We start from the raw sequence: 113,348 nt of genomic DNA, 5'->3' as shown, positions 1-113,348 counted from the left end.
GGCAGCCGGGGCCAGCCTGGGCGGGCTCAGTGGCCCCGTGCTTGGCACGTTGCTGGTGGCGCCGCTCGGCCATGCCGGGTTGCTGGTGCTGGCGGCGGTGTTTCTGCTGGGCAGTATCGGCGCGACACTGTTCCTGCAACGCTGGCGAGCACGCCAACCTATTGCGATGCAAACCAAACACCAGGACGCGCGGCCACTGGGTGGCAACCCGTTTACCGGCGCCACCGCCGTCCTGCGCTCGCCCTATCTGCTAGGCATCGCTTTGTTCGTGGTATTGCTGGCCAGCGTCAGCACATTCCTGTACTTCGAGCAGGCGCGTATTGTCAGCGAAACCTTCACTGACCGCACCCGGCAGACACAGGTGTTCGGCCTGATCGACACGGTTGTGCAGGCCCTGGCCATCCTCACCCAGGTCTTTCTTACCGGGCGTCTGGCCCGTCGGCTGGGTGTCGGTGTGTTGCTGGTTGCAGTGCCGCTGATAATGGCTGCCGGCTTCTTGTGGCTGGCACTGGCCCCGGTGTTTGCCCTGTTCGTGGTGGTGATGGTGGTGCGCCGGGCAGGTGAATACGCACTGGTGCGGCCAGGGCGGGAGATGCTGTTCACCGTGCTGTCCGCCGAGGACAAGTACAAAGCCAAGAACTTCATCGACACCGTGGTCTACCGTGGCGGCGATGCGCTGAGCGGCTGGGTCAAGCGTGCGCTGGACGTGATGGGCGAACACCCGCAATTGGCGATGCTCATCGGCGCGTTGCTTGCCGTGGGCTGGGGCGCGACGGGCGCTTGGCTGGGCCGCCGGCAGGCGCGCATGGATCGCCCGCCGCACCACTGACACGCGCACCAAATACGGCGATGCCGCTTATTTAACGCCACCGGTCCGAACCTCTCGTAATAAACCGAATCTGCCGATATCGCCGAACTCCGAATCTGTGTACGGCATCTTGCCGTGCATTCCGAAGTCATATGAGGTTTGAACACCATGGCCACTAAAGACAACAGCCGCACCGGCAATCAACAAGGCAGCCAAGGCGGTAACAAGAACCCGGGCAACTTCGCCAATGACCGTGAAAAAGCTTCCGAAGCCGGTCGCAAAGGCGGCCAGTCCTCGGGCGGCAACATGCCCCACGACCGCGAGTCGGGCCACAAGGGCGGCCGTTCGTAACTGACCGAGGCGCAGTGCCGGGGCGACCTGGCACTGCAATTATCCAAGGGGGTACTCCATGCGCCTGACTCCACTGATCATCCTGATGGGTTCGCTGAGCTTGGTCGGCGGTTGTTTCGACCGCGACAATGACCACCCCGGCAAAGATTCGGACCCCAGCAAGCCTTCGCTGCAGATGCAGCAACCGGATAGCAAGCCTGCGCCGCAGCCTGCGCCCGACCCCGAGCCGATGCCGGGGCAGAAGCCGAGCCAGTAAGTAGACAAGGAGCACGGCATGACGGTGATGAACCGCAATACTGCAAGCGCTGGGCAAGTGGCCGCCGAATCGACCAGTCTGCGACAACGCTATGAAACAATGCTCGCAGGGCAGGATGCTGGCAGCGCCTCATGGCTCGAGGAACAACTGGCGGGTGCCGCAAACATGCCGGACGACTTGCCCGACACACCGTCCGAGTTGCCCGACTGGAGCAGAAAGCATACTGCCAAGGTCGCCGAGGCCTATACCCGTTACCTGGCACAACGCCGTCAAGGCATGCCACGCCGTTACTTTTCCAACCGCGCCCACGCATTGTGGTTCCTGCAACAGGTTGCGCCGACCAAGGCCGTCGACGGCGCCTGGCTACAGGGCACCCTGCATCACTGGCGCGATCCACGTTACCACGGGCTGATTCGCACTTACCTGGAAGAGCTCGGCAACGGCGACCCACGCTGCAACCATGTGCTGATCTATCAGCGTCTGCTTGGTCGCCTGGGTTGCGTAGAGGCCATGCCCCTGGATGACATGCGATATCTGCAAGGGGCGATACAACTTGCCCTGGGGCAGCATTGCGACAGTTACCTACCAGAGGTGGTTGGCTACAACCTCGGTTATGAGCAGCCACCGCTGCATCTGCTGATCACCACGTACGAGCTGGCCGAGCTGGGCATCGACGGGCAGTATTTTCAGCTGCACGTGACCATCGACAATGCAGCCAGCGGCCACGCGCGCCTGGCAATCCAGGCATTGAACCAGCTAAGCCCCCCGCGTGACCCCCAGGGGTTCTACGCCAGGGTGCGCCGCGGCTACCGTCTGAATGACCGGGGTATCGCCACGCCAGACCTCATCCGCCAGTTCGACCTGCAAGGTGAACTGTTCGCAGCCTTGGAACGCAAGCGGGTATACGGCCAGTTCATGCATGCCGACCATTGCCGCCTGCAGCAGCGCACGATCAATCAATGGCTGGCCGAACCCGGCGCCATGCCCGCATTCGTTGCCGCATTACAGGCTCATGGCTGGATCCGCAGAGGGCAGCCGCCAGCTAACAGCCGCTGGTGGACGCTGATCGAGGGGCCGCCTGCGGCGATGTTCGGTGTATTCAACGCCTATGAAAAACAGCTTTGGCATGACTGGATCGCCGACGACTGGCGGCCGTCCATCCGCCGCGTGGCCCCTGGCAGTTGGGGGCTGCCGGAGGTGCATGAGGAAATACCCGGCGACGCCTTGAATGTGGCCCCCGAGGCCTTGATCCAGCGGATGGCTGGCAACCGCCACGCCACGCCGGACGGTCTGTCTGCCACGCGCGCCTACATGCGCGTAACCGGGCTGCGCCAGGAGGAACCGCGTTGATGATGCTCGCGCCCAGGCAAATCGAGGCAGGCCAGGCGTTGCTGCAACTGGGACAGCGCCTGCGTGCCGATGGATACCGCTTTACCTGCGTAACCCCCGCCACCCACGCGCGCGTCAATGCCCGCGATGGCTGCGGGCAGGCCAGCACCCTGCGCGATGTATTCGGCTGGAGCCGACCTTTCGACCCCGGTTTGCTGTCGGCAGATCAGTTGCAGTTGCTCGAACGTGCGCAGGCGTTAGTTGCGCAGGGTGAACTGCTGACCAGCACGGTACGCTGGTCCAGCCTGGATGAATTTCTGTTGCTGCATTCGGCGTTTCCAACCGACGCCAGCGATGCCGTGTTCTTCGGCCCGGACAGTTACCGCTTTGCCCAGGTCATTCACGAGCACCTTCAGCACTGCCCCGCGCGGGTCGAGCATGCAGTGGATATCGGCTGTGGCAGCGGGGTGGGCGCCTTGCTGATTGCCCGCGCCGCCCAGCACGCGCAGGTCAGCGCCGTTGACATCAACCCCCTGGCGCTGCGCTATACGGCAATCAATGCAGCCTTGGCGGGTGTGAGTAACGTGTCGGTCGAGCCCAGCGACTTGCTGGACGGTATCAGCGGCACGTTCGACCTGATCGTTGCCAACCCGCCCTACATGCTTGACCCCAACGCCCGCCTGTACCGTCACGGCGGATGCGCGCTAGGCGTCGACCTGTCGCTACGTATCGTGGAGCAGGCTCGCGATCGGCTGAGCCGCCACGGTACGTTGCTGCTATACACAGGCGTGGCCATTGTCGAAGGCCGCGATGCCTTGCTCGAAGCCATCCGCCTGCGCCTGGCCGGTCCGGATTGGGCCTGGGTGTATCGGGAAATCGACCCCGATGTATTTGGCGAGCAACTGGCTGAGCCGGGCTACGAACAGGTCGAGCGCATCGCCGCCGTGGCGCTCACCGTTACCCGTAACTGCTGAGGCAGCATGGTCCGGCCCTGTGCCGGTCAAGTGCTTCACGACAGCACCCGCTCGCCAAAGGTGATGGTGGAGGCGGGACTTGCATTTAGGCTGTGTTGACCGACAATGGCCGCGCCCTTTGCAGCCACTCGGAAACACCTGCTCCATGATGCTGATCAAGCAATTCCCCGACATTTCCCTGAATGACACGCTGTTCGTCTTTGCCCTCGAGGCCGAGGCTGGCGATGTCTTTACCGAGGTGAACACCGTGTTCACCGGCATTGGCAAGGTCAATGCCGCGATCGCCCTGACCAAGGCGATCGCCACGCGCAGGCCCAAGCTTATCGTCAACCTGGGCTCGGCTGGCAGCCAGCGTCATGGCAAGGGCGAAGTCGTGTGCTGTAACCGCTTCGTTCAACGCGACATGGATGTGACCCCACTGGGCTTTGCCCGTTATGAAACGCCCTTGTCCGACACCCCGGTGGTACTCGAACACGGGGCGGCAATACCCGGCCTGGCTGTGGAAACCTGTGGCAGCGGTGACAGCTTCGAGATCAACCATGGCGACGCGCCTTATGACGTGATCGACATGGAAGCCTATGTGCTGGCATTGATCGCGCGTGACGAAGGTATTCCGTTCGTGTGCCTTAAATACATTTCCGATGATGCCGGCAGCGATGCTGCGCAGGATTGGGCAGTGCAAGTGCACCTGGCGGCCGAAGCGTTCAAGCGGGTGCTGTTCAGCCAGGCGTGACAGTTGCCGCAGGGCAGGGCAGCTAAACCTTTGTCGCCCGGCGCAGTCACTTCTGGTATCAGCAGGCAACCCTGGGAGCACCCTCATGGCTCGGGCAATCTGGAAAGGCGCCATCAGTTTTGGCCTTGTGCACATCCCCGTGGCACTCAATACCGCCGTGCGCACCGAGCGCGTGGACTTCGACTGGCTGGACAAGCGCAGCATGGAGCCGGTCGGCTACAAGCGGGTGAACAAAGTGACCGGCAAGGAAATCGACAAGGACAATATCGTCAAGGGCGTAGAGTTCGAGAAGGGCCGCTATGTGGTGATCAGTGAGGAGGAGATCCGCAAGGCCCGGCCCGAAGCGACCCAGACGATCGATATCTTTTCCTTTGTGGAAGCGGGCGATATTCCGCTGCAGCATTTTGATACGCCGTACTACCTGACCCCGGACCGCCGTGGCGGCAAGGTGTACGCCTTGCTGCGCGAGACGCTGGAAAAGACCGGCAAGGTGGCACTGGCCACCGTGGTATTGCATACCCGGCAGCACTTGGCGCTGCTGCGGCCGCTGGACCAGGCGCTGGTGATGATCACCTTGCGCTGGCCTGAAGAGGTGCGCGGGCTGGAAACGCTGGAGCTCGATGCCAGCGTGACCGACAGCAAGGTGGAGAAGCGTGAGCTGGAGATGGCCAAACGCCTGGTGGAGGACATGAGCGGGCCCTGGAAGCCTGAGGATTATCACGACGCCTTCCGCCAGACGATCATGGACCTGGTGGAAGAGAAGGCCAGCAGGGGCAAGATCGAGGCGGTGGAGAAGGGCGACGCAGGGGCGGCCGAGAAAGGTGCGGACATCCTCGACCTGACCGAACTGCTCAAGCGCAGCCTGGGTGGCAAGAAACCGGTGAAGAAAACGCGCAAGGCTTCATGAACACCGCCGAAATCCATTGATTTCAGAACTGCGCCTGCAATCCGGCCAGGTAATCACCAAACCCCTCGCGGGCGCGGCTGTCGCGCCGGCTGCTGGTGGCCACGCTATGCCTGGCGGTCCAGACGATCTGGGCGCCGCTGGCCTGCAGGTCACTGACCAGTTGCACATCTTCATGCGCCGCGAGGGGCTGAAAGCCACCCACACGCTCATAGGCATCGGCACATACCCCCAGGTTTGCGCCGTGCACATGCCGATGCCCTTCACACGCCTGGTAGCGGCTCTGGTACAGCTTGCGCAGCGCGGCTGTCTGCCAGGGTTGCCAGTACTCGACATGCACGGTGCCGCAAACCACCTCGGCGCTACAGGCCAACTGCGACAGCAGCCAGTGCGCCGGGACCCGGCTGTCCGCATCGGTGCACGCCAACCACGTGGCGCCCCGCTCGACCATGTGCGCCGCGCCCACGCGACGTGCCATGCCGACATTACCGGCATCCACCTCCAGTAGGTGTACGCCGAAACGCCGCGCCACGGCGGCGCTGCCGTCACTGCAGCGGTCCAGTACCACCAGCACTTCCACGTGCATTCCCGCATACTGCGCCTGCTGGGCAGCGATCAGCACTGCCCGCAGGCACCGCCCAAGGCGGCGGGCTTCATTATGTGCAGGGATGACAACGGCAATCATGGGCACGTCTCGTCGAGATCGACAACGCTTGGCTGGCATGACCAGTACTCCAGCAAAAAGTCCGCCTCCTCATGTCGGAACTGCTGATGCAACGGCAAATGCCGGGTCAACAGGCGGTGCACGTCGCGACCGTCCTGCGGGCAACCCGCGATAGGGTGCTTCCAGTGGCAGGCCAGTAACGCGCCGTCGTAGGTAAGGCTGGCCACCGATTGTTCGATCACCTGCAGCCAGTCGGTGGGATCAAGGTAGTAACCCACCTCGCTGAGCACGATCAGGTCAAAGCGGCCGCCCGGCCAGTCCCCCGGTAACCGGGCCCGTTCGACCGAGGCATTGTGCACGTGAGCCAGGCGTTCACGGGCCAGGCCTACGGCCGTCGGGTCCAGGTCCTGGCACAGCAGTTCGGCACAACGCTCGGCCAGTAGCGCACTGAGCTCGCCATTTGCGCAGGCTGGCTCGAACACACGCTGATAGCACTGGCGTGGCAGGCTGGCCATCACCAGCTCGCGTTTGCGCCTCTCGTACCAGCGGGTGCGAAAGGCCCAAGGGTCTTCATTGGTGGCGTATAGCTCGGCGAAATACTGTGGATCGAGGCTCATGACAGCTCCATTCAAAGGAACACCAGTTCGAAAGGTTGCAGAAGGCAATCCAGCAGGTGCGGCGGTAGCACCGGCGGCTGCTCGCCGTCCGGCTGCAGCTGGCTGACGTGGGCGGCCAAGGCCTTGCGCTTGCGTGCCAGACGGCTTTCATCGAGTTGCACGCGGTGCGCACGGGGCCATGGCAGGCGCGGGTCGTCAGGCTCGGCCCAGTGCCAGGCCCAGACCGGTACCTCAGCCAAGTGCACCCCACGGCTTGCCGCCGCCTGCGCAGCGGCGCGGCCGACGGCCTCGTGATCGCAATGGCCGTCACTGCGCCAGGTGGCCATTAGCAGGTCATCGGGTCGCAGTAGCTGGGTGAGGTGACGGGTCAGAAACGCTTCTTCGCGCGGCAACTGGCCGTCCTTCAGATGGAGCCTGCGCCAGTCCAGGCGTTCAAGGTCCAGGTCGAGCTGTTGCAGCGCCTGTCGGCTTTCCTGGGGACGCTGGCGTCGCAAGCGATGTTCGGTCCAGTGGCTGGAGCCGGGGTGGCTGCCTTCGCCGTCGGTGGCGGAGATCAGCACCAGCTCATCCTCACGCCCCTTGAAGCCTGCCAGCAGGCCGCCAGCCATGAGAATTTCGTCATCCGGATGCGGAGCAATCAATACCAGCCGGCGCCCCGGCGGGCACAGTTGGCGTGAGTCGAGCCAGGTCGCACGCGCCAGGTGCGCGCTTTGCTGCCAGGCTGCCCAAGGCGTGCCGCCCGCGGACTGGATCAGGTTCTGGCTCATAGTTGCCACACCCCGGCTGGCAGCTGGGCCAGCTGCTGGCCCAGCATCGCCAGATCACGCTCGGCGTGGCTCTGACGCAGGAACACCGGCAGGTCGGCGCTCAGCCGGGCAAAATGACTGCTGCGACAGAACGGCGTGGCCCCCAAGGCACGCCCGACGTGGCTGATGACCTGCTCTACGGCCTGTTCTACCTGGGCGCGGGTGCGGCGAACTTCGAAACTGGCATCCACACCGGGCTGTTGATCGATCCAGGCAGCACATTCACGCAGTGACGCACGGGCGCCATGCAGCGCAGCGTCCACAGCCCCCAGATGCGCATCGGCATGCGGGTCTGGGCGGGGTTTGCGGCAATGTTCACGCAGGTAATCCGCCAGCGCCTCGGCCGCGCCGTACCAGCAAGCGGCGATACCCGCACCGCCTTGCCAGAAGCCAGGGCGCGAGAGGTATTGGCCTGGCGTGCCGATGAGCGTGCCTGGGGTATCGTTGAACGCCACCTCGACACTGGCGGTAGTGGCCATGCCAACGGCCTGCCAGTGCTCGATGTTCAGGCCCTGGCTTGGCTGTGACAGCTCGATTGCCACCAATTGCGGCTGCTCGGCCTCATCCCAGGCAGTAATCAGCGCGCGATCGATCTGCAAGGCACCGGAACACCAGGCCTTGGTGCCGTTGAGGCGCACCTGGTCGCCGTCGCGCGCAGTGATGTGGACCCGCGCATCGGGCGGCTCTGCCGCCCACACGCCCCAGATGCCGTCGTTGGCGTGGTGCGCTGCGCCGCATTCCGCCAGGATCGCCAAGGCATCGGTATGGCCCTCATAGAGCTTGGCCAGTGCCAGGTCACAGCCGGCCACCCGTGCCAAGGTCTGCCAGCGACGCAAGGTGTTGCCTTGCCCCGGCAACGGTAGCAGGTCGAGGTGATCAGCTTGCAGCGCCTGGATCAGTTGCGGCAATTGGGTATCGAGGTTGAGCGGTAGCTGGCGTTCGCCAAAGGTGCGTAAAAGGCGGTCAAGGGTGGTCAGGTTGAAGTCCTGAACGATGCTCATGGGCGGGCCTCCCGGGTCGTGTCCAATCGCTTTGGCGTCATCATTCGAGCCCTAGCTGCTTGCGCATGCGCGCGGTGATCGACTGGCGTACCTTGCCCATGTCGGCCCAAGGGTCGTCGACCTCCGCCAGACGCTCGCGCAGGTTGGTGATGTTCCATTGGTTGGCGGCCTTGATTTGCGCCAGTTCCTCACGCCAGACAGGTACCGATACCGGCAGCCCGTCACGGACACGCAGTGAATAGGCGCACGCCGTGGTGGCGCCTTTGCCGTTGCGCAGGTAGTCGATGAAGATGCGTCCCACGCGATTTTTCGGCCCCGACACCGCGCTCAGGCGCTTCGGAAACAGCTTGGCCAGGTAATTGACGATGGCGTGGCTGAAGTCCTTGACCTCGTCCCACCCGGCTCGCCGGGTCAAGGGCACAACCACGTGAATACCCTTGCCACCACTGGTTTTCAGGAACACCTTGAGGCCCAGTTCGTCCAGCAGGGTGAGGGTCAGTTGGGTCGCCTCCACCATGGCCTTCCAGGGCAGCGCAGGGTCAGGGTCCAGGTCGAGGACAAAACGGTCCGGTTTATCGAAATCCTTGTCCGTGGCGTTCCAGGTGTGCAGCTCCAGCATGTTCATCTGCACCGCACCCAGCAGCGTATCGGCGCGATTGATGACCATCGCTGCCTGGCCGGCCTCGGCCTTTTCGTAGCTAAGTACGTTGGGTATGTGCAGCTGGCCCGCATTTTTCTGGAAGAACAGCTCGCCGCCCAGGCCGTCCGGGGCGCGTACCAATGCCACCGGGCGATGCTTGAGCTGGGGCAGGATCCACTGGCTGATGCCGGCGTAATACTCGGCGACCTCACGCTTGGTTACCCCGGTTGAAGGGTCGATGACCCGGTCGGGGTGGGTCAGCCGCAGTTCACCCAGGTTCTCGGACGCCTTGGCCTGTTTGTTGCGGCTGGATACAGTCTTGGCGGGCATGGCGCGCTCCAGGTCAATGGCGGTTGCCGCTTTGTCATCGCGCAGACCGTGGAACACCGAATGGCGCACGATGCCGTCACGGGTCATCTGGGCAAAGGCGACTTCCGCCAACAACTGCGGCCGCAGCCAGTGCACACCACGCGCTTCGGCTCCGGCAGGCGGCGAGGGCAGGGCTGGCCTGGCGATTTCCAGGGGCTTGAGCCGCGCGTGGATGCTGGCCAGTGTCGTGGCATTGAAGCCGGTACCGACCTTACCGGCATAGCGCAGCTCGCCACTGTCGTTGTCGTGCAGGGCCAGCAGCAGGGCACCGAAGCCGCTGCGGCTGCCTTTGGGGTCGGTGTAGCCGACGATCACGAATTCCTGGCGTTGCTTGCACTTGAGCTTGATCCAGTCCGGGCTACGGCGGCCGCTGTAGACACTGTCAGCTCGCTTGCCGATCAGGCCTTCCAGCTTCAGCCGGCAGGCACTGTCGAGCAGTGACTGGACAGGTTCGTCGAAGTCGGCGGAATACTTGATGACGTCGGAATGGTTGTGCTCAAGCAGTTGGCGCAATGTATCGCGGCGGTTCTGCAGCGGTAGCTGTCGCAGGTCCTGACCGCCCAGAAATGGCAGGTCGAACAGGTAATAGGTGATGCGTTCGTCGTGCTCGGTATCGAAGGCGTTCTGCAGCGCCTGGAAATCAGCCACGCCGGTGTCATCGGCCACCACCATTTCGCCATCGAGCCAGGCCGAGTCGATGCCCAGCGCGCGCAGGGCGGCAACCTGCCGGGGCATCTTGCTGCTCCAGTCATGGCCGTTGCGGGTGAACAGGCGGATGTCCTGGCCCTCGATGCGGGCCAGGATACGGTAGCCATCGAACTTGACTTCGTAGCGCCAGTCGCCGCTGGGGGGAGAATCCACCAACGTTGCCAACTGTGGCTGTAACTGTGCTGGCAAGGGTGCAGCCTGAGCTTTGTCGGCGCGTTTACGGCTGCTGCGCGGGGCAGTGGCTTTTTTGGCAGCGGATTTGCGTGGCACCAGCGTGCGCTCGCTGAGCACGCTGTCGGGCAGGGCCTCGACAATGCTGTACTCGGTTTCGCTGCGCGCCTGGCCATCGTGCGACTTGACCAGCATCCATTGCTCTTTCTTGCCGGCCAGGTGGGTGCGGAACAGGTTCCACACGCCGCCTAGCTTCTCACCCAGCAGGCGGAATCGCAGCTTGCCTTTGACGTAGGCTTCATGCGCGTCGCCTTCAGGCTCCCAGATACCGCGGTCCCAGACGATCACGTCCCCTGCACCATAGTGGCCTTCCGGGATATGGCCCTCGAAATCGGCGTAGTCCAGCGGGTGATCCTCCACATGCACCGCCAGGCGGCGCACCTTGGGATCCAACGACGGGCCTTTGGGGATCGCCCAGCTTTTCAGGGTGCCATCGAGCTCCAGGCGGAAGTCGTAGTGCAAATGACTGGCGTCGTGTTTCTGGATGCAGAACTGCAGCGCATGGGCCCGTTTGCCACGTTTGCGTTTGCCGCTGGGCTCGGGTGTGGCGTTGAAGTCGCGCTTGCGCGCGTATTCCTGCAGGGGCTTGGCCATGGCGGGCTCCGGGCAGATCACGGTCTCTAACGTGGGAGGCGCCGGCCGAGGCGGTAGTTCAAAAAACTCTGAATCTTCCGTGAGCTGGCGTAGTCGACCGAATGAAGCCACCTGATGGAGAACGCACATGACCCGACCCGATGCAACTAAGCCATACACCCCCACCGCAATCGATGACATCGAAGACCGCATGGGCAGCGTGCATGAGCTGGATTTCGATGAACGCCTGGAAGAGCGCGAAGGGCGTGTGGGCGACGAGCGACCTGCCGCCGAGGTCGACCGTGAGTTTCCCCCCCGGCGCGTGGCGCAAAGTGGCATGACCGGCGGCGAGGCGCTGAGTGACAGCCTGCATGAGGACAATGTCACCTACGACGATTTGAGCCCGGACACCTTGCTGGACGAAACCGGTGCCCGCGACCCCCACGAGCCGGGCGCCAGTGGCGGCCCGGCAGACCAGCGTTTGCGCCAGGTGGATGCCGATGAGATCGGTGGCGGCATTGGCCTGGACGAGGCCGAACTGGCCCGATCCGCGCCGCTGGACGGGGTGCCCTGGACCGACGATGTGATTGATGACGAGGAGAGCAAGCCATGAACGAACAACGCTGCGCCTGCGCGCACTGTTCCTGCACGGTGGATGCCAATGCCTTGCAACGCGACGGCAAGGCCTATTGCTGCGAGGCCTGCGCCAGCGGCCACCGCAAGGGTGAGCCATGCCGGATGCAGGACTGCCATTGTGGTGAGAAGCCGGGCGAGAGCGCGGTGGACAATGCGCTGGATGAAACCTTTCCAGCGAGTGATCCGATCTCGCCCTGAAGCCAGTAGGCGGGCTGCCTTTTCACCCGGTCGCCCAATCCTTTGGGCCTAGGGTGTTGTGTTGCCTGCTTCGCGGGTAAACCCGCTCCTACATTTACGGCGCATGGCTTGGGCCTGGTTGGTTTCTTGGCGCGCCCCCCCGTAGGAGCGGGTTCACCCGCGAACACCGGCAAAGCCGGTGCCATGCAACGTGTTGCCTGCTTCGCGGGTAAACCCGCTCCTACATTATTTACGGCGCATGTCTTGGGCTTGGTTGGTTTCTTGGCGCGCCCCCGTAGGAGCGGGTTCACCCGCGAACACCGGCAAAGCCGGTGCCATGCAACGCGTCGCGTCTGCCACCTCCAGCGAACACAGCCCCTTTCAGGTCTGAGCAGGCTTGTCGCGCCGGCGCATTGCCTTGGCGCGCTTTTCCAGGATCAGGTAGGTCACCACCGCCAACAGCAGCGGAATCAGGTAGTACAGCGTGCGATAGCCGAGCAGGGCAGCCACCAGCGTGCCCTGGCCCATCTGCCCATGCAGGAGGGCGAGGAACACCGCTTCCAGCACACCCAGCCCCGCAGGGATATGCGCCACCACGCCGGCCACACAACTGATCAGCAGGATGCCGAGAATCGACGGGTAGAACGCTTCGCCCGGCAGCAGCCAGAAGATCAGCAGCGCCATCAGTGCCCAGTTACTGGCACCCAGCGCGACCTGGCACAGCGCCAGACGCAGCGAGGGCAGCGTCACTTCGTGGTCGCGCCAGCACCAGGTGCGCTTCTTGGCAAAACCACAGGCCAGCAGGTAGCCGCCCGCAATCGCCAGCAACAGCAGGCCGATCAGGCGCAGGCCTGTAGTGCCCACCGCCCAGTTGCCGGGCATCTCGACCAGGCCCAGGGCAAATACGGTGCCGGCCAGCAGCATATAGCCCATCCAGTTGGTCAACAGCCCCAAGGTGAGGATTCGTGTAATGGTCGCGGTATCCAGGCCCAACCGCCCATAAAGGCGGTAGCGCAAGGCAACCCCGCCTACCCAGGTAGTGAAATTGAGGTTGAAGGCGTAGCACACGAACGCGACGGGCAATACCTGCCGGGCAGGTAGCGTATGGCCGGTGTAAGCCCGGGCCAACAGGTCGTAACTGGCAAACGCGAGGTAGCTGCACAGCGCGATCGCCAAGCCGATGGCAAGGGTGCCAGGCTTGTAGGCGAGCAAAGACTGACGTACTTCGTTCCAGTCCAGATTGCGCGCCAGCAGGTACAGAAGCACAGGGATCAGGATCAGAAACGCGAGTGTGAACACGCGTTTGCCCCACGTTTGCCAGCTTTTGCGCGCCATCAGGAGTTGCCCTCGTGCAAGTTGCCCTGGGGTTCGGCTTCCGGCTGCACCGAGCGCAAACGCTGCCGGTGCGCAGGGAACCAGCCCGCAATGCGCGGGAAGTGGCGGATCACGTGGAAGCACACGAAGATCAACGGTGCTCGCCACCAGTAGCCGCGAATCATGCGCTCCAGGGTGACCGGTTTGCATTGCTCGCTGGCCAGTGTCTGCAGATGCTGGTGCAGTTGCTGGTTGAAGGCCCGGTCACGAATGAACAGGTTGGCCTCCAGGTTGAACGACAGGCTGAGGGGGTCGAGGTTGCTGGAGCCGACGGTGGCCCATTGGTCGTCCACCAGTGCCACCTTGCCGTGCAACGGCCGCTGGCAGTACTCATGAATCTTCACGCCGTCGCGCAGCAGGTAGTTGTACAGCAGGCGCGACAGTGCGCGTACCCAGCGCATGTCGGGCTGGCCCTGCAAAATCAACCGAACCTCCACGCCACGCCGGGCCGCGTTGCGCAACTCACGCATCAGCCGGTAGCCTGGAAAGAAATACGCATTGGCGACCACAATGCGTTGGCGGGCTTTACGAAACGCCTGAAGGTAGTGTGCCTCGATATCGGTGCTGCGCATGCCGTTGTCACGTTCGATCAACACAGCACTGCTGCTACCGGCGGGCTCGGTAACGGGGCGTACCGCACTGGGTGGCTGCAGCACGGGAGACATCAGGCGCTTACTGGCTGAATGTACCTGCGCCACTACCGGCCCAGTGACCTCCACGGCATAGTCCTGCTTGGCCATCGCACCAAAGTCGCCTAAATGGTCGGCGCTGTAATTGATACCGCCGATGAAGGCCCGCTCACCATCGACCACCACGATCTTGCGGTGCAAACGGCGAAACAGGTTGGTGCGCATACCGAACAAGCGGGGTTGTGGATCGAACGCATGAAAGCTGACACCGGCGTCGGTCATCGCTGAAATGAATTCAGCCGGCAGCTCGGCTGTGCCGTAGCCATCCGCGACCACTTCCACGCGTACACCGCGCCGGGCAGCCTCGATCAACACCTGCTGCAATTGCTTGCCCACTTTGTCGTCGAAGATGATGAAGGTTTCCAGCAATATTTCTTCCCGCGCCTGGGCCATGGCCTCGAACACGCGGGGATAGTACTGCTCGCCATTGATCAGCAACTGCACGCTGTTGCCGTCTACCCAAGGTCGGTTCACAGGTTGATCTCCGCAGCCAGTGGTACGTGGTCGGACAGATGCGACCACGGGTATTTGGACAGCACCTGGGCTGCGCCCGGCACCGCGTTTCGCAGGTAGATGCGGTCCAGGCGCAACAACGGCAGGCGCGCGGGGAAACTGCGCGCCGGGGTGCCGAAGGCCTCTGTCAGGTGTTCGCTCAGCACCGCGTCCGCCTTCAGCCGCCAGTCGTTGAAATCGCCGGCGATGATGACCGGCGCGTTGGGCGGCAGGCTGGCCAGCAGGTCCAGCATCAGTTTCACCTGGCGCTGCCGGTGGGCTTCCCGCAGGCCCAGGTGCACGCATACCGCATGCACCTCGTCATGGCCCGGCACCTCCAGCTGGCAATGCAGCAGGCCACGCTGTTCATTGCCCTGCACCGAAACATCCAGGTTGTTGAAGCGCCTGATGGGGAATTTCGACAACAGCGCGTTGCCGTGGTCGCCATGGGGATAGACCGCATTGCGGCCATAGGCGAACTGCGGCCACATGCTGTCGGCCAGAAACTCGTACTGCGGCGTTTCGGGCCAGGCTGGGTGGCGCAAGGCATGCTGCTGATGACTGCCGTGCACCTCCTGCAAAAACACCAGGTCGGCGCCTGTGGCGCGCACCGCCTCGCGCAACTCGGGCAGGATGAAGCGCCGGTTGAAGAAGGTGAAGCCTTTGTGCACGTTCAGCGTCAGCACATTCAGCCGACGAACAGCGGTCACCTTGTCGATGATGCAGCGTGGGGCGGGTAGGGTCTTGTTCACAAGGCCACCTCCGGTACCACGCCTGGCTCGGTCATCAGCTCATGGTCCAGCGACAGCTTTTGCAGCAAGCGCCTGGCGTCGTATGGCGCGTGAACCTTCTGGTCATTGTCGAAGTAGCAGTACACATCCCGTGCCGCACACCGAGGCGGCGGCCCCGGCACGATCAGGCGGGCATCGTCCGCCTGGTTACCTTCGCTCCATAGCTGGATACGCTGCTTCCAGCGCCGCAGCGCGCGTGCGGTATATCCGCTGCTGTACAACTCCACATCCCCGTGCAGGCGCATGTAGACGAAGTCGGCGGTTACATCTTCGGCACAGGGCCATTTGCCGGCGCTGTCGGCAACCACCAGCGCCACGCGATGTTTGCGTAACAGCTTGACGAAGGCTTCACAGAGGAAGCTCTCGTGGCGGATTTCCACGGCGTGGCGCAAGCGCGCATTGCCCTTGATGGCAAGGCTGCCATTACCCTTAAGGCGCTCGGCGCAGCCTTGGGCGCGTTCACGGGCCGCTTCGCGTGTGTGTGGCAGCAGCTCCAGGAACCGGGCAAAACGGTCTTCATCGAACTTCATGCTAGGGGGGAACTGCCACAGGAACGGCCCGAGCTTTTCGCCCAACAGCAGCGGGCCGGAAGCAAAAAAATTGGCCACAGGCTCTTCGATTTCCTTCAGCCGCCGGACATGGGTGATATAGCGCGGCCCCTTGACCGCGAACACGAAACCTTCCGGCGTTGCTTCACGCCAGCCCAGATAGCGTTCGGGCGTCTGCAGGCTGTAGAACGAGCCATTGATCTCGATGCTGTTCACCGCCCGTGAAGCGAATGCCAGTTCATCGTCCTGTTTCAGGCCTTTGGGGTAGAAATCCTTGCGCCAGGGGCCATAGCGCCACCCGGAGATACCGATGCGAATATCGCTCACGCTGCCGTCCTCACTGCCGGTTCCTAGTTCGGTCGCTCTGAAGGTGCGACCGGCAAAGACCGCCGAGGGTTCACAACGCTTGACCAACGGAAATGCTGACGCCGAGTTGAACTTTGCGGCAGTTGGCGTCTCCACCGCATACCCGTTTCATGGAAGGGTGCCAGGATGACATTCGAGCGTTTCGCCCACCGCCAGAGGGCCGGGCTGGGCGACGATGGGCAAAAGATCAAGCAATGACCTGCCACCCGTGGAGGCAAGCATGGCCAGACATATCATCCACTTCACCGGACCGATCAATTCGTCAACCTGTGGCAACCTGATCACGACCTGCTCGCGGGCATTGCAACAGGGTGCCGAGCTTCTGCAACTGAACATCGCCACCATGGGCGGCGAATGCAGCTATGGGTTTACCCTGTACAACTTTCTGCGGGCGTTACCCGTGGAGGTGCATACCCACAACCTGGGTACGGTGGAATCCATGGGCAATATCCTCTTCCTTGCCGGAGAGCGACGCACGGCTTGCAGTTTCAGCAAGTTTCTTTTCCACCCGTTTCATTGGACCTTGCATGGTTCGGTGGACCATTCGCGGATGTCCGAGTATGCGATGAGCCTGGATTACGACCTGCGCCTGTATGCGCAGATCGTGGCGGAGCGCACGAAAGGCGCGACCGAGGTTTTGGATGTACCGCGCTATCTAATGGCCTATCCAAGGATACTGGCGCCGCGGGAGGCGCTGGAAAACGGAATGATCCATGCAATCGACGAGATGCCCATCGCGTCAGACGCAACGCAGTGGAGTGTGCACGCCTAGCTCACCGAACGGACGCTGCAGTGCTCGCGTCACAAGCCAGCAAGGAGCGGATCAGGGCCTTGATCTCGCCCTTCACCACAGCCACCTGGTCCAGGTGGGCAAAGCGGCAATCGGAGATCTCATGCCGGGCCCTAGGCTGCGGTGCGTCGGCAAACTCCGCTGCGAACACGTAATGCATCCGCTCTGGCGTTTCGTGGCGCATCAACAAAACCAGCGATTCAGCCTGTAGCCCAGTCTCTTCCAGCAACTCCCGCTCGGCGGCCTGCATAGGTGTCTCGCCGGGCTCGATCTTGCCGCCTGGAAGGGTCCAGGGCGCGTTGGGCTTTCTTACCCACAACCATTTGTGGCGCTGCTTGCCATGCCGGCAAATGATTGTGGCGCGATGCTTGACTGGCTTCATTCAGGCTCCTGGGCAATTCCTTCATTGCATGAAGTTTCGGCCCTGGCTGGCAATAAACGTTGCGTTGAAGCTGACGAACGGTCACATCCGTCACGCAAATATATTGTGTGCTGCTTTTCGTACCGACGGTCAGCTGACAGCAAAGCGATCAAGCACAGCGATAAAACAGGCTCTCGGCAGGGGCGCACATTCGGCCACTGGTAACAAAGGTCGACAAAAACTTTGAATCTTCTGGCCATGGCCCGATCAATCAAAAGGTCATCCATGGAGAAGAGGAGGCCCCCTGCGATGCCTAGCCCACAGCTGTACATAATCGATTACAAACTGCATGACCAGCCGCGCAGTTTCATCATCCGCCTGGAACGCCTGGACAATGCCGAGGCCTGGCATTGGGCAAGTTGTGATGCGGGCATCGGCATCATTCCCAAGTTCGGTCGCGAGAAAATCAGGAAGGTCAGTCGGCCGATGGCCGAGCGTTACGGCATTACCGCCGTGAGCTGGCGGATTTCGGGGAGCAAGCCCAACCAGTCGGTGGGCGATCCGGCGGCGATGGTTTAACAGCTCGCCTGCAACCGGTAAAAGAAACTGCAGGAACGGACGTGCCCGCTCCTGCAGTGTACGCTGACACTCCTAGTGTCAGGCGCCAGAGTCAGGGTCGCTGGCCGGGACGCCGGGACGGTTTTCCTCATCATCAGTCACATTAGGGTCGGTATCCGGGTCGTCTGCCCGATCATTGCGTCGATCCGGCTCCAGCTCCGGCCAGTCATCTTCAACATTGCCGCCACCCATTCGCAGTAGGGAATTCATGGTGCAGTCCTCGTTCATGATCCTTATGAATTAAGAGCGACAGGTGCACGCCAGAGGTCCACTGAGCATTGGCAGTCGCTGACCAACGGTTTCAGGTACCTGAGTAATTCACGGCAGCCACTTAGGTGCATTGATCCCAAGCGCCTTGAGCAGCTACTGGCCTCTTCGCGGGTGAACCCGCTCCTACGGGGGAGCTGTGCAGTGCCGGTCAGAGACGGCTTGCCCGAAAAGAGGCCAGTGGCTTCAACACATCATGCTGGTTTTTTCAGCACCAAGGTCAGGATGTCATAGCTGGCCACCAATTCACCCAGCTGATTGGTTACTTCCACATCCCACGCCACCACCCCCTGCGGCTGCCCCAGCGGGCTGGTCTTGCCCTGGTCGATCTTGCGCTTGCAGGTCAGGCGCGCCTGGATGGTATCGCCAATGCCCACCGGGTTGATGAAGCGCAGGGTGTCCAGCCCATAGTTGGCCAATACCGGTCCGGCGCCGGGCGACACGAACAGCCCGGCCGCTGCCGACAGTACGAAGTAACCGTGGGCAATGCGTTTACCGAACTGCGACGCCTTGGCGGCGATTTCGTCGAAGTGCATATAGAAATGGTCGCCTGACAGGCAGCCGAAATTGACCAGGTCAGCTTCTGTCACGGTGCGGCGATGGGTGAGCAGCGACTCGCCGACACGCAGCTGCTCGAAGTAGCGACGGAACGGGTGCACTTCGGTTTCGATCACTTCGCCGCCGCGCACGTACTCGCCGGTGACCGCCGTGAGCATGCTCGGCGAGCCTTGTACTGCGGCGCGCTGCAGGTAGTGCTTCACCGCACGCAGGCCTCCCAGCTCTTCACCACCGCCGGCGCGGCCCGGGCCACCGTGCTTGAGCTGCGGCAGCGGCGAGCCGTGACCGGTGGACTCCTTGGCGGCCTGGCTATCGAGCACCAGCAGACGGCCATGCCAGGCAGCAGCCACCGGGATAGCCTTGGCGGCCACGCTGCGGTCGGCGGTGACCAGGGTCGCCACCAGGCTGCCTTTGCCACGGGCAGCCAGTGCCAAGGCTTCGTCGAGGTCGTCATAGGCCATCAGCGTACTGACCGGGCCGAACGCTTCGATATCGTGGGCGCCGCCCTCGGCATGCGGATCGCGGGCCTGCAACAAGGTTGGCGCAAAGAACGCGCCTTCTGCCACGCCTTCGCCACGCGGGGCAAAGCCATCGCTGGCGCCGAACAGCTGGTCACAACTCTGCAGCAGGCTGCGCACACGCTCGCCGACGTCGCGCTGCTGGTCATGGGAGGCCAGGGCCCCCATGCGCACACCTTCAAGCGACGGGTCGCCTACCACGACCTTGCTCAGGCGCTCGCGCAGGCGCGTGGCAACGGCATCCAGGTGCCTGGCCGGGACGATCGCGCGGCGGATGGCGGTGCACTTCTGCCCGGCTTTAGTGGTCATTTCACGCACCACTTCCTTGATGTACAGGTCGAATTCTTCGCTGTCCGGACTCACGTCCGGGCCAAGGATGGCGCAGTTGAGCGAGTCGGCCTCGGCGGTGAACGGCACCGAGTTACGAATCAGGTTGGGCGTCACGCGCAGTTTCGCGGCAGTGTCGGCGGAGCCGGTGAAGGTCACCACGTCCTGCCCCTGCAGGCGGTCGAGCAGGTCGCCGGTGCTGCCGATAACAAGCTGCAGGCTGCCTTCGGGGAGCAGGCCGGAAGCATTCATCAGGCGTACCACGGCCTCGGTCAAATAGCTGGTCGAGGTCGCCGGCTTGACGATGCAGGGCATACCGGCCAGGAACGTCGGGGCAAACTTTTCCAGCATGCCCCAGATGGGGAAGTTGAACGCGTTGATGTGCACCGCAACGCCTGCCCGTGGCACCAGGATATGACTACCGGCGAAATGGCCTTGCTTGCCCAACGGTATGGCTGGGCCCTCGTGCACCAGGTTACCCGACGGCAGCTCGCGGCTGCCGATACCGGCATAGGAGAACAGCGTGGCGTTGCCGCCTTCGATGTCGATCCAGCTGTCAGCCCGGGTGGCGCCGCTGTGGTGCGACAGGGCGTAGAGCTGCTCCTTGCGTTCGGCCAGGTACAGGGCCAGGGCTTTGAGGCGTTGGGCACGCTGTTGGAAATCCATGCCCATCAGCGAAGCAAGGCCGCGTGCACGCGCGTAGTCCACAGCTTCGGCGAAGTCCGGGCGCTCTTCATGGCTGTAGGCCAGTACGTGGCCGTCGAGGGCGCTGCGCAGGGCCTGGGCGCCGTGCTGGCCGAGCCAACGGCCGGCGATGAAACTTTGCAGAGTAGGGGCGGCAGACATGCTGTTCTCCATGCTGTTCAAAAAGTGGGGGGCGCTGTTACCACAGCGCCAGGGTGTAGCCGATGATCAGGCGGTTTTCGTCCACGGCGTTGGTCAGGCCGTTGCCGGAGCGGAAGGTGACATTGCGCCAGCGCAGGCTGACGTCCTTGAGCGGGCCACTCTGGATGACATACGTGATGTCGGTGTCGCGCTCGCGCTCGCGGCCATTGGTCACGGTGGCAGTTTCCGCGTGGCGACCGTCGGTGTAGCGGGTCATGAAACTCAGGCCGGGGATGCCCATGGCAACGAAGTCGTAGTCGTAGCGCACTTGCCAAGAGTCCAGCCCGGCGCGGGTGAAGGTGTTGTAGGTGACCAGGTTGACGGTGAACGGGTCGCCGCCGTTGACGAACGGGAAGGCGCTGTCACCGGACATCTGCTGCCAGGTGGCGGTGAACCTGTGCGCCCGCACGCCCAGGGTAAACATGGCGTTGAAGTTACGGTTGTCGATGTTGCCGGCACGCTCGGCACCGTCATTGCGGCTGTCGAAGTAGCGCAGGTCACTGCGCAGGCTCACACCTTCTGCCAGTGGGCGGGTGTCGATCAGCCCGACGAACTGCTGACGGTAGATGTCCTGGAGCTTGGCGTAGTAATAGCTGACCGTGGTTTGCGGGGTGATGGCGTAGCTGCCACCACCAAAGTCCAGGTGGTCACTGCTGGCAGCGCCATAGCCGATGTCGTCGCGGCCAGAGGAGTCACGCAGGTTGGCCTTGGTCAGGCGTCCGGCATTGAAGGTGAGGCCATCGAGGTCCTGACTGGTGAGCAGGCCACCCTGGAAGGTGGACGCCAGCAGGCGGGTGTCGTTGTACACCACCACCGGCAGGATCGGCTGCAAGGTGCCCAGCCGCAAGGTGCTCTTGGACACGCGAACCTTGCCGGTCAGGCCCAGCTCGCTGTAGTCGTCGACCGGTTCGTGACTGTTCGGGCCAAAAGGCAGCAGGCCGGTGTTGCGACGGTCGCGGCTGGAGTCGAGCTTGATGCCCAACTGGCCCAAGGCGTCCACGCCAAAGCCGACCGGGCCTTCGGTGAAGCCCGATTCCAGCTTGGCGGTAAAGCCCTGGCCCCATTCTTCGGCCTTGGCCTGCGGGGCGTTGCTCTGGCGAAAATCACGGTTGATGTAGTGGTTGCGCAGCTCCAGGCGTGCATGGCTGTCGCCGATGAAGTCGGCCAGCGCGGGCATCGGCAGGGCGAGGGTGGCCAGCCAGGCGGCTGACATGAAGTGTGTGCGGTTCATTGTTGTTGTTTTACCCGACATGTCTGTTCGTCCTTGCAGTCAGTGTTTGCTGGCGCCAGCCGCGCCGATACCGGTCATGGAGCGGATGAACTGGCCCAGGTAGCGACCCCGTTCTTCAACGGCACGTTCGGAGCTGTCGGTAACCGAGAACACCCAGGCACTGAGGAAGGCCAGGCTCATGGAGAACAGCGCAGGGTTGCTGTAGGGGAACAGCGCCGTTTCGTTGTGCAGCACGTTGACCCACACCGCCGGGCCCAGCACCACCAACAGCACCGCCGAGACCAGCCCGGCCATGCTGCCGCACACCGCGCCGCGGGTGGTCAGGCCTTTCCAGAACATGGAAAGGAGCAGCACCGGGAAGTTGACCGAAGCGGCCACCGCCAGCACCAGGCCGGAAAGGAAGGCAATGTTCTGCGACTCGAACATCAGGCCCAGGATCACCGCCAGCAGGCCGATGACCAGCGTGGCAATGCGTGACACGCGCATTTCCTCTTGCTCGGTAGCCTTGCCTTTGCGCATCACGCAGGCATACAGGTCGTGGGACACGGCCGATGCGCCGGACAGCGCCAGGCCAGCGACCACAGCCAGAATGGTGGCGAAGGCCACGGCAGAGATGAAACCCAGGAACAGGTTGCCACCCACGGCCTGGGCCAGGTGCACGGCGACCATGTTGCCGCCACCGATGATGGCGCCAGTGGCGTCGCGGTAGGACGGCTCGGTGCCGACCATGACGATGGCGCCAAAGCCGACAACGATTAGCAGCAGGTAGAAGTAACCAATGAAACCGGTGGCGTAGAACACGCTCTTGCGTGCTTCCTTGGCATCACTGACAGTGAAGAAGCGCATCAGGATATGCGGCAGGCCAGCGGTACCGAACATCATGCCCAAACCGAGGGAAATGGCGTCCACCGGGTTGGACAACAAGCCGCCTGGCGCCATGATCGCCTGGCCCTTGGCATGCACGGCCACGGCACTGGCAAACATGGCCTCGGTGCTGAAGCCGAAGTGCTTGAGCACCATGAAGGCCATGAAACTGGTGCCCGACAGCAGCATTACCGCCTTGATGATCTGCACCCAGGTGGTGGCGAGCATGCCACCGAAGGTGACATACGCAACCATCAGCACACCGACCAGCATCACGGCGTACAGGTAGCTGATGCCGAACAGCAGCTCGATCAGCTTGCCGGCGCCGACCATTTGCGCCACCAGGTACATCAGCGCCACCACCAGGGTGCCGAAAGCCGAGGTCAAGCGCACCGGGGTTTGCGCCAGCCGGTAGCTGACCACGTCGGCGAAAGTGTACTTGCCCAGGTTGCGCAGGCGCTCGGCAATCAGGAACAGGATGATCGGCCAGCCCGCCAGGACACCGAGGGCATACAACAGGCCGTCGTAGCCGTTCATGAACATCATCGCGGAAATGCCCAGGAACGAAGCGGCACTGATCATGTCGCCCGCGATCGCCAGGCCGTTCTGCATGCCGCTCAAGCCGCCGCCGGCGGTGTAGAAGTCGCTGGCCGAGCGGGTGCGCAGGGCAGCCCAGCGGGTGACCAGCAGGGTGAAGCAGACAAACACCATGAACATCGAAATGGCTGTCCAGTTCATTGTGCGCACTCCTGCTTGACCTTGTCGTTGAGCGGGTCGAGCACGTTGTTGGCGCGGTGTACGTAGATGCCGGTCAGGGCAAAGGACAGCAGCACCATCAGCACGCCCACCAGCATGCCGACCGTGGTCACGCCGCCGCTGAGGGACTGGCCGAGGGTGCTGGGCGAAAACGCAACCAGCAGGACGAAGCCGTAGTAGACCACCAGCATGGCCAGGGTCAGGCTGCCGTTAAGGCGGCGTTTGCGCCGCACCAGGTGCTGGAAGTCGGGGTGGTTGGCGATGCTTTCTATGCGTTCGGGTGTCATGGCAAGCGATCTCTTGGTTTTGTAATTGTTGTGTTGAGGTCACGCGGGGTATTGCGTTGCTGCTCAGGCCCTCTTCGCAGGTAAGGATGCCGCCCTAAGGCCCTGCGCAGGCCCTGTAGGAGCGGGTTTACCCGCGAAGCAGTCGCCTCGGTCTACAGCTGGTCGAAATCAAGCACCACCTTGTCACTCACCGGGTAGGTCTGGCACGACAGCACATACCCGGCCGCCACTTCGTAGTCTTCGAGGGCATGGTTGCTGTCCATCTCCACTTCGCCCTCGATCACCCGGCACTTGCAGGTGGAGCACACGCCGGCCTTGCACGAGTAGGGCAGCTCGGCGCCAATGGCGTTGCCGGCGTCCAGCACGTTCTGGGTGTTGCGCGGCAGGTCGAAGCTCAGTGCCCGGCCGTCGCTGATCACGGTGATATGGCTAAGCGCCGAATCCACCTGGCGTGCCGCCTCACGGGCTTCGCGGCGGGCCTCGCTGCCGGCGGTGGCGAACAGCTCGAAGTGAATGCGTTCCTTGGCCATGCCGTTGGCCTGCAGGCTGTCACGCACGGTCTCGGTCATCGCCTGCGGGCCGCAGATGAATGCCGCGTCCAGCCCGGCAACGTCCAGCCAGCGCGAAAACAGCTGGCCGCATTTGTCGGCGTCGATGCGGCCGTTGTACAGGTCGACGTCCTGCTGTTCACGGCTGAACACGAAAATCAGGTTCAAGCGGTCGAGGTAACGGTTTTTCAGGTCTTCGAGCTTGTCGCGGAACAGCGCCCCCGAACTGGAGCGGTTGCCGTACAGCAAGGTGAAACGGCTGTGCGGCTCGCTGGCCAGCGTAGTGGCGATGATCGACAGTATCGGGGTGATGCCGCTGCCGGCAGCTACCCCCAGATAGTTGCCTTGGCGAGCCGGGTCCAGTGGCACGAAGAAGCTCCCCGATGGCGGCATCACTTCCAGTTGCTGGCCGGCCTTGAGCACTTCATTGGCAAACGCCGAGAAGCGCCCGCCCGGCACGCGCTTGACGGCCACGCGCAGCTCGCCGTCCTGCACGGCGCTGCAGATGGAGTAGGAGCGGCGGACTTCTTCGTTGTCCAGCTGGGTACGCATGACCAGGTACTGGCCCTGAGTGAAGCGGAACTGGTCCTGCAGGTGCTCGGGCACATCGAAGGCAATCGATACCGCATCACGGGTCTCATTGCGCACTTGCTTGATGGTCAGGCTGTGAAACTGGCTCATGGTGGTCTCCACGGCTCAAATGCATTTGAAATAGTCGAATGGCTCCAGGCACTCGCGGCAGCGGTACAGCGCCTTGCAGGCCGTGGAGCCGAACTGGCTGAGCAATTCGGTATGGGCGCTGCCGCATTGCGGGCAGCACACCTGGGGGGCTTCGCCGAGCAGGCTGCGCTTGCTGGCGCTGCCTTGCGGCGGCGCAATGCCATAAGCGCGCAGGCGCTCGCGGCCCAGTTCGGTGATCCAGTCGGTGCTCCAGGCCGGGGTCAGCCGACGCTCCAGGTCTGGCGCGGTGAAACCGGCTTGCTCCAGCGCCTGGCGGATATCCCCTTCGATGACTTCGGTGGCCGGGCAGCCAGAATAGGTCGGGGTGACCACCAGGTGCAGGTGGCCGGCGCGCCAATCGACGTCGCGCACGATCCCCAGGTCGACCACGCTGACCACCGGCACTTCAGGGTCCATGACCTGGCCCAATACCGCCCAGGCGCGGGCCAGGTCGTCGCCTTGCTGTGCCCGTGCGCCGCGGTCGCCGGCAATCAGTTCACCAGGTTGCATCGGGGTAGGCCCTTGGCAGGAACTGCATTTCGGCCAGCAGCAGGCCCAGATGCTCGGTGTGCAGGCCTTTGCGGCCATCCAGGTAGAAGTGGCTGGCGGCCTTGGGCAGCGGCAGTTCGACCGAAGCAAACGTCGCGGCGACCTGCTTCAGCCAGGTGGCGCCGACGGTAGCGGGATCGGCGCCGATACCGCATTCGGCCAGACGGACTTCGTTGTCGCTGCCAGCGGTGAGTTCAACGGTGAAGCGCCACAGTACCGGGATAGCGGCGAGCATGCGCTGGCGGCTGGCATCGGTACCACCGCCCAGACGTTGTACCCATTCGCTGGACCGGCGCAGGTGGTAGGTGACTTCCTTCAGGGCCTTGGCGGCAATACCGGCGATTCGCGCGTCGCTGGACTCGACCAGCCCCTGGAGCACGGCGAAGTGCCACGCGTCGTAAAGGAACTGCTTGGTCATGGTGACGGCAAAGTCACCGTTGGGTTGCTCGACCAGCAGCAGGTTGCGGTAGGCGCGCTCGTCACGGCGGAACGCCAGGGCATCGGCATCCCGGCCATCGTCGAGCAGCTCGGCGGCATACTCCAGCCAGTTGCGGGCCTGGCCGACCAGATCGAGGCCGACGTTCATCAGGGCCAGCTCTTCCTCGATGGCCGGGGCACGGCCACACCATTCGCAGAGGCGCTGGCCCTGGACCAGGGCGCTGTCGCCGAGCAACAGCAGGTAGGGGATAAGGGCTTCTTTATGCATGGCCCACCTCACATGTGTCCGACTTCGTCGGGCAGCTCGTAGAAGCTGGCATGGCGATAGACCTTGTCGTCCGAGGGGGCGAACAGCGGGTCTTTCTCGTCGGGGGAGGAGGCGGTGATCAGCGCCGAAGGCACCACCCACAGGCTCACACCTTCGCTACGGCGGGTGTAGAGCTCGCGGGCATTCTCGATGGCCATGGCGGCATCGGCGGCGTGCACGCTGCCGACGTGCTTGTGGTTAAGGCCGTGCTTGCTGCGCACGAACACTTCGTAGAGGGTCCAGACAGACATTTTCGATCTCCGCATCTATCGCCGCTCAGGCGGCGTTCTTGTTCTGTTGCTTGCGCGCATAGGCCACTGCGGCCTCGCGTACCCAGGCGCCGTCCTCGATGGCCTTGCGCCGGGTGGCGACACGCTCCAGGTTGCATGGGCCATTGCCCTTGATCACTTCGTAGAACTCGTCCCACTGGATTTCGCCGAAGTCGTAGTGGCCGCGCTCGGCGTTCCACTTCAGCTCAGGGTCAGGCGCAGTGCAGCCAAGCAGTTCCAGCTGCGGCACGGTCTGGTCGATGAAGCGCTGGCGCAGTTCGTCGTTGGTCTGGCGCTTGATCTTCCAGGCCATCGACTGGGCGCTGTTGGGCGAGTGTTCATCGCTCGGGCCGAACATCATCAGCGCTGGCCACCACAGGCGGTTGATGGCGTCCTGAACCATGTCGCGCTGGGCTTGGGTGCCCTGGCGCATCATGGTCAGGAGCATTTCGTAGCCCTGGCGCTGGTGGAAGCTCTCTTCCTTGCAGATACGGATCATCGCGCGGGAGTAGGGGCCGTAAGAGGTGCGCTGCAGTACCACCTGGTTGACGATGGCGGCGCCGTCCACCAGCCAGCCCACAGCGCCCATGTCGGCCCAGCTGAGGGTGGGGTAGTTGAAGATGCTCGAGTACTTGGCCTTGCCGCTGTGCAGTTTGGCGATTTCTTCGTCGCGGTCAGCCCCCAGGGTTTCCATGGCGCTGTACAGGTACAGGCCGTGGCCGGCTTCGTCCTGAATCTTGGCCATCAGCTGCAGTTTGCGCTTGAGGCTGGGGGCACGGGTGACCCAGTTGCCTTCGGGCAGCATGCCGACGATTTCAGAGTGGGCGTGCTGGGAGATCTGCCGGATGAGGGTCTGGCGATAGGCCTCGGGCATCCAGTTCTTGGCTTCGATCTTGATTTCGGCATCGATCTTTTCCTGGAAGTTGCGTTCCTCGGGGGACATCTCTTCCAGCGACTTGATGCGCTTGACTCCGGTTTCCACTAGCTGTGCGTACATGTGCTGCGACTCCTGCTAAGGCATGAGTCATTTGTAAGCGATACAAAACATAACGTCAAACACATTTATATGTATCAAGTAAGATTTGTGTATCACGTTGACAGCCAAGAGGGCTGTCGGGCAGCAGCGCGTGCCCGGCAGAACGCAGGCAAAAAAAGGCCCCGGACAATGCCGGGGCCGAAATGGCAGCCGAATGGGTCAGCTGGCCAACCGTCTGTCGAACACGTGGCACGCCTTGCCCTCGGAGCGCTTGAGCGTGCCGCAGGGCTGCAGGTGCACCTGGGTGCTGATACCGATGTAAGTCTTGATCTGTTTGCTCAACTCCCCGACAACCAGCTTGCGCTGGCCCTCGTCAAGGTGCTGGCACTCTGCACGCAGTTCCACGTGCACCTGGACACTGTCCAGATTTCCATTGCGATACAGATGAATCTCATAAAGCTCAGAAAGCTGTTTTATTTTTAGCACCTGTTCCTCGATCTGAGTCGGGAACACATTGACCCCGCGAATGATCAGCATGTCGTCACTGCGGCCGGTGATCTTGCCGATCCGCCGCATCGGCCGAGCGGTGCCTGGCAGCAGCCGGGTGAGGTCGCGGGTGCGGTAGCGCACCATCGGCAATGCCTCCTTGCTCAGCGAGGTGAATACCAGCTCGCCCAGTTGGCCATCCGGCAGCACCTCGCCGGTGGCAGGGTCGATGATTTCGGGATAGAAGTGGTCTTCCCAGATGGTCGGGCCGTCCTTGGTCTCTATGCACTCCATTGCCACCCCGGGCCCCATGATTTCCGAAAGGCCGTAGATATCGAGGGCATTGATGCCCAGACGCTGCTCAATCGAGCGGCGCAGCTCGTCGGTCCATGGCTCGGCACCAAAAATGCCCAGGCGCAGCTTGAGGTCGTGCGGGTCGATGCCCTGGCGCTCGATTTCATCAGCCAGGTTGAGCATGTAGGACGGGGTGACCATGATGATGTCGGGCTGGAAGTCGCGAATCAGCTGCACCTGCTTTTCGGTCTGGCCACCGGACATGGGGATCACGGTGCAGCCCAGGCGTTCGGCACCGTAGTGCGCGCCGAGCCCGCCGGTGAACAGCCCGTAGCCGTAGGACACATGCACCTTGTCACCTTTGCGCCCGCCGGCCGCACGAATCGAACGGGCAACCACATTGGCCCAGGTGTCGATATCGTTCTGGGTGTAGCCGACTACCGTCGGCTTCCCGGTGGTGCCACTGGAGGCATGCAGGCGCACCACTTCTTCATGGGGCACGGCAAACATGCCGTAGGGGTAGTTGTCGCGCAGGTCGTTCTTGCCGGTGAAGGGGAACTTCGCCAGGTCTTCCAGGCACTTGAGGTCATCAGGGTGGATGCCGTACTCGGCAAAGCGCTGGCGGTACAACGGCACATTGTCGTAGGCGTGCTTCAGGCTCCAGCGCAGACGTTCCAGCTGGTGCTGGCGCAGGGCATCGACGCTGGCGGTTTCCATCGGGTCCAGCAGGGCACGATCGGCATCATGGTACATGTTCATGGCTTCACTCGAATTGTTCTTGTACGCCGCGCGCCAGCGGTTGCAGGCCACGCGGTGAGTGTCATGGAGGCAGCATATACGGCTGCGTTCAGTTCGGTAACAAGCGCAGGGTCTGAACCGCTCAGAGGCGCTCGATGATCATGGCAATGCCTTGGCCTACGCCGATGCACATGGTGCACAGGGCGTAGCGGCCGGCCGTTTCTTCAAGCTCGTGCAAGGCAGTGGTCACCAACCGGGCACCGCTCATGCCCAGGGGATGGCCCAGGGCGATGGCACCGCCGTTGCGGTTGACTCGCGGGTCGTCGTCGGCCAGGCCCAGCTCGCGCAACACGGCCAGCCCCTGGGCGGCAAAGGCCTCGTTGAGTTCGATGACATCCATGTCAGCCAGTGCCAGACCGGTGAGCGCCAGCACCTTGCGGGTCGCAGGCACCGGCCCGATGCCCATCAGCCTGGGCTCAACCCCGGCCACAGCCATGCCGACGATGCGCCCGCGCGCCTTCAGGCCGTGGCGGCGGGCCGCGGCGCTGCTGGCCAGCAGCAGGGCGCAAGCGCCGTCATTCACGCCGGAGGCATTACCGGCCGTTACGCTACCGCCTTCACGAAACGGCGTGCCGAGCCGAGCCAGCTGCTCCAGCGTGGTGTCGCCGCGTGGGTGCTCGTCATGCTCGACCACTTTGGACGGGCCTTTACGCTGCGGGATTTCGACCCGCACGATTTCCCGCGCCAGGCGGCCGCGGGCCTGAGCTGCTGCAGCCTTGTGCTGGCTGCGCAGGGCAAAGGCATCCTGATCGGCGCGCGAGATGCCGAACTGTTCAGCCACGTTTTCGGCCGTTTCCGGCATCGAATCGATGCCGAAGGCGGCCTTCATCAGCGGGTTGACGAAACGCCAACCGATCGTGGTGTCGAACAGCTCGGCCGCACGCCCGAATGCCTGCTCCGACTTACCCATCACAAACGGCGCACGCGACATGGACTCCACACCACCGGCCAGCATGAGCCCTGCTTCACCACAGCGCAGGGCACGTGCCGCATTGCCGATGGCATCCAGGCCGGAACCGCACAGGCGGTTGATCGTGGTCCCTGGTACTTCGACTGGCAGCCCGGCCAGCAGGCTCGCCATGTGAGCCACGTTGCGGTTGTCCTCGCCGGCCTGGTTGGCGCAGCCGAAGATAACGTCATCAATGGCTTTCCAGTCCAGTTCGGGGTGGCGCTGGATCAAGGCTTTGAGCGGGATAGCCGCCAGGTCGTCGGCGCGCACACTGCTCAGGGCCCCGGCATAGCGGCCAATGGGGGTGCGCACGGCGTCGATGATCAAGGCATCGGCGTGAGTCGGTTCATTCATCTTGCGTCTCCTGTGCCAGCACGGTGCCGCGCACTTTGTAGGATTTGCCATGGAACATCGCCACCAGCTCACCGCGCTGGTTGTCGATGCGCACGTCATACAGGCCGGTGCGGCCTTTGCGGCTGACTTCGCTGGCGTGGGCGGTGAGCACGTCATCGCGCAGCGCCGGGGCCAGGTAGTCGATGCTGCAGCCCAGCGCCACCGTGGCCTGGTCGTAGCTGTTGCAGGCGAAGGCGAACGCCGAATCGGCCAACGCGAACAGGAAACCGCCATGGCAGGTGCCATGCCCCTGGATCATGTCGGCACGTACCGCCATGCGCAGGCTGGCCCGGCCCGGGCCGGCATCCAGCAGGCTGATACCCAGGCCCTGAGTGGCCGGGTCGCGGGCGTACATGGCGTCGGCACAGGCTTGTGCCAGTTGCTCTTCAGTCATGCAGGGTGCCTCCTTTGGCTTCACAGCGGCGTAACAACAGGGAAGGGCGGTAGCGGCTCTCGCCATAGCTGCGCTGCAGGTTGTCGAGCACGCGCAGGGTATGGGCAATACCGATGTTCGCCGCCCAGGCCAGCGGGCCGCAGGGGTAATTGACGCCGGCGCGCATGGCCAGGTCGATGTCGGCGGCGCTGCCGACGCCCTGAAGCACCGCATCCGCGGCCTCGTTGGCAAGCATTGCCACGGTGCGCAGTACCACCAGGCCGGGCAGGTCGGCGACACCGGTCACTTTCAGGCCGGCACGCTGCAGCAGGGCTACGGCCTGGTCACGGGCGCTGTCGCTGGTATCCGCTGACCAGCTGATGGCAATGCGCGTGGCGCTGCTGTAGTCCAGCGCAAGGTCGAGCAGCACCAGGTTGCGCAGCCCGTCCTCACGGGCACGTTGGCTAGCCAGGCGGCCGTCGGACAGGGCCAGGGTGGCGTCGCCCACCTGGATCAGGCCACTACCGGCGCGCTGGGTCACGGCAATACCGCTTTGGCGAAGGCGCTCGACCAGCGGTTGCATCACCCCCAGGTTGCCCTCGACAACGCAGGCCTCCGCGCGGGAGGAGCTGTGCAGTTCGGCCGGCTGCGGGCGCTCGACGCCTTCGGCATAGCAATAGAAGCCTTGGCCGGTCTTGCGCCCCAGGTGACCAGCGTCCACCAGTTCTTTCTGCACCAGCGAAGGCTGGAAGCGGAAATCGCCATAGAAAGCATCGAATACGGAACAGGTGACAGCGTAATTGACGTCATGGCCAATCAGGTCGGTCAGCTCGAACGCCCCCATGCGGAAGCCACCCGCGTCACGCATCAGCGCATCCAGGCTGGCGCAATCGGCGGCACCTTCCTGCAGCAGGCGCAGGCTTTCGGCATAGAACGGCCGCGCTACCCGGTTGACGATGAAGCCCGGTGTAGAGCGCGCATGGACCGGCTGCTTGCCCCAGGCCTGGGCAGTGGCGTAGATGCATGCGGCGACTGCAGGGTCGGTTGCCAGGCCCGATACCACCTCGACAAGCGCCATCAGCGGTGCCGGGTTGAAGAAGTGCATACCGACCACGTGCTGCGGGCGTTCAAGGCCAGCGGCGAGGCTGGTGATGGACAGTGACGAAGTATTGCTGGCAAGGATACAGTCGGCCGCGCACAGGGTTTCGAGCTGACTGAACAGCGCCTGCTTCACCTGCAGGTTTTCGACGATGGCTTCAATCACCAGGCCGGCATCTGCCAAGGCTTCGAGTGTATCGACCGGGCACAGGCGGGCATTGATCGTTTCGCGTTCAGCGGCCAGTAACTTTCCTTTGTCCACCAGCCGGGTCAGTTGGCGATCGATACCCGTCACCGCCTGGGCGGCAGCACCCGGGCGGTTGTCGTAGAGCTTGACGGGGTGACCGGCCTGGGCCGCGACCTGGGCGATACCGGCGCCCATGGCACCGGCACCAATCACCGCCACCTGCACATTGCTTGCGAGTGCGCCCATGTTCAGCGCCCCTTGAAGGCTGGCGTGCGTTTGTTCATGAAGGCGTTCACGCCTTCGCGGTAGTCCTCGCTGCGCCCGGCCAGGCGCTGCAGGTCGCGCTCCAGCTCCAGCTGCGCCTCAAAACCGTTGTCGAAACTGGCATTGAGGCTGCGCTTGATCAGTGCCAGGCCGTAGGTGGGCTGGGCGGCGAGGTGGCGGGCGAGGGTGAGGGCTTCATCACGCAGCGCGGCATCATCCACCACGCGGTAGATCAGCCCCCATTGCTCGGCCTGTTCAGCGCCAAGGCGCTCGCCCAGCATGGCCAGCGCCTTGGCCCGGGCCATGCCGACCAAGCGCGGCAGCAGCCAGGTACCGCCGGAGTCCGGCACCAGGCCGATCTTGCAGAAGGCCTGGATGAAACTGGCCGAGCGGGCGGCCAGCACCAGGTCGCAGGCCAAGGGAATGTTGGCACCGGCACCGGCTGCCACGCCGTTGACCGCACAGATCACCGGCAAAGGCAGGTCGCGCAGGGTGCGCACCAGCGGGTTGTAGAACTTGTCGATCGATTGGCCCAGGTCAGGCATTTCGGCGCCTGGGGCAACGTTGCGGTCGGACAGGTCCTGTCCGGCGCAGAAGCCGCGGCCTTCAGCCGTCAGCAGCAGCACCCGCGCGTCACTGCTTTGGCGCACTTGCTTGAGCGCTTCGCGCACCTCCAGATGCATGTCCGTATTGAAGCTGTTCAGCTGCTCGGGGCGGTTCAATGAAAGGAAGGCAACGCCGTCCTCGATGGAAAACAGGATGTGCTGGAAAGTCATGACAGACTCGCTCCGTCAGTCGAGAGAATGATGATCAGCGCCCCTGGAAACGGGCCTGGCGCTTTTCCTGGAAGGCGCGGATTCCTTCATCGCGGTCGGCGGTGCCCGCCAGCAGGGTGAAGGCATGGCGCTCGAAGCGCAGGCCGCTGGCCAGGTCGGTATCACCGGCCTTCAGTAACGCCTCCTTGGCCAGGCGCACAGCCAGCGGCGCTTTGGCGGCGATGCTGCGGGCAACCTGCATGGCGCGTTCTACGGTGAGTTCGGGCTGGGTGATTTCGCTGACCAGGCCGGCCTGCTGGGCGCGGAGGGCAGTGATGGCTTCCCCCGTCAGCACCATCTGCATGGCCAACGGCTTACCGACAGCACGTAACAGGCGCTGGGTGCCGCCAGCACCGGGGATGATGCCAAGGTTGATTTCCGGCTGGCCGAAACGGGCGTCGGTACTGGCGATGACGATGTCGGCGCACATTGCCAGTTCGCAGCCGCCACCCAGGGCATAACCGTTGACTGCGGCAATCAGCGGTTTGGCGAATGCGGCGATGCTTTGCCAATGCGCTACGCGCGGGTCATTGAGGATGCCGACCAGGTCGCGATCGGCCATCTCGCGGATGTCGGCGCCTGCGGCGAATGCTTTGGCACTGCCGGTAATCACTGTGGCCCGGACATGCTCGTCGTCCCCGGCAGCCTGCAGCGCAGCGGCCAGTTCTGCCAGTAGCTCGGTGCACAGGGCATTCAAGGCCTCGGGCCGTTGCAGGGTAATGAGCTGAACGCCATGTTCGGGCGCCTGCACATCGATATATCGCGGCATGTCGGGTTCCTCTGGCTGCACGCACGGCACATTGCGTGGCCGGCATTTTTTGGAATTGTTTGCAGGGGCGTAATGCGGGATCACGACCAGGTGAGGTCAGTATATGCTCCATGCGATACATTAATGCAAGTTTCAAAATGCATTCGCGTATCTCTTTTTATTTTCCATCGGCCAAAGCCGCAGAGCAATACCTGCAGAAGAATCGATTCATCTAGTTATTTTCTGGTATTTAACGCTGTTTTTTGCCTCCCGGAATCAAATCAACACAAGTGATACACGATTGACGACCAAACAGCTTCTGATACAAGATCGAAAGAAATTTCAAATCATTTCAGGAGTGATGCCATGCCTTGCTATCGACTGGACGGCCTGACACCCGTTGTTCACCCGACAGCCTACGTGCACCCCAGTGCAGTCCTGATCGGCGACGTCATCGTTGGACCCTGCTGCTACATCGGCCCACTGGCATCGCTCAGGGGCGATTTCGGCCGCATCGTGCTGGAGGAGGGTGCCAACTTGCAGGACACCTGCGTGATGCACGGTTTCCCGGGGGGCGACACCGTAGTAGAGCGTAACGGGCACATCGGCCATGGCGCCGTGCTGCACGGCTGTCGCGTCGGCGAAGATTCATTGATCGGCATGAACGCCGTGGTGATGGATGGCGCCCATGTAGCACCTCGCTGCATCGTCGCGGCCACCGCCTTCGTCAAAGCTGGCTTCGAATGCGCGGCGCAGAGCCTGGTGATGGGGTCGCCAGCCCAGGTCAAACGCCCACTGAGCGAGAAGGAGCTGGCCTGGAAACAGCGCGGGACGACGGAGTACCAGCACCTGGCGCAGCGCTGCATGAACAGCATGGTCGAATGCCCGCCGCTGGCCGAGGCAGAGCCGGGGCGCCCGCGCATGGAAGACACCGGGGTCAGGCCCAAGGGCCAGGCGAGCGCATGAGCCTGGCAGTGACACGCAATGGCCAGGCGGCCCGCCGCACAGGTATAGTCGGTGCTTTATCCGCGCACAGTTCGCCCATGAGCACTCTTGCCCCACTGAACCACTTGATCACCCGCTTTCAGGAACAGACGCCGATCCGCGCCAGTTCCCTGATCATCACGTTGTACGGCGATGCCATCGAGCCGCACGGCGGTACAGTCTGGCTCGGTAGCCTGATCAACCTGCTGGAGCCGATCGGCATCAATGAACGGCTGATACGCACGTCGATCTTTCGCCTGACCAAAGAAGGTTGGCTCACTGCAGAAAAGGTGGGCCGACGCAGTTATTACAGCCTGACAGGCACTGGCCGTCGGCGTTTCGAAAAAGCCTTCAAGCGCGTCTATAGCCCAAGCCAGCCAGCCTGGGACGGGGCTTGGACGCTGGTGTTGCTGTCGCAACTCGAGGCGGGTAAACGCAAGTCCGTGCGTGAAGAGCTGGAGTGGCAGGGGTTTGGTGTCATGGCGCCGAACCTGCTGGGTTGCCCACGGGCAGACCGTGCCGACCTGGTGGCCACGTTGCGTGATCTTGAGGCGGGCGACGACAGTATCGTCTTCGACACCCACACCCAAGAGGTACTCGCGTCCAAGGCGATGCGCGCACAGGTGCGGGAAAGCTGGCGTATCGACGAACTGGGGCAGCAATACAGCGAGTTTATCCAGCTGTTCAGGCCGCTGTGGCAAGGTTTGAAAGAGCAGCCGTTGCTGGATGCTCAAGATTGCTTCCTGGCGCGCACGCTGCTGATTCACGAGTACCGCCGCTTGCTGCTGCGCGACCCGCAACTACCCGACGAGCTGCTGCCAGGGGACTGGGAGGGAAGGGCTGCGCGGCAGTTGTGCCGTAACCTCTACCGACTGGTGTTTGCCAAAGCCGAAGAATGGTTGAATGCAGCGCTGGAAACAGCAGATGGCCCATTGCCGGACGTGAGCGAGAGTTTTTACAAGCGTTTTGGCGGGTTGGCTTGAGGGGAGTGCTCGCCTCACAGCGCCGCGGCCAACATTCACGGCTTCGAGCAGGGTGCCTTCAGGGGCCCTTGGCCTCACACTCACCGCCACCTTGTTCGAGCGCCATGAGTGCAGGCATATCAAGAATTTCTACCAACCTGCCATGCAGGTCGACGATACCCAGCGCGCGCAGACGGGCGACGGATCGGCACACGGTTTCCAGGCGTAGACCCAGGTACGAAGCCATGTCTTCACGAGACATCCGCAACATGAAGCCATGGGCAGAGTAACCGCGGCTGACGAAGCGCCTGGAGAGCCCCACCAGGAAGCTGGCCAGCCGCTGTTCTGCAGTCAGGTTGCACAGCATCAGCACACGCCCGTGCTCACGCACGATCTCGCGGCTCATCAAGCGATTCAGGCTTTGCTGCAGGTCCGGAAACTCACGCGCCAGGGTTTGCAAGCGGCGATAGGGGACAGGGCAGACTTCGCTGTCTTCCAGGGCAATGGCGTCACAGACATGGTGCTCTGTGGCAATGGCATCGAGGCCGAGTACATCGCCCGGCATCCAGAAGTTGATCACCACGCCTTGCCCCTCGGCGGTGTTCAGGCTGGTCTTGAAACTGCCGCAGCGTAAGGCATAGAGCATGGTCAGCGGATCGTTGGCATTGAACAGCGCGGCGCCCTTGCGAATGCGCATGCGTGGGCCTATCAACGCGCCCAGGCAGCTGTTTTCGTCAACTGGCAGGCCAGTGGGGAGGCACAGGCCGCTTACCCGGCAATCCAAGCAGTGGTTCACCAGCGGTTTGAGGTGAATAGGGTTTGCCTTGGGCAAAGGGTTGGGTGAGTCGAGCAGGGTGACCTTCAGCTGGCCAGGCATTTTCAGGCCTCCTTCGCATTATGGAGGCCGCTTTGGGCCCCCGCGCCATTACGCGCACCGAGCCCGACGGTAATCCCCGTATGGGGCGACCAATCAGCAAGCATGTCACGCGAGTGGGGGGCATTGAGGCGGCTTGTAAGCCGTTCGACAAACCGCTCGGCTTCGGCAGCCGTACTGAAACCCACCCGCCAGTCATCCATGCGCACCCAACAGCGTCCCTGCTCTGTGTTCTTCTCGACGTAAACGTTCATCAGGGCCTCCAAAGCATGTATCGGTCGACAATGCAGGAAGGCGTCCCTGCCGGCAGCGGAGGTGAAGCTCAGGGCGGGGTCGCCATGGCGCGCCTGTGGGGCCTGAAGTGGCTGTGATCTGGGTACAGGGTGCGCCAGCGAAGTCCCGAGGTATTGATCCGCGTCAAGTTCTTGCGCCCTGGGCAATGCCATTGGTCGGCAGGTGCCTCCAGTTGATAAACATCAAGTTCGCAACACGTAGGTGGCAGATGCTTTACCTACGTATCACAACCTCAGAGGTGTGCCATGGAAACTCCGCAAAGACTGCTGCTGATCGCCTCCCCCCTGATGCGCCGAACCCCGGTCTATGACCGGGCTGCTGCGCTGGCCAAGGCCAAGGGAATGGCGCTGCACATCGTCGCTTTCGACTACGTGGAAGGGCTTGCCACGGCGGGCCTGGTGAATGACCAAGCGCTGGCAGTCATGCGCGAGGGTTACGTGCAGCAGCACCGTGAATGGCTGGAAACCCAGGCGTTGCAGATGCGGCGCAATGGTGTCACCGTCACAACCGAGGTGGTGTGGGTGCAGCAGCCCTTGAATGAGATCCTGATACACTTGCGTGAGCAACCGTTTGCCATGCTGATCAAAGAGCTCGAGCATGAGCCTTGGTGGATGCGCGCAATGTTCACCTCGCTGGATATCCAGTTGCTGCGCGAAACGCGAATACCCTTGCACCTGGTACACAAGGCCAGCCATGCGTTGCCACGCAGGATTCTGGCGGCGGTGGACCTGTCCAGGCCGGAGGATCAGTTTGAAGGCTTCAACGACCTGATCATCAGCGAAGCGCTGAAGCTGACATTGCAGTGCAATGCCCAGATCGAGTTGCTGTACGCCTACGACTTGGGTTCCATGTACCTGGACGCCGGCGGCAGCCGGGAACATTCGTTCCTGTTCGATTCAAACGATGCCCAGACCTTGCATGACGCTCAAAGCGCTGCCTTCCAGGAGCTTGCCGAACGCAACGGCATCGCCGTCGAACACCGCCATATGCGCATAGGCGACCCGGCAAAGGCCCTGGCGATATTCATGGATAACAATGATATCGACGTACTGGTCATGGGCAGTTATCACCACCGTGGCATCGGCTGGTTCATCGGCAGTACTGCCGAGCGCGTTATGCATCGGTTGTCCAGCAGTGTGCTGGTGATTTCTCCAGAGCGCTCCCAAGGCTGAAGCACAAGGCCCGCAAGGGCCTTGTCTTTTCAAGGCCGCAGGTCAAGTTCGTGCAGAATCTCGCTCACATCGCCGCCCGGGTAGCGTGAGGTGAAGCCCAGTGCCTTGACCAGCCGGTGCATGGCATAGTTGCTGGCCAGATCCCTGGAGACCATGCACTGAAAGCCATTGCGTCGCGCGGCTGCAATCAGGTGTTGCATCAGGCGCTTGCCCAACCCCTTGCGCTGCCAGTCTTCGCTGACCGCCACTGCACATTCGCAACGTTGACTGCCAGGTATGCCCGCATAGCGGCTGACGCCGATCTGTTGCAACTGACCGTCTACATGAACCAAGGCGACATAGGCCATGCGCTGGTGGTAGTCCACGGGCATGTCTTGCGTGTCCAAGCTAGGCAAGCCGCCGCTGAGTCCGGCAATGAGGCGAAAGCGCCGTGATTCATATGCGATTGTGCTCAGAAAACGCTTGTCCCGTTCGCGGTCTTCTTCGCGCAGTGGGCGGATCAGCACCGCCGAACCGTCCTCGAGGTTTTCGACCCAGTGTTCGCAGGTCTGTGGCTGTGCTGTTTGCTGCCCGTTCATGACGCCTCCCGTTGCTTGATCAGTACCTGGTGCAGCCGTTTTAACGTGGCGGGCCGTTTCGGTTCTGACAATCATCAAGTTCAGCCTGGGTAGCGGTTTTCTGATCTGCATCAAGCAGCAGCGGTCCTGTGCGCGGAATATCGTCAGCATCACACCCACTCACGAAAGCGCGGAGGTTCACCATGGGGCAATATCGACAATTGCTGGTGCTGCTGACCGAGGTAGAACCGCATTCCGCCGCTTTGCGCAGAGCCCTTGCCTTGGCGCATGTCAGCAGCGCCAGCGTGCATGTACTGGGCTTGTTCGAGCCAAGCGAGGAGCACCTTCTGCGCGAAGAGCGGCTGAACGAGGCCGATATCAAGCGCCAGTACGAGCATTATCGCGCTCAGTTGACGGGACTGGTCGAGCGGCATCGCGGCAGCGGTATAACGCTGACGGTCGACAGCCTGAATGCGGAGGATATCCGCAGCCAGGCGATCGATTACATCAGCGAACTGCAGCCCGATATGGTCATCAAGGACAGCGAAGCTGCGTCGGCCCTGGTGCGCATGTTCGGCACCCCACTGGATTGTGCGCTGATGCGAGGTTTCAAAGGCGTCAGCCATTTCGTGCCGGCGGCGGCCACTTCATTGCCGCGGCGTGTGCTGGTCGCCGTGGATACTGCGTTCAGCGAGACGCCTGCCGTCCAGGCGTGCTTCAATCGTGGACTGATTCGTGCTGGCCAGGCGCTGGCGTTACAGTGTGACGCGCACCTGCATCTGCTATCGGCCTACAACCTGGCAGGGGTATTTGCCTCGGACATGAATGTCACCCAGGCGTGGATCGACGAGATGCGCGAGGCACTGCAGGAGCCTTTCGAAGCGCTGGCCGATGCCGAAGGCGTCGCGCCGGACCGCCGACATTTCATGGAAGGAGGCCCGGTACAGGTGATCCGGGAACAGGTCGCAGCCCTGGACATCGACGCGGTGGTGATGGGCGTGGTGCAGCCCAAAGGCCTGGACAAACTATTGGGAGACACCACCGAGCGTATCGTCAGCCGCCCACCGTGCAGCGTGCTCGCCGTTCATCCCCAAATAGCCGAAAGTTGGGAGCCTTGGCCATGCAACTGACATTTCTTGGCGGCACTGGCACCGTGACCGGCAGCAAGTTCTTGTTGACCCGTGACAGCACGCGGGTATTGGTCGACTGCGGACTCTTCCAGGGTTTCAAGCAACTGCGCCTGCGCAACTGGCAGCCACTGCCCCCGGCGTTGCGGGCGCTTGATGCGGTGGTGCTGACCCACGCCCACCTTGACCACAGTGGTTATTTACCTGTGCTGGTTCGGGAAGGCTACCGCGGGCCGATCTACGCCACGCCGGCGACTTGCGCCTTGGCGGAAATCCTCTTGCTCGACAGTGCGCGGCTGCAGGAAGAGCAGGCCGAACATGCCAATCGCCACGGTTACTCCAAGCATGCGCCGGCGCAACCGCTCTATACCGAGCAGGATGCCAAACGTGCCCTGGCACTGTTTCGCCCCGTAGCGTTACACCAGGTGACCGTGATCGCCGAGGGCATGGAGTTGCTGTTGCGTACCGCCGGACATATTCTGGGGGCGGCCACGGTCCAGATCAGCGCCGAAGGGCAGACCGTGCTGTTTTCGGGTGACCTCGGCCGCCCTCAGGATCCGATCATGCGTGCGCCTGAGCTGGTCAGGACGGCGGACGTGCTGTTGATCGAATCTACCTATGGCGATCGCCAGCATCCCGCCGAATCGACCGAGCAGTACCTGGCCAAGGTCATCAACGAAACGCTCCTGCGCCATGGCATTACCCTCGTACCCTCGTTCGCCGTTGGCCGCGCCCAACTGCTCATGTATTACCTGTACACGCTCAAGCGCGACCGGCTGATCCCTGATATCCCGATCTACCTGAACAGTCCGATGGCCACCGACGCCACCGCCCTGTACCAGCAGTACCGCAGTGAGCATCGGCTGACCGCAGCCGAGTGCGCCGCCATGTGCAGAGGCACGCACATCGTCCGGACGGTCGATGAGTCCAGGCACCTGGACCAGCTGCGCGAGCCCGCAGTGATCATCGCCGCCAGTGGCATGGCGACCGGTGGACGGGTGCTTCACCACCTGAAGGCACTGGCGCCAAACCCGCGCAACAGCATTCTGTTCTCCGGCTTTCAAGCCGGGGGGACGCGGGGTGCCGATATCGTCGCGGGCGCCCACAGTGTGCGGTTGCAAGGCGAGGATGTGCCCATCCGTGCACAGGTGCACGCGATGGAGAATCTTTCTGCGCACGCCGATGCCGATGAAATCATGGAATGGTTGCGCGGGTTCACCCGGCCACCCCGTCAGACCTATGTGATTCATGGCGAGCCACACGCTGCCGACACCTTGCGGCGGCGGATCAGCCTCGAACTCGGCTGGCAAGTGTGCGTGCCTGAATATCAGGAAACGGTTGCCATCGACCCTGTTCGCTAGAGGCTGTTTTCCACGCAACATCACCGAGTATCAAGGCTTTTCATACAGCCCAGGCTGGCACGGGAGGTATTCATGAACACACAAGCTAGGGCGAAACTGAGAGCGTGGTTGCATCGCCCCAAGGGCAGCCTGGGTTGGATCGTAGCGATCCTTGTGTTACTGCTCGCCGCATCGGCCTACCGCGGGCTGAGCCCCACCTGGCGCCTGCCCATGCACAATCCGGTCGTGATGCTGGCCTTGCTGACCTTGAGCGTGGCGCTAGGCTGGGCGGTGCAGCGGGGCGTGAAGCGCACCGTTGGCAAAGCCATTTTCAACGGCTTGGAGACTGGCTGGCAGGCCAGACTGGCGTTCCTTCGCTCAGTGGCTCGGGAATCGAACATCCTGCTGGTGGTGCTGTTGTGCCTGGCCCTGCTGGGCACGAGCACCTTGTGGTTGGCAGGGCGCTCAGTGACGCAGATCGTGGCGAACTGCGAGGCCAACCTGCAGGCTCAAGTGGATATACCCGAAGATGAAAAACTCACCGCGCTTGTCGGCAAACCGGTGTGCACGTGCCTGGCGCAGACCTTCATGGAGCGCAACGGTGTGCTGCGCATGGCCTTGTTCGAAACCCCCATGCAGGAAGTGAGCGGCTTGAAGGTGCTCACTGCAGATGATGAGCAGCGCTGTCTTGAACAGTTCGACCTGCTGCCCGAGGAGCCCCAGGCAACCGCGCCTTGAGCCGGCCCGCCTGTCGGTGCCCTGGCACCGGACGCCGCAGCCAGACGACTGAACCGCCGCTATTTGGCTTTCCAGTACTTCTGCATTTCCAGGAAGAGAAACGAAGCGGTCCAGGTGATCAGCACCAGGCCGGTCAATGCCTGCAGGCCGGTCAGGTATTTCAGGTGCCCGCTCGGGGTGATGTCGCCGAAACCGATGGTGGTATAGGTGGTGAAGGAAAAGTACACGCAGTCCAGGAAACTCCCGTCGAAATTGCCGCTGAGTGTGCCCCAGCCGTCGGTATGGGCCATCAGGTAATACACCAGGGCAAAGCACCAGACCTCAAGGGCATGGGCCAGCAGTGCGCCGAGCACACCCGCCACGATGCGAAACCGGCTCCAGAGGTTCAGGCGGGGTAGCCAGTCATTCAGGCGCAGCAAGCATTCGTAGTGAATGATCACCACCAGGATCACGACCAGCATGTTGATCAGCGTGACAGTGAGCATCGCAGGTTCCTGATTGGCGGTTCATTTCAAGTTGTCGACCAACGCATGGATGGTAGCTCATTGGCCTGCGGCAGCAACGCTAGGATTTCTTCACTAGCAGGTGCAAAGTGGCGCCTAGGGGGCATTGATATTTATCAAGAACGAACCAGCACCTGCTTCGATAATGACATCGCATGCAACCCAGGCAACGCGCCGGGAGGTACCCATGACGCCGTATCGCCGGATTCTGCTTATCATGACCGAGGCCCAAGCCAATGCCGCGCTGTCCCGGGCCATGGCCTTGTCTGCGGCGTCCGGTGCGAGTTTGCATGTACTGGGCATCCATGAATCTGGTGCACTGCGCCTGCCTCACGAATTGCAGGAAGCCCCACTTCATTCGGCCTCGTTCATGCATTTCAGTACCGAACTCAAAGCACTGCTGGATGAGCAGTCATTCGTTGGGGCTCGGCCAGGTTTCGAGGCAGTTGAAACCTCCAATCCGCGTGATCAGCTGCCAGCGTGCATTGCCCGCTACGCGCCTGATTTGGTGATCAAGGGCTGCCCGGGCCACTCCCTGCTCGAGCAGATCGCTCGGACCTCGCTCGACCAGGCGCTGCTGCATGGGAGTGAGACGCCGTTGTTGTTCGTACCGGCGGATGCCCCAGCCATCCCCCAGAACATTCTGGTCGCAGTGGATGTCGCCAACCCGTCGCCACACAACGACGCCCTCAACCATGCCCTGGTCGCGGCAGGTCAGCAACTGGCGACTCAATGCAAGGGGCAGTTGCACCTGCTCTCGGCTTACGACCTGCCCATCGCCATGCTGGCCAACCCTGACCTTGCCGGCCCTTGGGTGAACCAATTACGCGAGTCACTGCAGCTGCCTTTCGATGCGTTGGCCGATGCACATGGCATCGCCTACACGCACCGGCATTTCAGCGAAGGTGCGCCCCTGCGCGTGATCAAGTCCTACATCGCCACGCTGAAAATCGATGCAGTGGTGGTCGGCACCGTGCAGCCCAGGCATTGGGCCAAGGTGATCGGCGATACCACCGAGCGGCTTGTCAGCCATGCACCGTGCAGCATCCTGACGATCAGGTCTGCACCCGCCAGCTGACTTCATTAAGATGGCATCTTTTCTTGTCTCTGATTCGACAATGGAGCGCTGAGATGTTTGTTGATATGGCTGCCTTCACGCCGTGGTCGGCATTGGCAGGCGGGGCGTTGATCGGTTTGGCCGCTGGGCTGTTCGCCGTTGCGAACGGGCGCATCGCGGGCATCAGCGGTTTGCTCGGTTCTATGCTGCAAAGTGGTGGGGAAGGGCGGGGCGAAAAAGTGTGCTTTTTGCTGGGACTCCTTGCCGCGCCACTTTCCTGGCAACTGTTCTCAGCAATGCCTCCCGTTCATTTCAGTGTGGCGCCTTGGCTGCTTATGGTCTCGGGAATTCTGGTAGGCCTCGGTACCCGCTATGGCAGTGGCTGCACCAGTGGCCATGGCGTTTGTGGCTTGTCACGCCTGTCGCCTCGTTCGGCAGTGGCGACGCTGTGCTTCATGGCAGCAGGCTTTGCCACGGTCTTCGTGGTCAGGCATGTACTTTCAGGAGCATGAAATGAAGCGGATCAGTGGCTTTATCGCTGGGTTGCTGTTCGGCATGGGGATATTGCTATCCGGTATGGCAAACCCTGCCAAGGTGCTGGGGTTTCTCGACATTGCCGGGCAGTGGGACCCGTCGCTGGGACTGGTCATGGTGGGTGCGATAGGTGCCGCACTGTTGCCGATGACTTGGGCGCGACGTCATACCACGGCCTTGCTGGGAGGTAAGATACAGCTGCCTGCCAGGCGCGACATCGACCGTCGACTCGTCGGCGGGAGCCTGGTTTTCGGCATAGGCTGGGGGCTTGCCGGCGTATGTCCGGGGCCGGTGCTGGTGTTGCTCGCCGGGGGGTACTGGCAAGCCTGGCTATTTGTGCTCGCGATGCTTGCCGGTATGGGATTATTCAATGTTGCGGAAGCGTTTCGCAGCCGTCATCAGGGCAGGGTTTGACGGTAAACAATTGAGTTCTGTTCGATATCAGAATAAGGCACTTACTGAGTGTAACTCTACTAAATGAATATTTAGCGTAGTTATTCCTTAAGGTTATTATAGGGGCAGGGTATGGCTCAATGTCATCAACCTAAGCTGCAGCCCTGCCCAAGACAAGCCCCCCGAAGCAGCCAGCCGCCATGGCCGTCGAGCGATGACCAGGCCTCTGCCGCTCAATCACGCGGTCTAACTGGGCTGGCGGTGATGTGATCATCGTCTGTTCCGGCTGTCTAGGCGAGATTTCTCGTCCTCCGGACGAGCCTATGCCGACCGCTTGTGGCCAGCTTTTTTTGGACGGAGGTTGGGCTGTGGTGTTTCTTCAGCGCGTCGGTTTGTAGCCCTCACAACCTCGGCTGGCTGCGCGTTTGCGTTGGCGCGCAAAGCTACGGCCTGAGCGTACGGCACTGAGGCTTTTAGCCATCAAGGCCAGCACATTGCTCAGCCCCTGAGCACAGTGCCGCACCAGCAGCTCGACCAGGGTATTTTTGAGCCGTGACACGCCTTGGGTGAAGTTGACTTTCCATCGCAGCTTGCGACCTTTGTGGCGCTGTTCGATGACCGGCTGTAGCAGGTGCTGCATCAACAGCGCCAGGTTCTTCAACAGTTGAGCGGCATGAAAGTCCTGCTTTACAGCGGTCACGCTGCGGCCGCTGAAGTTGTCCAGCGTCAGGGTTTGTTTGAGGCGACGGAAGTCGGTTTCGATGCCCCAGCGGCGGTGGTAAAGCTCGGCAAACACCTCAGCGGGAAAGGCTTCTCGATCCAGCAGCGAGGTCAGCAATACTTCGCTTTCGCCGTTGGCCAACTCGACCCGGATCAGTCTCAGCTCGATCTGGCTGGCAGGATCAACGCCAGCCTCGGAGCAGAACAGACGTGCTTCAGGATGGTTGGCCACGAAAAGCTGTGTGTCTTCAACTTGGCCAGAGTGTAGAAACGCTTTGACCTGAGCGTTATAGCCACAGGGCAGGCGCATCAGAAAGTGCCGCTGTTGCTGCGCGAACAGCGCGAATAACCAGTGCCCAGGGTAACCACGGTCAAACAGCGTCAGGCTGCCAGCCGGCAGGTGCTCAAGGTGCAGATGGGCACAGTCGCGCTCACCGACTGTCAGGGGCACGATCAGGCTATGCAAGGTTTGACCGTCAGCGACTTCGTAGAGTGTGGACAAGCGAGCCATGGGAAAGCCAGAGTGACTGCCAAAGAAGGTCGCCATGGTCGACTCCAGGGGTAAATGCACGGTCGAGCCATCCACCGCGAGCACCCTCAGCCCACGCCACTTCTGGCGCAGCCCGAAGCAGTCAATTTGTTGCTGCAGGAGGCGATTGAGACTTTCAAATACCTCGGGGTTGAGCTTTTTGCGCGCTTTGCAGAAGGCCTGCGCAGTGACCATTTGCGTCTCAGTCGACGCCTGATTGAGTACGCGATAGAACTGATCGAGTTCGGTTTGCAGGGCCGTGCGTGGCTGATTGAGCAGGAACAGGACGAGGTTCTTGAAGGTGAGCTGGCGTCGGCGGGTAAAGTCTTGAGGATTCTGGCGGTGGGCGGCGATGAAGGCGGGACAATCGAGCGGACTGGTTATTTTTTGTACAATTTTCAAGCCAGGGTTTGGCTGGCGGTGTCAAGCGATGCGGTATAGGTAGTCAAAAGGGCTTCTCCCATGCACTGATTTGAGCGCTAATTATATGATATTTATGGATAATTTCCAAAGTTGATGACATTGGGGTATGGCTAGCGGTACAAGCAAGTCAAAGGGTTTTGAAATACACTCGGAAATCCAGAAACTGATTGCCGAAACTGCAGCACTAAACCAGGATTCGACCAAGTTGAGTCGCGAAAATTTTTGGTATCCAGTGGCGATTTCTGTCGGGCTGATCACCGTTGTGGTCACTGTCACAGCGTTGATCTTGAGGCTGCTTCAGTGATCCCGCAGCTTGTCCGCCGATAGTCTGTTGAACTAGGGAAAGCCCAAATCCCGGGGCCGTTACTCTTGGAAAATCCCGATGCAACCGCATCAAAGCACCTCCTTAAGGGGTACGACATGATGGCAGTTGCCCAGGTGAATGCAGCCATTGGCATGGAAATTCTGCTGAAAACCTTCGTTGCCAGACCAAACGGTAATCATGGCCAGGTCGATGAAACCTACGACTTGGATATCGACCTTATCCAGGCCGCTCATCAAGATTTACAACGTGTCGGCAAAGTCGACATCAAACGAAAATGGGCTGATAAGCATGATCTGCTGACATTGTTTTATGCAGTGCCGGCCACACTCCGGAGCCACCTTGACCTAAGTCGGCACGAGGAATGTATTGAGCGTTATCGCAACGTTTTCACTAACTTATCCGTGCGAGGCCGACTCACCTGGTGGCTATGACGACACGCTGGTCCATATCCTTGGCGAGCTGATTGACAATGTCGTGTCTTGGTACCGCGAACGAGGCTGTGAGGATTTGTTTATCCTTTGCCATGGCATGACGCCAAATGTTCCATCTCAAGGCCAGAAAGGCGCCTGAGCGGACGTGGCCTAGCTTGCAATCTGCCCACCCCACGCCCCGGCAGCCCCATAAGAAGATGCTCATAATGCATATTATGTTAAATCATGTTCTATGTAAGGGCGCCAGGGTCAGTGTCCAATCCCACATACCTCCGGTCAAATTCCCGCAAACCCCCGTTACGTTTACTGGAGGCCAAATCGGATAAGCATGTTCTGGAGCGACAACGGTATGCCCTACATTGAGAACATCTGCAGAGACCGCTTTGCCATGCTCATCAGCCGAGAGCTTGAGCAGTTCGGTATCTGGGAGCTTACAGAGGCCGACATGCCCAAGTCTAAACGAGTGGACCTCGCGTTCGCCTGCGCTGACCTTCAGCTTCCAATTGAGGTCAATTGCCAGTGGCATGACGAGTCTTCAAAGAAGCGGGCCTGCCGAAGGCCCTTTACACTAGCCACTCGATGCGCCGGGGTTTTGCGACCTGGGCATCGGCGAATGGCTGGGACATCAAGGCACTAATGGGTTATGTCGGGTGGAAGGATATGAAGTCTGCGCTGCGCTATGTGGACTCACGCGTCTCTTTTGGCCACCTAGCAATCAAAGCCCAGCATGGGTACTGACGCCGAATTGACCCCTCTGGCGCTTAGGTGGCTCAGGTAGTTAAACCAGGAGAGACCTAACCGTCAGTCTTCGGCAGATACGGTACAGAGCAAACGATCCGCCCTCGCAGGAGGGCCACGATCACTCTCAATCGCTAGGTTAGGGATAGAAATTCCACCCTGCCCCTTTCCAAGCCGTCATGACCTGCTTACGCCACGGATGCGGCGCTCAGCCCCCCATGGTGACAGGTGGGCTAGCACGGTCTTGCCGGCGGTACGCGATTGTCTGTTCCGCTTGCCTCACGAGAGAATCGACGATGGCCTTGAAGAGCTTCACTTCAGAGTTGGTTTGGGCCTCCCAAGTGACAACGGACGGGCCCACCTTTACTTTGCGACCTCGTACAGCCTAAGACCTTTACCACGGTGTGTCTCAATGACGGTCGTTGAGTCCAGTAAACGCAACACCTTACGCAGGTAATAAAGTTGCACCTCAATACGCTTGGTGCCCGGGTCAAAATGGAAGCCCCAGACGCCCTTGAATATACTTTCGCGGCTAACGATATGATCCCCATTGCTGACCAGAAGCGTGAGTAGCCTGAAAGAAGTGCTCTTCACCACTATCCGCTTGTTTTTGCAGATAGCCTCACGTTTCGGGAGATCAAGGCTCAGGTCGGCAAAGGCAAGATCATGCGGGGTTGTGAGTGTGACTCTCATGTAATCTCGTCATCGGCAAGGCGTCATTCGCCCAAAATACCGTGATCAGCCACGCGCAACCATTGCAAAAATCTAGCCTAGCGATTCACTTTCTGAATTGGTTTTTCTCCACATTCACAAAGTAAGCACCAACTCACACAGCGCATTATAGCGACTCGCTCATAATCGAAACCCACTATGGGAGCCTGCAACTAAAGAACTACAGCGCAAACCTGTTAAAGGTTTCCTCAAGCAAATGTAGCGAGCGCTCTAAAATTGCAGCGATGGCGTTTGCCTGTGTCGTAGCATGAAGTCTATTTCCCCGCCTGACAAAAAGTTCATCACCAAAAAATAATCTCAAGTCACTAAGCGTGTTACTGATGGCGGGCTGAGTGACACCAAGCATCCTTGCGGCAGCACTTGCACTCCTCGCCCGGTGAACGGCAACAAAGACGACTAACTTATTGAGATCAAGGCACCGCAGGCGCGCCGGGTCAAAATCATAATTCTCAGTAGACAATCAAATCTCCCTCATGCGGCGGCATGAAAGCTTTAAAATATCGGCACTACGCGATGGTGCGCTAGGGACATGTACCTGAGAGTACCGGTGACTAACGCTCGGCACAACGCATTATTATGGAACCGAGTTCCGCAATGCCTGGAATCAATCAACGGTTATCAGCAGAGGCAATACGCGTATATTTCCATGATCAGCCCATCACAGCGCGCCCTAGAGAGATCCTAATGAGCATACTTTTTACGCCCTACTTCTTGTCAGGCCTCACGTTGAAGAATCGCGTGGTCATGGCCCCCATGACGCGCGCACGCGCTGAAACGACAGTTCCCGATGACCTGACTGTGCTGTACTACCAGCAACGCGCTGGTGCCGGACTGATCATCACCGAAGGTGTACCCGTTTCGGTGCAAGGGCGGGGATACCTGTTCAACCCCGGGTTGTATACGCAAGAACAAGTCGAAGGATGGAAAAGGGTCAACGCAGCCGTTCACCAGAAGCAGGGCTGCATTTTCGCCCAGTTGTGGCATGTGGGCCGTGTATCACACACCAGCTTGCAACCCAACGGTGAAGCGCCTGTCTCTTCGAGCGCCAAGCTGGCAGCTAACTCCAACGCGTACTGGTGGGCGCGTATTCGATGAAAGGGCCGTTCTGGGCACTGGTGTCCGGCTGGCTGTCTTCCTCGACCGCTGCCGCGGGCCTTGCCGCCGTAGGCGCCATGGCCAACCTGATCGGCGGAGGCCTTATGGTCAATGCCTACGGCGCCATTCACGATGCCACCGGCAGCTACTCCCTGGCGCTGATGCCCTTGGCCGCGCTGTGCACCGTGGCCGGTATCGCAGTACTGGTAATCGGCCGCAAACGCCAGCACGAGCAAGCTGAATCAGCCAGCGCCGTTAGCGCAAAATAAGCCACGCGAGTCGCACCTCGATGCCCACTTTCTTACTTCAGGAATGTGGGCATAGTCATTTCACAACGGCAAGAAGTGTCCGCCTCAACCTCAGCTCATCGAAGCCAACCAGGCCCTCCACCCTCCCCATTCGGTGATGTCTGCGGCACCATCGAGTCCCGCGCCTTCGCATATGAAACCTGTCTCCCAGCGACCATCGCTCAGTTCCACCTTGCCCAGCCCCAAAGGCGCAGGGATAAAGGGGCTGGCTTGCTGGTGATCGAGTCGCTGGAACATGCGCTGGCCCGTGGCGCCAAGCCACTGGCCGAACTGGTCGGCTACGGAACAAGCGCTGATGCCTACCATCTGACCGCTGGCCCCGAGGACGGAAGCGGTGCCAGGCGTGCCATGCAACTCGCGCTGCAACAGGCGTCGGTAGCGCCTGGGGACGTGGACCATATCAATGCGCATGCGACTTCGACCCAGGTTGGCGACAAGGGTGAACTTGCAGCGATTCGCGCCGTATTCGGTAGCGGCAGCGGCGTGGCGATTACATCGACCAAGTCGGCCACCGGCCACCTCCTGGGAGCGGCAGGCGGTATCGAAGCCATTTTCACGGTGTTGGCGCTGCAAGATCAGATCGTTCCACCCACGCTCAATCTGACTCAGGTCGATGATGCTGCGCTTGGCCTTGACCTGGTTGCACGAATAGCCCGTGAAATGCCCATCGAATATGCCTTGTCCAATGGTTTCGGATTCGGTGGTGTGAACGCCAGCGTACTGTTCCGCCGCTGGGAGGCCAACGTATGAACAGCCGACTCGAAACACACGCCAACGAAGCTGAAGGTGATGCTCAGAGGGCCAACGTCCTGACGGCCAAGGTCATCCTGTTACTGGCAGCACTCGCTGCCATCAGCAACTTGTCCACCAATATCATCCTGCCCGCTTTTCCTGAAATGGCTCGACAGCTCAACGTCTCATCCCAGGAACTCGGGCTGACGCTCTCCAGCTTTTTCATTACGTTCGCCTTCGCCCAATTACTGGTAGGGCCGCTTGCCGATCGCTATGGCCGCAAGCGCCTGGTAGTAGGTGGGTTGATGATTTTCGTGGTGGGTACGTTTTGGGCGGCTAACGCCGCCACACTCGACATGCTGATCCTCGGACGGGTAATCCAGGCCATTGGCGTGTGTGCCGCCGCGGTTCTGGCCAGAGCCATCGCTCGCGATCTTTATGAGGGTGAGAACCTGGCACGCGCGTTATCGCTGACGATGATCGCTGCCGCCACAGCGCCAGGCTTCTCACCTTTGATCGGCAGTATGCTGAACACCACTTTGGGTTGGCGCGCACTTTTCATAGCCGTCGGCATGTCGGCAATCCTTATCGCGCTGTTCTACCTCAGAGGGATAGGTGAAACCCTTCCTGCCCATCGTCGGGTGACTCAATCAGTACCTGCGATCCTGATTGCATACGGCAAATTGGCGTCCAACCGCCTCTTCATCTTGCCCGCACTCGCGACCAGCCTGCTGATGAGCGGCTTATTCGCCTCGTTCGCCGCTGCGCCGTCAATCTTGATGGAAGGCATGGGGCTCAACTCGCTCCAGGTGGGCCTGTATTTCGCGGCTACTGTCTTCGTGGTCTTTGCCGCTGGCTTGGCTGCTCCTCGCCTGGCTCACCGTTGGGGTAGCCGCGCCATCACCTTGTCAGGCCTCGCGACTGCGTGTACGGCAGGTGCATTGCTGCTGATCGGCCCAAGCAATCCAAGCTTGGGCTGGTACTCATTGTCGATGGTGCTTTTCCTATGGGGTATGGGTGTTGCCAATCCGCTGGGAACGGCCTTGACCATGACACCGTTCGGGAAAGAAGCAGGACTGGCGTCAGCCCTTTTGGGCTTCCTGACCATGGCGATCGGAGCAGTGTCGACCTGGATGGTTTCCACGCCGAAGTTCCCCACGATTGCCGTACTGGGAGCCACTCAAACCTCGGTGTGCTTTCTGGCAATGGTGCTTTTCGCTTGGTATGTCAAACGTAAGGCAATAGTCAGGCAGGAGTAATATCTCCGCATGAGGTGAGTGTTTTTTTTTTACGTGAACCCGGCGCGCGCAGGCGCGACGGGGGTGCTTGATATTTATCAAATCCGTCTACCTACATTCGTCGAAACTCTTTACCAAAGGACATCGGAGCGTACACAGAAGCTCGGCCTCGAGAACCACAGTTTGGCCCCCACTAAAAAGCCGACAACGCGCGCAAGGAAAAGAAGGGGTAATGATGGCAACCGTCACGCTGGTACCCGGAAGGAGCACTGATGTATTCGAGCATCTTTTTCGCGTGGGGGCTGGCAGCCATTACTGTGGTTGTGCATGCCGTCGGTCTGGCCTTGATGCTAAAATTTCTGTCCCGCAGAAAAAATGTTCCCCTACGGCAACTAGGCGCCATCAGCGCGCGGTTGGTTTGGGTTGTCTGCTACATGATCATGCTGCATTTGATCGCCGTCTCGATTTGGGCGACATTCTATGTGTGGCAGGGATCTCTGCCTGATTTCGAAACGGCGCTTTACTTCTCTGGAGTGACCTACGCGACCATCGGCTACGGTGACGTGGTGCTGGTGAAACCCTGGCGCCTGTTCGGGCTGATTGAAGGGTTGACGGGTATCATCATGTGCGGCTTATCCACGGGTGTGTTCTTCGCCGAGGTCAATCATATCTACCAAATGACCCATGCCGACAAGGACCGCGGCGAAAAAACCTGAAGTATTGCGCTACCAGGACTTCATGACTACGACGCCGTCAACGGCGTGGCGTCCTGATCCTGATAGTGCAGGATCGCAGCATGAGCGTTGAACAGCATACGCTCGCTCCCGAGTTTTTCGTCGAACCCAGCACGCCGTACCATTTCAAGTACACCAGGGTTCAACCCCGCCAGCCAGAGACTGGCACCGAGTTCGCCCAAGTGTTTTTCGCCTTCAATCAGAGCTTGCAGTGCCGAGTATTCGATGTCGGGAACGGCACTCATGTCCCAGACCACAACATGTGGATGGTACTGCGCTTCCAGCGCTATGACCTGCTCCTTGACATAGTCCGCGTTAAGGAAGAACAGACGTCCCTCCGGCCGCACGATCAACAGCCCCGGGAAAGTCTCATCATCTGGGTGGTCCTCCGATAAAGGCCGAAGCACGTCGGTACCGCGCTTGCGACCCAGGACGTACACATGCGGACGAGCCGTCTGATAGGCCAGACTGACCAACGATACGACGATTGCCACCGTGATGCCCTGCAGCGTGCCAAACAACAGCACACCAAACGTCGCTACGAGCGCCCAGTGGAACTCCATCGGGCGCACCTTGCGAATAGCCAGGAATTCCCGGGGTTGAATCAGCCCGACCGAGTAGTAGATGACGATGGCCGCCAATGTAGCGTGAGGCAGATACCCGAGAAGCCCCGAAAGCAGCAGCATCGTGGCGAAAGCCATGCCGGCAGTGACAATCGAGACCGCTTGAGAGTGGCCTCCGGTGGCACGGACAACCGCCGTCTGCGAAGTACCTCCACCGGCGGGCATCGCCCCCAGCAGTGCGCCCCCGAGGTTACCCAGGCCGGTAGCAACCAACTCGCGGTTTGCATTGATCGGGGGATCGCCTGGCCGGACAAAGGCACGACCTGCTGCAATCGTTTCGGTAAAGCTCATCAGCGCGATCCCGAGCGCACCCGGTATCATTTGTTCAACCAATGTGAGTTCGGGCAGTGTGATTGGGGGTAACCCTGCTGGAATCAAGCCGACAGTCGAAACGCCGAGCGCCTGCAGGCCGAAGTACCACGAGGCGGCGATACTCCCTGCCACCACAACAAGTGGTGCTGGCGAATGTGGCCACACGCGTTCCATTGCGATGAGGATCAGGAACGCCGCTGCAGCGACCGCGATCGTGATCAAAGAGCTCCCGGGTACGTGATGCACAATGTTGAGGAGATCGAGAAAAAAGCCCTGTTTGGCGATGTGGATGCCGAGAAGTTTTGGTACCTGATCCAACACGATCACAAGGCCGACACCTGCTTTGAAGCCGCTCAACACCGGGGAGGAAATGAAGTTCGCGAGAAAACCCAGGCGTATCAGCCGCGCCAACAGCAGCATGGTGCCCACCATTGCGGTCAGTGTTGCCGTGGCCGTGATCAGCTTCCCGGGGTCACCATCGGGTACTGCCAGACCGATCTGCGCACCGGCCAGAATCGCCAGCGTGGCGGAGGAGCTGACGCTAAGCACTCGCGACGTGCCCAGGAATGCGTAAATCAACATTGGGACGAAGGCCGTATACAAACCGACGGCAACAGGCAAGCCGGCGACAGTCGCGTAGGCCATTGCCTTGGGTAGTACGACTGCAGAGGCCGTGAGCCCTGAAACGACATTGAGGCGAAGTGACGCCGTGTCAGAGTGGGCTGTGCTTGAGGCTTTCAGATGAAGTTTCACACGGCCGCTCCTGATGGGTTCTATTGCCTGTTACGCGCAAAGACTCTCGGCATTCGCGCTGACACGGAGCTGACCCGCAAGCTCATTTTAAAGTCACCCTTGATCAGCTCAATCTCGCGGCCAACCTTCACGTTTTCTCTCTTCGGATATGCCGATTACGAATAAAAACCTTCACACCGAAGGGCGCTTTGATTCTGTTGACTATTAACGACAGCCTTGTAACGCCGCCGAAGAATTTTCGTAATATTACGAGTTGCCCACCAAGGCGGAGTATTTATTGACCGCAGATGCATCGAAGTTTCTGCCGGATAAGTGCTAGAGACTTGAGAAATATCAAATATTCCCAATAAACGCATAGCCATCGCATGCGTCATTCTGGTCTGTACTCATCCAGGGCGCTCACGGTTACCTCGTGCTGCAACTTGATTTTTGTCAGAAGTGCCACCCTCTGCGGGTGCTAGCGTTGTGACAAGAGACGGGCTATGCATCTGTTCAAGTGAGCTTCACGGAGAAGGGTATGCGCTGGAACATTAATGTTGTCAGACAGCCTGTCGGTTTGCCCATCGCCATTGTCCTAGGCGCCTTAAGTCTGGTTGCCGGCTGCGGCAAAGAACCCGTCTCCCCTGCGCATAACCCGCCTGAAGTCACTGTGATGACGGTCACCGCCCGCGACACGCCAGTGACTTTCGAATTCGTTGCCCAGACCCAAAGTTCCCGCGAGGTGGAAATCCGTGCGCGCGTGGCCGGTTTCCTTGATAAGCGGCTGTACACCGAAGGCGATTTGGTCAAAGCCGGACAAACGCTGTTCCAGATGGACCGCAAACCGTTTGAGGCCGCGCTGTTGTCGGCCCAAGGCCAACTGGCCCAGCAACAAGCTCGCTGGGAGGTAGCCAAGTCCACGTTGGCGCGGGTACGGCCGCTGGCGGCGCAGAATGCGGTCAGCAAGATGGACCTTGACAATGCGGTGGGCAACGAACGTGAGACCCATGCCGCCGTATTGGCCGCAGAGGGTACTGTGCGTACCGCGCAGTTGAACCTCAGCTACACCACCATCAGCTCCCCCCTTGCCGGACTGTCGAGCTATGCCAAAAAACAGGATGGCAGTTATGTGACGCCAGGTGAGTCGGGGTTATTGACTTCGGTGTCACAGATGGACCCGATGTACGTGAACTTCAGCCTCTCGGAAAACGAGACGCTGAAATACCGCGACGAGATAGCCGCCGGCCATCTCATTTTTCCACCGCGTAGTGATTTTATCGTTGAAGTGGTATTGGCTGACGGCACCGTGGCGCCCAACACTGGCAAGGTGAATTTTCTGGCACCTTCCTACAGTCAGGATACTGGCACCTTCCTGGTTCGGGCAGTGCTCGCCAACCCCGATGGCTTGCTGCGTCCTGGTCAGTTTGTGAGAGCCCTGGCCAAAGGCGCTACGCGACCCAATGCCATTCTTGTGCCGCAAAAAGCCGTGCTGGAAGGTTCCAAGAGTCACTTCGTGTGGGTCCTCAATGCCGAGGGAAAACCTGAGCAACGCGTGGTTGAAGTGGGTGACTGGCAAGGTGACAACTGGTTCATCAACAAGGGGCTACGGGTCGGCGAGCGCATCGTGGTCGATGGCGCGATCAGGGTCACGCCAGACGGGCCATTGAAGATCGTCGGTATACCTGGTGCCTCGTCAACAGGCTCAGCCGATGGGCAAACAGCAAAAGCCGATGAGGGGAAAAGCCAATGAGCATTTCCCACTATTGCATTGACCGGCCGATCTTCGCTTCGGTGATCTCCATCATCATCACCCTGGCCGGTGCAGTGGCCATGCTCAAGCTCCCTGTTGCGCAGTACCCGGATATAACGCCGCCGCAGATTACGGTGGCCGCGACGTACCCCGGTGCCGATGCGCAAGTCGTGGCCAATAATGTGGCCGCGCCCATCGAACAGCAGGTCAATGGCGCCGACAACATGATCTACATGAACTCGTCGAGCTCCGCGACGGGCAACATGACCCTCAATGTTTTTTTCGAAATAGGCACCGACCCTTCGTTGGCGCAAGTCGACGTGCAGAACCGAGTCAACCTGGCCCTGCCGCAACTGCCCTCCGCCGTGCAGAGTCAGGGCATCCAGGTACAGAAAAAATCCTCGGCCTTCATGATGGTGCTTGCGGTGTATTCCGCCGGCGACCGCTACGACAGCACCTATGTCGCCAACTACGCCAACCTTTACATCCTCGATGCGATCAAGCGGATTCCAGGGGCGAATCAGGCCAGTATCTTCGGCACGCCAGACTACGCCATGCGGATCTGGCTAAAGCCTGACCGTATGGCCCAGCTGGGCATCACCGCCGCCGATGTACAGAAAGCCGTCGCCAATCAGAACCAGCAGTTCGCCGTAGGCAGGGTCGGCCAGTCGCCTACGGGGCAACCCGTGGAGCAGTCGTTTGCCGTGACCACCAAGGGACGCCTGACAGAGCCTTCGGAATTCGAGAACATCATCTTGCGTGCCAGCAACAACGGCGCGGCGGTTGTTCGACTCAAAGACGTTGGACGCGCCGAGCTGGGGCAAAAAGACTATTCCTTGCGCAGCACCTATCAGGGCCGGCCGGCGACGCTGATTTCCGTGTACCAGCAACCCGGCGCCAATGCCCTGGATGTTTCCGCAGCAGTGACCAAGACCCTCTCGGACATGAAGGCCACGTTTCCCGAGGGCATCGAGTACAAGATCGTGATGGACACCACGGCCTTTACCCGAGCTTCGATTTCCGAGGTAATCCACACCTTCTTCGAAGCCCTGGTACTGGTGGTTATCGTGGTCTACATCTTCCTGCAGAGCCTGCGGGCCACGCTCATTCCGGTGCTCGCGGTGCCGGTGTCGATCGTCGGCACGTTCATCGGCATGTCCGCCCTCGGGTTTTCGGTGAACATGCTGACGCTGTTTGGCATGGTGTTGGCCATCGGTATTGTGGTGGATGACGCGATCGTGGTGATCGAAAACGTCGAACGCAACATGCAGGTGCACCAGATGACGCCCAAGGACGCGGCAAAACGGGCGATGGATGAAGTGGCAGGCCCGGTGGTGGCCATCGTCCTGGTACTGTGCGCGGTGTTCATTCCGGTGGCTTTCATGGGCGGCATCACCGGTCAACTCTACAAGCAGTTCGCGATCACCATCGCCATATCTGTAGTGATTTCCGGGCTGGTCGCCCTGACCTTGTCCCCTGCCCTGGCCTCCCTGCTGCTCAAACCGCAGCACGGTGACAAGAACGCCTTTTTCCGCTGGTTCGAACGCAATTTCGAGCGCTTGACCGAGGGCTATTCACGCTCGGTGGCGTTCATGATCAAGCGCTTCGTGCTGGCATTGCTACTCTTTGCCGGCATGATCGTGCTGATCCTGTTGATGGTCGAGCGCATCCCCAGCGCGTTCCTGCCACCTGAAGACCAGGGCTACTTGCTCGGCGCGGTGATCATGCCCGACGCTGCCAGCCTGGATCGCACCGCCGAGGTCGGCAAATTGGCCAGTGACTTCTTCATGAACGATGAGGCCGTCGAAGGTGTCGCGATTGTGAACGGCTACAGCCTGCTCGACGGCCAGAACAAGAACAATGCCGGTGCGTTTTTTGTCGGCTTCAAGGATTTCGAGGGGCGTTACAAGGACTCCGAAACCATCAAGGCACAAAGCGCCCCCGCAGTGATCCAGAAGGCCACGCGGGCGTTTTCCACGGTTCAGGGAGGGATCATCTTGCCGGTCAACCCACCGTCCATTCCCGGCCTGGGTACCACCGGAGGCATGGAAGTCTGGGTTCAAAGCAAGGGCGACGGCAATGTAGACCAACTGGCGGAACTGGTCGCCAATCTGGTGGCGAAAGCCAAGACACGTCCGGAGCTGGGCGTCATCACCTCCACCTTCAACGTGTTTTCCCGTCAATTGATGGTCGACGTCGATCGCGAGAAAGCGGAATCCCTGGGCGTACCGGTCGAAGATGTCTACAGCGCCATGCAGACCATGTTCGGCTCGCTCTACGTCTCGCAGTTCAACAAGTTCAGTCGCCTGTGGCAGGTGATTCTGCAGGCCGAACCGGCCTATCGCTTGAAGGCCGAGGACCTGCAGCAGATCTTTGTGCGCAGCAAAAACCTCGACATGGTGCCGCTCAAGGCCTTGCTGACCACCCGCTACGTCACCGGTCCCGACCTGCTAACACGTTTTAACAACTTCCCGGCGGTCAAACTCACAGCGAACCCGGCACCAGGCTACAGTTCAGGCCAGGCACTACAGGCTCTGGAGGAAATCGGCGCGGAAATCATGACCAATGACTATGCGCTGGCATTGAGCGGCGAGGCATTCGAGGAGAAAAAGAGCGGAGGTGCCTCCTCCCAGGTGTTCATCTTCGGCCTGGTGATGGTGTTCCTGATCCTCGCGGCACAGTACGAAAAATGGTCACTGCCCGTGGGGGTGCTGCTGGCCGTACCCTTTGCCTTGTTCGGTGCCCTGCTCGCCGTCCTGCTTCGGGGCTTGAGCAACGACGTCTATTTCCAGATCGGCTTGACCATGCTGGTGGCGCTGGCCGCCAAGAACGCCATCCTGATTTTCGAGTTTGCGGTATTGAATCGGGAAACCGGCATGTCGGCCTACGTTGCCGCGATGACCGCGGCAAAAGAACGTCTGCGCCCTATCGTGATGACGTCCCTGGCGTTCATCCTCGGCTGCGTGCCTCTGGCCATTGCCGTCGGCGCCTCGGAGAACAGCCGTCATTCCATTGGTACCGGGGTGATTGGTGGCATGCTGGCGGCGACGGTGATCGCGATCTTCTTCATCCCCCTGTTCTATTACCTGGTGGAGCGAATGTTCGGGGAAAAGGACAACGCCCAAACAGCCGCCAAGCCGACTGCTACGACGCAGGCTCCGACGATTCCCGACGGCGCGGCACAAAACCGACATGAGGGAGATTGAGATGCGTAAGCCTCCTATCCCGCTGATGTTGTGCCTCAGCCTGGCGGGTTGCATGGTGGGGCCAGACTACCAGCCCCCGAAAATCGACACCCCCGCTGCCTACCGTTATGCGGACAAAGAAGCAAAAGACCTGTCGAATACGCTGTGGTGGGAGCAGTTCCACGACCCGGTTCTGAATGAACTGATCCGCACGGCGCTGCTCGAAAACAAGGACATAAAGATTGCCGCCGCGCGGGTCGAAGAATTCCAGGGCCGTTACGGCCAGACCCGTTCTCTCTTGTTTCCACAAGTCGGTCTGGGTGCCCAAGGGCAGCGCTCCCGCTCGCCGCAGGACACCGGTCCGGTCTCGCAGGACCCGTCGGTGGATCCGGTGTTCAACAACTACCAGGCCATTCTCAGCGTGAACTGGGAGCTGGATATCTGGGGCCGGTTGCGCCGCCTGGATGAATCCGCCCGTGCCGATTTGCTGGCCTCGGAAGAAGGCCGTCGAAGCGTGATATTGACTCTGGTCGCTTCGGTTGCGTCGAGCTACGTCACCCTACGTGACCTCGACCGGGAACTGGAAATCGCCCGCACGACCGCCAAGGCTCGCGGTGAGTCCTACGAAATATTCAAACTGCGCTACGGTGCCGGCACCATTTCCGAAATGGAATTGGCACAGAATCAATCCGAACTCGAGCGCACCCAGGCGTCAGTTGCGCAACTCCAGCCCTTGGTCGCGCAACAGGAAAACGCCTTGGCCGTGCTGCTTGGGCGTAACCCTGGGCCAATCATCCGCGGCCGTGACCTGGCCCAACTGAATCTGCCGACGGTGCCGGCCGGCTTACCATCAGACTTGCTTGAACGGCGACCGGACTTGCGTCAGGCAGAACTGAATCTGATATCGGCCAATGCACAGATCGGCGCTGCCAAGGCTCAATACTTCCCGACTATTTCCCTGACCGGCCTGTTAGGTTCCGCCAGTAACCAACTGTCGAACCTGTTCACTGGACCCGCTTCCACTTGGTCCTATGGTGTGGCGCTAAGCATGCCAATCTTCACAGCCGGCGGTATTGCCGGGCAGGTACAACAAGCTGAAGCCATCCAGAAACAGGCGCTGCAAGTTTACCAACAGTCGATTCAATCGGCGTTCAGGGACGTGGAAAATGCCTTGGTCGCATCGAGCAAATCCAGAGAACGGATGACCTACCAAGCCAGGCAAGTCGAGGCGCTGAGGACTTATGCCCATTACGCTCGGTTGCGCTACGACAACGGCTATACCAGCTACATCGAGGTGCTGGACGCCGAGCGTAGCCTGTTCGACGCCGAATTGGATTACACCCGCACCCGCGGTTCGGTGTTCACCAACATGATCGATCTGTACAAGGCGACCGGTGGTGGCTGGGTGACCGAGGCGGACAAGCTGACAGCAACTGCCAACCAAAAGCGACCATGAGCATGATGAAGACGCCGTGTCGGCAAACCGGTTTAGCCGTGCCACCGCCAGCTGTAGCTGTACCTTGGCCCTCTCGAGGTTTAACACTTGCGCTGGAAGGACAGTGTCGCGGGATGACGGATCCGGCTCACAGACAAACCACAAAACGACTTCGTTGAGCAAAGGAGTGGAAATGTCTCCCAGTAAAAAAAAATCCGTCCAGGGTGCGACTCGAGAACCAAAGTTCGGAATTTACGAGCCGACTTTTCGCTCGCGAAAAGAACGCCTGAACGCAGGAGAGCGAATACGCGAGAGCCTGCCACACTCGTCTCACGCAGTGTGGAAACCACCGCGCAAGCATCGTAACCCTATTGATCTCCTTGAAGCGTCCAATCGATATAGACTCCCCAGTCTAGTGCCCGTGCGCTATGGGCGCATGTTGCGCAGCCCCTTCGCCTTTTTGCGCGGTTCTGCGGGATTGATGGCTCATGACTTGGCCAGCCTCCCCAACACTGGCATTCAGGTACAGGCGTGCGGTGACTGTCACCTGTTGAACTTCGGACTGTTCGCGACACCCGAGCGCAATCTGATTTTTGACATCAATGATTTCGACGAAACCCTTCCCGCCCCCTGGGAGTGGGATGTCAAACGTCTGGCGATCAGTTTCGCCGTCGCAGCTGCAGATAACAGGCTCAGCGAAAAAGATGCCCACGCGATCGCCGTCAAATCCGTTAAAGCTTACCGGGAACGTCTACGCGAGCTTTCAAAATTGAGCCCGCTGGAGGTCTGGTATGACCACCTCGATGCACAAACGATCATCGATATGGCCCCCACTGCCAAAGTTAGAAAAAGTCGTGAGCAAATTGTAGAAAAAGCCAAGGTACGAGTCGGCGATTACCTTTATCCCACGATCAGCAGCGAAGTCGCGGGCCGTCGACGCCTGATCGATCAGCCCCCTATTCTGTTTCATATCTATGAAAAGGACTTTGATAAACGGGTGCATATGGCGCTGCAAGATTATCGATTATCGCTACCCCATGAACGGCGCATACTTTTTGATCGTTACCGTCTCGAAGACTTTGCCGTCAAAGCCGTCGGGATAGGAAGCGTCGGCACCTATTGTTTTGTCGGCCTGTTCTTTTCTGCGGAGAACCACCCCTTGCTCCTGCAATTCAAGGAAGCGTGTCCTTCCGTACTGGCGCCTTACGCGGGAAAAAGCGATTACGAGAACCAGGGGCAACGCATCGTCACAGGGCAGCGGCTGATGCAGTCTTCCAGCGACATTTTTCTGGGCTGGACGCAAGGCCAAAAAGGCCGCCATTTCTTTGTGCGGCAGTTGCGGGACATGAAAATGTCCGCGCCGATCGAAGGCGCAACGACTACACAAATGAAGCTGTACGCCGAGCTGTGCGGTCGTACCCTCGCGCGTGCCCATGCAAAATCCGGGGATGCAGCACTGATTAGCGGCTATTTGGGTAAATCGGACTCCTTCGACCAGGCCATCGGCAAATTTGTCATGACCTATGCAAAGCAAAATGCGAAAGACTATGCCGCGTTGGTAACCGCAGAAAAATCCGGACGGATCAAAGCATTGAGAGAAGAAGACTGACACCGCCGCCCCGTACTGTTGCCTTAACCAACCGCGCTGAATGCCATTATCTGAGGCCCACAAAAAATGCGTCATGAGGCAACACTATGGATCACCAGACCTCTTTGCCGAAGAACACGCACCTGCCGCACCGTATCCGCCTGTTGGTACTGATCGCCACTGCGTGCTACGTTGGGGGCTGCGGTACGCTGGGGCCGACTTCGATACAGCGCGATCGCACAGACTACGGCACGGTGATTGCCACGACCTGGAAAGAACAGACACTGCTCAATATCGTCAAGTTGCGCTACGCCGATGCACCGGTGTATCTGGAAGTCTCTTCGGTGATCAGCTCCAGCGCGATACAAAGTCAGGTCAACCTCGCAGCAGGCTGGTTTTCGGGATGGCCCAACGACGGTAGCAGTCAGGCCATAGGCGCCTCCGGCGTTTACACAGATCGTCCAACAATCAGCTATACACCGCTTTCCGGGGAACGGTTCTCACGCTACTTGTTGCAACCCTTATCTCCTGAGGCCGTTTTTTCGCTTATTCAGGCAGGCTACCCGGTCGACCGCGTGCTGCAATTGACCGTCCGAGCAGCTAATGGTGTGTACAATCGATCGGTGTCACCTACACGCTTGCGTGCCGCAGATCCACGTTTCTATGAGCTATTGGATGCGTTAAGGCGGATACAGCGTTCAGAATCGCTAGGTGTAAGGGTCAGTACCCGCGCGAACGAAAGAAGCGAAGTGCTCATGATCGCACGTGACATCCCCGATGATGTGGAGAAGGATCGCCGTACCGTACGACAGATTCTTCACTTACGGCCCGACAGGGATGAACTGACACTGACTTTCGGTATGGTATCCAGGAGCGATACCGAGATTGCGCTGCTGACACGTTCCATGTCAGAAATCTTTCTGGAACTCGCCGCGACGATCGAGGCCCCTGCCGCGCATTTGCAGGATGGGCGAGCTAACCCCATGCCTCCCGTGCCCGATCATCCCAGTCCATGGGACGATCCTCTGGTTCGCATCCATTCAAGCGAAGAACGACCCGCCGATGCATATGCTGCTGTGCACTATCGCGACTATTGGTTTTGGATCGACGACCACGACATGAAATCCAAATCGGAGTTTTTGTTCATACTGGTACTGTTCTCTCTTGCCGAAACAGGGGTGGCGCCGCAGGCCCCTGTGATCACCGTACCCGCTAACTGATGTGCCAGTAATTATCCGTACCCCGTCAAGCTCATATCAAAGGCACTGCCTGTGGATTGAGCATTAGCCCCCTACTCGGCCACGCGTTGCTCGTTGCCGGACCAAGGTTCAAAACATTGAACGCGGCAAGGAGTTTGCGATGGCTGATTCAAGCAAAAAAATGAGCCTGGTCGGGCTCACGACGCTGGTGACAGTCAACATGATGGGTTCGGGGATCATCTTGTTGCCTACCAACATGGCTCAACTGGGCGCCGTCTCGCTGTTGTCGTGGCTTTTCACGGCGATCGGTTCGATGGCCATCGCTTATTGTTTTGCCCAGTGCGGCGTCTTCTGCTCACGCTCTGGCGGGTTGTCCGCCTACACCGAAGAGGCACACGCGAAGTCGGGTTTTTTCCTCTGCTCGTACCTGTACTTCCTGTCCCTGGCCATCGCCAACGTGGCCGTGGCCATCTCTGCGGTGGGCTACATGACTGCCTTCTTGCCCTGGCTGGGTAGTGGTGCCGTCCCGTTGTGCATAGGCACCGTCGGGCTAATCTGGCTGACCACCTTCGCCAACTTCGGCGGCCCCGGCATCACCGGCAAGATCGGTGCTTTCACGGTCTGGGGCGTGATCATTCCGGTAGCGGGCCTTTGCATCATCGGCTGGTTCTGGTTCAAGCCCGAAGTACTGGTCGCCGCCTGGAACCCTAACGATCTGCCGATTTCCGAGTCCATCGCCAAAGCCATTCCCCTGACCCTGTGGGCGTTCCTGGGCATGGAGTCGGCGGCCCAAGCCACCGATGCCGTGGTTAACCCCAAGCGCAACGTGCCACTGGCCTGCCTGTTCGGCACCTTGGGGGCTGCCGGCGTCTATATACTGTCGACCACCGTCATCCAGGGCATCATTCCCAATGCCGAACTGGCCAAGTCCACGGCGCCCTTCGCGCTGGTCTACGCCACGATGTTCAATCCAGTGGTAGGCCATATCGTCATGGCCCTGGCGGTCATGGCGTGTGTCGGCTCGCTGCTGGGGTGGCAATTTACCTTGGCACAAACTGCCAAGATGACCGCCGACCAGAACCTGTTCCTCAAGTTCTTCAGCAAGGTCAACGCCATGAACGCCCCTGTCGTCGGCATGATCGTCTGTGGCGTGCTGCAAACCTTGATGGCCCTGTCTACCATTTCACCGGATGCTGCCGCCCAGTTCAGCAAGCTGGTCAACCTGGCGGCGGTGACTAACCTCATCCCATATTTAACAGCGCTGACCGGTCTGCTGGTCATCATGTACAAGGCCGGTGTCTCAACGACGATCTACGCGCGCAACCTGGTAGTGCTGCTGGTTGCGGTGATGTACTCCTTGTATGCCCTGTATGCCTGCGGCAAGGATGCGGTGATGGGCGGCACCCTGGTGCTGGCCTTCGGCTACCTGCTCTACGGTTTCCTCGCCAAGCGTTTCACCGACACGCTGCCAGCCGAACAGGTCGGGGCCGGCAATCCTTAGGCGCGGCAGACAGGACTGCACAGACATCTGCATACGGGGAAACCGGACATGAACGTACCCTTTATCAAAACCACCCGTTTTTTGCTCGCTCTGGCGTTTTTGACGCTGCCTTTGATGGCCAGTGCCTCCACACTTGAACGCGTGCGCAGCAGCCACAGCTTCATCATGGGCTACCTGCCAGACCTGGCCCCCTTCAGCACGCAGGAAGGCGACAAAGCCAGCGGCTATGCCATCGAGCAGTGCCTTAAAGTTGCAGACAAGCTCAAGCGCGAACTTGGCCTGCCGGACCTGCAAGTGCGCTACCAGCCGGTTACGGTTTACGAGCAGGTCAGTGCGGTGAGCCAGGGGAAAGTCGATATTCTCTGCACGCCGACTCCGCCCACTCTGGAACGGCGCAAGACGATCAGTTACGCCATACCGATCTACACCGCCGGTCTCTCTGTCGTGGTGCGCAAGGATGCCCCCGAATCGCTGCTCAATGTGCTCAATGGCAAAGTCGCCAATAGCGGACCGACCTGGCGAGCAAGCATCAATAACGGTCTGGCCAACCACACATACGCCACCATTGAGGGCGGTGTAACGGAAGACTGGATTCGCGAAAGGATGCGCCTGCTTGGTGTAATCGCTTCACTGGTTACCGTGGCCAACAACGATGAGGGCATCAAGCTGGTCGCCGACGGCAAGGCGGACGCGTTCTTTGCCGAGCGCATGTTGCTGAGAAACGAAATAGCCAAGGAAGGGGCTCCCAAAAACCTGATGCTCCTGGACCGCATATTCGAGTACTCGCCGGTGGCGATGATGGTGGAGCGCAATGACGACGACTTCCGCTTGCTGGTCGATACTGCCTTGAGCGAAGCCTATCGTTCGGGCTCCATTGAAAAGGACTACGACAAATACTTGGGAGGGACCAACGATATCGTGAAGAAATTGTTCAGGGTGTATGCGTTGCCCGAGTGACATCAATCGCTACAAGCCGTCTGCGGGCAGCCTTCTAACCTTGGCCGCAGGTAAATATGAGAAACGCCATTTCCTGAGCCGGGCGAGTAGCACGGTTCTGCTCTTGGGTGCGGAACTACTGGCCCTTGACGATCAATACGCCTTCGCCAACGATGAAGACGGGATGTCGAAGCGCAGGTGCACGGCGCTGGACACCTTGTTGACGTTCTGCCCATCCGCGCCTTGAGCGACGAAAGCTGCACCTGAGCGCCGAGCAGGCCACGATGCCATGCTTGCGGAGCTTGTCCTTGCTCTGTGGTTCAGCGGCCTTAATTATTCAAGAAGCGTTAGCGGACGCTCGGGTTTTCCAAAGTGAAAGCAACACGCCGCCAATCAGCAGGCCGATTGTAATGCTCAACGATATTTCGGCTGGCACTTTACCCACAATGTCATGAAGGAAAATTTTCGAGCCGATAAAGACAAGCACCAGAGCCAGCGCATATTTAAGGTAAACAAAGCGACTGATCATGGCAGCCAATGCAAAATAGAGCGCTCGCAAACCGAGAATGGCAAAGATGTTTGACGTGTAAACGATGAACGGATCCTGTGTGATAGCAAAAATCGCAGGCACGCTGTCAACAGCAAACACCAAGTCGGCACATTCAATCAAAATAAGTGCAAGGAAGAGCGGTGTCACCCATAGAATTCTTTTTCCTGACGCATCGGGCAAGCGAACCACAAAGCGTTGACCGTGCAATTCTTTGGTGATGCGTAGGTGTGTGCGCAGGTAGTTGACGAAACGGTTGTTTTCCAAGTCAGGCGCATGATCGACGCGAGCGAATAGCATCTTGACCCCGGTGAAGACCAGGAACGCGCCGAAACAGTAAAGTATCCAACTGAACTGGGCGATGAGCGCAGCCCCAAGGCCGATCATGATAGCCCTCAGGACGATGACCCCCATGATCCCCCAAAACAATACTCGGTGCTGGAACTCCCGAGGAATGGCCAGGAAACTGAATATCAGGGCAATAACGAAAACGTTATCCATTGACAGGGATTTTTCAATCAAGAAACCCGTCACATAGTCCATGCTGGCATCGCTGCCTTTCTGGAAATACACCCAGACCGCGAACAGAAGGCCCATACTGATGTAGCCCGCGGACAGCAACAAGCTCTCTTTGACTCCAATCTCCCGATTCCCGCGATGGAGCACACCTAAGTCAAGCGCCAACAGTGTTAGCACAACAGCGAAAAAGGAAAGCCAAAGCCAGAGGTCAGTACCAAGAACGTCCTGGTAGAGATACGTACTAAGGGCAGACATGAGCCCCTCCTGTATAGTCGTAGTTGAACAACTATGACTCCGACATGGCGGTATAACCGTCAGAGGGGCCCGGCGTCACGAATAAAGAATTTATCGGGCGCGAGTAGGCTGCAAGTCGAAAACATTTACAAATCTTGTCCATGACAAGCTAAAACGCTTGCAGTGAAAAACTAACTTCGCACACCTGATTGCACCGCCCTCATGGGTGCCCCGCACGTTATCAACGCCTTCATTGGAGCAAAGCGCCGCTCGCTCGCGTCGACCTGATGCAGCGCCTTCCGTCGGTCAGAAGGCACCCTCCCACGCACGCCAGGCCGAACATAGGGTGAACAATCCAAAAAAGGCGTTTCACCATGACACCAACAAAACCTTTTACGTTACTGCTTGCACTTTCCCTGGGCTGCGCTTCAGCACTAGCTTCGGCCGCCACAGACCTGAACCATCAGCCCGCCCCAGGCATGCAATCGAACGACGATGGACAAATGAACGGCCAAGGCGGAGCGACTGGCTCGGGAACACCCGGCGATGGCATGGGTACGGGTGATGGCGGCACTGACGACAATGGGACGGACAATACCGGCGGTGACGGTACCGACAGCGGCTCGGGAACCGGCAGTCATGGCTCTGGAAGTAGCGGCACAGACGCGGGTGGTGGTGGCAGTGGCTCAGCAGGAAGTGGATCTGGCGCAGGTTCCGGCAGTTAGCTGAGAGGGCCGATCGACACGGATCACCCGTCCATCACCGGGGGCCTCAGTTCTGCCCTGGTTTTCAACCGTTCATGCAACCCATGCAGGAGGAAATACCATGCCACGCGGGGACAAAGACAAGTACACGGACAAGCAGAAACGCAAGGCCGAGCACATCGAGCAATCTTACGAGGACAAAGGCGTGGGCAAGGATGAAGCCGAAGCTCGCGCCTGGGCCACCGTCAACAAACAATCGGGGGGCGGTGAAAAACACGCAGGCTCGGGAAGCAGGACACCGTCGCACGTGAAGAAGACCGCACGCTCGGATTCGGCCAAGCGCGCCGCTGAATCTCGCCAGGGGCATTCGCGGACGTCGCACGCGTCGCTGGAATCGCAAAGCAAGGAAAGCCTTATGAAAGAGGCACGCAGCAAAGGCATCAAGGGGCGCTCGACCATGACCAAGGCCCAGTTGATTGAAGCCCTGCAAAAACACGGGTGACGGCCAGATGTGATCGGCAACTTGGCAAGCCGGCTGAACGTTTGCTCAACCGGCCCGGTCGCACAACAGAGACGCAGCCGGCTGCGCGAACCCTGACCGTGAGGACCTACCATGAGCGCGATCTCTCCCAATGGGGCTGAAGAACACCCCATCGGCCTGACCCTGAATGGTCAGCGCCTGACACTGCAGGTGAATCCCTGGACCACCCTCCTCGACCTTTTGCGCGAGCAGTTGGACCTGGTCGGCACCAAGAAGGGTTGCGACCATGGCCAGTGCGGGGCCTGCACGGTGCTGCGCGATGGCAAGCGCGTCAATGCCTGCCTGACCTTGGCCATCATGTGCGACGGGGCCGAACTGGTGACCATCGAAGGGCTGGCCAGCGGCGACGTTCTGCACCCCATGCAGCGTGCATTCATCACCCACGATGCTTTCCAGTGCGGTTACTGCACCCCGGGGCAGATCTGCTCCGCAGTCGGGCTTGCCCGCGAAGGGCGCGCCTACACCCGCGAGGCCATTCGCGAACAGATGAGCGGCAACCTTTGCAGGTGTGGTGCATATAGCAACATCGTCGCTGCGGTGGAGGAAGCCCTACCGTTGATGACGGACCTGGCCCCGCCACAACGAGGTCCGAACCCATGACGCCTTTCAGCTACCACAAGCCCGCATCAATCAGCGAAGCCGTGAGCCTGGCTGACGCCACCTCACACTTCATGGCCGGCGGCACCAACCTCGTCGACCTGATGAAAGAAAACGTGGTTCGCCCCAAGCGCCTGATCGACATTTCTGGCCTTGGGCTGAACGGCATCCACCCCACGTTGAACGGTGGCTTGTTGATCGGCGCATTGGTGAGCAATGCCGACCTGGCCTGGCACCCAATGATCGAGCAGCACTATCCATTGCTGTCGGACGCCATCCTGGCTGGGGCATCACCGCAGTTGAGGAACATGGCCAGCACCGGTGGCAACTTGCTGCAACGTACCCGTTGCTACTACTTCTACGACACCGGCACCCCCTGCAACAAGCGTGAACCCGGCAGCGGATGCCCGGCGCGTACAGGCTCGAACCGTATCCACGCGATTCTTGGTGCCAGTGATGCCTGTGTCGCGACCCATCCCTCGGATATGTGCGTGGCATTGGCAGCGCTCGAAGCCGTGGTGCATGTGCAGGGGCCGCGCGGAGAGCGCCAAATACCTTTTGCGGCATTCCATCGCCTCCCTGAGGACACCCCGGAGCGAGACAATCAGCTGGCAATCGATGAACTGGTGGTCGCCATCGAGCTGCCGCCCCCGGTGTTCGAAAAACATTACCGTTATCTGAAAATTCGCGACCGCGCCTCCTACGCGTTTGCGCTGGTGTCGGTCGCCGCAGCCTTGAGCTTCGATGGCCAGGTGATCCGGCAAGCTCGCCTGGCGCTGGGCGGCGTTGCTCACAAGCCGTGGCGAGACCCGGTTGTGGAGCGCATGCTGGCCGGCCAGGCGCCTTGCGAAGCGCTGTTCACCCGGGCCGCAAAAACGTTGCTGCAAGGTGCAAAACCTCTGAGCCACAACGGCTTCAAAGTCACGCTCGCCCAGCGTGCAATTGTGCGGGCATTGGATGACGCGGCGCGCGGCGCCGCTGACGGGGGGCCACGACCATGATCAAATCCACACCGGTAGCCGGTACGTCCCTGGACCGCGTAGACGGCGTGGCGAAGGTCACCGGGCAGGCGCGTTACGCGGGCGAATACCCCGAAGTGGGCCTGCTCCATGGCAGCGTCGTGTCCAGTACCATCGCCCGAGGTCGGGTACTCAACATCGACAGTACGCAAGCGATGCGCGTGCCCGGGGTGATCGCCGTGCTTGATCATGGCCATCGTCCACATATTTCCAGTTATGACGACGACTACAGCGACGCCGACGCCGCGCAGGGGGCGCCGTTTAGGCCCTTTTTCGATGATCGAGTGCTCTACAACGGTCAACCGTTGGCGCTGGTGGTTGCCCAAACCCTCGAACTGGCCCGGTATGCAGGTTCGCTGATCAGGATCGAGTATGCCGAGGAGGCCCACCAGACCGACCTGGGCGCATGCCAACAGTCGCATGCAGCACCCGCCGAGACACCGGCGCCGCGTGGCGACTTTGCCGCGCAGTTTGCCGGGGCCCCGGTGCAGGTGGATGCCACCTACCTGACAGCCAACGAGTACCACAACCCGATGGAGCCCCATGCGTCAACCGTACTCTACAAAGGCGACGGCACGCTGGAAATCCACGACAAGACCCAAGGCACGCAAAACTGCCAGGACTACCTGCACAAGGTGTTTGGCCTGCCCAAGGCAAACATCCGCGTGCGCGCGGCATTCGTCGGCGGTGCCTTCGGCTCGGGCTTGCGCCCGCAGTACCAGTTGCCACTGGCAGTGATGGCGGCGTTGCACCTGAAGCGCTCGGTGCGCGTCACGCTGACTCGCCAGCAGATGTTCACCTTTGGCTACCGGCCCCGCACCGAGCAGCGCCTGCGCCTGGGTGCTGACGCAAACGGGCAGTTGCTGGCGATCGCCCACGATGCGCTTGGCCAGACCTCCCGCTTCGAGGATTTCACCGAGCACGTGGTGGAATGGAGTGGCATGCTCTACCAGTGCGACAACGTTGCCCTCAGCTATCGCCTGGCCTCGCTCGATGTGTACACCCCGCTGGACATGCGTGCGCCTGGCGCCGCGTCGGGGATGATTGCCCTGGAATGCGCCATGGATGAGCTTGCCTGTGCAGCGCAGATTGACCCGCTTGACCTGCGCCGGCGCAATTTTGCCGCCAGCAATGCCAACGAGGGTAAGCCCTACTCCAGCAAGGAACTGCTGGCGTGCTACCGGCAAGGTGCCGAACGTTTTGGCTGGCAGAACCGTAATCCGCAACCGCGCAGCATGCACCATGGCAACCAGCTGGTCGGCTGGGGGATGGCCGGCGGCGTCTGGGAAGCCATGCAGATGAAGGCCAGCGCCAAAGCGCGCTTCGATGCCCAAGGCCACCTCACCGTCTGCAGTGCCACCACCGATATCGGGACCGGCACCTATACCGTCATGACGCAGATCGCAGCCGACGCGGCTGGCGCCAGGGTGCAGGATGTCACCTTCGTGCTGGGTGACTCTTCACTGCCCACCGCACCGCTTCAGGGCGGATCGTTCACGGTGTCGTCGGTCGGCTCGGCCGTGCGCCAGGCCTGCCAGGTACTGCGCACCAAAGTGCTGAAACATGCGCGCAAGATGTACCCCCAAGTGGCCAGCACGGCCCGGGAGCAGATCATTTTCGCCGATGGCTACCTGCACGCGGGCAGCCATCGCCTGGCCTTGGCGGACATCATCGCCAGCGCCCCCGAAGGTGAGTTCGAAGTGCAAATCGACGCCGAGCCCGGCGCCAGACGCCAACCGTTCTCCACCGCCACGCATTCGGCGGTATTCGTGGAAGTCCACGTCGACGAGGACCTTGGCACAATCAAGGTAGTACGGGTAGTCAGCGCCGTTGCGGCGGGACGGGTAATCAACCCGAAAACCGCGCGCAGCCAGATTTTGGGAGGCGTGGTGTGGGGGGTGGGTATGGCCCTCCACGAAGCCGCGCTGACCGACCATCGGTTGGGCCGCATCGTCAACCACAACCTGGCGGAATACCACATCCCGGTGAACGCAGACAGCGGGGATATCGAAGTCATCTTCGTTGAAGAGCACGACGACATCGTCAACGAGCTGGGGTCCAAGGGCGTGGGCGAAATCGGCGTCGTCGGGGTGGCAGCCGCGGTGGCCAACGCGGTCTACCATGCCACGGGCAAGCGTGTGAGGGAGTTTCCGATCACGCTCGACAAGGTGCTGTGACTGGGCGGGGGGGAGCCCTCCCCCCACCCGCATGCCTGCGTTATATGCGTCAACGACAGCACGCATTGGGTTTGCGCCCCTTTGAAAAAACACTGACGATGCAGTTAGATCCTCATCAGCGTTGGATGCCAGCACGATATGCTGACATTTCCCTCTTCTCCACATCCCGTTCTTCATAACGTAACAAGCGCCCGGAGTTGCTGAGCACCAGCAATGTACTGAAATTGTGCAACAGCGCTGCGACCATGGCCCCCGCCGCTCCCAATAAACCGAAAGCTGCTGCCCCCACGATAGCCAAGGTCCAGCCCAAGCCAATCAGCACGTTCACCTGGAGCGTGCGACGGCAAAGACGGCTGAGACGGATGCAGGTGCCCAAGCGCCCGCGATCGTCGAGTTCATCGACATATCCAGCAGCACGCTGGCGACCATGGGGTCGCGCCCCCTTGCGACAAGGCGAACACCGATGCCCCAGACGCCGTGAGTCGCGGTGCAGCATCGGCATGTACCGACACGAACAAGTCCGCGTTCATCCGCTGAGCGAGTTCGGCGCGCTTGCGCAGCGGAATGAACACATCGTCACTGCGTACCAAGCGTGCCTTGTAGCCTTTCTGTGCATCGATGCGCTTGGCCAGCAACTTGGCGATCTGTAACGCAACGTGCTTTTCCTGCTCGCCCTTGGGCCCTACTGCACCGGGATCTTTGCCGCCATGCCCGGCATCGACCACGATCAACAGGTCGCGCTGTCGCGCCAAGGGCTTGGCAACTTCCGGCGCAACGCCCACCGGTGGCTCACTGAGTACCAACTCCAGGCCATGCCGCCCGGTGTTGAGCGAGCGGACTTCGCCGCGCACTGCCGAGTCGGCCAGGTCCAGCACGATACGCAAGTCACCGGACGCGGTGATGCCACTGCGTACGGCTGTGACGGCAGTGCCGTCCAGGGCAAGATCGTTCAGTGACGCCTGCAGACTGGCCTGAGGAAGATCAAGAACCAACCGCGGTGGCGCCGCGAGGCTGAAATGCTTCGCCGCCACCGGCCCGGTCAGCTCCAGCGACACCTTGGTGACGCTGCCCGACCGGCTCACCCAAACCCGTTTAACCGCCTGCCCGGCTTGTGCCGCAAGAGGCAGCGGCAATGCCAGGCATGCAAGCAGTAGTTTCAGCACTCGTCGACCATCCATATGGACTCCCATTGACCTGCGAACCAGCGAAGCCTCGGGCAATTTCGCTAGCCATTTTATTATTGTTACTTTATAACATCCCAAACCCAGAACAAAATGAAGACTGCCCGCCAACGGAAGGAGACCTGCATGCAACTGACCAGCAATCAGCAACGTGTCCTGACGGCGCTTCAGCAAGCCGACAAGCCGCTCAGTGCCTACGCCATTCTGGACAGCCTGCGCAATGAAGGTGTCAGGGCGCCGACGCAGATCTACCGCGCGCTGGGCCACCTGGCCGAGCAAGGGTTGATTCATCGGCTGGAGTCTTTGAACGCTTATGTCAGCTGCACCTGCTCAAGCCAGTGCGAAGCAGGTTTCAGAGCGTTCGCCATCTGCGACAGCTGCGGCCATGTCGATGAGTTCAACGTACCGTACCTGAACCAGGCCCTGGGGCACTGGATGAAACAGAACGTGTTTTCGCTGTGCAGCTCGGTCATCGAGCTGCACGGTAAATGCGCCGCCTGTACTCGCCGTGATGCAGGCGAGGACTGAGCAGAGCCGCACGCATGCGCACCACCCTTTATCATGAGGCCTCCCGATGAGCACCCCTGTCCCCCATACCAACGAAGCCGCGCGGCTGCCCGTCACTGTACTTTCCGGCTTCCTCGGAGCCGGCAAGACTACCCTGCTCAACCATATTCTGAACAACCGCGAAGGCCGGCGAGTCGCGGTGATCGTCAACGACATGAGCGATGTGAACATCGATGCCGCACTGATACGCGAGGGTGGCGCCGAGCTGTCACGCACCGACGAAAAGCTGGTGGAGATGAGCAATGGCTGCATTTGCTGCACCTTGCGCGAAGACCTCCTGCTCGAGGTGGACCGTCTAGCCAAAGAGGGTCGTTTCGACCAATTGGTCATCGAATCGACGGGCATCTCCGAGCCACTGCCGGTGGCGGAAACCTTCACCTTCGAAGGCGAGGATGGCCGTAGCCTCAGCGAAGTGGCACGCCTCGACACCATGGTCACCGTGGTCGATGCCTTCAATTTCCTGCGCGACTACAGCTCGCGCGACAGCCTGCAGGCACGCGGTGAATCGCTGGGCGAGGAAGACGTGCGCGCCGTGGTCGACCTGCTGATCGAGCAAATCGAGTTCTGCGACGTCATCGTACTGAACAAGACCGACCTGATCAGTGGCGAAGAGCGCGATCGCCTGATGGCCATCCTCAATACCCTCAATCCAAGGGCGAAAGTCGAAATCGCCGAGTTCGGCAAGGTCGCGCTTGATCGCGTGCTGGACACCGGCCTGTTCGACTTCGACGAGGCCTCACGAGCGCCTGGCTGGCTACAGGAAATGCGCGGCACCCACACACCCGAAACGGAAGAATATGGCATCACCAGCTTCGTCTACCGTGCCCGCCGACCTTTCCACCCTGACCGCTTCCATGCGCTGGTGGAAAGCGAATGGCCTGGGGTGGTGCGCTCCAAGGGTTACTTCTGGCTCGCCTGCGAGCCGTCCATGGCCGGCAACTGGTCCCAGGCCGGGGCCGTCGCGCGCCATGGCCCAGCAGGCTATTGGTGGGCGGCTGTTCCCGAGGAACATTGGCCGACCGACAGCGAATCGGTCCTGCACATCAGGTCGAAATGGCACGAGGACGTTGGCGATGCCCGCCAGGAGCTGGTGCTGATCGGTATGGAAATGGACGAGGCAGCGCTGCGGGCGCGTTTCGATGCCTGCCTGCTGACCGATGAGGAAATGGCCCAGGGACCGGAAGGCTGGATGAAGCTGACCAACCCCTTCCCCGGCTGGAACTGATTCAAACGCCTTGCTGCCACGTGCAAGGCTCCCACCACTGGATATACATGATGAGCTCAGCATTACCCGACGTTTCCGTCACCGACCTGGCCCCCAGCCTCAGCCCGCTGCAATGGGTCGGCATGCAGGGTATCGACCTGCCGGTAAGGATCCAAGAACCGACCTACCAGCGTGAGCTGCACGCCCGGGCGGATGTCCAGGTCGACCTGCCGGCACCGCATGTCAAAGGCATTCACATGTCCAGGCTGTATCGCCTGCTGGACGCCTGGGGGCAGGCTGCGGCGGTGTCGCCGGCAAGCCTCTTTGCGCTGTTGCAGGAGATGATCGACAGCCATCAGGATTGCGAAAGCCGCAATGCCAGGTTGCGCCTGGATTTCGACTTGCTGGTTCGCCGCCCTGCACTGGTGACCGAGGGCCTCTCTGGCTGGAAGTCGTACCCGGTTCACGTGCTCGCGACGAAGGTCGGCGGGGCGCTGAACCTGAGTATCGAGGTCAGGATCGGCTACTCCTCGACCTGCCCGTGCTCGGCCGCTCTCTCTCGGCAGTTGATTGAGGACGGCTTCCTGCGAACCTTCAAGGACCAGCCACTGCTCGAAGCCAGCGCCGTCGCGCAGTGGCTGCGCAGCAACGCGTCGCTGGCGACGCCACATAGCCAACGCAGCGAAGCTCGAGTGCGCGTCACGGTACCTGCCGATGCCCCGGATCTCGGGTTGCTGGCCCTGATCGACCACATCGAAGGCGCCTTGCGCACGCCGGTTCAGACCGCCGTAAAACGGGCTGACGAACAGGCTTTCGCAGCGCTCAACGGGCAGAACCTGATGTTCGTCGAAGACGCTGCGCGGCGTATTCAGGCAAACCTGCACGGTTACCGCGATAGCCAAGTGCACGTTCGCCATCTGGAAAGCCTGCACCCGCACGATGCTTCGGCCTGGTCCGCCCCGCAGGCCGCTGCGCCTGACCAACAAGAATCATTTGCAACCGGTAATGAACGCTAACCACTGGCGTTACGTTATTACATCTAATAACATGCGCATCCCAACACATGAACATTTCCTCATCAGGATTCATTTGTCAGGTCTGACGCAAGGCGGGCCGCTCTACTCGCAAGGGTTTCTTGTCATCTGTGATGCAGCACCGCCCGAAGCAGGGCGCGGCATCGATGTTGGCATTGAGTGCAGCCTGCACAGCCTACACCGTGGAGCCTGATGGTGTATCCGTTGTGATCCCCTTCGAGCTCGTGGACAGTGCCCAAGTCAGGACGTATCCAACAATGCAACGTTATAGCGTGAAAAACGGAGACTTTACGTGAACCCTCGTGCCCCCCTTCTGGCCGGCCTGACGCTGGGCTTGTTCGGCCAGCCGATTTCAGCGGCACAACCCTTGCTGCTGAACGAAACCTCCATCACCGACGCCTACCTCGAAGAGCGCGCCGACGGGCCGGTGCAAGGCTATCGTGCCAACCGCTCTGCCACGGCCACCCGCACCGATACCGACATCCGCGACACGCCGCAGAGTATCGACGTCGTGCCCGCGCAGGTGATCAAGGACCTCAACACCACCCGCATCGACCGCGCCCTGGACTTTGCTGGCGGCGTGTCGCGGCAGAACAACTTCGGCGGCCTGACTTTCCTCAACTACAGTGTGCGCGGCTTCACCACGGGCGAGCTGTACAAGAACGGTTTCGCCATCAACCGCGGCAGCTACAGCTCGCCGGACACCTCCAACATCGAGCGCATCGAAGTGCTCAAAGGCCCGGCTGCCAGCCTGTATGGCCGTGGCGACCCTGGCGGACTGGTCAACATCGTCACCAAGCGCCCCCAGGCCGAAGCCTTCAGTACCCTCACCCTCAGCGCAGGCAGCTGGGATCGCTACCGCACCGCCCTGGACGCCAACTCGCCGCTGGACAGCGAAGGGAATCTGCTGGGCCGGATCAACCTCGCTGTCGAAGACAACGACAGCTTCCGCGATCATGTCGGCAGCGAGCGCCGTATCGTCAGCCCCTCCCTGAGCTGGCAACTGTCACCCGACACCCGACTGATGATCGACACCGAGTTCTCCCGCACCGAGTCGGTGTTCGATCGCGGCATTCCGGCAGTCAACGGCGAAATGGGTTCGGTCAAGCGCTCGACCTTCCTTGGCGAGCCGAATGACGGCGAGATCCGCAACGACAACCAGACCCTCGACGTGGCGCTGGAACACGTGCTCAACGACAACTGGAAGCTGCGCCTGGCCAACCACTACACCCAGGGCACGCTCAAGGGCAACAGCTCCGAGCCCCAGGCCCTGGTGGGCACCACCATCACGCGCTTCTATCGCGAACGCGACTTCGAATGGAACGACAGCATCACCCAGGCCGAGCTGCACGGGCAGTTCGAGCTGGGAGGCTGGCAGCATCAGACCCTGGTCGGGTTGGAGTACGAAAACTACCGCAACAGCCAGAAGTACCCGCAAAGCGCCACTTCCGCAGCGTATGGGCTGGATATCTACAACCCGGTATACGGCAAGCCGAAGCCAGCCATCACCCGTGCCAACGACTTCTTCGAGCACACTGAAAGCTACGCGATCAACCTGCAAGACCAGATCGCTTTCACCGAGCGCCTGCGCGGGTTGCTGGGCGTACGCCTGGAGCGCTTCGAGCAGACCTCGCAGAACCGCACCACGGGCCTCAGCGACAGCCAGGAAAAGGACGTTGCCACACCGCGCATCGGGGTGTTGTACCAACTGACCCCGCAAGTCGGCGTGTTCGCCAACGCATCCACTTCGTTCAAACCCAACACCATCGGCACCCAGGGCCAGGTGTACAAGCCTGAAAAGGGCTTGGGTTACGAGACCGGGGTCAAACTCGACCTCCTCGACAGCCGCCTGGGCGCGACCATCGCCCTGTTCCATATCGACAAGGAGAACGTCATCACCACCGACGCCCTTGGCGAGAGCGTGGCGGCGGGCGAAGCGCGCAGCCAAGGCCTGGACCTGCAGTTCAGCGGCCAGCTGACCGACGCGTTGCGAGTGATCGGCGCCTACGCCTACATCGACGCCGAGGTCACCAAGGGCGACGCAGCCCTGCCCAAAGGCAGCGACTTGCTCGGCATCGCCCGTAACAGCGGCAGCCTGATGGGCGTGTACGAATTCCAGGACGGTGCCCTGCGCGGCTCGGATGTGGGCGCAGCGGTGAACTACGTCGGCGAACGCTCCGGCCAGGCCGGCAGCGACTTCACCCTGGACGCCTACAGCACGGTCGACCTGCTGGCGCACTACAAGGCCAGCGAACAGGTCACCGTCGGCCTCAACCTCAACAACCTGTTCGACCGCAAGTACTACGAACGCTCGTACAACAGCGCTTGGGTGCTGCCCGGGGAGCCGCGCAACTTCAGTGTCAGCCTGACCCTTAGCCTTTGAACCGAGGAACCATCATGCATCCATCGTTGAAAGTCGCTTCCCTGTTGACCCTGATGGTCAGCGTCAACGCAGGCGCCCACGGCCTGTGGACCGAGGAGCGACGTGGCAATATCGAGGCCGTGTACGGCCACGGCGCCGAGGATAACGCCTACAAGGCGGAAAAGATCAAGCGCGCCTGGGCGTTCGACGCGACCGGGAACATGGTCCCGGTCACGGTCGAGCGCCTGGCGGATCATGCCGTGCTGCAACCACTTACCCCGCCTGCGGCACTTGCCGTGCTGCTGGACAACGGGCCTTGGTCGCAGCGCCCGGACAAGCAATGGGTCAATCAGGATCGCACCCATGTCAAGGATGCGATCGCCTCCACCCACAGCTTGAAATACAGCCTGGCGATCTACCAGAGCGGCGCCCGCCTGCCGAAACTGGACATGCTGCGTTTAGCGATCGTTCCCCTGAGCGACCCTCTGCAAGTCGGGCCAGGCAAGACGCTGGAAGTGCAGGTACTGCTCGATGGCAAACCGGCTGCTGATATCCCGCTGCAGGGCGATTACCGGGGCGCCCCTCACCAGGTCAGCGCCACCACCGACAAGCAAGGCCGGGCACGTATCACCGTACGCAATGAAGGACTCAACATCATCGCGGCCCAGGCTACCCTGCCAATGGCAGACGGCAGCCCCGTGGCCCAGCAGAGTCTGTTCAGTTCACTGACGTTCCTGGGTGAGCCGCACCACGAGTAACATAAGCGACCTACCTCGGCCGTGTCGGCCGAGGTATGGCAGCTATAGACGTTCGGAATGAGTGCCTGCAACCAGCATCCGCACCATGACCATCGGCACAAGCCCGGCTGCGGCCACACGGCAATCGAACACGATGGGCATGTCGATTACCTGCATGATGGGCACTTGCATCACATGCAGGGCGATCATGTCGATGAACACACTAGGTCGTTTTTGCCGAGCCCCCAGCGCTAATCGAACAGGTCAACACTTGCGGGCGCTCCCCGGGCGCTACCACCGGGGCAGCAGGCATTCGGTATTGGTTCTCCCACTTCGCCACAACCAGAGGCGCCAGTGCGTTGCCCAAGACATTCAGCGCCGTGATCGGCATGTCCATCAAGCGATAGACTCCGGCGATGAATGCAATACCTTCCACAGGCAGACCGGCACTGGTCAGCGTAGCGGTCAAGATCACGAACATGGCCCCCGGGACGCCGGCTGCGCCCTTGGAGGTCAGCACCATGATGATGATCAGCATCGCCTGGTCAGCCAAGCTCAGGGGAATTTCATACAGCTGCGCGATGAACAGCGTGCCGATGCCCACGAACAGCGATGCGCCATCCAGATTGAAGGAATAACCCGTAGGAATCACCAACGTAGCAATCGAACGCGGCGCACCGTAGGCCTCGACCTTTTCAATCAGCTGGGGCATGACAGTCGCCGAGGCGGCAGTACTGAACGCCAGGATCAACTCATCCTTGATCGCCTTGATCAGGTCGAAGATGTTGATCCCGGCAACCTTCGCGATGCCGCCCAGCACGACCACGCCGAACAGAATGACCGCGACGTAGGTGACGGCAATCAGTTTTGCCAGAGGCAGCAACGCGGAAAGCCCGAAGTTGGCGACCGTCACGCCGATCAGGCCAAAGATCCCGATGGGTGAGTAGTGCATCACGATATGCGTCACCTTGAACATCGTCGCGGAAATGGCATTGACTACCGCGATCAACGGCATTTTCTTCTCTTTGTCCAGAGCACTTAGCCCAAAGCCGAACATGACCGAGAAGAACAGGACAGGCAGCAGCTTTCCTTGCGCCATTGCACCGACGATATTGTCCGGGATGATATTGAGGATGACTTGAGCAAACCCTGTGCTCTCCGAGGTAGAGGGAAGCGAGAGCGATTGGGTGTTTGCCAGCGTCGTCAAGTTGGCACCTACGCCTGGCTGCGCAAGATTGCCAACCAACAGGCCGCACACAATTGCGATGCTGGTCACGACAAAGAAGTAGAACAAGGCTTTCACCCCCACCCGCCCTATCGCCTTGCTATCACCATTGCCTGCGATCGCGCCGACCATGCACGCGAATACAAGAGGTATGACAATCATCTTCATCATCTTGATGAAAATATCGCCGACGGGTTGCAAAAAGCTGCTGATTATCCAGGCTTTGTACTCGGGAAAGAAATTAAGAAGTGCCCCGACTACAACCCCGAGCACAAGACCTGCAATAATTCTAGTCACCAGACTAGTCTTTGCCATACGTCCTCCAGTTATTATAATTTGGACTGTACATTGGCCGGCAAAAATGCCAAACACATCGTTGGAGCCTGTTATTTTTGTTGAGTGGCCACTCACCGATACACGCCTCTTATCTTACGCAGAAAAAGCGGGCGGCGCGTCCCGGACGTTTTTGCCAATCAGGTGGCAAATACACCTTCGAAGTTCTTGAACCCTTTGATTTCGATCGGGTTGCCACTGGGGTCCAGGAAAAACATCGTTCGCTGCTCCCCAGGTTGGCCCGGGAATCGTACAACCGGCGGTATGTCGAACTGCACACCATGAAGCGCCAGGCGGTCTGCCATCGCGAACCAGTCATCCAGATGCAGCACCAAGCCGATATGCGGCATCAACACTTCATGGTCGCCGACTTTGCCGGTGCGGGTCGTTGGAAAAGGAACACCTTTGTGAAGCGAAATCTGGTGCCCGAAGAAATCGTAATCCACATAAGTTTCACTTGTGCGGCCTTCTTTGCAGCCGAGAATGTTACCGTAGAAGTTACGAGATGCTTCGAGGTCTGTAACATGGTACGAAACATGAAATAACGATTTCATAACTACCCTCTTTGGTTTCTGATAGAACTTTCGGGGAGGTTAGCGTAGTCTCGCGCAAGTGCTAAAGCGCATTTTTCCATCTCTCAGCGAAAGGAAATGTTTTGGACACTCGATTTCTCGAAAGCCTGATGGCGGTGATAGAGACTGGCTCGATTGCAGCGGCGGCTCGACGGGAAAACCTGACAGCACCTGCAGTCAGCCAGCGTATACAAGCACTCGAGAAATCGCTGGCGTGCGAACTCCTGAACCGAAGCGCACATGCTGTCGAGCCTACCGAGAAATGCCTGTCGTTGCTGCCGAAGATTCGAGATCTGATCCAGGGGGCAGCAGAGCTGAAAGAGGATCTGGACACCGGTAGCCTGTCGGGGTATCTCAAGATCGGTGCGATCTCTACAGCGTTGACAGGCATAGTGCCAGAGGCCATGAATCAGCTATCAAGCATTGCCCCGCAACTGAGGTTACGCATCACGCCAGGGGACTCGCGCAGTCTTTACGAACAAGTAGCCTGCGGAGAGCTCGATGCGGGAATCATGGTATGTCCGCCCTTCAGCGTCCCCAAAAGCATTCGTGTACAGGTTCTTCGAGAAGAACCCCTGATGCTTTTGACCAAAGACCCCGTTGACAAGCGCGACATCCGCTCGACGATTCTTGGTCGAAACCTGATTCGATATGACTCACATGCCTGGGGTGGGCAGATTGCCCAGCAGTACTTGAATGACAATGACCTGCAGCCCGATGTCCTCTGTAATCTGGATGCGCTGGATGCTATCTACATCATGGTCGCAAAAGGCATGGGGGCGTCTGTTGTCCCACTCTGGGCGGGATTGAAGACTGACGACGTACAGGCAACGCCAGTGTCGGACGCTGACAGCTACATGCGCAAGGTAGTCCTGCTTCACAAGGCCAACCCCAGAAGGCCCAAGGCGGTGGAGGTTTTGAAGGCACAGCTTATGAATAACTGCAGCTTTCCATAAGGGCCTACACTCTCGGCAACAGGAGGTGTTCATGATAGCTCGCTGGCGTTGGATGGCTACGCGAATTGCCAAGCGTCTCTGGTTCAGAGCAACGCTTTTCTCCCTGTTGGGGGTGGTTACCGCGCTACTGGCCATGGTGTTCAAGGATGCAGTGCCGGTCAGCTTGCCTGCACGTATCGGTGCAGATGCCGTTGACAAGATATTGGGCATCATCGCCTCGAGCATGCTTGCCGTCACGACGTTTTCGCTCAGTACAATGGTCTCGGCCTACAGTGCCGCCAGCAGTGGCGTAACCCCGCGCGCCACTTCGTTGGTCATGGAGGACGCCACGACCCAGAACGCTCTGGCGACCTTCATCGGGTCCTTTCTCTTCAGCCTCGTCGGCATCATTGCACTGAGCACCGGAGCCTACGGTACACAAGGTCGTGTAGTGCTTTTCACCGTGACGATTGCAGTGGTGGTCCTGATCATCTACACCTTGCTGCGCTGGATTGATCACCTCTCCAAACTAGGGCGCGTAGGCGAGACGATCGACCGTGTCGAAAAAGCAGTGATCAAAGCCATCGAGCAGCGTGTTGAACACCCGTTTCTGGGCGCTGCAGCCTACCCGCCTGACCTCAAGCTTCCTGGGGTAACCCATGAAGTGAAAAGCCGCCAGACCGGCTATGTCCAGCACATCGATGTCCTCACGTTGAGCAAGATTGCAACGCGCACCGAGATTCGAATTTTCCTCGAAGTCCTGCCTGGCACCTTTGTACATGAGGGTATGGTGGTGGCACGGGCCTTGGCCGTGGATGGCGAGCCGCTCGATGACAATGGCGCGCTGGACATCGAGATGCTCGCTGCCGTGACCATCGGCCTCAGGAGAACGTTCGAGCATGACCCGCGCTTCGGGCTTTCGGTGTTGTCAGAGATCGCCTCGCGAGCGCTTTCTCCAGCGGTAAATGATCCCGGTACAGCCATCGACATCATTGGCCGCGGCATTCGCTGCCTGACGTGTTGGGGGAAACTGCATCCCGTGGCGCAAAGCACGGATAACGAATGCCCGCAGGTCTATGTTCGTGCACTGCTGGCGGATGACCTGTTTGACGATTTTTTTGCGCCGATCAGCCGGGACGGCGCGGCTTTGCACGAGGTCAATCTGCGCTTGATCAAAGCCCTGGTCAGCCTGGCGCGCATCAATCCCCGCGCATTTCAACCCGCCTGCAGCCGGCATGCCGCGCGCTTGCTTGCACACGCGGGCAGTGGGCTTGTACTTCAACAGGACAAGGACGAACTCCGCGCGCTTGCTGCCGAACTCATCGGTGTTCAATAAGTCTCGTGCGCCTGTACCCGATTGAATATTCGTGCTTGAAAAATCACACTATTCAGATGCATCAGAAGATGTAGAATCCCTCGCCAACCTCCTAACCTGATCATTCAGTTTTCGCGCCGAGTTCCGCCATGAAGCTGGCCCACCACACACGATCGCATGTCGCCTGGGTGCTGTATTTCAGCATCCTGTTCGGCTCGTTGCTGTGCGCCATGGGCCATGGGCAAATGGCCGGGTTGCGCCTGGCTGGCATGGATGATGCCGCCTGGTGCACGGCAGACAGCAGCGGCATGGTCCAAGGTGAGCAAGACTTCAGCGATCCGACCCTGCCTGCCGGCGGTGACTGCGTGATCGCCAGCCTGTTCAGCGCCACACTGCTGGCCGTATTTTTCGGCCTGCTGACCCTGCTCGCCGGCGAGCCGGGCAGCCCCTTACCCAACCAACCTCCGCCACGCCTGCCCAAGCAGCGTTGGCCCCTGGTCAATCCCCGCGCCTCTCCTGCTTCGCTTCTCGCGTTCTGACATCGCCACGTCCCCGTGCCGCCTGATCGGCAGCGGGCGTGTGCTCACCGATTTCAGCCAGGAAGCCTTGCATGTTCCGCATGACCACTTTGGCGCTGCTCGTTGGCAGCGCAACCTGTGCCTGGGCGCAGGATGACACCCTGACCCTGCCGGCCAGCAATGTCACGGCCACAGCCAATCAACCCAAGGAGGCAACCAGCCTTGACCTTGATCGCCCCATCGAAAGCGGCTCGCGGCTGAACCTCAGCGCCAAGGAGAACCCCGCCTCCGTCAGCGTTGCCGACCGCAAGACCATGGAGCGCATCGGCGCACGTAACTTCCAGGACGCCGCCAATGCACTGCCCGGGGTTAACGCCTCGGCTCCGCCCGGCTGGGGCGGATATGTGTCGTACCGAGGGTTCAACGGTGCCCAGATCAGCCAGTTGTTCAATGGCATCAATTTGCAGTATGGCGGCGCGGCGCGCCCGGTGGGCGCCTGGATCTACGACCGCGTCGAATTGCTCGGCGGGCCATCCTCCTTCCTCAACGGCAGCGGCGCTGTCGGTGGCAGCCTCAATTTCATCACCCGGCTGGCAAGCCGTGACGAAGACACCTTCGAAGGGCGCGTCAGTTATGCACGCTACGACACCATGGAAACGTCGGTCGCCTTCAACAAGGCGCTGAACACGGGCGACGGCCCGCGCCACTATGCCCGCCTCGACTACAGCCGCACCAGTACCAACGGCTATATCGATCGGCAGGAGAATGGGGCCGGCAACCTGGCTTTCTCGCTGCTTAGCGACATCAACGATCAGCTCTCGCACACGCTGGCCATCGAATACCTGGAAGAGCAAGAGGACAGCCCCTACTGGGGCACACCGGTATTGCAGCCATTGGTCGGTACCTTGCACATCGACAAGCACAACCGTTTCAACAACTACAATGTCGAAGACGGTCGCTACGAGCAGCGCACCCGGTGGCTGCGCTCGATCACCGACTATCGCTTCGATGACAACACCCAACTGCGTAACACCTTCTACCACTACAACGGCCAGCGCGATTACCGCAATCTCGAGGTGTATCGCTACAACGCCGACAACAGCGTCATCGCTCGCTCGGGCGGCTATCGCCAGCGGCACGACCAGGAGGTCAACGGCGACAGGCTCGAGCTGACCCATCAGGGCCAGTTGTTCGGCCTTGCCAGCGACTGGGCGTTCGGCATGGACTACAGCACCAACCAGCAAACCAACTACCCGCTGTCCAAGGGGGCGTTCGACACGGTTGACCCGAACGGCTTCGAACCCGGGCACTTCCTCGATATCCCCGGTATGGACGCGCCCATGACCAAGGGCAGAACCACCACCACCGACACCACCTCGGCCTTCGTCGAGAACCGTACCCGCCTGACCGATCAGCTGTCATTGATCACCGCACTGCGCTACGACCATATCGACTTCGACGTGGTCGACCATGTGGCGCGAGCCAGGCTGGACCGACGCTGGGACGCCATCACCGGTCGCCTGGGGCTGGTCTATGACCTGACCTCCAACGTCAGCCTGTACACCCAATACAGCACCTCGGCCGAACCACCAGGCGGTACCCTGACCAGCGCCTCGATCAGCCAGGTCGGCGACTTCGACCTGAGCACCGGCCGTCAGGTCGAAGTAGGCAGCAAGTTCGACTTCCTCGACGGCCGCGGCTCGGCCACGGCAGCGGCGTATCGCATCGTGCGCAAGGACATCTCCGTGCCCTCCTCGACCGTGCCCAACACCACCGAGCAGGCGGGCCAGCAGACCTCCACTGGCATCGAGCTGGCAGCCTCGTTCAAGGTCACGCCCAAGCTGCTGGCGGCGGGCAACTTCAGTTGGGTAAATGCCGAATACGATGAATTCAACGAGACCACCGGCGGCGTGGTGTACTCGCGCAAGGGCAAGAACCCGGTCAACATCCCCGACCGCGTGGCCAACCTCTGGTTGACCTACGACCTGGCGCCCGGTTGGCAGGTCGGGGCCGATGCCCGCTATGTCTCATCGGTGTACGCCAACACTGCCAACACCGCATGGGTACCGTCGTACACCGTCTACGGGCTCTCCATGACCCACGACCTGGACAAGCACGTGCAAGTCAGCGCGCGGCTGCGCAACCTCACCGACGAGGTGTATGCCCGCTTCATCCACCAGACCAACACCCAGTACTACCTGGGTGAACCGCGCAGCCTGGAAGTCGCTGTGCAGTGGCGCTACTGATGAGCGTGAAGCGCCAGCTGTACCTGTGGCACCGCTGGCTGGGCATCGTCGTCTGCCTGTTCATGGCGCTGTGGTTCGTCTCCGGGGTTGTCATGCTGTACGTCGGCTACCCCAAGCTGACACCGGCCGAGCGCCTGGCCCACCTGCCGGCTTTGCCGGCGGGGTGCTGCGCCGAGTTGCCCGAGCATTGGGCGCAACAGCCGCTGAAGGCGCTGCCCCTGTTCGCCTGGCTGATGCGGGTGTTCAGGGTGGCCGCCAGCATGCGCAGTCATTGAGCCCTCAGCGTGGTGCACCTGCGACAAAATGGCATGCCACGCAACGTATACAGCCCGCAACGGATGCGGCTTAATTCGCGCCACGTTCGGTTGGGTGACTCATGCTTTCACGTGCACGTGCACAACTTTGTCTGTTCGCCTGCTTCGCCCTGCTGTTCAACCTGCTGGCGATGCCGCTCGACCGTGCCTTGCAGGCACCCCGCATCGACAGCCAGTCGTTGATATTTGGCAGCTTCTGCAGCCTTCACGGTGCCCAGAGCCTGCCCAAGTCACTGTTGACCCAGCTCAAGGCAGACCTGCCGCAACTCGACCACTCCCCTGAACCCAAGCACCAGAGTGGTGACTGCTGTTGTGGCCATGCCGGCCATGCCTTGGCAGGCGGTGATTACTACCGCCATCTGTTCCCCCGCTACTGGCCGGCCGACCTTCTACTGGGAGACCGTCATGCCTTGCCGCTGCCACGAGAACAGTGGCCTCGGCTGAATCCCCGCGCCTCACCCCTGGCCTAAACCGTCGCTGCTGTCTTGTGGTCATGGCGTGCGCTGCACGACGCCTGACCTTGCCCGACCGTTTTTGCCAGGAAACCACCCATGCCTGCGTTCCGTTGTACCGCACGCGCCGTACTGCCCGTGCTCGCCTTGTTCGGCCTCAACCCACTGTCACTTGCCATCGCTGAGACACTGCCTGCCGAAAACTCGGTACTCACCCTCGGCGCGGTCAATGTAACCGGCACCGACAGCGGCCCCCTGGCCACAACCAGCGTGCTCAGTTCGGTGGATATTCTGGGCGGTGACATCCTCGAGAAGATGCCAGTTGCCTACAGCTGGGAGCTGTTCCGCCGGGCACCGGGGGTGATGCTCACCGAGTTCAACCAAGGCACCACCTCCGGCAAGCTGTCGTTCCGCGGTTTCAATGGCGAAGGCGAAATCAACGCCGTGAAACTGTTGATCGACGGCATTCCCAGCAACACCAATGACGGCAACATGCCCTTCATCGACTCGGTGTTCCCCATGGACATCGACAGCATCGAGGTGGTGCGCGGCACCAGCGACCCGCGCTATGGCCTGAACAACATTGCGGGCAACGTCAACATCAATACCCGTACCGGCGGCAACTACAACAAAGCGCGCATGCGTTATGGCAGCTTCAACACCCGCGAGGTGCAACTGGCCAAGGGCATCGAGACCAGTAACTGGACGCAGAACTACTTCTTCGCCCGCCAGCAGGTCGACGGCTACCGCGACCATGCCGACACCGAACGCTACAGCTTCGGCGGTAAATGGTTCTACACCCCGGACGATGGCAACTACCGCGTGGGCCTGATCGCCCGCCATTACGAGTCCGAAGCGCAGGAGGCCGGCTACCTCACCGAGGACAACGCCCGCCACCACCCGCGTATGAGCAACGACTACAACGCCACGGACAAGGGCACGCGGCGGATGAACCAAGTCAGCCTGCATTTCGATACCGAACTGGCGCAGACCCTGTCCTGGTCCGCCAGGACCTACGTCAACACCTTTGACGACCGGCGCTGGACCCAGTACTGGAGCAGCAGTTCGCAGCAGGAACGCGACACGTACGAAACCCAGTACGGCGCCATTACCTCGCTCACCTGGCGCCCGCAGGTCGACTGGCTGCATGCCTTCGCCCTGGAAGGCGGCAGCGATATCCAGAAGCAGGAAAACCGCAGCGAACGTTACCGCACGCTCAACCGCGTGCGGCAGGCGCAAACCCGCGACCAGCGTTACGACTTCAACACCGTGGGGGCCTATGTGCAGGCGGAGATCGAACCGGTCGAATCGCTGAAGATTGTCCCGGCGTACCGTGTGGACAGGATCAGCGGTGACTTCACCAACGAGATGACCGGCCAGGATTACGACATCAACGACTACGGCCTGATCAAACAGCCCAAGCTCAGCGTGGTCTATTCACCCTGGAAGGTCGCCAGCGTCTATGCCAATTGGGGCAGAACGTTCCAGGTGGGTACGGGCGCGGCCGCCTACAAAGTACCACCGCGCAACAAAGACCTTTCTCCGTCGATCAACGAAGGCTGGGAAACCGGTGTCAAGTTCACGCCAGCCGGTTGGGTCGATGGCCGCTTCGCCTATTGGCGCCAGGACGCCACGGGCGAGGTCAGCCGCCGTCTGAACGACCCCAGCGGCGAGTCGGACAACGTCGGCGAGACACGCCGCTGGGGCTATGACCTGCAGGTTAACCTGCACCCGGACGCACGCACCGAGATGTGGATGTCGTATTCCTGGCAGTACTCGAAAATCCTTGAGCCCAGCAGTGCCTTGCCAGCCAGCAAAGGCAAGGAAATCGACCACGTGCCGCATCACCTGTGGAACACCGGCATCAGCTACCAGGCCACCCCTGCCCTGCAATTGACGGCCTGGATGAATGGCCAGACCCACTACTACCTGGAACGCGAGAATACCCAGGGCCGGTATGGCGGTTACGTACTCACGAACCTTGGCGCGACGTACAAGGTCACCGAAGCGATGAGTGTCGACCTGCAGTTGAAGAACCTCACCAACCGCTACTATGAGTACGTGTGGTACGACCCGGATAGTGCGGAGGCTTCCCTGCACGCCCCGGGTGACGGTCGAGCGCTGTATGCCGGCGTGACGTTCGACTTCTGAAAGCCTGCACGTTGGTCGGCGCCAGTGGTTCGGGCAACACCCTCAGCTGCCTTGGCTTGCTCGACCACTTGTTGGCCGTGGCGATCGATTGGCTTTCGAATTGCGGGAAAACAGGCTATGTTCGTGATACGGAACTTGCGAGGGAAAACTGGCCTTCGGTCAAGGAAGGGATCCGCGCAACGACATGAAATGCGGAAAACGTCGCAGGTGCCGTAGCCGTGGTGATAGCCAGTTCTGCACTGCCACTACCTACCGCAACGCTTTCTGAATCCAGCAATCAAACATGGTGAAGGGCATCACATGTGAACGCCAGGAGGCTTTTCCAAGACGCCAGCAACGTGCCAGTATCCGCTACCGGTCACGAGTGGCGTCACCAGCCATGACAAACCTTGATCCCCGCGATGAAATAGCGCGCTCCGTACGGACGGATCGGCTCGAACAGCTGTTCGTCCAGTCAGCGCCTGCGGTGCTTGGCAGCTTCCTGGCCGCCGTAATGCTGTGCTGGTTGGGCTGGGAGCGTTTCGACCCGCACAGGGTCATGGTCTGGATGACGCTATTGGGCCTGTCGACCGGCGTGCGTACCGCCATGTTCTTCGCCTATCTGCGAGCACCCGCCAACCAGCGCACGGCCGAACGCTGGGAGTGGCGTTACTGGGTCACGCTGATGCTGTCGGCGGCTATCTGGGGCTGGGGCGCCTTTGCCGTAATGCCCGCCAACGACGCGCTGGGGCAGACGCTGATCATGCTGTTTGCCGTCGGCATGTCTGTCAGCGCGGTGTCGTGCTACTCCTCTTACCGCAACATGACCCTGGTGTCGATGGGCCTGGTCTTGCTGCCTTCTACGGGCTGGCTACTGCTGCAACCTTCCACGCTGCAACAAGGGATAGCCTTGGCGGTATTGGTGTTTGCCTGGTTCGTGGTCAGCGCGACGCGAAGCCTGTCCTCGGCATTGACGACGGCCTGGCGCCTGAAACACGAAATGCAACGCGCGCATCGGCTGGCCATGGTGGCCTCGTGCACGGACGAACTGACTGGCCTGAACAACCGACGTGCTTTTTTCGACAACGCGTCGACGCAACACGCCCAGTGCAAGGACGCAGGTGCATTCATGGCCGTGTTGATGCTGGACGTCGACCATTTCAAACAGATCAACGACACGTTCGGGCATGCCGCGGGCGACCAGGTGCTGCAGCGCATCGGTGCAGCGATCAGTGCCAGCCTGCGTGACAACGACATTGCCGGCAGGCTGGGCGGCGAGGAGTTCGCCATCCTGCTGCCCAATACGCCGCCAGACACGGCGATTGAGGTTGCCGAGCGCCTGCGGGCCCTGATAGCCAAACTGCGTGTGAATGATGAACACCCGGTCACCGCAAGCATAGGTTTAGCGTTCGCGAAGGCCCCTGCCTCTGAGCTCGGCGCCTTGCTCAGCAGTGCAGACAGCGCCATGTACCTTTCCAAGGTATCGGGCCGTAACCGGGTCACGGTCGCCAAACCGGAGCAGGAGGCATTGCGCAAGCAGCACTAGCCCCCAAGGAAGCGCTATGCAGGGTCCTGAGCCGCAGCCTCACCCGGCTCCGGGCGTTGCGTGCGGGTTCGGTGTTTCAGCAGCGCACGTGCCGCCAACGCCGCGAGCACCAGGCCCGGAGCCGCGGCCATCAGCAGCCCCCCCGCACCTGCGCCTGCTGCAAGGATCTGCCCAGCCGCCAGAGGGCCGGCCATGGAACCCAGGCGCCCCACCGCCACCGAAGCGCCCAAGCCCGTTGCGCGCACCTGGGTCGAATACAGCGTCGGCGCCAGCGCGTACAGCACCAACTGGCCACCAATGGCGCAATACCCTGCAGTGAACCCGGCCAGCAACATCAGCCCGAAACTGCTCGACAGCCCCAGCCCCGCCAACGACGCCAGCATGCCGGCGTAGGCGATCAATACCGCCCGCCCGGCAAACCCGCGGTCCATCATCCGACCGGTCAGGAACGATCCAGCCGCCCCACCCAGGTTGAACAGAATCTGCACGGCGCCCGCCTGCGGTCGGCTGAAGCCTTGGCCGATCAACAGCGACGGCAGCCAGTTGAGCAACATGTACAACACTGTCAGGGTGAAGAAACATGCCACCCACAGCAACAGCGTGCGGCTTGCCTGCTGCGGCCCGAACAGTTGGGCAAGCACACCTTCACTGCCAGCCTTGGCAACGCCTTGGGCACGGAATGCCTGGGACTCTTTCAGCCAGATCATCAGCACAAAAGCGATCACGATCGGTGCGATGCCGCCGACGTAGAACACCGTACGCCAACCGTCGCCCACGCCGGCCATGCCGATCAGCGACGCAACCGCCCCGCCCAGCGGCACACCACAGTAAGTCAGGCTGACCGCTGTGCTGCGCAGACGCTCGGGCGCCGCCTCGCTGGCCAGGGCGATCAGGATTGGCAACGCCGCCCCCAGCCCGAGCCCTGTCATCAGCCGCGCGATCAACAGCGAATCGTAGGTCTGGGCATGGGCGGTCCCTAGCGAGAAGCCGCCAAACAGCAGCACCGCCACGATCAGGATCGCTTTGCGGCCAAAGCGGTCTGCCAGCCAACCGCCGATCAGCGCGCCGGGCAGCAACCCCAGCAACCCAGCACTGAATACCCAACCGAGCATGGCAGGGGTCAGGTTGAATGCCTTGGCCATGTGCGGCGCGGCGATGCCGGTGGCCTGCAGGTCCAGCCCTTCCAGCAAGGCAACGAGAAAACACAAGCCGATGGTGAGCACGGCCTTGCCCGATGACGCGGATGAATGATGCATGTGTGGCCCTCTGTTGTTGTTATCGGTCGGGTGGTCAAAGGCGGAACGTGGCACGTACTGAGACGAACGACGAATCTTCGCCGCCAGCCTCCTTGATGGCCGTGCCCACGTCGTAGTACTTCAGGTCAAGGTCCAGGGTCAGGTTGGGAGTGGCAAGCCAGCGCGTGCTGGCGCGGTAGATGGTACCGACATGGCGACCCGTGCCGCGGGTGTTGGCCAACATGCTCATGCCGGGCATGTACACGCCGTCTTCCTCACGCTGTTTCCACACTTCGAAGATGCCGGGCTCGATGCGCAGCGTGCGCCAGGGCGAGAAGCCGAAGGTCGGCCCCACCACGATGATGTTGCTCAGGGTGGTGAGGCTGGCTTCGCCATAGACACCATTGCGTGGGTAAAGCGGGTCGAAGGTGCCGACTTTTCCGTCGCCCAGGTCACTGTCGCCGCTTGCGGCATCGATGCGCATGGCCAGGCGCGGTTGCCAGGGGTGGGTGAAGGTGAAGCCGCTGTCGCTCGACAGCGCCCAGGCGCGGATCGACGCGTTGCCCAGGTGGCCGGTCTGCCCGACGAGGTTCCAGCTCCAGTCCAGTGCCTGATGGCGGCCGAACAGCCGCGTGCCGAAAGTGTAGCGCTGCTCGTCACCCGACTCGCCGGCCAGGCTGCGGTCGTCGGTTTCCAGGCCAAAGGCTAGCAGGTCCATGTTCCACGACGCCGACAGCGGCAAGGTGCCGTAAAGGCCGTAGAACTTGATGTTGTTGTTGCTGCCATCGTCCCAACTGTCTTCACCGGTTTTCAGCGGGCGCACAGCGAATGCATCCAGCTTGCGTCCGTCCTTGAGGTTGAGGCTGGCGCGCACGCCGTCGAAGCTCAGGCGGATGTTCGGCGCGTCGCGGTAGGTGACCAACACCTGGTCGCCGAAGCCCATCTCCTGGCGACCTACGCGTGTGGTATAGCGCCCGGCGGCGAAATCGTGGTTGAAATCGACGAAGGCCTGTCGCACTTCATTGCGGCTTTCATCATTGGGCGAGTACAAGTCCTTGCCGAAGGCGCGGGTATTCTCGACCTGGACGAAGGTACGCACGGCATCGTCGAACAGGTGCAGGTCGGCATGGGCCTGCAGCCGTTGCTGCAGATAGGAATCGTCGTTCAGCCCGCGCAGGCCAAAGAAGGGTTTGTCCGAAGCATCGGCCCGGTAGCGGGCCTCAGCCCCGAGTTGCAGCCAGGCCGACTCTGACAGCCGATGGTAGCGCAGGCCATCGAAGGGGGCAGTGGCCTTGGCGGGGTCGTCGAGAAAGCGGTAGTCCTCGATCCAGCGAGGGGCCCCTGGCCTCCCCGGCCGGCTCTCTTCAAGCGGGCTGGCCGCGTAGGCGGACTGGCACAGCGAAAGCACCATGAGGGGCAGGCATACCCCGTTCAACGGCTTGATCATCAGAATTTCCCTTCACTTGTTTTTATAATTGTTCTTACAAACTGGATAACTCTATTAACGATTATTTTTGTTAACCATATGCGCCGTCAATAGCGTTTTGCCCGTGTACAAGGAATGATCAGCATCAAGCGTTCGCTAATCGCACACTTCTGCAGCGAGCGGCTGCGGCATTCATTCATCCGTCGCTAGAATCCAGTGGCGTGCTGTCTATTCAGAGGCCATGCGCAAAATTCGAGTCCATTACAAAAACAAGAGTCCCCCCATGAATTGCCTCCGCCCCCTTGCCGCCCTCGGCGTGCTCATGCTCGGTGCCAGCCACGCCATGGCCGCACCAACCGTTAAACAACCAAACATTCTGCTGGTGGTCGCTGATGACCTCGGCTTCTCCGACCTGTCGGCCCTGGGCAGCGAAATCCAGACGCCCAACCTGGACAAACTGTTGGCCGACGGCCGCCTGATGCTCGATTTCCATGCCGCGCCCAGTTGCTCGCCGACGCGGGCGATGCTGATGTCCGGCAACGACCCACACCTGGTCGGGTTGGGCATGATGTCGGAGACGCGCAAGCGCCTACCGGCCGGCGCAGAGGTACGCGCCGGCTACGAAGGCGTGCTCGGTGCCAATGTCGCGACCCTCGCCGAACTGCTGCACGACGCCGGCTACCGCACCTACATCGCCGGCAAATGGCACCTGGGCATGCAACCGGCCCAGCAGCCACACAACCGCGGCTTCGACCAGGCCTACGTGCTGCTCGAAGGCGGCGCGGCGCACTTCAAGCAGGCCAACATGGACCTGCAGTCGAACTACAGCGCCACCTATCGCCACAACGGCGAGCCGATCACGCTGCCCGACGACTTCTATTCCACCACCTGGTACACCGACCGCCTGATCGACGCGATCGACCAAGGCAAGGCCAGCAACAAACCGTTCTTCGCCTTTGCCGCCTACACCGCGCCGCACTGGCCGCTGCAGGCGCCGGATGCGTACCTGGCGCAGTACCGAGGCCGCTACGACCAAGGCTACGAAGTCATCGCCCACGAGCGCCTGAAGCGCCAGCGCGAAGCCGGCCTGGTGCCCGCCGACTTCCCCTTGCAAGCACAACTGGAAGGCGTGCCGAGCTGGGCATCGCTGAGCGATGAACAAAAACGCCAGTCCGCGCGCACCATGGAGGTATACGCCGCCATGGTCACGGCGCTGGACGCCGAGGTGGGGCGCCTGGTGGAACACCTGCGCAAGACCGGCGAGCTGGAAAACACGATGATCCTGTTCATGTCCGACAACGGTCCGGAGAACGCCACCCGTGTCGACCCCGAGTGGATCAAGGCAAACTTCGATAACCGCCTGGACAACTACGGCCGCCGCGATTCGTTCCTGATGATCGGCTCGGCCTGGGCCCAGGTCAGCGCCCTGCCCAGCCGTCGCTACAAGATGACCACCTACCAGGGCGGCATCCGCGTACCGGCCTTCGTCTACTACCCGGCCACCATCAAGGCCGGCCGCAGCGAAGAGCTGGCCAGCGTCCGCGACATCATGCCGACCCTGCTGCAACTGGCCGGTGCGCCGATGCCCGGCGTCAAGTACCGAGACCGCGATATCGTGCCGCCGCAAGGCACATCGGCGCTGAACTACCTGCAAGGCAAGGACAGCCAGATCCACGCCCATGACGAAGCCCTGGGGTGGGAAATCAACGGCAGCGCCTCGTTGCGCAAGGGCCCGCTGAAGCTGGTGTGGGATGCCACCGACAGCAAGCCGAGCTGGCACTTGTATGACCTGCGCAAGGACCCTGGCGAGCACCATGACATCGGCGCAGGGCACCCCGAGCAGGTGGCGCTGATGCTGCGCGACTGGAAGGCTTATGCCCAACGCGGCAATATCGCGGTCGATGCCGACGGCCGTCCGGCCAGCCCGATCCTGGTCAAGCCGCAATGATCGCCCGGGCAGCCGGCTGCGCAGCACTCGCCGCCGGCCTGCTCGCCGCCGCCTATGCCGTGTGGCCGCAAGCCCCGGCGCCGGCGCTGCTGTGCACGGGCTACAGCGGCCTGCCCGCGCAGCGCCAAGGCCCTTGGCGGGACGGCATGGTGCACGTGCCGGGCGGCGAGTTCAGCTTTGGTTCAAGCCGCTTTTACGACGAAGAAGGCCCGCCTCACCCCGCCAAGGTGTCCGGCTTCTGGATTGACGTGCATCCGGTCACCAACGCCCAGTTCGCGCGCTTCGTCAAGGCCACCGGGTATGTCACCCATGCCGAGCGCGGTACCCGTATCGAGGACGACCCTGCCCTGCCCGACGCGCTGCGGGTACCGGGTGCGATGGTGTTTCATCAGGGTGCGGACGAGCTCAGCCCCGGCTGGCAGTTCGTGCCCGGCGCCAACTGGCGACACCCGCAGGGGCCGGGCAGCAGCCTGGCCGGGCTGGACAATCATCCGGTGGTGCAGATCGCCCTGGAAGATGCCCAGGCCTATGCCCACTGGGCAGGCCGCGAACTGCCCAGCGAGGCGCAGCTGGAATACGCCATGCGCGGCGGCCTGACCGATGCCGACTTCAGCTGGGGTACCACCGAGCTGCCCAAGGGCAAGCTCATGGCCAATACCTGGCAGGGTCAGTTCCCTTATCGCAATGCGGCGAAGGATGGTTTTACCGGTACATCACCCGTGGGCTGCTTCCCGGCCAACGGCTTTGGCCTGTTCGATGCCGGCGGCAATGTCTGGGAGCTGACTCGCACGGGCTATCGGCCAGGCCATGACGCACAGCGCGACGCCAAGCTCGACCCCTCAGGCCCGGCCCTGAGTGACAGCTTCGACCCGGCAGACCCCGGCGTGCCGGTGGCGGTAATCAAAGGCGGCTCGCACCTGTGTTCGGCGGACCGCTGCATGCGCTACCGCCCCTCGGCACGTCAGCCGCAGCCGGTGTTCATGACGACCTCGCACGTGGGTTTCAGAACGATTCGGCAATGAATGGCAACGGCGTGGCGGCCGCGTCGATGGCCGCCACCTGCCGGTCGAGGTCGGGCAGCAGGTAGCTGAGGAAGAACCCAACGCTTTCCCGCTTTTCCCGGCGCTGTTCCGACCCCACTGGCGACGCCTGGATGCAGCGCGCGCTGCGGGCCCAGGCGAAGGCCTGCAGCACCGTTGCGCACAACTGCAGGAAGTCGCCTGCGGCGCGGTACGGAAATTCGGGATCGCCCGCGGTCATCGACAGCACCTTGGCCAGCACTGCCTCCAGCGTGTCGCACGCGCTGCCCAACGCGGTGGCAGCTGCGCCAGCGTCCGCAGCGGCCTCGGTACGCAACTCACCCAACAGCAGGGCGAACCCTTCCCCCCCATCGCCCAATACCTTGCGCAGCATCAGGTCGTTGGCCTGTATTTCGTTGGTGCCTTCGTAGATCATCGCGATGCGGCTGTCGCGCAAGGTCTGCTCGATGGCAAACTCCTGGGTGTAGCCATAGCCACCCAACACCTGCAAGGCCTTGCTTGCCAGGATGAACCCCTGCTCGGTGAAGGCCGCCTTGACGATGGGGATCAGCAGCGCCGCCAATGTCGCGGCCTTCGCCCGTTGTGCAGGCTCGACGGCGGCGACGGCGATATCCAGCCACTGGGCCGTCCAGTAGGCCAGCGCGCGCATCCCCTCGGTACGCACCCGCAACTCCAGCAAGACCCGCCGCATGGCCGGATGCAGGTGGATCGGGTCGGCGCCCTGGACGCCCCCCTTGGCCCGCCCCGGGGCACTCATCTGGCGCCGCTCCAGGGCATAATCGCGGGCCTGTTGCCAGGCGGCCTCGGCATGCCCCAGCCCTTGCAGGCCAACATGCAGCCGTGCGGAATTCATCATCACGAACATCGCAGCCAGGCCGCCATGGGGCTGGCCTATCAACCAGCCCCGGGCCCCCTCCAGGCGCAGTGCGCAGGTGGCGCTGCCACGGATGCCCAGCTTATGTTCCAGGCCGTCGCAGTACAGTGTATTGCGCTGGCCATCCTCCAGCCATTTCGGCACCAGCAACAGCGAGAGCCCGCGGTTGCCGGGCGGCGCATCCGGCAACCGGGCCAACACCAGGTGGAGTATGTCGCGGGTCAGGTCGTGTTCGCCGCCAGAGATGAACAGCTTGTTGCCACTGACCGCGTAGCCACCGTCACCCAGGGGCACGGCGCGGCAGCGCAACAGGCTTAGATCGCTGCCGGCCTGGGGTTCGGTCAGGCACATGGTAGGCAGGGTGGCACCACTGACGATGCCCGGCAGATAGCGCGCCTGCAGCTCGGCGGATGCATGGGCTTTCAGGCACAGGTAGGCACCGTGGGCAATGCCGGTGTACATGGCCCAGCCGTGGTTGCTGCCGAACAGCATCTCTTGCAAGGCCGCCTCCAGCACTAACGGCAGCCCTTGGCCGCCAAGCGCCGGGGCGCATGCCAGCGACGGCCAGCCACCGTCGACATAGGCGCGATAAGCCGCCGGGAATCCGTCCGGGGTGCGTACCTCCCCGCCCTCCATCTGGCAGCCCTGGCGATCGCCCGAACTGTTCAAAGGGGCCAGCACCTGCTCGCAGAAACGGGCCGCCTCTTCCAGTACCTGAGCCGCCAGGTCGAGGTCGACGTCGGCGTATGCCGGTAATTGCGCCCAGGCCTGATCGGCCCGCAGCCAGTGTTGCAAGACGAACTGCATGTCGCGCAGGGGCGCCTTCCAGGTCATCGGATACCTCCGGGTCAGGCAACGAAATGAGGGTTTTCGATCAGCAGCGCCATGCCTTGGCCACCGCCGATGCATGCCGCTGCGATGCCATAGCGCAAGTTGCCGTCGCGCAATTGACGGGCCAAGGTGTGGACCAGGCGCAGGCCTGTAGCGGCCAATGGGTGACCAAGGGCGATAGCGCCGCCATGGACATTGAGCTTGTCCACATCGAGTTCGAGCGCCTGGGCCACCGCCAGCACTTGGGCGGCCTGGGCCTCGTTGATTTCCAGGCGGTCGATCTGCTCCAGGCGCAGGCCGCTGCGCTCGAGCAGCAAGGTAATGGCCGGCGCCGGCCCGATGCCCATGAGGCCGGGCGGCACGCCAACAGCCGTGGCCATCAGCAAGCGCGCCAAAGGCGGATGAGTGCAATCGGAGTAGCGCGTGATCAAGGCTGCCGCCGCGCCATCGACCACCGCGCAACTGTTGCCAGCCGTCTGCACGCCACCGGCGTGCACCGGGCGCAGTCGGGCCAGTGCGGCCGCGTCGGTAGGCCGTGGGTGGCTGTCCTGGCTGACCTCACTCAAGCCACGCGGCAATGCAATGCCGCGTGGCTGGCAGCCTTCTGCCTCCAGTGCCTGCGCGGTGACGCTGACGATTTCCTCGTCGAACCAGCCCTGCGCCTGGGCTTGCAGGGCCCGCTGATGGCTGCGCAGGGCCCACGCGTCCACCGTTTCACGAGCGAGGCCATAGGCACGGGCCAGGTTTTCCGCAGTACCGATCATGTCCACGCCGGCAGCCGGGTCGTACAGGGCTTCCCAGAGAAAGTCCTTGAACCCGACCGGCGCCCCCAGGCGAAAACCGCCCCGGTGTTCATAGGCCGCGATCGGATTGCGCGACATCGACTCCGCGCCCACGCACAGCACCTGGCGGGCGCCACTGCGCAGCTGTTCACCGGCCTGACGCAACAGTTCAAGGCCCGTGCCACAGATGCGCTGCACCGCCAGTGCCGGTACCGCCTGCGGCACGCCACAGTAGAGGCCGACATGGCGTGGCAGCATGTAGGCGTCGAAGCTGGCCTGGGCCATGCTGCCGGCGAGCACGCTGTCTACCGCCTGAGGGGCGGCAGCTGCACGTGCCAGCACCGCGCGGCCGGCCTGGATGCCCAGGTCGATGGGCGAGATCGCGGCCAATGCGCCACCCAGGTCGACCCAGGGCGTGCGCACCATCTGGACGATGGCCGTGTCCTCGAAGACGGTGCACAGCCCGGCCGCACTCAAGGCCGCACCTTGGCGTGCAATGCGTCGGGGTCTTCGCCACGGTACAGCGCCTCGACCTGAGCGGCGCGCCGCTGCAGCACGGCGCGCTGATTGATCGAGCCCTTGTCGGTGATTTCACCGGCGTCGATCGACGGCGGCTCGGCCAGCAGCGACAGCCATTCGATACGGCTGGCGTTGCCCTGGGCATCGCGGTTCAAGCGCTCCAGCCAGTCAGCGAACCAACTGCGCACGGTGTCGTTGGCCAGTACCCGCGCATCGCTGGCATCCTCTGCCAACCCGGCCAGGCGCCGACACTCGGGCAGACGCGGGAACACCAGCAGACCCAGGCATTCACGGTCCGGCGCGGTGACCACGATGTCCTGAACGTAAGGCGAGCCCTCCAGCACTGCGCGGTTGCGCAGCGGCCCGACACTGACGAATACCCCGGACGAAAGTTTGAAGTCCTCAGCGATACGGCCATCGAACATCAGGCCAAGCTCGGGCTGCCTGGCATCGGCCAGCTTCAACGCGTCGCCCGAGCAGTAGAAGCCCTCCTCGTCGAACGCCTCGGCGGTCTGCTGCGGCGAGCGCCAGTAACCCGGCATGATATGCGGGCCACGGAAGCGCGCCTCGAGCTTGTCACCCACCGGCACCAGCTTCACTTCGCAGCCAGGTGCCGGCAGCCCGACATAGCCGGCCATCGACAAAGGCCCGGTGGTGAAGGTGCACGATGGTGAAGCTTCGGTCATGCCAAGACCGGCCATCATGCGGATGCGTTCGCCACAGTGTTGCTCGGCAATGCGGTCCAGCCGGTCCCAGACGCTTTGCGACAGGCCTGCGGCGGCAAAGAAGAACAGCTTGATGCGGGCAAAGAACACCTCGCGCAGCTCTGGGTCCTGCTCCAGTGCCTTGACCAGTTCCTCCCAGCCCTTGGGTACGGTGAGGTAGGCCGTGGGGGAAATCTCGCGCAGATTGCGCAAGGTCTCGGCAAAGCCTTGCGGGGTCGGCTTGCCGGCGTCCAGGTAGAAACTGCCCCCGTTGTAAAGCACGATGCCGAGGTTGTGGCTACCGCCGAACGTGTGGTTCCACGGCAGCCAGTCCACCAGCACCGGCGGCTCCTCGGCGAACGTCGGAAAAGTCTGCAGAAGCATCTGCTGATTGGCGCACAGCATGCGCTGGGTGGTGATCACCGCCTTGGGCAGCTTGGTCGAGCCCGAGGTGAAGAGGAATTTGGCGATGGTGTCCGGCCCGGTGGCGGCGAAAGCCGCATCGGCAGCCGCCAGGTCACCCGGTTGTAGCAGGCTGTCGAAGCTTATATGGGGGCGACCTGCGACCTGGCCACGTACGCTGATCACGCCGACCGAATCGTTCAGTACCGCCTCGAAGGCGCGCTGGAACGGCTGGCTGTCGCTGACGAAGACCACTCCGGGGGTGAGCACCTCGAAGACATGGCGCAACTTGGCGAAGTCTTGCGACAACAGCGCGTAGGCCGGCGACACCGGGCAATAGGCAATACCGGCATACATGGCGCCGAGGGCGATTTGCAGGTGTTCGATGTCGTTGCCGGAAAGCAGCGCCAGCGGGCGCTCGGCACTGAGGCCCAGTCCTAGCAAGTTGGCGGCGATGGTGCGCACATCGGCGAGCATCTGCACGTAGCTGATCGAACGCCAGGCACCGTCTGCCTGGCGTGCCGCGATGAAAGTGGTGTCCGGGCGCACCTGGGCCCAATGCACCAGGCGCTCGAGCAGGCGCGCCGGCAGCGGCGCCAGTGGCTCGACAGGTTGCATGCGCAGCACGTCGTCGACGTGGCTGACCTGCACCTGGGGATGCCCGATGGCCACCTGGCGGTAGCGCGGACGTTGGCCAGGGTCGGTCGACCCTGAGCGGGCTTCGTTATTCACGCAGGTTGCTCCTTGTTCTTGTTGTACATCCTGCCGCCGCCCGAAATGACGGGCGGCGGTCATCTTGCCGGTGGCCTGGGCCTGCCGCGGCTAGATGGGATAGTGACGCGGACCTTGCTGGAGGGTGACCCAGCGCAACTGGGTGAACTGATCGATGGCCGTGCGGCTGCCGAAGCTGCCATAGCCGCTGGACTTGACCCCGCCAAACGGCATCTGCGCTTCATCGTGAACGGTCGGCCCGTTGATATGGCAGATACCCGACTCCACCCGTTGAGCCAAGGCCAGGGCGCGGCTGGTGTCGCGGCTGAAAATGGCCGATGACAGACCGAACTCCGAGTCGTTGGCCAACTGCAGCAAGGCTTCGTCGCCTTCGGCGCGCAGTACCACCGCCACCGGGCCGAAGGACTCCTCGCGGTACAGACGCATGCTGGCATCGACGTTGTCGAGCAAGGTCGGTTGCAGGATGCTGCCTTCCAGCTGGCCGCCGCTGACCAGGCGCGCGCCCTTGGCCACGGCATCGTCGATCAGTGCCTTGATGCGCTCGCCGGCCGCTGCGCTGACCAGCGAGCCGAGCACCGAGGTGCTGGCTTGCGGATCACCTGCACGCAGCCCGGCGATCTTCGCCGCCAGCTTGTCGACGAAGGCGTCGGCAATACGGCTGTCCACCACAAGGCGCTCGGTGGACATGCAGATCTGCCCCTGGTTGAAGTAGGCACCGAAGGCCGCCGCTTCGACCGTGGCGTCCAGGTCGGCATCGTCGAGCACCAGCAAAGGCGCCTTGCCGCCCAGTTCGAGCAGGGCCGGCTTGAGGTGGCGGGCCGCCAGTTCGCCGACGATGCGCCCGACGTGCGTCGAACCGGTGAAGTTGACCCGGCGTACCGCAGGGTTGGCGATCAGCCGCTCGACGATGGCCGGGGCATCCTGCGGCGCATTGCTGATGACATTGACCACGCCGTCGCCGATGCCTGCATCGTGCAGCACCTGGCCGATCAGCCGATGGACCGCCGGGCTCAGCTCCGAGGCCTTGAGCACCACGGTGTTGCCGCAGGCCAGCGGCATGGCAATGGCACGCGTGGCCAGTATCACCGGGGCGTTCCACGGTGCGATGCCCAACACCACGCCGCAGGGCGCGCGCAGGGCCATTGCGAAGCTGCCGGGAACGTCCGAGGGGATCACTTCACCGGTGATCTGCGTGGTCATGGCTGCAGCCTCGCGCAGCATGTTGGCGGCCAACTTCACGTTGAAGCCATACCAGTTGGCCATGGCCCCGGTTTCACCGGCGGCGGCGATGAACTCGGCGGCCCTCGCCTGCAACAGATCAGCGCCTGCCAGCAAGCGGCTGCGCCGCTCGCCCGGTGCCAGGGCGGCCCAGGCCGGAAACGCCGCGCTGGCAGCAGCCACCGCGGCATCGGCATCGGCCAGTGTGGCGGCGGCAGCCTGCGACACCACCTCGCCAGTCACCGGGTTACAGCGCTCGAAGGTTCGTCCATCGCTGGCGGGGCGCGACTGCCCGCCAATCAGCAAAGGCACCTGCAACATGCTCATTCCTCTTGTTGTCGTTATAGAGAAATACCCGCGGGCTTTGGCGCGGCACACCGTCGCCCGCGGTGCGACTCAGCGCTTGTAGGCCTGCAGGCCTGGCTTGATGCTCTTGTCGTCGAGGAACTGCTTCATGCCCTGCTCGCGGCCGCCAGTAGTGTCCAGCAGGCGCGACTGGTCGAGCTTGGCGTAGAGGTAGTCTTCGTTCTGTTCCCAGGTCAGCTCGCGGCAGCGCTTGAAGCCATTCTTCGCGGCGCGCAGCACCACCGGGTTCTTTTCCAGCAGGTTCAGCGCCAACTCGCGGGTGGTTTCACGCAGCTCGGCCAGCGGCACACTGTCGTTCACCAGGCCCATCTCGGCAGCCTTGCGACCATCGAAGGTCTTGCCGGTCATGATGTAGTACAGCGACTGACGATGGCCAACGGTATCGGCCATGGCCTTGCTGACCAGATTGCCAGGCGGGATGCCCCAGTTGATTTCCGACAGGCCGAAGGTCGCTTCGTTGGCGCAGATCGCCAGGTCGCATGCCACCAGTGGGCTGAAGCCGCCGCCGAAGCACCAGCCGTTGACCATGGCGATGGTCGGTTTGGCATACAGACGCAGCAACTTCCATTGCCATTGCGAGGCTTCGCGACGAATCTTTTCCTGGAGGATTTCCGGGCCGGCGTCCACCTCGCGGAAGTACTCCTTCAGGTCCATGCCGGCGGTCCAGGACTCGCCGGCACCGGTCAATACCAGCACGCCAGCGTCAGCGTCCTGTTCGAGGGTTTCCAGCACGTCGACCATTTCCCGGTTCAGGGTGGGGCTCATGGCATTGCGTTTTTCCGGGCGATTGAGGGTCACCCAGGCGATGCCCGCTTCCAGTTCGACCTTCACGGTGGTCCAGCGGCCTTCATATTTGCTCATGGTTCTGCACTCTTGTTGTTCGAGGTGATGGGGCCACGCTAACGGGTCAAATTAGTTATGTCAATTAACCATTAACAAATTTATCTTTAACCCATGGGTAGGCGCGCTGCCTTTTTCCAAAGCCTCTCTAGCCGAATCGCATAAGGACAGGCAAAATAGGTAACTTTATTACCCATGATCGAGGAGCATGAACCCTGATGGCTAGGTCTGCCCGTAGTACCGACGACGCTTGCGTGGCTGCTCCTGTGGGAGAAGGGGTGCTTGAAGACTTGATCGGCTACGCCTTGCGACGCGCGCAATTGAAGCTGTTTCAGAACCTTATTGCCCGGCTCTCGGCCCATGACCTGCGCCCGGCACAATTTTCCGCCCTGGCGATCATCGACCAGAACCCCGGGCTGATGCAGGCCGACCTGGCGCGTGCGTTGGCAATCGAACCCCCGCAAGTCGTGCCAATGCTGAACAAACTGGAAGAGCGCGCGCTGGCCGTGCGCGTGCGGTGCAAACCGGACAAGCGCTCGTATGGGATTTTCCTGAGCAAATCGGGCGAAGCCCTGTTGAAGGAGTTGAAGCACATCGCCGCCGACAGCGATCACCAGGCGACATCCAACCTCTCGGATGACGAAAGGACTGAACTGTTGCGGTTATTGAAGAAAATCTACCGGGACTGACTCAGTCTGCCCAGCGTGGTGAAATCCGATCGACCTGTTGCGCCTCTTTGACGTCCCAAGAAAGCACCTTGGCAAATCAACCCAGAGGCGAGGTACTCATGAACGACCGCATCATCGCGTTTTTCACCGAAACCACCGTATTCGGCATCTCCATTCTCAATCTGCTGGTGGCGCTGACAGTCGCCACCTTGGTCTTCCTGGTCGCCCGTGCCGCCATCAGTTTCCTGATGCGCCGGGTACGGCGCTGGTCCGAACACGAAGGCCCACTGAGCCAGATAATGGCCAAGGTGCTTTCCGGCACCAGCAACTTTCTGTTGTTGCTGGCCTCTTTGCTGGTGGGCCTGAGCATGCTCGACCTGCCCGAGCGCTGGCTGAGCAGGGTCAGCAGCCTGTGGTTCGTGGTCGCTGCCTTGCAGATTGGCCTGTGGGCCAACCGCGCCATCGGCCTGGGCCTGAGCCGCTACTTCGCCCGCCACCGTACCGACGGCCTGAACCAGGGCAGCGCACTGGCAACCCTTTCGGCCTGGGGCGCGCGGGTCCTGTTGTGGTCAGTCGTAGTGCTGGCGATGCTGTCGAACCTGGGGGTGAACATCACCGCCTTCGTCGCCAGCCTGGGCGTGGGCGGCATCGCAGTGGCGCTGGCTGTGCAGAATATCCTTGGCGACCTGTTCGCTTCGTTGTCGATCGCCGTGGACAAGCCGTTCGAGATCGGTGACTTCATCGTCATCGGGCCCCTGGCGGGCACCGTTGAGCACGTTGGCCTCAAAACCACACGCATCCGCAGCCTCGGCGGCGAACAGATCGTCATGGCCAACGCCAGCATGATCAGCAGCACCATCCAGAATTACAAGCGCCTGCAAGAGCGTCGCATCGTGTTCGAGTTCGGGCTTTCCTACGACACGCCCACCGAGGCCGTGAAGAAAGCGCCAGGCATCGTCGAAGACGCCATCAAGGCCCAGGAGCAGGCGCGTTTCGACCGCGCTCACCTGCGTGGCTTCGGCAAAGAGGCGCTGGAGTTCGAGTGTGTCTACATCGTCCAGGACCCAGGCTACAACCTTTACATGGACATTCAGCAGGCGATCAACTTCAGGCTGCTGGAGCGGTTCTCGCAAATCGGCGCCAAGTTCGCCGTACCGGTGCGCGCGATCAAGGTCACGGCATTGCCAGAGGCCGCCGGCCTGCATGGCCAGGCTCGCGAAGGCCTGAGCATCAGAGGCGCTTGATGCTGGCCGGCTCGCCAGATAGGTGCGCCGCAGGGCGTGCACATGCGCACGCCCTGCCCGCGCTGAAACGCTATTTAAGCGCCGCGGTGAAGCTGTCTTTCAGCACCTCGAGAAGGAAGTCCGCATTGGCCCGGCTGAAAATCATCGAAGGCCGCATTTTCAGCACGTTGTCATGCGGGCCTTCGGTGCCGATCAACACGCCGCGCTCCCGGGCACCATCAGCCACTTTTCTGGCCAGGGCCGTGGCTGGCGCCTTCGACTTGCGGTCAGTGACCAGCACGATGCCGAGGAACAGGCCCAACCCGCGCACATCGCCAATCACGTCGAATTGCTGCTGAAGCTTGCGCAAACCCTCGAGCAGGTAATGGCCGACACTCAAGGCGTTTTCTTTCAACTGGTCGCGCTCGATTGCATCGAGTACCGCCAGGCCTACCGCGCATGACACCGGGTTACCGGCGAAGGTATTGAAATACTCCATGCCGTTGTTGAAAGCATCGGCAACCTCGCGCGTGGTCACTACCGCCGACATCGGGTGGCCGTTACCAATGGGTTTGCCCATGCTGACGGCATCCGGGACCACGCCCTGGGTCTCGAATGCCCACCAGTGGCTGCCTACCCGGCCAAACCCGACCTGAACCTCATCGGCCAGGCACAGCCCACCTTCGGCTCGCACCATGGCATACACCTCCTCGAGGTAGTGTTCGGGCAAAAACACCTGCCCCGCCACGCTCGGGATCGACTCGGCAATGAAAAAACCGGGGCGCTTGCCTGCCTTGCGCATGGCATCCAACTGCTCTGCCACCGACTCGGCAAAGCGCTTGCCGTGCGCTTCCACGGGCCAGTGCTCGGGGGCGTAGTAGCTGTCCGGGACCACGGCCTCGTAAACATGCGCCGCCCTGCCCTTGCCCGCCTTGCGCTTGTACTTGTAAGGGCTCAGATCGATCAGTTCCTGAGTGGTGCCGTGGTAGGCCCAGTCCAGCACGATCGCCTGATCACTGCCCGTGTAGTTGCGCGCCATACGCAGCATCAGACTGTTGGCCTCACTCCCAGAGCAGCCAAAGGATGCTACGCAAAGGCCCTTGGGCAAAGTGGCGGTCAGGCGTTCGGCGTATTCGACGATGTTGTCGTGCAGGTAGCGGGTATTGGTGTTGAGCAGCGCAGCCTGGCGGGTCAAGGCCTCGACCACGTCGGGATGACTATGGCCCAGGTGGCACACGTTGTTGAAGCAGTCCAGGTAGGCCCGCCCGAAGTTGTCGATCAGCCATACGCCATCACCGCGCACGAACTTGATCGGGTCGGTGTACGAAATGGACAGGTTGGGTAGCAGCAGTTCCTTGCGCCTGGTAATGATCTGGGCCTTGGTCATCCCCTGCTGGCTGTAGGTCTCTGGCGGGATACCGGCCAGGGCCGAGGCATCGGGGAACAGGTCGGCCCACGCTTCGCGGTACGCTGGTTCACCCACGCCAATGACCTCGCACGCGCGCAACTGGGTATCGGTGACCAACTGCAGATGCAGGTGGGGAATCCAGCCGCCGTTCTCGTGATCGCTGCCCATGTAACCGACCAGGTCGCCGGCTTCGAGCTTGTCACCGGCCTTCAAACGGCTGAGCGCCTCGTGGGCCATGTGCCCCCACAGCGTCAGAAATGGCGGGCAACCGGGCGGGGTATGCTCGAGCATCACCAGGCCGCCATAACCCAGCGGATCTGGCTCGACCTCGACGCTTCTGACGGTGCCGGCAATCGGTGCGTACAGCGGCGTACCCGCTGGCATCAGCAAATCTACCCCCACATGCAGGGTCCGGTACTGCCCCTTGATGAAGCGAGACTCAAAGGCGCTGTCGGTATAGACGGCACGTACCTCGCCCCATGGGCCGATGCCCAGCGGGGCCTTGTGCGCGGCAGAGAATTCATTCCACCACCGCGTCGCATCTGCAGGGCGCTGCTGGGCCGAGGCAATGGTCATCTCGTGGCTGGCATCGCCAAACGGCGCGATGACCTTGTCCAGAATGGCGGCTGACGGGCGCACCAGGTCGGCAAACGACTTGTGGTTGTCGGCAATCCAGCGGCGGACTTCCCCCGCACCTTCGATGGCATCGAAACCACAGGCCTTGCGCAAAATGCCGGTGGCCAACCGTGGGTTCATCGAATCGAGCTGTTCCAGTAGACGCCAGGCAGGCGCTTCACTGATCGCCAGATAGGGGTTGTCGTCTGTCTGATCCTGCCGGGAAGCGGAGAACGTCACGCTGATGACCAAGCGCATGGCAATCAGGTTGAACAACACATCAAGTTCTTGCGCTTGCAACGGGTACTTTTCGTGGAAGCCGGCCACCAGCGCAGCAGCAGCACCGATCGGGTCGTCCATGTCGAGAATGGCGTACGCGCTGGCGATCGCGACCTCGGCAATCAGAACAGTGTGCACGGCATCGCCAAAATCGATGAAGCCAGTCACGCTACGGGGCGTTTCGGCATCGACCAGGATGTTCCAGTCGTTGGCATCGTTGTGGATCACCTGGGCCCGAAGGGAAGCCAGCTTAGGCTGTACAGTCTGTTCGAACCGGGCGATGAAGCGCTCGGCAACGGCCCGGCGATCAGGGTCCTTGATGCAGTGCAGCCGCGAACGGGAGCGCGCAGCATGGCGTAAGTCCCAGTCCAGGTCACGGACTGCGCCCGGGTGCATGAAGCCCTGCAGGGCACGGTCAAGTTCACCGAGTGCCTGGCCGAAGTTTCTCATCAACGCCAGGGAGCGTCTGGCCTTGGCAAGTGGCGTGCCGGCCAGCCAGCTGACCAGGCGCACAGCGTGCTTTTCACCGGTGCTGCTGGCCACAGACGGCAGGTAGTCGCCAGTCACGCTGGCCCGCAGGTGTGGCACGCCCAAATGCGCGCCATGCACGGCCAGGTGATCGAGTAGCGCGGTTTGAAACTCGCTTTCTACCCTGGGCTCGCTGGCATTGACGATTTTCAGTATCCAGCCTGCATCTACGCCAGTCTCCAGCCGGTAATTGCGATCACGCTCCCCATCCAGGGGCGTTGCAGTGCCGGTGACATCGAAGAAATCTTTTGCAAGGCCCTCTGCATCGCTTGCCGAAAACCGAGGTGCCGGGTGGGAAAGGTCTGTCATATCATCAGGTTCCGAGCGCGCTGATTGTTTTTCAATAGCTTGTCATGCGCCGCCGAAACGGACACCCTGCATACGGTCGGGCGCAACAGGCATTATGCCGGTTCCGACCGGCATAATGACGGCAAGCTTATCAAGGGGCTGCAATGCGTGACCTGGACGCTAAAGATCGCGAGATTCTTGAGGTACTTTCGAAGGACGCGCGTATTGCGCTCAAGGCGTTAGCCGGCCGCATAGGCCTTTCCCGAAGTGCCACCACCGAGCGTGTCGCCAACCTTGAACGCAGCGGGGTCATTCGCGGTTATCGCGCTGACATCGGCGAAATAGACGCCAACGTGATACGCGCGATCTTGCTGGTGACGTTGCAGCGCACGCCTGCCATGGGGCTGCTCGACCAGTTGGCAACGGACGCGCGCGTACGGCGGGTTTCGTCGGTGAGCGGTCAACTCGACCTGGTGGTTGAAGTGGAGACCCGAACGATCGACGACCTCAACCAGGTACGTGACAACGTGGCACGTCACGAATCAGTGGATGACATTACCACGTCGGTAGTCCTGCGCCGTGATATCGACCGCCAGGGCGCCTGATACCTGCAGGCAGTAGACAGGCCGTACTCACCCAGGCCTCACAAGTGTCGAAGCACGCCCTGAATCTCGCCTACGACCTGCCGCGTTGCCTCGTCGACGGTCCCTTCATTACGGCACTGCACCCAGCCTTGCTCTGCAACCGCACGCTCGAACGCTTCGGTACAGGCAACCTGTTCGTCCAGGTTATGGATCACCGTACTGCCCAGCCCACGCGTGCGCGCCGCGGCCCTCGCCCATGAGGTTTCAGGCGTTGTGACAACCCCGACATGCAAATCGGGCACTTGCACGTTTCGTTCGAGGTTCAGGCGCAGGATCTTGTCAAACGGCACTGTGCGGCGAAACGCAGCGTCAGAAGGGTACCAGCGATCAATCAGGATGATGCTGTCAGCGGGCTGCCTGGGCAGTACATGTCGGGAAATCCAGGCGCGGCTTTCAGCGAAGCGCTCGCAAACCTTGAACTCAAGGTCCTGGCAAGGGCTTCTGGAAAGCTGGTTGACCAAGGCCATGGTCTCGCCCCGGTGAGGATCATTCTTTCTTTCGCAAAGGCGGATCACCTTGTTCCCGTCCAGCCGTAACGCTTGAGTGACGGCCTCCAGCAGCGTGGTCTTGCCGGTCCCCTTGGGCCCATCGAAGGAAATAAACAGCGGGCGGTTCATCGTGCAATACCAGTTGGCTCAAGCGCGGGATAAGACCATTGATCAGAGCTGCCTTCAAGCGATTCTCGACGGGAGCACATCCGTACTCCACGCTGTGATCAAAGCATTGTCTTGGGAATGGACCGGTATTGCCCGACCCGCCATCCCCAAGGCGTTCAATGCCTGCTAGGCTGACGGACGATGGCGGACCTGCTGCCCGCCTCCCCTTACCCACAGGCACGGGCCAATGACCTACAACCCCCACGTTAACCTGACCAACTGCGACCGGGAGCCCATCCAGATTCCCGGGAGCATCCAGCCCCATGGCTGCCTGCTGGCCTGTGATGCCTCGGCGACCGTGGTGCTGCGCCATTCGGTCAACGCCCCACAAGTGCTGGGTGTAGCAAGCGATATCAATGGTCAGAAACTGCACGCGGTGCTGGGTGACGAGGTCACGCATACGCTTCGCAACGCACTTGCCCGTACCCGGGACGCCTCGCGCCCCGCGCTCAGTTTCGGCGTGACGCTGCCCAACGGCGAGGCCTTCGACATCGCCGCCCACTTGTACAAAGGCACGGCAATCCTCGAATTCGAGCCCGCCGGGGCGAGCATCGCCGAACCGATCGAACTGGCCCGCACGCTGATTGCCCAACTGCGCGAAATCGACCAGACCAGCAAGCTGTTCCGCGACGCCGCCCGCTTTGTCCGGGCGGTGCTCGGTTACGACCGGGTGATGATCTACCAGCTGGGAGCCGACGGTGCCGGCAAGGTGGTTGCCGAGTCCAGGCGTGGCGACCTCGAAAGCTTCATGGGCCAGTACTTCCCTGCCTCCGATATCCCCCAGCAGGCCCGCGCGCTCTACCTGCGCAACCCGATCCGGGTAATCTCCGACGCCCGGTTCAATACGGTCGCCATCAACCCGGTGCTCGACCCCTCGGGCGAACCGCTCGACCTATCCTACGCGCACCTGCGCAGCGTCTCGCCGATCCATTGCGAATACCTGTGCAACATGGGCGTGGGCGCCTCAATGTCGATTTCCGTCATCGTCAACGGCGAGCTGTGGGGAATGATTGCCTGCCATCACTACGCACCGCGCACGCTGGCCATGGGGCAACGGGTGGCCGCCGAGATGTTCGGTGAGTTCTTCTCCCTGCATATCGAGACCCTGCGTAGCCGGCAAAAACTCGAAGCCGCCGTGCGCATCCACAAAGCGCTGGACAGCCTGCTGCGCGACGCCAACCAGGCGGCGGACATTGATGGGTTCTTCCACGCACGCCTGCCCCGGTTGATGTCGCTGATTCCCTGCGATGGCATCGGCATGTCGCTGCTAGGCCGCTGGTCGTGCGCAGGGCTGGCGCCGCCCCAAACGGCCGTGCCTGATCTGCTGCGCCTGGCAGACATGGTCAGCGAAGGCCGAATCTGGGCGTCCAATCGCCTGTCGACAGTGCTCCCGTCGGCCCACGCGTATTTTAATGATGTGTCGGGTGTGCTGATCGTCCCGATGTCGCAACACCCCAGGGATTACTTGATCTTCTTCCGCAAGGAGGTGGTCGAGACACTCGACTGGGCCGGTGACCCGAGCAAGACCTATGACAGCGGCGCGTTGGGCGACCGCCTGACGCCACGCAAAAGCTTCGCCATCTGGAAAGAAACCGTTCACCAGCAGTCGCTACCCTGGACCGAGCAGGACCGCCAGTTTGGCGATGCCATCCGTACCGCTATCGTCGAAGTGGTACTGCACAACAGCGAACTGCTCGCCAGTGAACGCGCCAAAGCTGAGGTGCGCCAGCGCATGCTCAACGAAGAGCTCAACCACAGGGTCAAGAACATCCTGTCGCTGATTGGTGCACTGGTTGCCCATCCGACCCCGGAAAGCCAGACCCTGCAGGACTATGTGGCAACGCTCAAAGGGCGTATCCAGGCCTTGTCGTTGGCCCATGACCAGGTGGTGCGCGGTGACGGTGGCGGGCGCCTGGCGAAGCTGCTGGAGGCCGAGCTTTCTCCCTATCGCACAGCGGCCGGCGTGATCGAGTTGCAGGGCCCGAACGTCATCCTCGATGCGCGCGCTTACTCGGTCATGGCCCTGGTGCTGCACGAACTGGCCACCAACGCGGCCAAGTACGGTGCGTTATCGCGGGCCGGCGGCAGGCTTTCGGTGAGCTGGGCAATCGACGCCACCAACGGCTGTGCAATCAGTTGGCGGGAAAGTGGTGGGCCAACGGTACGCCCGCCCAGCCGCAGCGGCTTCGGCACGGTACTGATCGACCGCAGCATCCCGTTCGACCTGGGTGGTACCAGCGCGGTGGAATATCACCCCGAAGGCCTGCAAGGCTTTTTCAGAATCCCGGCCAAGCACCTTTCCGTAGCCGAAGCGGCAGAAACCGCTCTCCCGGCCACGCCTCTGGCCCGTGCAAACGGTGCGTTTGCAGCGCGCTCGGGCTTGTGTGTGCTGATACTCGAGGATCAACTGGTGATTGCAGTAGGCCTGGAGCAAATTCTCAACGATGCGCAAATCAAGGACGTGATCACCGCCAGCTCCGAGGACGAAGCCATGCAACTGCTTGGCAGCCACAAGCCGGACGCGGCAATACTGGATGTCAACCTGGGCACCGGAACCTCCATTTCCGTAGCGGATGAGCTGGTTCGCCGGCAGGTTCCGTTCCTCTTTGCCACCGGCTATGGCGACGGCATCAGCATTCCCGAGCACTTGCAGCATGTGCCCGTCACGCGCAAGCCTTATGACGCCAATGCCATTCTGGCCAGCCTGCAAGGTCTGCTTGAGCTGGGGTGAGTGGGATTCAGAGGCAGTCTTGTGTCATGAAAAGGCCCGTAACGCCGACATATCACTGTCAGCTATACGGGCCTTTTCGCAGCGCAATGCCGCCCCTGAAAAAGGACGGCGTCGGCCTGTCAGGGCTTACACCGCCAGGGCGCGCTCACGCAGCTCGCTGTTGAGGATGCGGTCGTTCTCGCTGTAATCGACCGGGCAGTCGATCACGTGCACACCCGGGGTCTTGATGCAGTGCTCAAGCAGCGGCAGCAGGCCTTCGGCACTTTCCACGCGGTGGCCGTTGGCGCCGTAGGCTTCGGCATATTTGACGAAGTCCGGGTTGCCGTAGTCCAGGCCGAAATCGGTGAAGCCCATGTTGGCCTGCTTCCAGCGGATCATGCCGTAGCCGTCGTCACGCAGGATCACCACGGTGATGTGCATGCCCAGACGTACTGCAGTTTCCAGTTCCTGGCTGTTCATCATGAAGCCGCCGTCGCCACACACCGAGATTACCGGGCGGTCCGGGTGCACCAGGTGCGCAGCCATTGCCGATGGCAGGCCGGCGCCCATGGTCGCCAGGGCGTTGTCCAGCAGCACGGTGTTTGGCTTGTGCGCTTTGTAGTTGCGGGCGAACCAGATCTTGTAGATGCCGTTGTCCAGGGCGACGATGCCTTCGGACGGCAGTACACGACGGATGTCAGCCACCATGCGCTGTGGGTAGACCGGGAAGCGGTCGTCGTCGGCGCCTTCGGCGATCTGTGCTTCGTTGGCCTCACGGATGGCCATCAGGCGGGTGAAGTCCCAGTGCGACGTGTCGTTCAGCGCTTCACTGATCTGCCACACGGCGTTGGCGATGTCGCCGATCACTTCTACTTGCGGGAAGTACACGGC

Annotated in this window: 100 protein-coding genes and 9 pseudogenes (2 of these 109 running past the window's edge); 57 read left to right on the top strand and 52 right to left on the bottom strand. The window is 61.3% G+C overall.

The features are described from left to right. The 7 genes and pseudogenes from PRJ_RS13515 to PRJ_RS13485 all read left to right on the top strand — a co-directional run. A protein-coding gene (locus tag PRJ_RS13515) for an NTP/NDP exchange transporter (protein WP_104961660.1) crosses the window boundary here: on the top strand, positions 1–829 show its 3' portion. Its footprint begins 455 nt before the window's first position; only the last 829 of its 1,284 coding nucleotides appear in the window; its start codon lies off the left edge, out of view; it ends in the stop codon at positions 827–829. A 204-nt stretch (positions 830–1,033) separates the two neighbouring features. After that, positions 1,034–1,159 (top strand): annotated as a pseudogene (locus PRJ_RS13510) (general stress protein); the annotation flags it as partial. A gap of 58 nt (positions 1,160–1,217) precedes the next feature. Then, complete coding sequence (locus PRJ_RS13505; RefSeq protein ID WP_021784729.1) at positions 1,218–1,415, top strand: hypothetical protein; 198 nt, start codon at positions 1,218–1,220, stop codon at positions 1,413–1,415. 18 nt (positions 1,416–1,433) lie between these two features. After that, on the top strand, positions 1,434–2,765 hold the full coding sequence (locus PRJ_RS13500; protein ID WP_104961659.1) for an iron-containing redox enzyme family protein: 1,332 nt from the start codon (positions 1,434–1,436) through the stop codon (positions 2,763–2,765). Then, the gene (locus PRJ_RS13495; protein WP_104961658.1) at positions 2,765–3,718 is read left to right on the top strand and encodes a class I SAM-dependent methyltransferase; all 954 of its coding nucleotides are present in this window, start codon (positions 2,765–2,767) and stop codon (positions 3,716–3,718) included. Before PRJ_RS13500 ends, PRJ_RS13495 begins: the two co-directional genes overlap by 1 nt. Before the next feature lie 145 nt (positions 3,719–3,863). Next, a complete protein-coding gene (locus tag PRJ_RS13490) occupies positions 3,864–4,451 on the top strand; it encodes a nucleosidase (RefSeq protein ID WP_104961657.1) in 588 nt (195 codons plus the stop codon). A gap of 85 nt (positions 4,452–4,536) precedes the next feature. Beyond that, positions 4,537–5,358 carry a Ku protein gene (locus PRJ_RS13485; protein WP_104961656.1) on the top strand — a complete coding sequence of 274 codons (822 nt, stop codon included), beginning with the start codon at positions 4,537–4,539 and terminating at the stop codon, positions 5,356–5,358. Between the two features lie 22 nt (positions 5,359–5,380). Here PRJ_RS13485 and PRJ_RS13480 read toward each other — a convergent pair whose 3' ends face one another. From PRJ_RS13480 to ligD, 5 genes are read right to left on the bottom strand one after another with little or no spacing between them, the layout of a single operon-like run. After that, positions 5,381–6,040 carry a glycosyltransferase family 2 protein gene (locus tag PRJ_RS13480; RefSeq protein WP_104961655.1) on the bottom strand — a complete coding sequence of 220 codons (660 nt, stop codon included), beginning with the start codon at positions 6,038–6,040 and terminating at the stop codon, positions 5,381–5,383. Beyond that, positions 6,037–6,636 carry a bifunctional 2-polyprenyl-6-hydroxyphenol methylase/3-demethylubiquinol 3-O-methyltransferase UbiG gene (locus PRJ_RS13475; protein WP_012052318.1) on the bottom strand — a complete coding sequence of 200 codons (600 nt, stop codon included), beginning with the start codon at positions 6,634–6,636 and terminating at the stop codon, positions 6,037–6,039. The genes PRJ_RS13480 and PRJ_RS13475 overlap by 4 nt, the downstream gene beginning before the upstream one ends. A gap of 11 nt (positions 6,637–6,647) precedes the next feature. Beyond that, positions 6,648–7,403 carry a PIG-L deacetylase family protein gene (locus PRJ_RS13470; protein ID WP_104961654.1) on the bottom strand — a complete coding sequence of 252 codons (756 nt, stop codon included), beginning with the start codon at positions 7,401–7,403 and terminating at the stop codon, positions 6,648–6,650. Next, positions 7,400–8,443, bottom strand: coding sequence for an acyl-CoA dehydrogenase family protein (locus tag PRJ_RS13465; protein WP_010954141.1), 1,044 nt, complete (start codon positions 8,441–8,443; stop codon positions 7,400–7,402). Before PRJ_RS13465 ends, PRJ_RS13470 begins: the two co-directional genes overlap by 4 nt. Before the next feature lie 40 nt (positions 8,444–8,483). Further along, positions 8,484–10,985, bottom strand: a complete 2,502-nt coding sequence (gene ligD / locus PRJ_RS13460; protein WP_104961653.1) for a DNA ligase D — start codon at positions 10,983–10,985, stop codon at positions 8,484–8,486. 127 nt (positions 10,986–11,112) lie between these two features. Between ligD and PRJ_RS13455 the strand changes: the two genes are divergently transcribed. Beyond that, positions 11,113–11,577, top strand: coding sequence for a phosphotransferase system, HPr-related protein (locus PRJ_RS13455; RefSeq protein ID WP_104961652.1), 465 nt, complete (start codon positions 11,113–11,115; stop codon positions 11,575–11,577). After that, entirely contained in the window at positions 11,574–11,798 is a 225-nt protein-coding gene (locus tag PRJ_RS13450) for a metallothionein (protein ID WP_104961651.1), read from the top strand. The genes PRJ_RS13455 and PRJ_RS13450 overlap by 4 nt, the downstream gene beginning before the upstream one ends. 360 nt (positions 11,799–12,158) lie before the next feature. Here the strand turns inward: PRJ_RS13450 and PRJ_RS13445 are convergent, their stop codons facing one another. The 4 genes from PRJ_RS13445 to PRJ_RS13430 are packed head-to-tail and all read right to left on the bottom strand — an operon-like array spanning position 12,159 to position 15,998. Next, a complete protein-coding gene (locus PRJ_RS13445) occupies positions 12,159–13,112 on the bottom strand; it encodes a lysylphosphatidylglycerol synthase domain-containing protein (protein ID WP_104961650.1) in 954 nt (317 codons plus the stop codon). After that, positions 13,112–14,314, bottom strand: coding sequence for a cardiolipin synthase ClsB (clsB, locus tag PRJ_RS13440; RefSeq protein WP_020190817.1), 1,203 nt, complete (start codon positions 14,312–14,314; stop codon positions 13,112–13,114). The genes PRJ_RS13445 and clsB overlap by 1 nt, the downstream gene beginning before the upstream one ends. Beyond that, positions 14,311–15,084 (bottom strand): endonuclease/exonuclease/phosphatase family protein, encoded by a 774-nt coding sequence (locus tag PRJ_RS13435; protein ID WP_064492044.1) that lies wholly within the window; start codon positions 15,082–15,084, stop codon positions 14,311–14,313. The genes clsB and PRJ_RS13435 overlap by 4 nt, the downstream gene beginning before the upstream one ends. Further along, positions 15,081–15,998 carry a DUF72 domain-containing protein gene (locus tag PRJ_RS13430; protein ID WP_064492045.1) on the bottom strand — a complete coding sequence of 306 codons (918 nt, stop codon included), beginning with the start codon at positions 15,996–15,998 and terminating at the stop codon, positions 15,081–15,083. The genes PRJ_RS13435 and PRJ_RS13430 overlap by 4 nt, the downstream gene beginning before the upstream one ends. Before the next feature lie 259 nt (positions 15,999–16,257). Between PRJ_RS13430 and PRJ_RS13425 the strand changes: the two genes are divergently transcribed. Next, complete coding sequence (locus tag PRJ_RS13425; protein ID WP_104961649.1) at positions 16,258–16,809, top strand: ATP-dependent Clp protease proteolytic subunit; 552 nt, start codon at positions 16,258–16,260, stop codon at positions 16,807–16,809. A 1-nt stretch (position 16,810) separates the two neighbouring features. On the opposite strand, the gene PRJ_RS13420 is transcribed toward PRJ_RS13425, so the two are convergent. Further along, the gene (locus PRJ_RS13420; protein ID WP_104961648.1) at positions 16,811–17,209 is read right to left on the bottom strand and encodes an NUDIX hydrolase; all 399 of its coding nucleotides are present in this window, start codon (positions 17,207–17,209) and stop codon (positions 16,811–16,813) included. Between the two features lie 288 nt (positions 17,210–17,497). Between PRJ_RS13420 and PRJ_RS13415 the strand changes: the two genes are divergently transcribed. Further along, positions 17,498–17,767, top strand: a complete 270-nt coding sequence (locus PRJ_RS13415) for a DUF6555 family protein (RefSeq protein ID WP_004374494.1) — start codon at positions 17,498–17,500, stop codon at positions 17,765–17,767. Positions 17,768–17,845: 78 nt separating this feature from the next. Here the strand turns inward: PRJ_RS13415 and PRJ_RS13410 are convergent, their stop codons facing one another. The 16 genes and pseudogenes from PRJ_RS13410 to paaF all read right to left on the bottom strand — a co-directional run bounded on the left by PRJ_RS13410 (position 17,846) and on the right by paaF (position 33,732). Further along, positions 17,846–18,016 carry a hypothetical protein gene (locus tag PRJ_RS13410; RefSeq protein ID WP_158682562.1) on the bottom strand — a complete coding sequence of 57 codons (171 nt, stop codon included), beginning with the start codon at positions 18,014–18,016 and terminating at the stop codon, positions 17,846–17,848. Positions 18,017–18,267: 251 nt separating this feature from the next. Further along, positions 18,268–20,322, bottom strand: coding sequence for a phenylacetic acid degradation bifunctional protein PaaZ (gene paaZ, locus PRJ_RS13405; RefSeq protein ID WP_020190812.1), 2,055 nt, complete (start codon positions 20,320–20,322; stop codon positions 18,268–18,270). Between the two features lie 37 nt (positions 20,323–20,359). Further along, positions 20,360–21,592: an OprD family porin gene (locus PRJ_RS13400; protein WP_104961646.1), complete on the bottom strand. Its 1,233-nt coding sequence runs from the start codon at positions 21,590–21,592 to the stop codon at positions 20,360–20,362. 39 nt (positions 21,593–21,631) lie between these two features. Then, positions 21,632–23,200 (bottom strand): annotated as a pseudogene (locus PRJ_RS13395) (cation acetate symporter); the annotation flags it as partial. Then, positions 23,191–23,499: a DUF485 domain-containing protein gene (locus PRJ_RS13390; RefSeq protein ID WP_004374508.1), complete on the bottom strand. Its 309-nt coding sequence runs from the start codon at positions 23,497–23,499 to the stop codon at positions 23,191–23,193. The gene PRJ_RS13390 and the pseudogene PRJ_RS13395, both read right to left, overlap by 10 nt. Before the next feature lie 152 nt (positions 23,500–23,651). Next, entirely contained in the window at positions 23,652–24,728 is a 1,077-nt protein-coding gene (gene paaE, locus PRJ_RS13385) for a 1,2-phenylacetyl-CoA epoxidase subunit PaaE (protein ID WP_104961645.1), read from the bottom strand. Positions 24,729–24,743: 15 nt separating this feature from the next. Next, complete coding sequence (gene paaD / locus PRJ_RS13380) at positions 24,744–25,277, bottom strand: 1,2-phenylacetyl-CoA epoxidase subunit PaaD (protein WP_020190807.1); 534 nt, start codon at positions 25,275–25,277, stop codon at positions 24,744–24,746. Further along, positions 25,264–26,022, bottom strand: a complete 759-nt coding sequence (gene paaC, locus PRJ_RS13375; protein ID WP_020190806.1) for a 1,2-phenylacetyl-CoA epoxidase subunit PaaC — start codon at positions 26,020–26,022, stop codon at positions 25,264–25,266. The genes paaD and paaC overlap by 14 nt, the downstream gene beginning before the upstream one ends. Positions 26,023–26,030: 8 nt before the next feature. Further along, positions 26,031–26,312: a 1,2-phenylacetyl-CoA epoxidase subunit PaaB gene (gene paaB / locus PRJ_RS13370; protein ID WP_004374528.1), complete on the bottom strand. Its 282-nt coding sequence runs from the start codon at positions 26,310–26,312 to the stop codon at positions 26,031–26,033. 25 nt (positions 26,313–26,337) lie between these two features. Then, a complete protein-coding gene (gene paaA, locus PRJ_RS13365) occupies positions 26,338–27,327 on the bottom strand; it encodes a 1,2-phenylacetyl-CoA epoxidase subunit PaaA (protein ID WP_010954157.1) in 990 nt (329 codons plus the stop codon). A 198-nt stretch (positions 27,328–27,525) separates the two neighbouring features. Beyond that, a complete protein-coding gene (gene paaK, locus PRJ_RS13360; protein WP_104962878.1) occupies positions 27,526–28,845 on the bottom strand; it encodes a phenylacetate--CoA ligase PaaK in 1,320 nt (439 codons plus the stop codon). 121 nt (positions 28,846–28,966) lie between these two features. Then, positions 28,967–30,187 (bottom strand): 3-oxoadipyl-CoA thiolase, encoded by a 1,221-nt coding sequence (gene pcaF / locus PRJ_RS13355; RefSeq protein WP_104961644.1) that lies wholly within the window; start codon positions 30,185–30,187, stop codon positions 28,967–28,969. Then, positions 30,180–30,620, bottom strand: a complete 441-nt coding sequence (gene paaI / locus PRJ_RS13350; protein ID WP_064492055.1) for a hydroxyphenylacetyl-CoA thioesterase PaaI — start codon at positions 30,618–30,620, stop codon at positions 30,180–30,182. The genes pcaF and paaI overlap by 8 nt, the downstream gene beginning before the upstream one ends. After that, positions 30,613–32,130 carry a 3-hydroxyacyl-CoA dehydrogenase PaaH gene (gene paaH / locus PRJ_RS13345; protein WP_104961643.1) on the bottom strand — a complete coding sequence of 506 codons (1,518 nt, stop codon included), beginning with the start codon at positions 32,128–32,130 and terminating at the stop codon, positions 30,613–30,615. Before paaH ends, paaI begins: the two co-directional genes overlap by 8 nt. Before the next feature lie 2 nt (positions 32,131–32,132). After that, the gene (gene paaG, locus PRJ_RS13340; RefSeq protein ID WP_104961642.1) at positions 32,133–32,924 is read right to left on the bottom strand and encodes a 2-(1,2-epoxy-1,2-dihydrophenyl)acetyl-CoA isomerase PaaG; all 792 of its coding nucleotides are present in this window, start codon (positions 32,922–32,924) and stop codon (positions 32,133–32,135) included. A gap of 34 nt (positions 32,925–32,958) precedes the next feature. Next, the gene (gene paaF / locus PRJ_RS13335) at positions 32,959–33,732 is read right to left on the bottom strand and encodes a 2,3-dehydroadipyl-CoA hydratase PaaF (RefSeq protein ID WP_104961641.1); all 774 of its coding nucleotides are present in this window, start codon (positions 33,730–33,732) and stop codon (positions 32,959–32,961) included. A gap of 345 nt (positions 33,733–34,077) precedes the next feature. Here paaF and paaY point away from each other — a divergent pair, with 345 nt between their 5' ends. Together paaY and paaX are read left to right on the top strand one after the other, a co-directional pair. Next, a complete protein-coding gene (gene paaY, locus PRJ_RS13330) occupies positions 34,078–34,677 on the top strand; it encodes a phenylacetic acid degradation protein PaaY (protein ID WP_104961640.1) in 600 nt (199 codons plus the stop codon). 77 nt (positions 34,678–34,754) lie between these two features. Continuing rightward, entirely contained in the window at positions 34,755–35,678 is a 924-nt protein-coding gene (gene paaX, locus PRJ_RS13325; RefSeq protein WP_177429895.1) for a phenylacetic acid degradation operon negative regulatory protein PaaX, read from the top strand. A 58-nt stretch (positions 35,679–35,736) separates the two neighbouring features. On the opposite strand, the gene fnrC is transcribed toward paaX, so the two are convergent. Together fnrC and PRJ_RS13315 are read right to left on the bottom strand one after the other, a co-directional pair. After that, positions 35,737–36,534 carry a Crp/Fnr family transcriptional regulator FnrC gene (fnrC, locus tag PRJ_RS13320; RefSeq protein ID WP_104961638.1) on the bottom strand — a complete coding sequence of 266 codons (798 nt, stop codon included), beginning with the start codon at positions 36,532–36,534 and terminating at the stop codon, positions 35,737–35,739. A 2-nt stretch (positions 36,535–36,536) separates the two neighbouring features. Continuing rightward, on the bottom strand, positions 36,537–36,785 hold the full coding sequence (locus PRJ_RS13315) for a hypothetical protein (RefSeq protein WP_104962877.1): 249 nt from the start codon (positions 36,783–36,785) through the stop codon (positions 36,537–36,539). A 285-nt stretch (positions 36,786–37,070) separates the two neighbouring features. Between PRJ_RS13315 and PRJ_RS13310 the strand changes: the two genes are divergently transcribed. Then, positions 37,071–37,997: a universal stress protein gene (locus PRJ_RS13310; protein ID WP_104961637.1), complete on the top strand. Its 927-nt coding sequence runs from the start codon at positions 37,071–37,073 to the stop codon at positions 37,995–37,997. Positions 37,998–38,026: 29 nt separating this feature from the next. On the opposite strand, the gene PRJ_RS13305 is transcribed toward PRJ_RS13310, so the two are convergent. Continuing rightward, complete coding sequence (locus tag PRJ_RS13305) at positions 38,027–38,575, bottom strand: GNAT family N-acetyltransferase (protein ID WP_104961636.1); 549 nt, start codon at positions 38,573–38,575, stop codon at positions 38,027–38,029. 182 nt (positions 38,576–38,757) lie between these two features. On the opposite strand from PRJ_RS13305, the gene PRJ_RS13300 reads away from it, so the two are divergent. From PRJ_RS13300 to PRJ_RS13290, 3 genes are all read left to right on the top strand, one after another. Further along, complete coding sequence (locus PRJ_RS13300; protein WP_104961635.1) at positions 38,758–39,684, top strand: universal stress protein; 927 nt, start codon at positions 38,758–38,760, stop codon at positions 39,682–39,684. Beyond that, positions 39,675–41,042, top strand: coding sequence for an MBL fold metallo-hydrolase RNA specificity domain-containing protein (locus tag PRJ_RS13295; protein WP_104961634.1), 1,368 nt, complete (start codon positions 39,675–39,677; stop codon positions 41,040–41,042). The genes PRJ_RS13300 and PRJ_RS13295 overlap by 10 nt, the downstream gene beginning before the upstream one ends. 72 nt (positions 41,043–41,114) lie before the next feature. Further along, positions 41,115–41,759: a hypothetical protein gene (locus PRJ_RS13290; RefSeq protein WP_104961633.1), complete on the top strand. Its 645-nt coding sequence runs from the start codon at positions 41,115–41,117 to the stop codon at positions 41,757–41,759. Between the two features lie 59 nt (positions 41,760–41,818). Here the strand turns inward: PRJ_RS13290 and PRJ_RS13285 are convergent, their stop codons facing one another. After that, complete coding sequence (locus tag PRJ_RS13285) at positions 41,819–42,244, bottom strand: potassium channel family protein (protein ID WP_104961632.1); 426 nt, start codon at positions 42,242–42,244, stop codon at positions 41,819–41,821. Positions 42,245–42,449: 205 nt separating this feature from the next. Here PRJ_RS13285 and PRJ_RS13280 point away from each other — a divergent pair, with 205 nt between their 5' ends. The 3 genes from PRJ_RS13280 to PRJ_RS13270 are packed head-to-tail and all read left to right on the top strand — an operon-like array spanning position 42,450 to position 44,267. Then, positions 42,450–43,340, top strand: coding sequence for a universal stress protein (locus tag PRJ_RS13280; protein ID WP_104961631.1), 891 nt, complete (start codon positions 42,450–42,452; stop codon positions 43,338–43,340). Between the two features lie 53 nt (positions 43,341–43,393). Beyond that, positions 43,394–43,831 (top strand): YeeE/YedE family protein, encoded by a 438-nt coding sequence (locus tag PRJ_RS13275; RefSeq protein ID WP_104961630.1) that lies wholly within the window; start codon positions 43,394–43,396, stop codon positions 43,829–43,831. Position 43,832: 1 nt separating this feature from the next. Then, a complete protein-coding gene (locus PRJ_RS13270) occupies positions 43,833–44,267 on the top strand; it encodes a DUF6691 family protein (protein WP_104961629.1) in 435 nt (144 codons plus the stop codon). 358 nt (positions 44,268–44,625) lie between these two features. Here the strand turns inward: PRJ_RS13270 and PRJ_RS13265 are convergent, their stop codons facing one another. Then, on the bottom strand, positions 44,626–45,897 hold the full coding sequence (locus tag PRJ_RS13265) for an IS4-like element ISPa1635 family transposase (protein WP_104961008.1): 1,272 nt from the start codon (positions 45,895–45,897) through the stop codon (positions 44,626–44,628). A gap of 441 nt (positions 45,898–46,338) precedes the next feature. Here PRJ_RS13265 and PRJ_RS30395 point away from each other — a divergent pair, with 441 nt between their 5' ends. After that, on the top strand, positions 46,339–46,674 hold the full coding sequence (locus PRJ_RS30395) for a hypothetical protein (protein WP_223843511.1): 336 nt from the start codon (positions 46,339–46,341) through the stop codon (positions 46,672–46,674). Positions 46,675–47,223: 549 nt separating this feature from the next. After that, positions 47,224–47,412 (top strand): tyrosine-type recombinase/integrase, encoded by a 189-nt coding sequence (locus PRJ_RS13245; protein WP_256597968.1) that lies wholly within the window; start codon positions 47,224–47,226, stop codon positions 47,410–47,412. 363 nt (positions 47,413–47,775) lie between these two features. Here PRJ_RS13245 and PRJ_RS13240 read toward each other — a convergent pair whose 3' ends face one another. Beyond that, positions 47,776–48,105, bottom strand: coding sequence for a winged helix-turn-helix domain-containing protein (locus PRJ_RS13240; RefSeq protein ID WP_064614574.1), 330 nt, complete (start codon positions 48,103–48,105; stop codon positions 47,776–47,778). A gap of 199 nt (positions 48,106–48,304) precedes the next feature. Further along, the gene (locus tag PRJ_RS13235) at positions 48,305–48,604 is read right to left on the bottom strand and encodes a LysR family transcriptional regulator (protein WP_080756684.1); all 300 of its coding nucleotides are present in this window, start codon (positions 48,602–48,604) and stop codon (positions 48,305–48,307) included. Positions 48,605–48,828: 224 nt separating this feature from the next. On the opposite strand from PRJ_RS13235, the pseudogene PRJ_RS13230 reads away from it, so the two are divergent. Together PRJ_RS13230 and PRJ_RS13225 are read left to right on the top strand one after the other, a co-directional pair. Then, positions 48,829–49,224, top strand: a pseudogene (locus PRJ_RS13230) (alkene reductase); the annotation flags it as partial. Beyond that, positions 49,206–49,508, top strand: a pseudogene (locus PRJ_RS13225) (MFS transporter); the annotation flags it as partial. The pseudogenes PRJ_RS13230 and PRJ_RS13225, both read left to right, overlap by 19 nt. A 90-nt stretch (positions 49,509–49,598) precedes the next feature. Here PRJ_RS13225 and PRJ_RS30695 read toward each other — a convergent pair. Further along, positions 49,599–49,745: pseudogene (locus PRJ_RS30695) on the bottom strand (hypothetical protein); the annotation flags it as partial. Here PRJ_RS30695 and PRJ_RS13220 point away from each other — a divergent pair. The 3 genes and pseudogenes from PRJ_RS13220 to PRJ_RS13210 form a co-directional block, all read left to right on the top strand. Beyond that, positions 49,746–50,297, top strand: a pseudogene (locus PRJ_RS13220) (beta-ketoacyl-ACP synthase II); the annotation flags it as partial. Further along, positions 50,294–51,538: a multidrug effflux MFS transporter gene (locus PRJ_RS13215; RefSeq protein ID WP_104961626.1), complete on the top strand. Its 1,245-nt coding sequence runs from the start codon at positions 50,294–50,296 to the stop codon at positions 51,536–51,538. The pseudogene PRJ_RS13220 and the gene PRJ_RS13215, both read left to right, overlap by 4 nt. A gap of 251 nt (positions 51,539–51,789) precedes the next feature. Beyond that, positions 51,790–52,233 (top strand): potassium channel family protein, encoded by a 444-nt coding sequence (locus PRJ_RS13210; protein ID WP_104961625.1) that lies wholly within the window; start codon positions 51,790–51,792, stop codon positions 52,231–52,233. 26 nt (positions 52,234–52,259) lie between these two features. Here PRJ_RS13210 and PRJ_RS13205 read toward each other — a convergent pair whose 3' ends face one another. Continuing rightward, positions 52,260–53,939: a SulP family inorganic anion transporter gene (locus tag PRJ_RS13205; protein WP_104961624.1), complete on the bottom strand. Its 1,680-nt coding sequence runs from the start codon at positions 53,937–53,939 to the stop codon at positions 52,260–52,262. A 652-nt stretch (positions 53,940–54,591) separates the two neighbouring features. On the opposite strand from PRJ_RS13205, the gene PRJ_RS13200 reads away from it, so the two are divergent. The 7 genes from PRJ_RS13200 to PRJ_RS13170 all read left to right on the top strand — a co-directional run bounded on the left by PRJ_RS13200 (position 54,592) and on the right by PRJ_RS13170 (position 65,533). After that, positions 54,592–55,668 (top strand): efflux RND transporter periplasmic adaptor subunit, encoded by a 1,077-nt coding sequence (locus tag PRJ_RS13200; protein ID WP_004374843.1) that lies wholly within the window; start codon positions 54,592–54,594, stop codon positions 55,666–55,668. After that, positions 55,665–58,874 carry an efflux RND transporter permease subunit gene (locus PRJ_RS13195; RefSeq protein ID WP_104961623.1) on the top strand — a complete coding sequence of 1,070 codons (3,210 nt, stop codon included), beginning with the start codon at positions 55,665–55,667 and terminating at the stop codon, positions 58,872–58,874. The genes PRJ_RS13200 and PRJ_RS13195 overlap by 4 nt, the downstream gene beginning before the upstream one ends. 1 nt (position 58,875) lies before the next feature. After that, the gene (locus PRJ_RS13190) at positions 58,876–60,309 is read left to right on the top strand and encodes an efflux transporter outer membrane subunit (RefSeq protein WP_104961622.1); all 1,434 of its coding nucleotides are present in this window, start codon (positions 58,876–58,878) and stop codon (positions 60,307–60,309) included. Between the two features lie 172 nt (positions 60,310–60,481). Continuing rightward, on the top strand, positions 60,482–61,897 hold the full coding sequence (locus PRJ_RS13185) for a DUF2252 domain-containing protein (RefSeq protein ID WP_218276220.1): 1,416 nt from the start codon (positions 60,482–60,484) through the stop codon (positions 61,895–61,897). 86 nt (positions 61,898–61,983) lie between these two features. Next, on the top strand, positions 61,984–63,096 hold the full coding sequence (locus PRJ_RS13180; protein WP_020190295.1) for a hypothetical protein: 1,113 nt from the start codon (positions 61,984–61,986) through the stop codon (positions 63,094–63,096). Between the two features lie 139 nt (positions 63,097–63,235). Continuing rightward, positions 63,236–64,576 carry a putrescine-ornithine antiporter gene (potE, locus tag PRJ_RS13175; protein WP_020190294.1) on the top strand — a complete coding sequence of 447 codons (1,341 nt, stop codon included), beginning with the start codon at positions 63,236–63,238 and terminating at the stop codon, positions 64,574–64,576. 48 nt (positions 64,577–64,624) lie between these two features. Next, entirely contained in the window at positions 64,625–65,533 is a 909-nt protein-coding gene (locus PRJ_RS13170) for an amino acid ABC transporter substrate-binding protein (protein ID WP_104961621.1), read from the top strand. 135 nt (positions 65,534–65,668) lie between these two features. Here the strand turns inward: PRJ_RS13170 and PRJ_RS30390 are convergent. Together PRJ_RS30390 and PRJ_RS13160 are read right to left on the bottom strand one after the other, a co-directional pair. Then, positions 65,669–65,803: pseudogene (locus PRJ_RS30390) on the bottom strand (hypothetical protein); the annotation flags it as partial. Between the two features lie 46 nt (positions 65,804–65,849). Further along, entirely contained in the window at positions 65,850–66,833 is a 984-nt protein-coding gene (locus PRJ_RS13160) for a TerC family protein (protein ID WP_104961620.1), read from the bottom strand. 804 nt (positions 66,834–67,637) lie between these two features. Between PRJ_RS13160 and PRJ_RS13150 the strand changes: the two genes are divergently transcribed. From PRJ_RS13150 to PRJ_RS13135, 4 genes are all read left to right on the top strand, one after another. Continuing rightward, complete coding sequence (locus PRJ_RS13150; protein ID WP_104961618.1) at positions 67,638–68,018, top strand: Rho termination factor N-terminal domain-containing protein; 381 nt, start codon at positions 67,638–67,640, stop codon at positions 68,016–68,018. Positions 68,019–68,129: 111 nt separating this feature from the next. Continuing rightward, positions 68,130–68,657 carry a (2Fe-2S)-binding protein gene (locus tag PRJ_RS13145; RefSeq protein WP_010954187.1) on the top strand — a complete coding sequence of 176 codons (528 nt, stop codon included), beginning with the start codon at positions 68,130–68,132 and terminating at the stop codon, positions 68,655–68,657. Continuing rightward, positions 68,654–69,655, top strand: a complete 1,002-nt coding sequence (locus tag PRJ_RS13140; RefSeq protein WP_104961617.1) for a xanthine dehydrogenase family protein subunit M — start codon at positions 68,654–68,656, stop codon at positions 69,653–69,655. Before PRJ_RS13145 ends, PRJ_RS13140 begins: the two co-directional genes overlap by 4 nt. Further along, a complete protein-coding gene (locus tag PRJ_RS13135) occupies positions 69,652–71,850 on the top strand; it encodes a xanthine dehydrogenase family protein molybdopterin-binding subunit (protein WP_104961616.1) in 2,199 nt (732 codons plus the stop codon). The genes PRJ_RS13140 and PRJ_RS13135 overlap by 4 nt, the downstream gene beginning before the upstream one ends. 115 nt (positions 71,851–71,965) lie before the next feature. On the opposite strand, the pseudogene PRJ_RS13130 reads toward PRJ_RS13135, so the two are convergent. Together PRJ_RS13130 and PRJ_RS30570 are read right to left on the bottom strand one after the other, a co-directional pair. Further along, positions 71,966–72,238 (bottom strand): annotated as a pseudogene (locus tag PRJ_RS13130) (cation-transporting P-type ATPase); the annotation flags it as partial. A 7-nt stretch (positions 72,239–72,245) separates the two neighbouring features. Next, entirely contained in the window at positions 72,246–73,028 is a 783-nt protein-coding gene (locus PRJ_RS30570; protein ID WP_158682561.1) for an N-acetylmuramoyl-L-alanine amidase, read from the bottom strand. A 129-nt stretch (positions 73,029–73,157) separates the two neighbouring features. On the opposite strand from PRJ_RS30570, the gene PRJ_RS13120 reads away from it, so the two are divergent. The 5 genes from PRJ_RS13120 to PRJ_RS13100 all read left to right on the top strand — a co-directional run bounded on the left by PRJ_RS13120 (position 73,158) and on the right by PRJ_RS13100 (position 78,956). After that, entirely contained in the window at positions 73,158–73,559 is a 402-nt protein-coding gene (locus tag PRJ_RS13120) for a Fur family transcriptional regulator (RefSeq protein WP_104961614.1), read from the top strand. A gap of 46 nt (positions 73,560–73,605) precedes the next feature. Further along, positions 73,606–74,823, top strand: coding sequence for a zinc metallochaperone GTPase ZigA (zigA, locus tag PRJ_RS13115; protein WP_104961613.1), 1,218 nt, complete (start codon positions 73,606–73,608; stop codon positions 74,821–74,823). 50 nt (positions 74,824–74,873) lie between these two features. Beyond that, positions 74,874–75,818 (top strand): GTP cyclohydrolase FolE2, encoded by a 945-nt coding sequence (folE2, locus tag PRJ_RS13110; protein ID WP_104961612.1) that lies wholly within the window; start codon positions 74,874–74,876, stop codon positions 75,816–75,818. A 310-nt stretch (positions 75,819–76,128) separates the two neighbouring features. Beyond that, entirely contained in the window at positions 76,129–78,219 is a 2,091-nt protein-coding gene (locus tag PRJ_RS13105) for a TonB-dependent siderophore receptor (protein WP_104961611.1), read from the top strand. Between the two features lie 14 nt (positions 78,220–78,233). Then, the gene (locus tag PRJ_RS13100; protein WP_104887674.1) at positions 78,234–78,956 is read left to right on the top strand and encodes a DUF4198 domain-containing protein; all 723 of its coding nucleotides are present in this window, start codon (positions 78,234–78,236) and stop codon (positions 78,954–78,956) included. Between the two features lie 42 nt (positions 78,957–78,998). On the opposite strand, the gene PRJ_RS29995 is transcribed toward PRJ_RS13100, so the two are convergent. The 3 genes from PRJ_RS29995 to PRJ_RS13090 form a co-directional block, all read right to left on the bottom strand. Beyond that, positions 78,999–79,157, bottom strand: a complete 159-nt coding sequence (locus PRJ_RS29995; protein ID WP_162497224.1) for a hypothetical protein — start codon at positions 79,155–79,157, stop codon at positions 78,999–79,001. A gap of 1 nt (position 79,158) precedes the next feature. Next, on the bottom strand, positions 79,159–80,475 hold the full coding sequence (locus PRJ_RS13095; RefSeq protein WP_104887675.1) for a cation:dicarboxylate symporter family transporter: 1,317 nt from the start codon (positions 80,473–80,475) through the stop codon (positions 79,159–79,161). 158 nt (positions 80,476–80,633) lie between these two features. Further along, positions 80,634–81,047 (bottom strand): VOC family protein, encoded by a 414-nt coding sequence (locus PRJ_RS13090; protein ID WP_029615385.1) that lies wholly within the window; start codon positions 81,045–81,047, stop codon positions 80,634–80,636. Between the two features lie 101 nt (positions 81,048–81,148). On the opposite strand from PRJ_RS13090, the gene PRJ_RS13085 reads away from it, so the two are divergent. From PRJ_RS13085 to PRJ_RS13045, 8 genes and pseudogenes are all read left to right on the top strand, one after another. After that, positions 81,149–82,021 carry a LysR family transcriptional regulator gene (locus PRJ_RS13085; protein ID WP_104961610.1) on the top strand — a complete coding sequence of 291 codons (873 nt, stop codon included), beginning with the start codon at positions 81,149–81,151 and terminating at the stop codon, positions 82,019–82,021. Between the two features lie 31 nt (positions 82,022–82,052). Beyond that, entirely contained in the window at positions 82,053–83,336 is a 1,284-nt protein-coding gene (locus tag PRJ_RS13080; protein WP_104961609.1) for a DUF2254 domain-containing protein, read from the top strand. Between the two features lie 128 nt (positions 83,337–83,464). Continuing rightward, complete coding sequence (locus PRJ_RS13075; protein ID WP_104961608.1) at positions 83,465–83,854, top strand: DUF2946 family protein; 390 nt, start codon at positions 83,465–83,467, stop codon at positions 83,852–83,854. Between the two features lie 71 nt (positions 83,855–83,925). Next, on the top strand, positions 83,926–86,079 hold the full coding sequence (locus PRJ_RS13070; protein WP_104961607.1) for a TonB-dependent siderophore receptor: 2,154 nt from the start codon (positions 83,926–83,928) through the stop codon (positions 86,077–86,079). A gap of 5 nt (positions 86,080–86,084) precedes the next feature. After that, positions 86,085–86,261 (top strand): annotated as a pseudogene (locus tag PRJ_RS30375) (PepSY domain-containing protein); the annotation flags it as partial. A gap of 194 nt (positions 86,262–86,455) precedes the next feature. Continuing rightward, positions 86,456–86,863 (top strand): DUF2946 family protein, encoded by a 408-nt coding sequence (locus tag PRJ_RS13060; protein WP_104961606.1) that lies wholly within the window; start codon positions 86,456–86,458, stop codon positions 86,861–86,863. Between the two features lie 81 nt (positions 86,864–86,944). Beyond that, entirely contained in the window at positions 86,945–88,996 is a 2,052-nt protein-coding gene (locus PRJ_RS13055) for a TonB-dependent receptor (RefSeq protein WP_104961605.1), read from the top strand. 466 nt (positions 88,997–89,462) lie between these two features. Next, entirely contained in the window at positions 89,463–90,521 is a 1,059-nt protein-coding gene (locus PRJ_RS13045; RefSeq protein ID WP_104962874.1) for a diguanylate cyclase, read from the top strand. 14 nt (positions 90,522–90,535) lie between these two features. Here the strand turns inward: PRJ_RS13045 and mhpT are convergent, their stop codons facing one another. Together mhpT and PRJ_RS13035 are read right to left on the bottom strand one after the other, a co-directional pair. Continuing rightward, complete coding sequence (mhpT, locus tag PRJ_RS13040) at positions 90,536–91,777, bottom strand: 3-(3-hydroxy-phenyl)propionate transporter MhpT (RefSeq protein ID WP_020191847.1); 1,242 nt, start codon at positions 91,775–91,777, stop codon at positions 90,536–90,538. 34 nt (positions 91,778–91,811) lie between these two features. Further along, complete coding sequence (locus tag PRJ_RS13035) at positions 91,812–93,203, bottom strand: alginate export family protein (protein WP_012052237.1); 1,392 nt, start codon at positions 93,201–93,203, stop codon at positions 91,812–91,814. Positions 93,204–93,465: 262 nt separating this feature from the next. Here PRJ_RS13035 and PRJ_RS13030 point away from each other — a divergent pair, with 262 nt between their 5' ends. Further along, positions 93,466–95,130 carry an arylsulfatase gene (locus PRJ_RS13030; protein WP_104961604.1) on the top strand — a complete coding sequence of 555 codons (1,665 nt, stop codon included), beginning with the start codon at positions 93,466–93,468 and terminating at the stop codon, positions 95,128–95,130. After that, positions 95,127–96,152 carry a formylglycine-generating enzyme family protein gene (locus PRJ_RS13025; RefSeq protein WP_104961603.1) on the top strand — a complete coding sequence of 342 codons (1,026 nt, stop codon included), beginning with the start codon at positions 95,127–95,129 and terminating at the stop codon, positions 96,150–96,152. Before PRJ_RS13030 ends, PRJ_RS13025 begins: the two co-directional genes overlap by 4 nt. Here PRJ_RS13025 and PRJ_RS13020 read toward each other — a convergent pair. From PRJ_RS13020 to PRJ_RS13000, 5 genes are all read right to left on the bottom strand, one after another. Then, positions 96,133–97,878: an acyl-CoA dehydrogenase family protein gene (locus PRJ_RS13020; protein ID WP_104961602.1), complete on the bottom strand. Its 1,746-nt coding sequence runs from the start codon at positions 97,876–97,878 to the stop codon at positions 96,133–96,135. The two genes, PRJ_RS13025 and PRJ_RS13020, sit on opposite strands and share 20 nt — an antisense overlap. A gap of 14 nt (positions 97,879–97,892) precedes the next feature. After that, positions 97,893–99,134, bottom strand: a complete 1,242-nt coding sequence (locus tag PRJ_RS13015) for a thiolase family protein (protein ID WP_104961601.1) — start codon at positions 99,132–99,134, stop codon at positions 97,893–97,895. Continuing rightward, on the bottom strand, positions 99,131–101,014 hold the full coding sequence (locus PRJ_RS13010) for a feruloyl-CoA synthase (RefSeq protein WP_104961600.1): 1,884 nt from the start codon (positions 101,012–101,014) through the stop codon (positions 99,131–99,133). The genes PRJ_RS13015 and PRJ_RS13010 overlap by 4 nt, the downstream gene beginning before the upstream one ends. A 90-nt stretch (positions 101,015–101,104) precedes the next feature. Then, positions 101,105–102,553, bottom strand: coding sequence for an aldehyde dehydrogenase (locus tag PRJ_RS13005; RefSeq protein ID WP_019437616.1), 1,449 nt, complete (start codon positions 102,551–102,553; stop codon positions 101,105–101,107). Between the two features lie 75 nt (positions 102,554–102,628). Continuing rightward, positions 102,629–103,459, bottom strand: coding sequence for a p-hydroxycinnamoyl CoA hydratase/lyase (locus tag PRJ_RS13000; protein ID WP_010954234.1), 831 nt, complete (start codon positions 103,457–103,459; stop codon positions 102,629–102,631). A gap of 197 nt (positions 103,460–103,656) precedes the next feature. Here PRJ_RS13000 and PRJ_RS12995 point away from each other — a divergent pair, with 197 nt between their 5' ends. Next, on the top strand, positions 103,657–104,127 hold the full coding sequence (locus tag PRJ_RS12995; protein WP_012052230.1) for a MarR family winged helix-turn-helix transcriptional regulator: 471 nt from the start codon (positions 103,657–103,659) through the stop codon (positions 104,125–104,127). Positions 104,128–104,225: 98 nt separating this feature from the next. Next, complete coding sequence (locus PRJ_RS12990) at positions 104,226–105,350, top strand: mechanosensitive ion channel family protein (protein ID WP_104887680.1); 1,125 nt, start codon at positions 104,226–104,228, stop codon at positions 105,348–105,350. 70 nt (positions 105,351–105,420) lie between these two features. Here the strand turns inward: PRJ_RS12990 and PRJ_RS12985 are convergent, their stop codons facing one another. Further along, complete coding sequence (locus PRJ_RS12985) at positions 105,421–108,468, bottom strand: aminotransferase class III-fold pyridoxal phosphate-dependent enzyme (protein ID WP_104961599.1); 3,048 nt, start codon at positions 108,466–108,468, stop codon at positions 105,421–105,423. A 143-nt stretch (positions 108,469–108,611) separates the two neighbouring features. Here PRJ_RS12985 and PRJ_RS12980 point away from each other — a divergent pair, with 143 nt between their 5' ends. Then, positions 108,612–109,052: an Lrp/AsnC family transcriptional regulator gene (locus PRJ_RS12980; protein WP_004374903.1), complete on the top strand. Its 441-nt coding sequence runs from the start codon at positions 108,612–108,614 to the stop codon at positions 109,050–109,052. A gap of 38 nt (positions 109,053–109,090) precedes the next feature. On the opposite strand, the gene PRJ_RS12975 is transcribed toward PRJ_RS12980, so the two are convergent. After that, positions 109,091–109,708: a dTMP kinase gene (locus tag PRJ_RS12975; protein WP_104961598.1), complete on the bottom strand. Its 618-nt coding sequence runs from the start codon at positions 109,706–109,708 to the stop codon at positions 109,091–109,093. A gap of 226 nt (positions 109,709–109,934) precedes the next feature. On the opposite strand from PRJ_RS12975, the gene PRJ_RS12970 reads away from it, so the two are divergent. Then, positions 109,935–112,478 (top strand): HWE histidine kinase domain-containing protein, encoded by a 2,544-nt coding sequence (locus PRJ_RS12970; protein ID WP_104961597.1) that lies wholly within the window; start codon positions 109,935–109,937, stop codon positions 112,476–112,478. 126 nt (positions 112,479–112,604) lie between these two features. Here the strand turns inward: PRJ_RS12970 and PRJ_RS12965 are convergent, their stop codons facing one another. Further along, positions 112,605–113,348, bottom strand: partial view of an acetolactate synthase large subunit gene (locus tag PRJ_RS12965; RefSeq protein WP_004576806.1) — the final stretch only. Its footprint extends 900 nt past the window's final position; the window shows 744 of its 1,644 coding nt (coding positions 901–1,644); its start codon lies beyond the right edge, outside the window; the stop codon is at positions 112,605–112,607.

Origin of the sequence: Pseudomonas sp. XWY-1 (assembly GCF_002953115.1) — a bacterium.
Classification (GTDB): Bacteria; Pseudomonadota; Gammaproteobacteria; order Pseudomonadales; family Pseudomonadaceae; genus Aquipseudomonas; species Aquipseudomonas alloputida.
This window is presented reverse-complemented; position numbering and strand designations above follow the sequence as displayed.

What these genes read in the sequence shown, in the direction of transcription:
- PRJ_RS13505 (WP_021784729.1), top strand. Translation starts at nt 1,218, where the DNA reads ATGCGCCTGACTCCACTGATCATCCTGATGGGTTCGCTGAGCTTGGTC.
- PRJ_RS13500 (WP_104961659.1), top strand. Translation starts at nt 1,434, where the DNA reads ATGACGGTGATGAACCGCAATACTGCAAGCGCTGGGCAAGTGGCCGCC.
- PRJ_RS13495 (WP_104961658.1), top strand. Translation starts at nt 2,765, where the DNA reads ATGATGCTCGCGCCCAGGCAAATCGAGGCAGGCCAGGCGTTGCTGCAA.
- PRJ_RS13490 (WP_104961657.1), top strand. Translation starts at nt 3,864, where the DNA reads ATGATGCTGATCAAGCAATTCCCCGACATTTCCCTGAATGACACGCTG.
- PRJ_RS13485 (WP_104961656.1), top strand. Translation starts at nt 4,537, where the DNA reads ATGGCTCGGGCAATCTGGAAAGGCGCCATCAGTTTTGGCCTTGTGCAC.
- PRJ_RS13480 (WP_104961655.1), bottom strand. Translation starts at nt 6,040, where the DNA reads ATGATTGCCGTTGTCATCCCTGCACATAATGAAGCCCGCCGCCTTGGG.
- PRJ_RS13475 (WP_012052318.1), bottom strand. Translation starts at nt 6,636, where the DNA reads ATGAGCCTCGATCCACAGTATTTCGCCGAGCTATACGCCACCAATGAA.
- PRJ_RS13470 (WP_104961654.1), bottom strand. Translation starts at nt 7,403, where the DNA reads ATGAGCCAGAACCTGATCCAGTCCGCGGGCGGCACGCCTTGGGCAGCC.
- PRJ_RS13465 (WP_010954141.1), bottom strand. Translation starts at nt 8,443, where the DNA reads ATGAGCATCGTTCAGGACTTCAACCTGACCACCCTTGACCGCCTTTTA.
- ligD (WP_104961653.1), bottom strand. Translation starts at nt 10,985, where the DNA reads ATGGCCAAGCCCCTGCAGGAATACGCGCGCAAGCGCGACTTCAACGCC.
- PRJ_RS13455 (WP_104961652.1), top strand. Translation starts at nt 11,113, where the DNA reads ATGACCCGACCCGATGCAACTAAGCCATACACCCCCACCGCAATCGAT.
- PRJ_RS13450 (WP_104961651.1), top strand. Translation starts at nt 11,574, where the DNA reads ATGAACGAACAACGCTGCGCCTGCGCGCACTGTTCCTGCACGGTGGAT.
- PRJ_RS13445 (WP_104961650.1), bottom strand. Translation starts at nt 13,112, where the DNA reads ATGGCGCGCAAAAGCTGGCAAACGTGGGGCAAACGCGTGTTCACACTC.
- PRJ_RS13425 (WP_104961649.1), top strand. Translation starts at nt 16,258, where the DNA reads ATGGCCAGACATATCATCCACTTCACCGGACCGATCAATTCGTCAACC.
- PRJ_RS13420 (WP_104961648.1), bottom strand. Translation starts at nt 17,209, where the DNA reads ATGAAGCCAGTCAAGCATCGCGCCACAATCATTTGCCGGCATGGCAAG.
- PRJ_RS13415 (WP_004374494.1), top strand. Translation starts at nt 17,498, where the DNA reads ATGCCTAGCCCACAGCTGTACATAATCGATTACAAACTGCATGACCAG.
- PRJ_RS13410 (WP_158682562.1), bottom strand. Translation starts at nt 18,016, where the DNA reads ATGAATTCCCTACTGCGAATGGGTGGCGGCAATGTTGAAGATGACTGG.
- paaZ (WP_020190812.1), bottom strand. Translation starts at nt 20,322, where the DNA reads ATGTCTGCCGCCCCTACTCTGCAAAGTTTCATCGCCGGCCGTTGGCTC.
- PRJ_RS13400 (WP_104961646.1), bottom strand. Translation starts at nt 21,592, where the DNA reads ATGAACCGCACACACTTCATGTCAGCCGCCTGGCTGGCCACCCTCGCC.
- PRJ_RS13390 (WP_004374508.1), bottom strand. Translation starts at nt 23,499, where the DNA reads ATGACACCCGAACGCATAGAAAGCATCGCCAACCACCCCGACTTCCAG.
- paaE (WP_104961645.1), bottom strand. Translation starts at nt 24,728, where the DNA reads ATGAGCCAGTTTCACAGCCTGACCATCAAGCAAGTGCGCAATGAGACC.
- paaD (WP_020190807.1), bottom strand. Translation starts at nt 25,277, where the DNA reads ATGCAACCTGGTGAACTGATTGCCGGCGACCGCGGCGCACGGGCACAG.
- paaC (WP_020190806.1), bottom strand. Translation starts at nt 26,022, where the DNA reads ATGCATAAAGAAGCCCTTATCCCCTACCTGCTGTTGCTCGGCGACAGC.
- paaB (WP_004374528.1), bottom strand. Translation starts at nt 26,312, where the DNA reads ATGTCTGTCTGGACCCTCTACGAAGTGTTCGTGCGCAGCAAGCACGGC.
- paaA (WP_010954157.1), bottom strand. Translation starts at nt 27,327, where the DNA reads ATGTACGCACAGCTAGTGGAAACCGGAGTCAAGCGCATCAAGTCGCTG.
- paaK (WP_104962878.1), bottom strand. Translation starts at nt 28,845, where the DNA reads ATGAACATGTACCATGATGCCGATCGTGCCCTGCTGGACCCGATGGAA.
- pcaF (WP_104961644.1), bottom strand. Translation starts at nt 30,187, where the DNA reads ATGAATGAACCGACTCACGCCGATGCCTTGATCATCGACGCCGTGCGC.
- paaI (WP_064492055.1), bottom strand. Translation starts at nt 30,620, where the DNA reads ATGACTGAAGAGCAACTGGCACAAGCCTGTGCCGACGCCATGTACGCC.
- paaH (WP_104961643.1), bottom strand. Translation starts at nt 32,130, where the DNA reads ATGGGCGCACTCGCAAGCAATGTGCAGGTGGCGGTGATTGGTGCCGGT.
- paaG (WP_104961642.1), bottom strand. Translation starts at nt 32,924, where the DNA reads ATGACTTTCCAGCACATCCTGTTTTCCATCGAGGACGGCGTTGCCTTC.
- paaF (WP_104961641.1), bottom strand. Translation starts at nt 33,732, where the DNA reads ATGCCGCGATATATCGATGTGCAGGCGCCCGAACATGGCGTTCAGCTC.
- paaY (WP_104961640.1), top strand. Translation starts at nt 34,078, where the DNA reads ATGCCTTGCTATCGACTGGACGGCCTGACACCCGTTGTTCACCCGACA.
- paaX (WP_177429895.1), top strand. Translation starts at nt 34,755, where the DNA reads ATGAGCACTCTTGCCCCACTGAACCACTTGATCACCCGCTTTCAGGAA.
- fnrC (WP_104961638.1), bottom strand. Translation starts at nt 36,534, where the DNA reads ATGCCTGGCCAGCTGAAGGTCACCCTGCTCGACTCACCCAACCCTTTG.
- PRJ_RS13315 (WP_104962877.1), bottom strand. Translation starts at nt 36,785, where the DNA reads ATGAACGTTTACGTCGAGAAGAACACAGAGCAGGGACGCTGTTGGGTG.
- PRJ_RS13310 (WP_104961637.1), top strand. Translation starts at nt 37,071, where the DNA reads ATGGAAACTCCGCAAAGACTGCTGCTGATCGCCTCCCCCCTGATGCGC.
- PRJ_RS13305 (WP_104961636.1), bottom strand. Translation starts at nt 38,575, where the DNA reads ATGAACGGGCAGCAAACAGCACAGCCACAGACCTGCGAACACTGGGTC.
- PRJ_RS13300 (WP_104961635.1), top strand. Translation starts at nt 38,758, where the DNA reads ATGGGGCAATATCGACAATTGCTGGTGCTGCTGACCGAGGTAGAACCG.
- PRJ_RS13295 (WP_104961634.1), top strand. Translation starts at nt 39,675, where the DNA reads ATGCAACTGACATTTCTTGGCGGCACTGGCACCGTGACCGGCAGCAAG.
- PRJ_RS13290 (WP_104961633.1), top strand. Translation starts at nt 41,115, where the DNA reads ATGAACACACAAGCTAGGGCGAAACTGAGAGCGTGGTTGCATCGCCCC.
- PRJ_RS13285 (WP_104961632.1), bottom strand. Translation starts at nt 42,244, where the DNA reads ATGCTCACTGTCACGCTGATCAACATGCTGGTCGTGATCCTGGTGGTG.
- PRJ_RS13280 (WP_104961631.1), top strand. Translation starts at nt 42,450, where the DNA reads ATGACGCCGTATCGCCGGATTCTGCTTATCATGACCGAGGCCCAAGCC.
- PRJ_RS13275 (WP_104961630.1), top strand. Translation starts at nt 43,394, where the DNA reads ATGTTTGTTGATATGGCTGCCTTCACGCCGTGGTCGGCATTGGCAGGC.
- PRJ_RS13270 (WP_104961629.1), top strand. Translation starts at nt 43,833, where the DNA reads ATGAAGCGGATCAGTGGCTTTATCGCTGGGTTGCTGTTCGGCATGGGG.
- PRJ_RS30395 (WP_223843511.1), top strand. Translation starts at nt 46,339, where the DNA reads ATGATGGCAGTTGCCCAGGTGAATGCAGCCATTGGCATGGAAATTCTG.
- PRJ_RS13240 (WP_064614574.1), bottom strand. Translation starts at nt 48,105, where the DNA reads ATGAGAGTCACACTCACAACCCCGCATGATCTTGCCTTTGCCGACCTG.
- PRJ_RS13215 (WP_104961626.1), top strand. Translation starts at nt 50,294, where the DNA reads ATGAACAGCCGACTCGAAACACACGCCAACGAAGCTGAAGGTGATGCT.
- PRJ_RS13210 (WP_104961625.1), top strand. Translation starts at nt 51,790, where the DNA reads ATGTATTCGAGCATCTTTTTCGCGTGGGGGCTGGCAGCCATTACTGTG.
- PRJ_RS13200 (WP_004374843.1), top strand. Translation starts at nt 54,592, where the DNA reads ATGACGGTCACCGCCCGCGACACGCCAGTGACTTTCGAATTCGTTGCC.
- PRJ_RS13195 (WP_104961623.1), top strand. Translation starts at nt 55,665, where the DNA reads ATGAGCATTTCCCACTATTGCATTGACCGGCCGATCTTCGCTTCGGTG.
- PRJ_RS13190 (WP_104961622.1), top strand. Translation starts at nt 58,876, where the DNA reads ATGCGTAAGCCTCCTATCCCGCTGATGTTGTGCCTCAGCCTGGCGGGT.
- PRJ_RS13185 (WP_218276220.1), top strand. Translation starts at nt 60,482, where the DNA reads ATGTCTCCCAGTAAAAAAAAATCCGTCCAGGGTGCGACTCGAGAACCA.
- PRJ_RS13180 (WP_020190295.1), top strand. Translation starts at nt 61,984, where the DNA reads ATGGATCACCAGACCTCTTTGCCGAAGAACACGCACCTGCCGCACCGT.
- potE (WP_020190294.1), top strand. Translation starts at nt 63,236, where the DNA reads ATGGCTGATTCAAGCAAAAAAATGAGCCTGGTCGGGCTCACGACGCTG.
- PRJ_RS13170 (WP_104961621.1), top strand. Translation starts at nt 64,625, where the DNA reads ATGAACGTACCCTTTATCAAAACCACCCGTTTTTTGCTCGCTCTGGCG.
- PRJ_RS13160 (WP_104961620.1), bottom strand. Translation starts at nt 66,833, where the DNA reads ATGTCTGCCCTTAGTACGTATCTCTACCAGGACGTTCTTGGTACTGAC.
- PRJ_RS13150 (WP_104961618.1), top strand. Translation starts at nt 67,638, where the DNA reads ATGCCACGCGGGGACAAAGACAAGTACACGGACAAGCAGAAACGCAAG.
- PRJ_RS13145 (WP_010954187.1), top strand. Translation starts at nt 68,130, where the DNA reads ATGAGCGCGATCTCTCCCAATGGGGCTGAAGAACACCCCATCGGCCTG.
- PRJ_RS13140 (WP_104961617.1), top strand. Translation starts at nt 68,654, where the DNA reads ATGACGCCTTTCAGCTACCACAAGCCCGCATCAATCAGCGAAGCCGTG.
- PRJ_RS13135 (WP_104961616.1), top strand. Translation starts at nt 69,652, where the DNA reads ATGATCAAATCCACACCGGTAGCCGGTACGTCCCTGGACCGCGTAGAC.
- PRJ_RS30570 (WP_158682561.1), bottom strand. Translation starts at nt 73,028, where the DNA reads ATGGATGGTCGACGAGTGCTGAAACTACTGCTTGCATGCCTGGCATTG.
- PRJ_RS13120 (WP_104961614.1), top strand. Translation starts at nt 73,158, where the DNA reads ATGCAACTGACCAGCAATCAGCAACGTGTCCTGACGGCGCTTCAGCAA.
- zigA (WP_104961613.1), top strand. Translation starts at nt 73,606, where the DNA reads ATGAGCACCCCTGTCCCCCATACCAACGAAGCCGCGCGGCTGCCCGTC.
- folE2 (WP_104961612.1), top strand. Translation starts at nt 74,874, where the DNA reads ATGAGCTCAGCATTACCCGACGTTTCCGTCACCGACCTGGCCCCCAGC.
- PRJ_RS13100 (WP_104887674.1), top strand. Translation starts at nt 78,234, where the DNA reads ATGCATCCATCGTTGAAAGTCGCTTCCCTGTTGACCCTGATGGTCAGC.
- PRJ_RS13095 (WP_104887675.1), bottom strand. Translation starts at nt 80,475, where the DNA reads ATGGCAAAGACTAGTCTGGTGACTAGAATTATTGCAGGTCTTGTGCTC.
- PRJ_RS13090 (WP_029615385.1), bottom strand. Translation starts at nt 81,047, where the DNA reads ATGAAATCGTTATTTCATGTTTCGTACCATGTTACAGACCTCGAAGCA.
- PRJ_RS13080 (WP_104961609.1), top strand. Translation starts at nt 82,053, where the DNA reads ATGATAGCTCGCTGGCGTTGGATGGCTACGCGAATTGCCAAGCGTCTC.
- PRJ_RS13075 (WP_104961608.1), top strand. Translation starts at nt 83,465, where the DNA reads ATGAAGCTGGCCCACCACACACGATCGCATGTCGCCTGGGTGCTGTAT.
- PRJ_RS13070 (WP_104961607.1), top strand. Translation starts at nt 83,926, where the DNA reads ATGTTCCGCATGACCACTTTGGCGCTGCTCGTTGGCAGCGCAACCTGT.
- PRJ_RS13060 (WP_104961606.1), top strand. Translation starts at nt 86,456, where the DNA reads ATGCTTTCACGTGCACGTGCACAACTTTGTCTGTTCGCCTGCTTCGCC.
- PRJ_RS13055 (WP_104961605.1), top strand. Translation starts at nt 86,945, where the DNA reads ATGCCTGCGTTCCGTTGTACCGCACGCGCCGTACTGCCCGTGCTCGCC.
- mhpT (WP_020191847.1), bottom strand. Translation starts at nt 91,777, where the DNA reads ATGCATCATTCATCCGCGTCATCGGGCAAGGCCGTGCTCACCATCGGC.
- PRJ_RS13035 (WP_012052237.1), bottom strand. Translation starts at nt 93,203, where the DNA reads ATGATCAAGCCGTTGAACGGGGTATGCCTGCCCCTCATGGTGCTTTCG.
- PRJ_RS13030 (WP_104961604.1), top strand. Translation starts at nt 93,466, where the DNA reads ATGAATTGCCTCCGCCCCCTTGCCGCCCTCGGCGTGCTCATGCTCGGT.
- PRJ_RS13025 (WP_104961603.1), top strand. Translation starts at nt 95,127, where the DNA reads ATGATCGCCCGGGCAGCCGGCTGCGCAGCACTCGCCGCCGGCCTGCTC.
- PRJ_RS13020 (WP_104961602.1), bottom strand. Translation starts at nt 97,878, where the DNA reads ATGACCTGGAAGGCGCCCCTGCGCGACATGCAGTTCGTCTTGCAACAC.
- PRJ_RS13005 (WP_019437616.1), bottom strand. Translation starts at nt 102,553, where the DNA reads ATGTTGCAGGTGCCTTTGCTGATTGGCGGGCAGTCGCGCCCCGCCAGC.
- PRJ_RS13000 (WP_010954234.1), bottom strand. Translation starts at nt 103,459, where the DNA reads ATGAGCAAATATGAAGGCCGCTGGACCACCGTGAAGGTCGAACTGGAA.
- PRJ_RS12995 (WP_012052230.1), top strand. Translation starts at nt 103,657, where the DNA reads ATGGCTAGGTCTGCCCGTAGTACCGACGACGCTTGCGTGGCTGCTCCT.
- PRJ_RS12990 (WP_104887680.1), top strand. Translation starts at nt 104,226, where the DNA reads ATGAACGACCGCATCATCGCGTTTTTCACCGAAACCACCGTATTCGGC.
- PRJ_RS12985 (WP_104961599.1), bottom strand. Translation starts at nt 108,468, where the DNA reads ATGACAGACCTTTCCCACCCGGCACCTCGGTTTTCGGCAAGCGATGCA.
- PRJ_RS12980 (WP_004374903.1), top strand. Translation starts at nt 108,612, where the DNA reads ATGCGTGACCTGGACGCTAAAGATCGCGAGATTCTTGAGGTACTTTCG.
- PRJ_RS12975 (WP_104961598.1), bottom strand. Translation starts at nt 109,708, where the DNA reads ATGAACCGCCCGCTGTTTATTTCCTTCGATGGGCCCAAGGGGACCGGC.
- PRJ_RS12970 (WP_104961597.1), top strand. Translation starts at nt 109,935, where the DNA reads ATGACCTACAACCCCCACGTTAACCTGACCAACTGCGACCGGGAGCCC.